The following is an 87,840-nucleotide window of genomic DNA, read 5'->3' on the forward strand; positions in this document are numbered from 1 at the left end:
CGCCACGAATCGCGACTTCGGTCCCATGCGCGTGGCCGAGGCCGAGGTGCAGCAGCCGACCGAGCGTCAGCACCGCATTCCGCCGAAGGACAGCGCGCTCGAGGCTATGTCCACCGCACGGCTTTCCGATCCGAAGGAAGCCGACCAGCTTCCCGTCAACCTTGAGACCATCGTGGCCGAGGAAGACGAGCTTGACGAGGCGGCGCAGACGGCTGTCGAAGAGTTCAAGGGCATCAAGGTGTCCGAGAAGGGCCATGTGCTCGACCTCGTGGTTCCCATTGTCGTACTCATCATCTTCTCGATTCTGGGCATGCTGTACGCAGGCGGGTTCTTCCAAGGGGTCGACTTCGCCACCGCCGTGGGAGAGAACCCCGTGTTCGGCCTCTGCATCGGCGTGTGCGTTGCGCTCGTCGTTGCCGCGGGCATGTTCCTTCCGCGCAAGCTCATGACGCTCTCGGGCTACATGGAGGGTATTTCCGAAGGCGTGCGGTCTATGGTGGGCGCCATCATGATCCTCGTGCTGGCGTGGAGCCTGGGCGGCACGTGCCGCTACCTGCTGGGCACGGGCGAATTCGTCAGCGGGTTCTTGAACAGCATCGGCGTGGGCCTCGTGTTTCTGCCGGCTGTCATCTTCGTGGTGGCGGCGTTCATCGGCTTTGCCATGGGGACGTCGTGGGGCACGATCGCTCTCATTCTGCCCATCGTGATCGGCGTGTTCCCGGTCGAGAACCCGTTGTTCCTCGTAGCCATCGGCGCCACGCTGGGCGGTGCCGTCTACGGCGATCATGTGTCGCCTATCTCCGACACGACCATCCTGTCGTCGGCTGGCGCGCAGTGCAACCACTTACGCCACGTTGCCACACAGCTTCCCTACGCATCGGTCGTGGCCTTGATCTGCCTCGCGGGCTATGTGGTTGCCGGCTTCACCGGCAATCCCTGGATATCGCTTGCAGGTGGCGCCGTGCTCATGGTGGTGGCGGTGATCGTGCTCAATATGTCGCCGTACGGCGCCGTGAAGAAGTAGGGCGGAAGCGCCTCGCAATCCGTTCGCATGTGTGCCTTCTCGTTGCGGCCCCGGCTTGGCCGGGGCCGCAACGTGCATGCAGAGGTGTATTCGTCCGCCGTCTTTCGCGGAGACGCACGGTTCGCGTTGTCCGGCATAATCCTGTGTGGGTACGGGGGGGGGGACTTCGATGCCGCAATCGTTTCGCGCCGTGCCCTGCGAGACGCAGAGCACTGCTCTCGGAGCGCATGCGGTCTTTTTCCCAGAACGTAACAGCGACGTTGCACCCCGGTGCTAAATACGTGTGCAGTTTGCGCATACGTAACTGTTTACCTTCGGTTTAACCTGCAAACGCATCAATGACCTTGCTATAATTCTTTGAGATTGGCTACACTCAAGAAACCCCGAGTGCGCTCTTCTCCTGCGAAGGGAGGCGTGATAGAGGATGGCGTTGCATCCGCGCGCTGTTTTCTTGCCACTTGGGCGAAGACGAAGGTTGGAACCACGGCCCTATCGCTCGGGATTGCGATGAAGCTATCCTGGTTCGATAACGAAGTTAGGAGACAGCAGTGCAACTCAAGGCATCGACCGATTACGGTATGCGCGCCATTCTGTATTTGGCAGCGCAAGGCACCACCTGCTCGTCGAAGGACATTGCGAACGATATGTCGATACCACGCGACTATCTTATTCAGCTTGCGCAGCTGCTCCGCAATGCGGGTATCATCGAGGCGCGCCCTGGCAAGCACGGTGGATACCGTCTGGCGAAGGACCCCGCCGATATCACCGTCCTCGAAATCATGGAGGCGCTCGACGATGACGCCAAGCAGTCGACGCGCGCGAAGCGCAACGCCCGCAAAGGCGGCGCGATGGTGCAGGAGGTCAAGCGCACCTACGACCTGATCGAGGAGAGCATGGACACGTTCCTCAACAGCCTTACGGTAAAGCTGTTGCTCGAATGCGCGAATGACAAAGAGGGCAGCAAGAAGTTCCTCTCAGACCGCTTCGACGAAGAAAGCCGTCGCCTGTCCGAGCTGAACTAGCGCGCTCCTACCCGATACCGAGCACCTGCATAACGAGCAGTGACACCGTCAGCACGGTGACGATGCCTACTGTCACCCATATGAGTGCCCGCGACACGATGCGCGATCGATGCGCGCCCATTATTCGCTTGTCCGCAGCTATAACGGCCATGAATACGAGCAGTACCGGCAGTACGAGGCCGTTCACGAACTGCGCCGTCAGCATGACGTTCATGAGATCGATGTTGGGCACGAGCACAATGACGGTGGAAAGCACGATCACGAACGTGAAGATGCTTTTGAATAGCGGGGCCTCCTTCCACTTGAAGGAGACGCCTGCTTCCCAGCCAAACGCCTCGCAGATGACGAACGCTGTGGTGAGCGGCAACACGCACGCAGCCAAAAACGAGGCGGCTATCAGGCCGATGGCAAACAACGCCTCGGCATAGGGGCCGGCGAACGGTGCGAGTGCCCGCGCGGCATCGGCAGCGGATTCGATTTCGACGCCCTGCGGGAACAGCACCGCGCCGGTGGTCACGATGATGAACCAAGCGACGAGGCATGCAGCCACGGTGCCCGCGACGACATCCACCTTCTGCGGCCCCAAATCCTTCGCCGTCAGGCCTTTTTCCACGACGTTGCTCTGATTGAAGAACATCATCCACGGAGCGATAGTGGTGCCGATCATCGCGATGACGAGCGATACAAAGCTCTGATCACGTATGATTTGCGGCAAAGCGGTGCTCTCGAGCGCATCGCTCCAATTCGGCTCGGCCAGTACGGCTGCTACGATATACGTGACGAATACGAGCGACAAGATGAGAAACACTTTCTCGACGCGCTTGTAGCTGCCTCCCACGATGAGCAGCCACACCGCTCCCGCAGCTACCGGCACGGCAAGGTACTTCGATACGCCGAACATCTCCATACCCGAAGCGATGCCTGCGAATTCTGAAAACGTCGTGCACACATTGCCGATGAGCAGCGCCAGCATTGCCAAGGCGGTAAGCCTGATGCCGAAACGCTCGCGGATGAGCGCGGCGAAACCTTTGCCGGTGACTGCGCCCATCCGAGCGGCGGTCATTTCCACCACGATGAGCAGCACGCACATAAGGGGTATGACCCAAAGCGTGGCGAAGCCGAACTTTGCTCCTTCGGTAGAGTAGGTCGAGATTCCGCCCGCATCGTTGCCTGCCATGGCCGTGACGATGCCTGGTCCGAGGGCGGCAAGTAAAAGCCACAGCTTGCTCGATTTTTTCGGAGGCGCTTCGAGCGCGCCCTCCGAGGGGACACTGTCGACGTTCGCGAGTTTTTCGTCTGCATCGACGCTCTGCGCTCGGCGCCTTCCGCCGTGTGCGGTCTCGCCCGATTCCTTTTCGATCTTCAGATGCTTGGAGCCGCCGACGCCTTCGATGCGGCCGGTCTCGAAGCTGCCCCATTCCCGTTGCGGTGTGCGACCAGTGTTTTTCTGCTTCATGCGATCACCAGCTAAAACCTATGATCTGGAAGAGCACGAGCGTGTAGAGCGCCAGGAAGAGTACGGCGGCAACGCCAATTCCCAGAGCCTTGAGTACCGTTGTCTTCGTCTTGTCGCCGCTCACGTCTTCCTCGATAGCATCCCAGGCGTCGTCGACGGTGACGATGCCGAGCAGTACGCCGTGCTCATCGACCACCGGCATGGCGGGCAGGTCGTACTTGAAGATGTCGGCGGCCACCTCCTCCTCGGTTTCCTCGGGTGGCACTGAGATCACGTCGTCATACATGACCTCTCCCACCGGCTTGGCGTCGTCGGTGAGCACGAGGGTGCGCAGCGATAGCACGCCCGTGAAACGGTCGTACTCATCCAGCACATATACGTAATGTACGGTGGGATGATCCTCGTCAAGCTCGCGCAGCACCTCGATGGTCTCTCCCACCGTCGTATCCTCGTGCACGGCCACGAACTGCGTGGTCATCATGCCGCCAGCCGTGCCGTCCTTGTAGCCCAAAAGCCGTCTGATCTCGGTGGCGTCCTCCATGCCCATGAGGCGCAGCAGGGTCTCGGCCTTCTCGTAGGACAGGTCGCGTACAATGTCGGCAGCATCGTCGGGGTCCATGTTGCCCAGAAGCCCTGCGGCGCGGGCGTCGTCCAAATCCTCGATGAAATCGGCCTGGTATTCGTCTTCCATCTCCGAAATGGCCTCGGTTGCCTGGGCATCGTCGAGATGCTCGAACACCGTTGCGCGCTGCTGGGGGTCCAGCTGCTCCAAGATGTCGGCCACGTCGGCAGGGTGCAGCTCGTCCAAACGCTTATGGGTAACGGACAGCTGCACCTCAGATAGGTCGCGGTCGAGCAGGTCCATGTAGTTCCACGCGATGATCTGTTCGTCGATGCGCTTGTTGAAGGCCTTCGCCACGGCCACCGCAGCATGCTCGACCCAGGGGGCAAGACCGCGCAGGATGCCGCGCGTGCCCACTTCGGCGCCCAGCAGGCGCAGCTGCGAGCCTGAAACGGAGAGTTTGAGATCGTTGACGCGCACGACCTTCATGCCCTGCGTATCCACGATCTGACGGTTCAGCAGGTCGCGTGCCAGCAAAACCTCGTCAGGTTGCAGATAGCTGAAGCGTATGTCGTGGCTTTCCACGGCAAGCCGGATGCCGTCATCGTCAAACTCGTCGACGTACTTGCGCCACGAGATCATGAACGGCACTTTGCCCGGCCCTTGGAAGGCCAGGCTGGTGATGCGGGGAAACACCTCGCCGGTGGAAATGGCAAGGTCGGAGATCGTGCCGATTTTCTCGCCGGTCGCGTCCACGACAGGCTTGCCCAGCATTTGAGAGAGGTAGAGCATATGCATGTCCCTTACTGTCCTGCTCATGATCGACATCCGGCATGAACGCTCCGCCGCACGTTCGTCGTCCGTGCGGATCGTCAGAACATTGTCGCATCATGAAGCGCCGCAGCCGTCCTTCGACTGCCGGCGTAAGGGAGTCGAAGGAGAACTACTTACTGTGAGGCTTCGATTTTCGAACCTTCAAGTACGTTCCTTTCCTTCGAGTGCAAGACGATCGTCGTCGCACGCGATCTTGAAATGGTGCCCGAGGCGAGAGTCGAACTCGCACGTCTTTCGACAACGGTTTTTGAGACCGCCGCGTCTGCCATTCCGCCACTCGGGCGCAACCTGAGATTATACCCGAAGGACTGAGGCTCGTCGAGCGCAAAGTTATTCGCTCCACCCGGGTTCGGCGACAAACGGTCAACGATGCTCTGATGCCCTGGCGCAGGATTACAACAAGCATCATAATGAATCCCAACTACGGCCGAGGCGGGCATAGACCCGCACTGCGCCGGCATCGGCGCCAGCGCACGCGACGGAGAGGCGGATGCTCTATGGACAACGCAGAACTCATCGGCAGGATCGACGCGTATCTTGAGGACAACTGGGAGGCGATGATCGGCGACATCGAGACGCTCGTCCGCATTCCCAGCTTTGAAGATCTCGATAGGAAAGCTGCGGGTGCGCCGTTTGGCCCGGGCCCTCAGGAAGCGCTGACGACGGCGCTCGAACTGGCAGGCGACATGGGATTCCAAACGCACGATGCCGAAGGCTACATCGGATTTGCCGACTTTCCGGGCGACAGCGAGACGCAGATCGGCATCATCGGGCACATGGACGTGGTTCCGGCCGGTCCCGGTTGGACGTTCGAACCGTATGCGGTCACGCGCAAGGACGGTTACCTCGTCGGGCGCGGCACGCTTGACGACAAGGGCCCGAGCGTGGTGGCGCTGCACGCCATGAAGTTCTGGAAGGATCTGCAGGATGCGGGCGAGGCGCCGCGGTTCCCCTACACCGTGCGCTTCCTGTTCGGCGCGAACGAGGAATCGGGCATGGCCGATGTTGCGTACTACCACGAGCATTACGACGATCCCTCCTTCCTGTTCACGCCCGATGCGGAATTTCCCGTGTGCTACGGTGAGAAAGGCGGCTACGACGGTGTCATCACAAGCAAGCGCATCGAAGAGTGTGCTCGTGTGATTGCAGAATTCGAGGGCGGCGCGGCTACGAATGCGGTTCCGGGTGTCGCCTATGCCGTCGTGAAAGCCGACGCAAGCCAGCTGCCGAACACCGATCGCATCACGGTGAGTGCCGCCGGCGAAGGCTTGGCCCGTCTGGAGGCTGTCGGCAAGAGCGCGCATGCATCCACGCCCGACGAGGGCATCAACGCTATCGGACTCGTTGTCGACTACCTGCTCGAAAACGGGCTATGCGGTGCCGATGAGCGCGCCTTCCTGGAGCTCGATCAGAAGCTGCTCAACCACACCGATGGCTCCGGCATCGGCATTGACAGCTCCGACGAGTACTTCGGCCCGCTCACCATCATCGGCGGCACCATCAAGCTGGACGACGGACGGTTCGTCCAGACGCTCGACAGCCGCTTTCCTACATCTATCACGGCCGATCGCATCACCGAGCGCCTGCGCCAGCTGGCGGGCGAGATTGGCGCAACGTTCGAAAACACGCTGCTCATGGAGCCATTTTTGGTCAAGCCGGACAGCCCCGTTATCCAGGCGTTGCTCAACGCCTACAACGAGGCCACGGGCGAGGATGCCAAGCCCTTCACGATGGGAGGCGGCACGTACGCCCGCGAGTTCAAGAGCGGTGCGAGCTTCGGACCCGAAAAACCTTGGGTAAAGGATCCCGCGTGGGTGGGCACGATGCACGGTCCCGATGAGGGCATCAGCGAGGAGCTGCTGAAGCAGGCGTTCAAAATCTATGCGCTGACGCTTGACAAGCTCATGCAGCTCGACCTGCAGTAGGAGGGGCTCGCATAAGCGCTCGGAGCACCAGCAGGCACCTGTAGCTCCGAGCGCAGCGCCTCAAGCGGCCAGAACTTGCCGCGTCCGGCACAGCGCCGTATGCGGTCCGCACCTCGCCATCTCCGAATCAAAGCTGACCCCGCCTCGCTTCGTGCCATGCTGAACGATTGAAGCAGGTCGTTGAATCTGCCCGTACCCGAGCGGATTCGCAAAGGAAAGGAACGCACATGGTCGATACCGTACCCGACGACTTCACACCTTCTCTCGGCATAGCCGATGCGGAAGGGCTCGAGGATGTCTGCGATGGCCGCATCGAGCTTGAAGGTTTGCCGAATACCCGCGATATCGGCGGCATACCAGCGGCTGGCGGGTGCTACGTCAAGCACGCTCGCCTTATCCGTTCGGGCGCCCTTGCGGGAGCGACGGCGCGCGATTTGGAAACGCTTGTCGACGAGTTTTGCGTGCGCACGATCGTCGATCTGAGAACCGAGGAAGAGCGTCGTGAGAAACCTGATCCTGAAGACGAGCTGCCGGGTGTGAAATTCGAGTACGCGCCTCTGCTCAACACTGCGACCTTCGGCGTGACGCGCGAAGGCGGGCTGCACGGCATGATGAAGATGCTCAAGGCCGTGCAAGACGATCCGGCCCAGATTATGATGAAGGTCTACGCCAGCATGATGGTGGACGAGAAGAGCATCGAGGGTTTCGCGGCGTTTTTCGACGACGTGCTGGCGGCCGATGAAGGGGCTGTCCTGTGGCACTGCACCGTCGGCAAAGATCGCGCCGGATTGGCGACGGCATTGCTGCTGCACATACTGGGCGCTTCGCGCGCGGACATCGTGCGCGACTACGAGGCTACGAACCGCTACGTCGCCTCGCATACCGAGGATATTGTGGACCAGCTGGCGAGGTACCATCTTGCCGACAAGCTCGACAAGAGCATCCACATCATCAATGCGGCCGATCCGCGATATCTGCAAGCTGCATTCGACGCCGTAGAGCAGCGCTTCGGCGATCTGGATGCATTCGTGCGCGATCGGCTGGGCGTCTCGTGCGAGAAGCGCGCCGCCCTGCGCGAGCGCTATCTCACGCCGGATCCTTTGGGATAGCGCTTTCCGTTCGGCTTTCATGTGCTTCCTGCGCCGCTGTGCGCGATACTGCGATCGTGGCCGCTGTTCGGATCCTCCTTCAACGCAGCTGACGATGCCCCCTATACGGTGCAGCCTCCGTTTGATAGGGCCCATCCTAATTCCGACCAGCGGCGGGGTGCGGCGGTTGCGGGTACGCGTCGTCGGCCGGCGCCGCCTGACACCGCAGATGGCGCCGGTCGACGGTGCGGTTCCGCCATCTTTGAGGCTTTCGTGCGGTTTCGCTCGCCGTTGACTTATAATAGGCTCACGATTGAGGAGAGCGTGTGAGGCAGGAGGCTCAGGTGTTGAAAGCGATGATCGTCGATGACGAGGCCCCGGCGCGTTCCGAGCTCAAGTTCCTGCTTGACGAGCTCGGCCAGACTGAAGTCGTCGCCGAGGCTGCCAGCGTTCGCGAGGCTATCGAGAAGCTGAAGGAATACCCCTGCGACGTCATGTTTCTTGATGTGAACATGCCGGAGGCGACGGGTTTGCAGCTGGCGGAGGCCTTGCAGCATCTCAAGTTCCCCCCAGCAGTCGTTTTTGTAACTGCCTATAGTGAGTTCGCGCTCGAAGCGTTCAAGGTAAGCGCGATCGACTACCTGGTGAAACCCGTCGAGACCGAGCGCCTATCGCAGGCCATCGCCCGCGTGCGCGAGCATGTTTCGCTGCACATGCAGGCCCAGAAATCCGAACGGATACCCGTCGAAAAAGGCGGCAAGAAAATCCTCATCGGCATCGATAAGATCCGCTTCGTCATGGCGCGCGACGATTATGCGTATCTCCAGACGGACACGGATCGCTATTTCTCCACGGTAAGCTTGGCCCAGCTGGAAAAGCGGCTGGATGGCCATGGGTTCTTCCGTGTGCATCGCGGCTATCTGGTGAACCTGTCGATGGTGGAGGAGATCGAATCGGTGTCGGGCGGTACGCTGCTGCTCACGCTGAACGGCGTCGACGAGAAAATTCCCGTCAGCCGCCGACGTGTCTCTGCACTCAAGAAAGCACTCGGGCTTTAGCATACGGTTCGAGCAGCTGAGCGATCGGCGCGCCTCGCGCCATCTTTCTCGCAAAATGAAGATGATCCGCCCGGTGTCCGGGCGGATCATCGTTTTACGGCCGGCCGGCTGGTGGGCCGGCCGGCAAGGCCGAGGAGCCGATCGACGGGGTTGGCGAAACCGGTCGGTTGCGCCAAAAGCGAAGGCGGCCGGTTCGCTCGTCGAACCGGAGGGAAAGGCACCGGCGCGGGGCGGTTCGCCGCGTGCCGGTGCCTCGATGGGAATTTCTTGCAGAGGACGGGTGGCGGTTTGCTAGACCTTAAAGGCTAATAAGCCTTGAAGGACGACTTTGGAGCAAGGCAGATGGGGCAGGCGACGAAGTTCTCGCCCTTGTGGATGTAGCCGCAGATGGGGCAGAGGTAGTATGAGCCGTCGAACGGGGCGTCGATGGTGGTGTAGGCATCCATGTACAGCTTCGCGTGGTACGCCTCGGCCAGCTTGGCGCGAGTGAACACCTGGACGGCTTTGTCGTTGCCTTCTTCCTGGGCCTTTTTGATGAAGGACGGGTACATGTCCGACGTTTCGTAGATTTCGCCGTTCGCTCCGGAAATGAGGTTGATGTCGCTCTCATGTTCCTCGACGGCGGGCGGCTCGGGTCGCTCGGTGTCGGGTTCGATCTCCTGTGCCAAGGCGAATTCGAGTTCTATGTGAATCTTCTCGGCGTCCGAGGTGCATTGGAACAGACGCGCGATCTGGCTAAAGCCTTCCTGCTCGGCCACCTTTGCATACGCCTCGTATTTCGTGGTCGCGCCGGTCTCGCCGGTGATGGCGGTCAACAGGTTCTCGTAGGTGGTCCCGACGGCGGTGGTGCTGTTGGGAACGATGTTGAAGTTGCTGGCCGTCGATGCGTCGGGGATATCGGCCGGATCGAGCACATCGGCGACGTACGTGCTGCCCTCGCCGGTTTTCGCATCCTCGTTCTCCGCTTGGGCCTGGGGCTGCTCGTTCGCGCAGGCTGCCAGCAATCCAAGCGTAGAAATGGATGCAGCGCCTACGGCGGCACTCTTGAGCAGGCTTCTTCTCGTGATCTCGGACATGGGTTCCTCCCTCTCGTCTGAGGACGTTGCGCTGATCGCTCATCCTTTATTGATACTATATATTAATTGATAATAATTATCAATATGCAGTATGCGAGGGGGCGTGCTCGGAACGCCGGGCCGGCAAGGAGCCGAGCTTCTTAACGCGCTTCTGGCGGCGGTTGCTGCACGGCTCGGTCGTCTCGGCATTGGCGAAATCATTCACAACTCCATCACAAGCGCGAGCGGGGGCGAGCGCGCCTGTTCGGCGTTTGCTAGAATAGCGAGAATTACCCGCTGAAAGAAGGTTGTATGCTGTCCGGTGACTTGGAAAAACTCTATCCTTCCGCCAAGACGCTCGTGAAGGAATGCGCGGCGAGTCGTCTGCATGCGAAGGATGCGAGCCTGTATGGGTTCGCCGAAGAAGCGCAGGCATGCGCTGAGCGGTACATGGGATGGACTGATCTTGCCAGCAATCCGCCCTATCCGCTGCACGAGATCCAAGCATTCGCCGACTCCGTCATCGCTCAGGGACTGAAGACCGTCGTGCTTATTGGCCAAGGCGGATCGACCCAAGCGCCTATGACCATCACGAAGTACAACAAGCCGGATTCGTCCATGGTGACGTTCAAGACATTGGACTCGGATTCCCCGGTTCGCGTCCGCGCCATCCTTGCCGAAGCGAAACCCGAGACCACGTTGTTCGTCATCTCGTCGAAGAGCGGTGGCACCATCGAGCCGCGTCTGGCACTGCAGGCGGTGCGCAACGCGGTTCTAGCTTCGGATCGCATGGACGAGGTCGAGCTGGCGGAACATCTTGTTGCCATTACCGATCCGGGCTCCGATTTGGAGCGCCAGGCACGCGAGGAGGGCTGGGCCGCCGTGTTTCCCGGCGAGCCGTCTGTTGGCGGACGCTTCTCGGCGCTATCGGTGTTCGGCCTGCTGCCGGCTGCGCTCGTGGGAATCAACCTCGAGGAACTCATGATGCACGCCGTAGAGGCTGAGCGCCAGTGCAGCGAGGACGCCATCGACAATCCGGCCATCGGCCTAGCGGCGTTTTTGTACGACAACTACGTGCAGGGACGCAATAAATTCTCCTTCCTCACGCCGAAACGCGGACGCGTTCTGGGCTTGTGGATCGAGCAGCTGGTAGCCGAAAGCCTGGGCAAGGAAGGCCAGGGCATACTGCCGAATATCGAAATCGACTCGCTGCTTCTGACCAAGGACCCGGGCGATCGCAGCGTCATCATGTACCAGACGAAGAACGACCTGTGGGACGAGCGGCGCAACTTCGAGATGAGCCTGTCCTACATCGACCCTACTATCCCGCGCGCGAACTTCAAAATCGATACGGTGGAGGAGCTGGCCGAGCATTTCGTCATGTGGGAATATGCTATCGCCATGTGCGGCTATCTCATGAAGATCTGCCCATTCGACCAACCTGACGTAGCCTCGGCGAAAGCGGTGGTGCTCGACATTCTGCGCGAAGGCCAGCCCGAGCCCGATTTTATCCAGGATTTTATCGATGATGTCCACATGGGCGAAGTCGAGGTGCGTCTTTCGCCGTGCTTCAAGGACTGTACCGATGTGCGCGGTGCGCTGCGGGCGCTGCTTGGCAGCATCCAACCGGGCGATTTCTTCGCGCTCAACGCGTTTCTGCCGTTTACCGGCGAGGGCCGGCGCGAGGCGCTCGAGACCATCCGCCACGGCGTGGCCGACAAGCGCGGCGTGGTATCCTGCCTGGAAGTGGGCCCGCGATACCTCCACTCGACAGGGCAGCTGCACAAGGGCGGCCCGAACTGCGGCGTGTTCCTCATCTTGTCGGCCGACGAACTGAAGGACATTCCGCTCAAGCAAGAGGCTGAAAGCCTCGGATCGCTTGCGAAGGCGCAGGCGTCGGGTGATCTTGTGACGCTGGCCGACCGCGGCCGCCGGTGCGTGCACCTGCATCTGCCCGACAACTCCGGCGTAACATTGCGCGGGCTGGCCGAGGTAATCGTCGACATCCTCGAGGAGCTTGAGGCGCCGACGAGGTAGAGCGTCTGCGGGATGGAGATTGCAGCGATGCCTGGGACGCGGCGCGCAGGGGTGCGATGCGAGCCGTGCGTCGTGAGCGAGCCGGGTCGGGACTGCGGCGTGGTGCTCACGGCACGAACGTAGTTCCACGTGATACAGCGCGTCCATGCGCGCGAACACATCGAGGGCGGCCGACCGGGCCGCCCTTGTGGATTGAAGCGGAGGCGACACATGATCGAAGCGCTCGACATACAGGTGAAGGGTATCGTGCAAGGGGTGGGGTTCCGCCCCTTCGTCTATCGAATGGCGAAGAAGTACCTGATAAACGGTTGGGTGCTCAACGCGACCGACGGCGTGTTCATCCATGCCGAGGGCGAGGCGAAGCTGCTCGACGAGTTCGTTATCGAGCTGTCCGAGAACCCGCCGGCCGCCTCGCGCGTCGAAGAAGTGACGCTCAAGGAGGTTCCGCTGGAGGGCTTCGACTCCTTCGAGATCCGCTTCTCGGACGCCGGCGCCGTGGAGAAGACCACGCTCGTGTCGCCCGACCTGGCCACGTGCGACGACTGCGTGCGCGAGCTGCTCAACCCCAACGACCGGCGCTACCGCTACCCGTTCATCAACTGCACGAACTGCGGGCCGCGCTTCACCATCATCGAGAAGCTGCCCTACGACCGCAAGAGCACGTCGATGAAGGACTTCCCCATGTGCGAGCGCTGCGCCCGCGAGTACGGCGACCCGCTCGACCGCCGCTTCCACGCGCAGCCCGACGCGTGCTTCGAGTGCGGGCCGCACCTGAGCTGGCGCGAGCACGAGGGCCTGCCTGGCGCGCCGGGATCGCCCGGCACGTTCGGGACGTTTCGCGCGTCCGAAATGCCTGGCGTGTCCGAAACGTCTTGCACGCCGAAAACACAAACAAGTGTTTCACGTGAAACACTGCGCGGTTCCGATGCGATCGGCGCGCCGCTCGGTTCTGTGATGTGGGGCGCGACGCGCGAGGAGAGCGATGCCATCCTCGCCCGTGCCGTGGACATGCTGGCGGCGGGGAAGATTCTTGCTGTGAAAGGGCTCGGCGGCTTCCACCTCGTGTGCGATGCGAACAACGCCGACGCCGTGGCGCTTCTGCGCGCGCGCAAGCGCCGCGAAGGCAAGGCGTTCGCAGTCATGGCCGCCACCACCGACGAGGTGCGCCGCGTCTGCGAGGTGAACGATGCGGAGGCAGCCGTACTCGAGGGTTCGCAGCGTCCCATCGTGCTCCTGAAGAAGCGCGCCGACATCGCCTTCGCACCCGGCCTGGCCGACAAGCTGCCCGAGCTTGGCGTCATGCTGCCCTACACCCCGCTGCAGCATGTGCTGCTACACGACTTCGCCGCAGCGATGGAAGCTGGGGATGCGTCGTGCACTGTCAATGAAGGATCCTGCGACTTCGGCGGTTCCGCCGTCGTCGAACAGGATGGCGGAGATCGACGACCTCCTGTCATTCCGGGCGAGCGAATGGGAGCGGAAGACGCCGTTCTCCGGTCCACTGCATGTCCGCCTATGCTGGTCATGACTTCGGGGAACATCCACGACGAGCCTATCGTCACCGACGACGAAGACGCTTACGAGAAGCTCTTCGCCGTGGCCGATGGATTCCTCGGCCACGACCGCGCCATCCGTGCGCGCTATGACGATTCGGTGGTGCGCATCATCGCCGCTGGCAGCGCGGGAGATGCCATGCAGTTCATCCGCCGCGCCCGTGGATTCGCTCCTTTGCCTTTGGCGATTCCTTCGGCTTGCCCGCCAGCTGAAGGCGCTGACGCGGCAGCTTCCTGCAGCACCCGCACTGCGGTCGCCGACGAAAGCTCGCATGCCGATGCATGCGGCGCTTCCGCCGTCGACCGTAGCCCGGACACTGTGAAATCCTCTGCCGGCGCACGTGGGCAGACGGATTCTCGACGTCCTGCGCATGAAGCATCCGTCCGCGACAGGGCCATCTTGGCGGCTGGACCCGAACAGAAGAACACGTTCACGCTTACGCGCGATGCCGAGGCGTTCGTGTCGCAGCACATCGGCGACATGGAAAACGCAGAGACCTATGACGCGTGGTTGGACGCCAAAGACCGTTACGAGACGCTGTTCGAGATCACACCCAACCGCTTGGCTTGCGATCTGCACCCTGAGTACCTCGCATCGAAATGGGCGCACGACGAAAGCAGGGTGCGCGGACTGCCGCTAACCGAGGTGCAGCACCACCATGCGCACATCGCGGCCGTCATGGCTGAACACGGCCTGTCCGACGCGGTGTGCGGCATCGCATTCGACGGTACAGGTTACGGCATGGACGGTGCCATCTGGGGCGGCGAGGTGCTGCTATCCAACCTGTGCGCATTCGAGCGATTCGCGAACTTCGCCTACGTGCCCATGCCGGGCGGCGCGGCGGCAGTGAAGCATCCGCTGCGCATGGCCTATGGGGCGCTGTGGGCGTTCGACCTGCTGGAGCATCCGGGTGCGGCCGAGGCGCTGGCGGCTCTCGGCGAGCAGGCGACCGTGTGCGAGCAGATGATCGATCACGGCCTGAACACGCCCATGACCTCGTCGGTCGGCCGCTTGTTCGATGCAGCGAGCGCGCTTCTGGGCATCTGCACCGAGCCGAAGTACGAAGGCGAGCCCGCCATCCTGCTGGAGGCCGCGATAGAGGATGGGCAAACGAATGCTCTGCACGAGGCCGTCGCCGTTCCCAGCCAAGGAGGCGAAGCCGACGCTGCTGAACGCTATGCCATCGCGGTTGTCAAGAACACGGCGACGGCGGATAGCACCGCCCAGGATACGTCGGTCGTGCTGTTCGATGCGGCCCCCACGTTCCAGGCGCTTCTCGACGACAAGGCGGCCGGCGTGCCCCCCGCGGTCATCGCGCGCCGTTTCCACAATGCGTTCGTGCAGGCTATCGTTATGGCGGCCGAGCTGGTGCGCTCGATGTACGGCATCGACGCGGTGGCGCTGTCGGGGGGCGTGTTCATGAACCGCTACCTGGTGGAGCATGCGCTATCCGCGCTTGAAGACGCCGGATTCACGGTAGCCGTCAGCCGCGATCTACCGCCCAACGACGGATGCGTGTCCTTCGGGCAAGCTGTGGTAGCATGGGCGCAAGAAAACGAGCGGGACGGGCGCATCTCGGCGACGTGATGCGCCCCGGCCCTTGCAGAAAGTGAGCATGCGATATGTGCTTGGCAATACCGGCCCAGGTCATCGAACTCAAAGACGACGGACTGGCGACTGTCGATATCTTGGGCGTAACGCGCGACATTTCGCTCGACCTCGCCCCCCAGGCGGGAGTGGGAGATTTCGTGCTCGTGCACGCGGGCTTCGCCATCGAGGTGGTCGATCCCGAATATGCACAGGAAACGATCGATCTGGTGAAGCAATTCCCCGAACTGGTAGCTGATGAGATTCCCCTCGGCGACGAGGCTTCGCGATGAGCTACCAAAAGAGAACAGATGTTTCACGTGAAACATTCTCTGCGCCCGAAGACCGGTCTGCGGGAACTCCTTGCGCTCACGAGTCGAGCGCGGTCGACGCCGCCACGATGGAAGCCGAGCTCGCGGCGTTCAAGGACCCCAAACTCGCGCGCGGCCTGATCGACTCCATCCAGAAGCTCGCCCCCGCGGGCGGCGCCACGCTCATGGAGGTGTGCGGCACGCACACGGTGGCCATCGCGCGCAACGGCATCCGCAACCTCATGCCCGAGGGCATCCGCCTGGCGTCCGGCCCCGGCTGCCCGGTGTGCGTGACGTCGAACCGCGACATCGACACCGTCATCGCGCTCGCGCGCACCGACAACGTCACCATCGCCACGTTCGGCGATATGACGCGCGTGCCCGGCTCCACCTCGAGCCTCCTGAAAGAGCAGGCGGCGGGCCGCAGCGTGCAGATCGTGTACTCGCCGCTCGACGCGCTGGCGCGCGCCCAGCAAAACCCCGACCGCGAGATCGTGTTCGTGGGCGTGGGCTTCGAGACCACCACGCCGCTCGTTGCCATGGCCATCAAGCGCGCGGCTGCGGCCGGCCTCGAGAACTTCACCGTGTTCGGCGCCCACAAGAACATGCCCGGTGCGCTGGAGGCCATCATCAACGACCCGAAGCTCAAGCTGGACGCGCTCATCCTGCCCGGCCACGTGAGCACCATCATCGGCGCGGAGCCGTACCGGTTCCTGGCCGAGAAGTACGGCATCCCCGGCGTCATCACGGGCTTCGAGCCGGTGGACGTGCTGCAGGGCATCGCCATGATCATGCGCCAGCTGCACGAGGGCCGCGCCGAGATCGAGATCGCCTACGCGCGCGGCGTCATGCCCCAGGGCAACCCCGTGGCGATGGCCGCCATCGACGAGGTGTTCGAGACGTGCACCGCGCTCTGGCGCGGCCTGGGCGAGATCCCCGGCTCGGGCTACCGCATACGCGAAAAGTTCGCGCAGTTCGACGCCGTGCGCCGCTTCCAGCCGAACATCGAGCCCACGCAGGACCCGAAGGGCTGCCGCTGCGGTGACGTGCTGCGCGGCATCATGGCCCCCAACGAGTGCCCCCTGTTCCGCCGCGTGTGCACGCCCGAGAACCCGGTGGGCCCCTGCATGGTGTCGAGCGAGGGCAGCTGCGCCGCGTACTACCGGTACTATTAAAGACTGGCGCGGCTTGTGCGCGCTTTGCCGTCGAGTTTCGACGTGATGTGCAGGGTGCCGCTCATGTTTTTTTGCCAATCAGGAAAACGGACAAACCATCCTTTTTGAGCAAAGCCCGTACATTCACGAGCGGCCTTCTGCGAAGGCTCTGCGCATGAGTTTACGATTCCATTCCGTTTTATGCAAAACGATGGAAAAGTTCGGCAGCATTATCCAATATATAAGCCACAGTACAGCGAAAGCCGATTTCGCACTGCTTCGCATTTTTGTGCACTTGCTCAAAATTAAGGATCGTACTGCGCAAATTTATTCGAGGATTTTATATTGCAGGTGAACAAAAAAGGTGATATAAATGCGGCATCGGCGAATCTGGCAGGGATGCCACGACGAGTACCGAGGGGCGCAAGCACCACGATGCGCCGGTCTCCGAAGTGCTTTTCAGAGGCAGCCGAACCAGTTGAGCTGCAGTCTGTAGTGTTCGTGCTACATAATATGGCGGCATGGAAAGCCGCCGCAGAAAGGAGACTGTCATGGCGAAGATAGTCAATTCTTGGAACGACTGGGATCCGTTGAAGCGCGTTATCGTCGGTCGTTGCGACAACTCGATGATTCCTCCCGAGGAGCCCGCGACGTCTGAGAAGGTCCCTGTCGACTCCGAGATGCGCGGCATGTGGGGCCTGCGTCCCGCCAAGACCGTCGAGCGTGGCAACGAGTGCCTCGACAACCTCGTGAAGATCCTCGAGGATCGCGGCGTCGTCGTCGACCGTCCGACCCCGCTGCAGTGGAACCAGGCCATCGGCACGCCCGACTTCCGCAACGACTCCATGATGACCTGCATGCCCCCGCGTGACATCCTGCTCACCGTCGGCAACGAGATCATGGCCTCCGCGAACTCCTTCCGCTGCCGCTACTTCGAGTACCTGGCCTACTGGCCCCTCATGAAGCAGTACTTCGACGAGGATCCCGACTTCCTGTGGACCCAGGCCCCCCGTCCCCGTCTGACGGACGCCTCCTACAAGCACAACTACTACGACGAGAAGATCACGCTGGAAGAGCGCCTCGTCCGCACGGCCAACAAGGACTTCGTGACCACCGAAGTCGAGCCGATGTGGGACGCCGCCGACCTCATGCGCATGGGCAAGGACATCTTCATCCAGCACGGCCTGACCACGAACCGCACGGCCATGGATTGGTTCCAGCGCTACTATCCCGAGTACCGCATCCACGCCGTGAACTTCCCCGGCGACCCGTACCCGATCCACATCGACGCCACCTTCGTGCCGCTGCGTCCGGGCCTGATCATCAACAACCCGCACCGCAAGCTCCCCGAAGAGCAGCGCGCCATCTTCGAGGCCAACGATTGGCAGATCGTCGAAGCCGCCCAGCCGGCCCACGACGAGCCGCCGGCGCTGTGCTACAGCTCCGTCTGGCTGTCCATGAACTGCCTCGTGCTCGACCCGAAGACGGTCATCGTGGAGGCCTCCGAGGTCTACCAGCAGGAGCAGATGGACAAGCTCGGCATGAACGTCATCCCCTGCGACCTGCGCGACGCCTATCCGTTCGGCGGCGGCCTGCACTGCTCCACGGCCGACGTCTACCGCGAGGGCGAGTGCCTCGACTACTTCCCGAACCGCGTCAAGGATCCCACCCTGGTGCGTCCGGAGATGTGGAACGACTAAGCGCAGCTTGACGAGCTCGTCTTCGTAAAGGCAAGCGTCACTACGTATAAGAAAGGGGATTCGGTTTGCACGGCAATCCGGATCCCCTTTTTGATTCCGTCGACAATTCCATGTGTGCGTTTTTCGGTCATGCGGGACCGAAGGGGAGATCTTTGTCTCACATTCGTTCCCGCATGATGCGATAGGGGAGTCGGAATCGATCATGGTGCTACTGGTTTAAGGAGGACCAATGGCAGACAACAACGACAACAAGACACTCGGCAACGGGAAGGACGGCTCCGGCAGCTATCAGATGCGCCTTGGCTTCGGCACCATCGCCATGCTCATCTCGGCGACCGGCATGGGTCTCGTCCCCCTGTTCAGTCGCTGGGCTACGCGTACCGACATGTTCGACGGCACTGCAGGCTTCAATGCCGGCGATTCGATTGGCGCTCTCATGGCCGTGGGCCGCATGGGCATGGGCGTCCTGTTCTTCCTCATCTTGCTTGTGGCCACGCATAAGGTGCACGTATTCAAGAAGCTCAAGTTGACGCCGGCCATCGCGCTTGGCGGTCTGATGATCGGCATGTCGCTTGCATGCTACGTGACGTCGACGCTGCTGACGACCGTGTCCAACGCGGTGCTGTTCATCTACATCGGCCCCGTGGTCTGCGTGCTGCTCGCTCGCATTTTCCGCAAAGAACCCATGTCGGTGCTGCAGTGGGTTTGCCTGGCTGCGGTGTTCGTCGGTATGCTGTTCGGCGAAGGCCTGCTTGGTTTTGGCGTAGGCGGCCAGGCGTTCGGCTTCGACTTCAACCTCGTGCCCGCGACGCCGGAATTTCCGCAGAAGGGCCTTGGCGACGCCTTCGGTCTTGCCTCAGGCTTCTTCTATGGCGCTTCGATGTTCTTCAACGGCTACCGCAAAGACGCCGACACGACTGCCCGCGGCGTGTGGAACTTCATTTTCGCGGTGTTGGGCGCCGGCATCATCACGATAGTCCTGAACTCCCTCGGTGCGAATCCGGGCATGGAGAACTGGGCCCTCAACGTGCACTTCACCACGTTCAACTGGATCGGCGCGGTGCTGTTGTGGATCATCTGCGGTCCCATCGCCCTCGGCTTTTTGCTAGTGGCTGGCCGCAACCTGCCGGCTGCTGACTACGGCACTATCGCCTACTGGGAGGTTCCCGTCGCCATCTTCACCGGCCTTGTCGTGTTCGGCGAGGCGCTGACCATCAATACGATACTTGGCGGCATTCTCATCATTGGCGGTGGCGCGATTCCGTCCATCAAGGGCATGGTCGCCGGTCGCAAGCAGAAGCAAGAGAACGAGATCGGCGAGAATTTGGCCGCTCGCTTGGGCGAGGAAACCCCGCAGAGCGCAACGGCCCTGGCTGCAGACGCACCGACGCTGGTTGCCGCTGAGGCCGAGCCCGTTAAGATTACGGAGAACCTCACCCACATCGCCACTCCGTTGAAGTACGAGCGCGCCATGACGGAGGACGAGCTGGCTGCCGCGTTCAGTCAGCATGGACTTCAGGGCTTTCCGGCAGAGCTCGACATTATGGAGCGCACGGAGGATCACGTGCAGATGATGAAGCTCGACGAGATGCTGCGGTTCGCCAAGGCATCGGGAGTGAGCGCCGTCACCTTCGATGTGACCTACTTCCCACACGCTGACGAAGCTGAAGTGGAGTATCAGCTCAACCATCTCGCTCGCGAGCTTGGGATCAGCGCCGAGGTCATCCGCGACGTCTGCTCGGATGAAATCAGGGAGTATCTGGCCCTCGACGCCGAGCGCGATGCGAACCTTCCGGTGCACAGCATTATTGAGTGCTATGTAGGCGGAACTTCGTTTGCCTGGTACGGCATGAACGATTATCCGCGTCTCAAGCGAGTCATCCTGCGCAAACTAGCGCAGGGCGGCCAGAAGGCCAAGCATGCCTTCATCTCGCGTGCAAGCAAGGCGCAGGTCGAACTGATGGAAGATTACTGATGCCCGGCCGAGATCTGACAACAGAGCACTAACTGCTGCCGCCCCGCAGAGACAACGTCGCAACAACGACGCTCTGCGGGGCGCATTCGAGGGGGCTCGTTCGCATTCCTTGGGTCCCTTCATGCGCCATGCGCACAGCGCGCCAAACGGTGCCGATTTATCGCCGTTTTCGTCATGAAATGTAACGTCTTTCCATCCGAAGAAGGACGTTGGGGTATGATACAGGTAATCGAGCACTGCGCTTTGCCTGGGAAAGCCCTCATTTGGCTGGCGCGCCGACAGTCGTGCACGGGGCACGGCTGCGGAGTATAGGAGACAATCATGAGTGCTGAAACCATTCCTGCTCATCACAGAGACCCTCATGCTATTCCAGAAGAAGAGAAGCACAAGACCCTGAAGCGCGTAACGTTTTCATCCTTCCTTGGTAACTTCATTGAGTGGTTCGACTACGCGAGCTATTCGTATTTGGCCACGGTCATCGCGTTGGTGTTCTTCCCCGGCGAGGACCGCATGGTGGCGACCATGATGACGTTCGGAGTGTTCGCGCTGGCCTTCCTCGTGCGCCCCATCGGCGCGATCTTCTGGGGCAACATGGGGGACAAGAAAGGCCGCAAGTGGGCCTTGTCGGTATCGATCTTGCTGATGAGCGGCTCGACCTTCCTGATCGGCTGCCTGCCTGGCTACGCCGCCATAGGCGTGGCGGCGCCCATCCTGCTGCTGCTGCTGCGCGTGGTGCAGGGTTTCTCGGCGTCGGGAGAATATGCGGGTGCTGCGACCTTCATCGCGGAATACGCTCCGAAGAACCATCGCGGCTTCTATTGCTCGATGGTGCCGGCTTCTACAGCTACCGGCCTGCTGGTAGGCTCGCTTTTCGCTTCTTTCATGTACAGCGTGTGGGGCGCCGACTCGACGTTCATGGTTGATTGGGGTTGGCGCATCCCGTTCTTGCTGGCGGGTCCGCTGGGCTATATCACGCATTACATCCGGACGCACCTCGAGGACTCTCCGGTGTACGAGATTATGCAGGAGCAGCTCCAGAAGCAGGGCCGCCAAGTTGAGCGCCCCATCCGTACGCTGCTCAAGCGTCATCCTCGCAAGCTCATCGTGTCGTTCGGTGCCTGCGTGCTGAACGCGGTGGGCTTCTACGCGGTGCTGACGTATCTTCCGAACTACCTTGAAGTTACGTTGAACTATGACGCGGCATCGGCGTCGCTTATCACCACGATCACGCTTGTGGTGTACATCGGCTTCATCTTTTTGTCGGGTCGTATATCCGACCGGTTTGGCCGCAAGCGCATGCTCATCGGCGCGTGCGTCGGTTTTATCGTGTTCACCGTGCCTGCCTTCATGCTGCTCGGCACGCTGAATTTCTGGACCATTCTCATCGTCGAGCTGGTCATGTGCCTCATTCTCACCGTGAACGACGGAACCTTGTCGAGCTATCTGACCGAGACGTTCCCCACCGATGTGCGCTACTCCGGGTTCGCGCTTAGCTTCAACCTGGCCAACGCCATTTTCGGCGGCTCGGCGTCGTATATCTCGTTCTGGTTGATCTCCGTGACGGGCAGCGATATCGCTCCTGCTTGGTACATGGTCGGTATCGCTTGTATCGCGCTCGTGGCGATGATACTATCGCATGAGCATACGGGCAAAGATCTGACCGAAGTGTAGTGCGCTCTTACGAAACGCGGCTGCCTTCGTAGCGAAGGCGGTGTGGAGCGACGAAGCGCCGCCCGAGGCCAAACGGCCCGGGCGGCGTTCGCATGAACGATGGCGCTTCAGTGCGTCGTCGGTTCGAGAGGAGGGGTTCATGGGCGAGGCTTCGCAAACACCAAAATCGCTCAAAGCGCAGATCACGCGTACATCACTTGTGCTGGCTGCGGCCGCGTTGCTTCGCGAGCAAGGCCCGAAGGCGGTTACGTATCGCAAAGTGGCGAAGTGGGCCGGTGCTGCTTCCTCGTCGGTGGGATATTATTTCGAATCCGTCACGCAGCTGCTGCATGAGGCGGGTCGCTACAACATCCAGCTGTGGGCCGAGCGCGCCGAGAAGGCCGCAGCAACGGCCGAGGCGCTCTCGCCCGAAGAATGCCGCAGTCGTGTGGTCGAGCTGCTCGTGCAGGCTTGCCTTCCCGAAGAGACGTCTGTGCTGCCTGCCCACTATGCGCAGCTCATTGCTGCAGCCGAATCAGATGTTGTGACGGAGGCCTATCAGAAGGGCCGCGTGTCTTTGGACGCCGCCATCGGGCGAATCCTTGCCCGTGCCGGCATCGATATGCCTCCGCGCATGGTGGGCGCGGTTGTTGACGGTGCGGCTGTGAATGCCATCTCCGAGGGCTATAACGTCCACGACTTTGCGTCCAGCTTGTTGAAGACCGCGATCGAAATGTACAAACGCTCCGCTGACCAGTAGGTTCGGCGGCGCGCCGCGGTGCCTTCGCCATTCCCTCTCCCGCAACGCAAACGCTTCGGCCACGAGAAGGTGAACGCCTTCTCGTGGCCGTTTTTCGTCTACCTCGCTCTGGTAGAACGTTCGAGAACAAGTTAACCGCGCGGCTGTGCTCCCGATGAGTTCGAGAGGGGTGCATCGCGCATCTCGAGCAAAGGAAAGGAGCTGAGGGAGCATGAGCGAAACCAAGCAGAATGCCGTCGCGCCCACAAGCGATCCCGGCCCGGTTGGCCGAGCGGGCCGTCCGTCATTCAAGAGAACACTGACGTTCTTCGGGTTCTTCGCAATCACCGCCTCGATGGTTATGACGGTGTACGAGTATCCGACGTTCGCATCGTCAGGTTTCCATCTGGTGTTCTTCCTGATCGCCGGAGGCCTCCTCTGGTTTTTGCCGGTGGCGCTCTGCGCAGCGGAGATGGCAACCGTCAAGGGATGGGAATCGGGTGGCATCTTCGCCTGGGTAGGCAATACGCTGGGGCGGCGCTGGGGTTTCGCGGCGCTGTTCTTCCAGTGGTTCCAGATCACCGTCGGCTTCGTCACGATGTCGTTCTTCATTCTGGCAGCGTTGGCGTATGTGTTCAGGTGGGATGCGCTGTACAACAACCCGCTCGTCATGTTCTTCGGCGTGGCGGCCATCGTTTGGGTGCTCACGCTCACGCAGCTGGGCGGCACGAAATACACCGCACGCATCTCGAAGGTGGGCTTCGTGGGCGGCATCATCGTACCCGTCATCGTGCTGTTGGTGGGCCTGATTATCTACTTCGCCACGGGCGGCGTATCCCAGATCAACATCGCCCCCACCCAGATTGTGCCGGACTTCTCGCAAACCGGCACGCTCGTTATCTTCGCCTCGTTCATCCTCGCCTACATGGGCGTTGAAGCGTCGGCCTCGCACGTGAACGAGCTGAAGAACCCGAACCGCAACTACCCGCTGGCCATGATCATTCTCGCGATTCTCACCATCGCGCTCGACGCGGTGGGCGGCTTGGCTGTGGCGACCACGCTTCCCGCATCGGTGCTTGACGGCAACCTGTCGTTTGGCGTCATCGAGGCGTTCCGCGCGATATTCGTCACGCATATCGGTCCCGGCCTGAGCTGGATCGTGTTTGCCGTCGCAGTGCTGCTGGCGCTCGGCGTGCTGGCCGAGATTTCCGCGTGGATCGTGGGTCCGTCGCGCGCGCTGCTCGATACGGCGCATGACGGCATTCTGCCGCCTTCGTTCAAGAAAGTGAACAAGCACGGCGTGAGCGTGCAGACCGTTGTCATTCAGGCCATAATCGTGACGGCGTGGGACGCGGTGCTCTGCGGCTCCATCGCGCTGTCCGGCGGTTCGAGCTCTTCGGTGGGCTACCTCACGGCCATCGGTCTGACCGTAGTCATCTATCTGGTGGGCTACGTGCTGTTCTTCCTGGGGTACTTCTACCTCATCTTCAAGAAGAAGGGTCTCCAGCGGTCCTTCCAGCTGCCCGGCGGCACGCCTTTCAAGGCGATCGTTGCCGGCGTGGGCCTGCTCATGACGGTGGCGACGCTCATCATCTCGTTCTTCCCGTCGTCGAACCTCGATGCCCAGTCGAACGCGGTATATCAGGCAACTCTCGGCGTGGCCTTCGTCGTATCGGTGGCTATTCCGTTCGTCATCTACGCGTTGCGCCATCATTGGGCTCCGAAGGATGCTGTTCCTGCCGCCGTTGCGAGCGGTTCGGCGACTGCAGACAACACGGTCGGCGGATCTGGCCATGTCGCCGGCGTTGCGGACCCTGCGCGCATGCAGGCGCAGCCGTCCGATCCGGTTGCAGCCAATCCCACGGTGGGCGCGGCGTCTTCTGCAACATCGAGTGCACAGGAGAGCGGCAAAATCAACAAGCGCACGCGCGCCAAAGACTCGCTCAACGATCCGCGCCCGGCAGGCGCAAGCGGATCGTCGGCCGGTGGCGGTTTGGGCGGTCGCGTGGCGCAGGGCATCTCGGCGGCCGTTGTCAGCGTAACGAGTCGACCGGCAGGCCCTCTGTCCGTGGACACCGAGGAGACCGGAGCCACCATCGAGGTTGTTCGCATGCCAGACGATGGCGCTTCGAAGGAAGATCGCGGCGGCGATCCGGCAATGCCGACCGACCGGACTTCGAAGGGCGCGGGTTCCGCAGCGACAGCAGGCGCTCCCGCAGATTCGCTGACGAACGACGTTCCTCCCGCATGCGCGGCGCCCTTCGACCGCGATGGGCGCAAGAGCGCCGCGAGCGTGCGGGACGATCTGATCGATCGCACCGCGTCGGCCGATGCTGATATGCGGTCGAGCGTCACGGAGGGCGTGGTTGGACAAGGCCTGCCGAATGCCGACCCCGACACTCCCGATCCGCGGCACGAAACGGGCGTGGATACGAACGCGTCCCAGGACGATCTCGATCGCTAGCATGTGCGATCGGTCGGCCGATCTCACCCCGTGTTCTATCACCATATCGATATAGGAGGTTTTCATGGAACAGCAAACGAGCACGAGCAAGGTCCTCGACAGCATGGATGAGGGCACGAAGTACCTGACCCCGATCTTTGGCTCCGAATCGTCCGATGCGTCGATGCCGCGTCTTACGATGAACGATAAGCCGGTCGAGCCGCGCATAGCCTATGAGATGATCAAGGAATACCTGTCCATCGAGGGCAACGCCACGCAGAACCTCACCACGTTCTGCCAGACCTACATGGAGCCCATGGCCACCAAGATCATGGCCGAGACGATGGAGAAGAACGCCATCGACAAGGACGAGTATCCCATGACGGCCGACCTCGAGAACCGCTGCGTTGCCATGATCGGCAACCTGTGGCATGCAAACCAGGACGAGGAGCCCATGGGTACCTCGACCGTCGGCTCGTCCGAGGCTTGCATGCTGGGCGGCCTCGGCATGCTGTTCCGCTGGAAGAAGTTGGCCTCGGCCGCCGGCGTGGACATCTACTCCGAGACTCGTCCGAACCTGGTTATCAGCGCAGGGTACCAGGTATGCTGGGAGAAGTTCTGCCGCTACTGGGATATCGAGATGCGCCTCGTGCCGCTCGAGAAGGATCATCTGTCCCTTAATATGGATACGGTTATGGACTATGTCGACGACTACACCATCGGCATCACGGCCATCCTCGGCATTACCTACACCGGTAAGTTCGACGATGTGCAGAAGCTTGACGAGCTGGTGGAGAAGTACAACGAAGCGCATCCGAAGCTTCCCATCCGCATTCACGTGGACGGCGCGTCGGGCGGCATGTTCGCTCCGTTCGTGGAGCCCGACCTGGTGTGGGACTTCCAGTTGAAGAACGTGTGGTCCATCAACTGCTCCGGCCACAAGTACGGTCTCGTGTACCCCGGCATCGGCTGGGTGGTGTGGCGCAGCAAGGAGGCGCTGCCCGAGGACCTGATCTTCTGGGTGAGCTACCTGGGCGGCGAGGAAGCCACGATGGCTATCAACTTCTCGCGCTCCGCATCGCAGATCGTGGGCCAGTACTACGTGCTCATGCGCAACGGCTTCGAGGGATTCAAGGAGATCCAGGAGCGCACGCTCGACGTGGCGCGCTACCTGGCGTTGGAGCTCGATGAGATGGGCATCTTCGAAATCTACGAGAACGCCAGCCATATTCCTATCGTGTGCTGGGGTCTCAAGGAAGACGCCGGCGTCGAGTGGTCGCTCTACGACCTGTCCGACCGTCTGCGCATGAGCGGCTGGTTGGTGCCTGCCTACCCGATGCCCGCCGACATGCAGGACACGACCGTCCAGCGCGTCGTGGCGCGCGCCGACTTCTCCATGCAGCTGGCCATACGCCTTGTGGAGGACATGAAGAAGGAAATCGATACGCTGAACAAGGCGAAGTTCGTCACCGGCAACACGCAGGGTGTCATCCAGACCGGCTTCAACCACGGCGGTCGCGCGGCAGTCGATAAGGGCGAGAAGGTGCAGACGAAGGCGAAGACTTCGAAGAAGTAGCCGCCTGATCGGGTTTCGCCGTCGACCATTCGGAGGCCTCGAACCTTCGAACATTCGACCATCGAACGCCCCGACTATCCGAACGCCCCGGCCGATCGGCCGGGGCGTTTTTTCGGCTCCTCGCGCGCAACGCATGCAACCATCTCGTTCCGTGCCCCAGCCCGGGATGCCTGCGTTCAGGATTCTCGCCGTTCATGTCTTAAAGTGGCAGAGATTTCGAGGTATGTGATTTTCTTTCAAACGCAAGCTCGCTTGAGAACACATGTAAAATCTCTGACCAGGCAAAATGCTGCCGTCTATTCATGAATACCCAATTTCTGCCTCTGAACAAATCACATACCTCGAAATCTCTGCCAAAAAGTCGTACCATAAGTGCATGGATGTGATTATCGGATACGAATCGGCTTTGCAATACTGGCGAACTGTCGGCCCTCGTTTCCTGCATGGGGCGAAGGAGCGTCGGTCGGCCACTGCGTGCGCACGGAAGGCGATGCGGTCGCAGGAGAAACCGCGCCTTTCCGAAGGCAACCGACGTCCGGCTGGATGCACGCTGCCGGTGAACGCGCTCGTGGGAACGACGTCGGCGCGGGTGCAAACCAAGAGCGTGCTCGGGCACAGATGGGGTTCCCTCCCCGAACAATCGGTAGAGGCCGCCGGCGAAGGGTTCTTCGTCAGCACCCCGGAATTCTGCTATCTGCAGATGGCAAGCAGGCTGAGCCTTGCGCGGCTCATCCAGCTGGGGTGCGAGCTTTGCGGTACGTACGCTCAACAGGATACCGGTCCGGCAGCTCGTCGCGAGGTCGCGTTGACGTCGGTTGATGGGCTTCGAGCTTTCGTCGAAGCCGCATCCCATGCTTACGGGCGCGCGAAGGCTTTGCGAGCGCTTTGCTTTGTGGCGGACGGCGCTGCCTCTCCGATGGAGACCGTACTGATGCTTCTGCTGTGCCTGCCGTATCGGCTGGGCGGGTACGGAATCGAGCAACCGCAGATCAACTACCATGTGACCGTACCGAACCGCCGGCGAAAGCTTGCCGACCGGACATACTGCGAGTGCGATCTCTGCTGGCCCGGGTCGAATCTAGCCGTCGAGTACGATAGCGTTTTGTATCATCTTGACCCCGACCGGCAAGAGAGTGACGCGCGTCGCCGCGGAACGCTCGTCTCGCTGGGATTCACGGTGCTGACCGTCTCGCGTAAGCAGGTTATGGACGGCGGAGCGTTCAACCGGCTTGCCCATCAAATAGCGAACCTGACGGGCAAGCGGCTGCGCTACGTCGACCCCGGCTTCACCCGAGCCCATCTCGCGCTGCGCGAGGAGCTGTTCCAGGGGATGGGGAGCGGGGAGTAGACTTCCCGTTATCCGAACAATCGATAGGCCAGAAGGCCGAGGGCAGCGCCGATGGCGAGGGCTGCTGCCATCTTGATGCAGCCTTTGACCAGGCGATTCTGACGGGCGCGCTGGCTCTTCGGGTTGTCGCGGTCGATGGACTCGCCCTTCGAGAACGCCACCAGCTCACGATACGTCACCACGTCGTTCTGCTTTTTGAGGCGATCGATCATGATGGCCGCCGCCATGCACACGGCCCACAGCAGCAGCGCGATGATGGTCGTGGGAACCATGTCCCACCCCCAGAAGAACAAGCCCCCGAAGAACATCGCCAGCGCCGTGATCCCGAACCCCATCATCGCCCAGGCGAGTTTGTCCATCTTCTTGCGGTCTTGCTCGATTGCTTCCTTCATGGCTTCCACGTCTCCTTTGATCAGTTCGTCGACTGTTACGTCGAAGAGGACGCTGAGCAGCAGCAGGCTTTCCACGTCGGGGTAGGTCTTGTCGTTCTCCCAACTTGAGACGGTTTGGCGCGAGACGTATATCTTCGTGGCAAGATCGTCTTGTGAGAGTCCGCGTTCCGTCCGATGCCGTTTGATCTGACTGCCGAGCTCCATGCGTTTCCCTTCGCTGATCACAGGTTGCCATGACGCAGGCAAGCTTACCATCAAAAGACCTTGACACGCCTCGCCCTAAGGCGTTTTCCTCGTGACAAATGTGCTTTACAACGCTTTTGAACAGGTGGTATAGTCCCGAACATCTGCGTGAGAACGACAGGACCGTTCTCGATCCGCCCATGCGCTCCTTGTAAACTCGAATATGGTACGATGACGCCGCAGTGCAATGAACGACAGTAGCGCATGGCGGCGGGCATCGCGAAGGGGGTTCTCGTGCGGATCGAATCGCTCATGCTGTTTCTTCGCGTGGTCGAAAGCGGCTCGATCTCTCGTGCGGCGCGCGAATCTTTTATCTCTCAACAAGGCGCAAGCGCCGCTATCAAGGGTTTAGAGCAAGATTTCGGCATCGAGCTGTTCGACCGCGCAAGCAGTCGGCTGCAGCTGACTGCACGGGGAAGGCGTTTCGCCCGTGAAGCCGAGCAGGTGGTTGCGGCATATCGCCGCATGCAGGCCGTAGCAGCACTCGATTCCGATGTGGGGCCGTCCGAGCCGCTGCGCATCGTGACGACGCCGCATGCGCTCCACGTGCTCGCTCCGGTTTTCGATGCGTACCGCCACATCAACGATGGCGAGATCCCGCTCCTGTTCACCGAGGAAAGTTTGTTCGATATCGTGGAAACGTTCCCCGGCCTCATGCCTGACGTTGTGTACGTGATAAACCTTCCCACGTTCATGCGCGACATCATCGGCAGGATAGGCGCATCGTTCGAACCGGTCGTCGTGTCGGAGCTCATGTTGTGCTGTTCGGCGGACTCTCCGCTGGCCGATCGCAAGCGAATCGATGCGCACGAGCTGGCCGGGGTTCCCATCGTATGCTATAACGAAGCGCTTCTCATTCGCCTCGTGAGCCATGTTTTGAAGGACATCGAAGGAGCGGATATTTACGTGCAGACCTCCAATCTGGAGTTGCTTGGCGAGATGATGGAGCGGCAGCACATGGTCAGCTTCACCGATTCCCTGTCGGTTCAATTGAACGGCCTGACGGGCGGCCAGTGCGTCGTGCCCATCGACGGTAGCGTGCGCTTCACGACAGGCATCCTCGGATCGGCCGAAAGCGAGCAGGCGAGGCGTTTCGCGTCGTTTTTCAAACGGTTCTTCCGTACGACGTGCGCAAACTATCTTGATCGTTACCCTATCGAGCCGCAGTAAACGGAAGCGCTGCAAGGAAGCTATGAAGTTCACGCGCTACGAGATAACGCAGCAGCTATGCCGACAGTGCGGCTCCTGCGCGCGCGCCTGCCCTCGCAACGCTGTTGCGGAAGGGGAGGACAAACGCTATCGGATCGATCAGAAGATATGCGACGGCTGCGGCATGTGCCAGGCGGCATGCAAGCTGCGCGCCATATCGAAGCGCAAGGGCCTCTTCTCCTCCTAGACTTCTCCGAAGCTGCGTGCGACGTTGCGAGAGCGCCGCAGCCCGATACGGACAGCCGCCTTCCGTCCGAGTATTCCGCCGCCACGAACTATGCTTCGCTTCGAGTGCAAGAGCGGCTTGCCTGCGCTTCACTCGGAAGGCCGGCACGTCTGCGCTTCGCGCACAGGAGCGCACAACCTTTCTTTGTGGGCGCATCGGGTTTTTCTGTTTGCCAACGGCATTTCCAGCCTGCACAATCGAAATTGAACAACGGGGAGTTTGTCGCACATGCATAGATCGATTGTGTTCGAAGCGCATCGAGCGCGATTCGAGAGGTAGGCGCTCGGCCGGCACGTGAATTTTGCCGCGCGGTTATCAGGTCGCCCTAGCGGCGGGCGCCTACCGCCGCATGCATCGCCAGGGCGGGGAAAAAACACCGTGCTGGCAGCATGGGTCAAAACCGCGTCATACACAGCTCGCAGGAGAAAGGGGGATCGCAGGCGATCGTTCAAACGCGAGAAAGGAGACGGTATGGCATCGATCATCCCTCTGCCCGACGGGGGAAAGATAGTGAAGACGAACTGCTTCGAATGCCACGCGAAATGCGGAGTGCTGTGCGAGGTTGACAAGGATGGCACTCTCGTGAACGTGAAGGGCAATCCTGAAGACCCGCGCAGTGAAGGCAGGATGTGCGGCAAAGGGCTTTCGGCGCGTGCGATCCTCTACGATCCCGATAGACTCAGATATCCGCTGCGGCGCAAAGGCGAGCGCGGTGCCGGCGACTGGGAGCAGATCACCTGGGACGAAGCGATCGAATGGCTGGCCGGACGCGTCGAGGAAATCACCGCAGAGCACGGCGCCGAATCCATCGCCTACGGACAGGGTACCGGGCGCGGCACGAACCAGTGGACCGGTCGCGCCGGCAACGCGGGCGGGCGCGTGCACCATAGCCTTTCGCCCGGCAACATCTGCCTCGTGCCCATGATGGTGCAGGCGCTATTGCAGTTCGGCATGTTCCCCACCTTCGATGGCTGCGACTTCGACAATGCCGACTGCATCGTGTTCTGGGGTTCGAACTCGGTATGGACCGAGCCCACCTACACGTCGGGGCAGATAGGGCGCAGCCGCGACCGCGGTGCAAAGCTCATCGTCATCGACCCGTTCTTCGAGCATCCGCTGGCTGCGAAGGCCGACTGTTTCCTGGGCGTTCGCCCCGGCTCCGATACGTACGTGGCCTACGCGTGGCTCAACGTCATCATGAACGAAGGGCTTTACGACCGCGCGTTCACGCAGAAGCACACCAACGCGCCGATGCTCATCATCGAAGGAGCCGATGTGCCGTTGAACGAAGCGTTGCTGCGCGAGGGTGGCAACCCGCAGGCCATGCTCGTGTGGGATAGGAAAACGCAGTCCATGGTGGAGATCCACAGCAAAGACATCGACGAGGACATCGAATACCGGGGCACGGTGAAGACGGTCGACGGCCAAGAGGTGCCCGTGAAGACCGTCTGGCTGGGCTTGAAGGAGCGCGCAGACCAGTGGACGCCCGAAGCCGCCGAGGAGAAGTGCTGGGTCAAAGCCGATGTCATTCGGGAATCCGCGCGCATGTACGCCCAGGCGCCGGCCGCCACCATCAATGTGTTTCAGGGCCTTGAGGAGCAGACGAACTGCAAGGACACGTTGCAGCTGGTGAATTGCATCATCGCTATCTGCGGCAACCTGGAGAAGAAGGGCGGCAATCTGAGCATGCCCTTCTGGAACCAGATGGGCCCGCTGACTGGCGCCGAGCCGGCTACCCAACGCGAGCTTCGCGTGGTGGACGAGCGTGCGAGCGGATCCATTTACGGGATATCGAATCCCACGTGCCTGTTCGAGGCTATGCGCACGGGGAAGCCTTACCCGCTCAAAGGCTACATCATGGTGCAGGGCAACCCGCTTTCGTGGGCGGAGAACACAGCACTCGTGAAAGAATCGCTCATGTGCCTGGATCTGCTCGTGTGCATGGACTACTACATGTCGCCTACCTGCGAGATCGCCGATCTCGTGCTGCCGTCAACCCATTGGACGGAACGCGACTACCTGGCTGACGAGGTGTGCAGCGAGTGGGTATTCGCTCAGCAGAAGGCCGTAGAGCCTCTCTACGAGCGCAAGAGCGACGTATGGTTCTGGCGCACATTCGGACACCGCCTCAACCCTGAGTGGTGGCCGTGGGAGACGGACGAGGAGCTGTTCAACTGGCAGCTCGAGCAAACGCATGCCGGCGTTACTTGGGACGAACTCAAGGAGGCGTGGATTCATCGCGTTCCGCAGATGCCTTCGCGCGAGTACGAGCAGAACGGCTTCGGCACGCCTACCGGGCGCGCGGAGCTCTATTCGGTCATCTGCCTCGTTTCGGGATCGAAGCCCTTCCCCGAGGCCAGCGAACCGAAGGAAAGCGTGTTCTCGGCACCTGAGCTTGCGGCGGAGTATCCGCTCACGGGTGTCACTGGGCGTCGCTATCCCATCTACTACCATTCGGCGTATCGCGGCATCCCGCATCTGCGTGAGATCGTGCCCGAGCCCCAGGTGGTGTTCCATACCTCCCTTGCCGAGGAGCTGGGCATCGAGCGAGGCGAATGGGTGTGGATTGAATCGCCGACAGGCCGCATCACCATGAAGGCGCGTCCGAGCGACGGGATCGATCCGCGCGTGTGCGTCATCCCGCACGGGTGGTGGCAAGCGTGTCCGGCTCTCGATTTGCCGGGCTATCCCGACGGCATGTCCAACGCGAACACCATCACGAGCGATCGGGTGTACAACGACGAGTACCTCACGCCGGGCTTGCGCAGCACGCTGTGCCGCATTGTGAAGAAGAAGGCGGGTGAGTAGCCATGGCTGAAGCGAAGCGTCGGTACGGCATGGTGATCGACCTTGATAAATGCACAGGTTGCCAGGCATGTGCCGTGGCGTGCAAGATGGAGAACAACGTGGATCTGGGCGTGTTCTGGAATCGCGTGTACCGCATGGGTCCCGTGGGGGCGTATCCCGATGCGGTCGAGATGTTCTACTTCCCCAACCAATGCATGCATTGCGAGCATCCCAGCTGCGTCGAGGTGTGTCCCACCAAAGCGACCTATCAGACCGACGAAGGCGTGGTGTTGGTCGATGCCAACCTGTGCTTCGGGTGCCAGTACTGCATCTGGGCGTGCCCGTATGAGGCGCGCACGCTAAATCCGAAGACGAAGACGGTGGAGAAGTGCATCCTGTGCGTGCACAAGCTCGAGCGGGGGGAGCAGCCCGCTTGCGCCTATACCTGTACGACAGGGTGCCGCACCGTAGGCGATCTCGACGATCCCGAAAGCGCCATATCGAAGGTGCTCGAGGCGAACGCCGATCGCGTGTACCGGGTGCATCCCGAATTTGGCAACAACCCGTCGGTCGTGTACCTCGTGCCTCGGAAAGGAGCTGAGACCCTATGCAAATCCATTGGCCATTAGTCATTTCAACTGCATGTCAACGCGTGGGTCTGGGCATGTTCGCCTGCGCGTTTCTGGCGAACCTTGCGCTCGGTACGGTGCTGCCCCTCAACGTCGTAGCGCTTGCGACCTTGACGTTGCTGGCCGTGGGCGGCATCGCCTCGATCTTTCACCTGCAAACCCCCGCGCGCTTCTTCAACGCGTTCTCGAACTTCGGATCCCATCTTACGCAGGAGGCTCTCATCACGCCGTTTTTGGGCATCGCTCTATTAGCGTGCGGTCTGAACGGGTTTGTATACGACATGGGACCTGCGACCATCGTCGTCGAAACGGCAGCCTGTATCCTGGCGGCGGCGTTTCTCGCATGCACGGGACTCGCCTATCAGATGCGCTCGCGTCCGGCGTGGAACACCGGGTTCGTGCTGGGGCTGTTCTTGCTGACAGCTGCCGAAGCGGGCTCGATCGCCGTCTGTGCCGTGTGCGTGCTGATCGGCGCCGTCGTGCCCACGGGGCTTGCCGTGGCGACGGGCGTGCTCTTCGTCGCCTGCGTCGTCGTTCAGTGCGCCTATCTGGCTCGCATGCGCCACGTGGGCTACGGCGTTGACGTTCGCGTGAACGAGGAGCCGTACAAGACCGTCTTCTACCTCTGGTTGGCTGTAGGCGTCGCGTGTACCGGCGCGGGCTTGGCGGCCGGCTTGGCCGTGGCGAGCAGCGAGCTGCTGCTTGCGGCGGCGGTTGCCTCGGCGCTCGGCATCGTGGCATGGACGGTGCTGTTCTTCAAGGGAGCATGCAAAGTGAAGATGTTCCCTATGTATCCGGTCGACTTGAACCTGGACATGTAATCGCATTCGCCCGCGCGTCTCAGACGGCGCGCGGGCGCTCAGGTGCGCGAACGCTTGCGCGGCGTGCACGATCGGGCTTCGCGCATGGGCGACGTATGCGGCACCCGAACCCGAAAAGGGGGAGATAATGAAACAATCGTTCATCGGCTGGCGCATCGTGGTAGCGACCGCTCTACTGTACGCTCTGCTCGGCAACTTCGGGCTGGCGGCGGCACAGCTGGCGATACCCGCGATGGCGCTCGACCCCACCGTGTCCATGAATCGCAGCATGATCGGACTCGGCTTCACAGTGTTCATCCTCATGCAGGGCCTTCCCGGGCCTCTTATCGGCAAGTTCATCGCCAAGTACGGCGCGCGCAAAGCTTTTGCGGCAAGCGCGCTGCTCATTATCGTGACGGGCATTCTCATGGGGCTGTTCGCCGGTGTCAGCACCGTGGCCTACGTGGTGCTGTTCGGCCTGCTGCTAAGCTTTTCGTGCACGTTGGGCGGACAGATTGCAACGCAGACCACCGTCGGCAGCTGGTTCGTGCAAAAGCGCGGGCTTGCCATGGCCGTGACGATGGGAGTCGGCGGCTTGGTTGCGTTCTCGTTCCCGCTTATCACGAACTTCGCGATGGGCGAAGGAGGAGATTGGCACCGCGGCTTCTATCTCATCTCCGTCATGGCCGCCATCGCGCTGGTCATCGCCCTGCTGTTTATGAAGGACAAGCCCGAGGACGTCGGGCAGCTGCCGGACGGCATCGCTGCGGCACCTGCCGGCGCCGCGGGCGCGGTTCCGACGGAAGACACCGCGCAAGTGGGAGAGCCGGCGAAGGCGATCTCCACGGTGTACAAGACGACCGTTTCCCGGACGAGCAAGGAGGCGTTCCGCACCCCTGCGTTCTGGCTCATCTGGCTCGGTTCGTTCAGCATCTTCGTAGGGTTGAACCTGGCCGTTTCCTCGGGCGTGCTGTACTTCGCACAGCTCGGCATGGACACCGGCGTCATCGCGGGGGCGGTGGCCGTGCAGGGCATCGCCGCCGTGGCGGTGAACCTGGTGATCGCGCCTCTGGCCGACCGCATCGAACCCGTGCGCATCCTGGGCATCTGCGCGTTTTTGACTGCCATCGGCGCGGCGCTGGCGTTTGTGTGCGCGCCGGGCAGCGTGGTCATTCTATACGCTTACTATATTCTGCTCGGCATCGGGTTCGGCGGTAATACGAGCGTCATGCCCACGGCCTTCGCCAACTACTTCGGCATCGAGCATTTCCCGAAGATCATGGGCAACGTGCTGTTGCTGTTGTCGGTGTTCTCGGCATTGGTGCCGGTCATTGCCGGTGTGGTGTTCGACATGACGGGAACCTACGTGGTCATGTTCCTCGCGGTGGCGGTCGTCTGCGCCGTGGGCGGTGTGGCAAACCTGCTCGTGCGCTTCCCGAAGAAGTCGTAGCACGAGGTTGCCGTGCCGGCTTCGGCATGTTTTCGCCGTTTTCGGGCGTCTCCGGCATCTGCGTCGGGGATGCCCTGCCGGTCGCTTCCTTGCAGGTTCTCGGAACGCGAAGAGCAAATGATTTTCCGAGAGGGCTGAAAAGGTTTCGGGCTTTCCCGCCGTTCGATCATCTTGCAGAATTCTTCATTGCTGCGGGCCGGTAACGCTCGCCACGTGGTCGGTCCGACCATGAGCGTTCGGCGTACGATCAAGCTTTCAACGCGAAGCGAAGGAACGCCCGATGAAGAAGATCCTCATAGCCCTTACTAACACGCCCACCTACGGCGAGCGCAATGACGCGACCGGCCTGTGGTTGGGCGAGGCGGCGGAGTTCGTGGACGAGGTGGCGCAGTGCTGCTTCGAGGTGGACTACGTGAGTCCTAAAGGCGGCTATGTGCCGCTCGACCCGCGCAGCATGAAGAAAGCCTATGCCGATCGCGCCACGTTCGCCCTCTACCGCTCCGAGGACTTCCAGACACGCGCTCTTGCACGCTCGCTTAGTCCCGACGAAACGAACCCTCACGACTATGCCGCGCTGTACTACACGGGCGGTCACGGCGTGATGTGGGACTTCCCCGGCAGCGAAGGGCTTGCTCGCCTCGGCCTGTCCATTTACGACCAAGGCGGCTATCTGGCCTCGGTGTGCCATGGCATCGCGGGGCTTTTGTATCTGCGGGTGAACGGGGAGTACGTGGTGGCCGGCAAGAACATCACGGGCTTCACCACTGCGGAAGAGCGTCTGAGCGGCAAGAGCGGCGAGATCCCCTTCTGGAACGAGAAGGTGGCCAAGGCCCACCGTGCGATCTTCCATAAGAAGCGCCCCTTCTCGTCCTATGCCGTACAGGATGGGCGCCTCATCACCGGGCAGAATCCCGAATCGCCGCGCGCGGTGGCGAGACTATTGCTCGCGGCCCTTTTGCAGGAGCCTCGGCGTTCATAGTAATACCTGCGACAACTTTTCTTGGCCGTCGTTCTTGGCGAGGCATGCCGGCGCGAGGGCGTGCTCGAGGATAAAGCCGTCGAGGGCGCCTCTGGAGCTGCGGGCCGCACGCGCCCGTTCGGAACGTGTCGTCCGACGCCGACCGCCGCCGACCGGCGGAGAGCCCGTCGCTCTTCCGTATACGTAGACCGGGCGTTCTGCTAAAGTAGACGAATGTGCGCGGCGCATTGCGCCGAGGTCGTTATCGGCACGTTCGCAACAAAGACGAAACGTGCAATGGGGATGATGAAGCGACAGGAAGTTCGTCTCGTAAGAACGGAAAGGAGAGGGCATGAGCAGTTCATTGGGTCAGAAGTTCAGGAACATCGGTCCCGGCGCCCTCGTGGCGGCGGGCTTCATCGGCCCCGGCACCGTCACGACGTGTACGGTATCGGGTGCGAGCTACGGCTACACGATGCTGTGGGCGCTGCTGTTCGCCACCGCGGCCACCATCATCTTCCAGGAGATGGCTTCGCGCGTCGGCATCGTCTCTGGCAAGGGGTTGGGTGAAAACATCCGCGACCGCATTCCGAACAAGGCTCTTATGTGGATTGCGATCGTAATTGTTATCATCGCCATCTTCGTGGGCAACATCGCATACGAGACAGGGAACATCACGGGCGGCATCCTGGGCATCCAAGCGGTTCTGCCCGATGTGCCGATGATCCCCATCGCCATCGTGCTGGGCATTCTGGCATTCATCGCCATGTGGATCGGCTCGTACAAGGTGGTCGAGGTCGTTCTTACGGCCATTGTCGTGTTCATGGGCGTGGTGTTTTTGGTGACGGCGTTCGCGTCGAACCCCGACTGGGGCGCCATCGTGGCCGGGCTGTTCGTTCCGACGCTTCCCGAGGAAGGTTCGAAGGGCATCCTGACCGCCGTAGGTCTTATCGGCACCACCATTGTGCCGTACAACCTGTTCCTCCATGCTTCTGGCGCCTCCGAGCGCTTCAAGGACCCGGAGCAGGTGTCCGACGCGCGTTTCGATACCATCCTTAGCATCGGCCTGGGCGGCATCATCTCCATGGCCATTCTCATCTGCGCCGCCGCCAACATCTTCGGCACCGAGACCGTGGTGACGAACGGCAAGGATATGGCGCTCGCGCTCCAGCCGCTGCTGGGTTCATGGGCTACATGGATGATCGGCCTCGGTTTGCTGGCCGCCGGCTTCTCGAGCGCCATCACGGCGTCGTTCTCGGCCGCGTACGCTGTCAACGGCGTGCTGGGTTGGAAGAAGACGACGAAGGACCTGCGCTTCAAAAGCATCTGGATTATCGTGCTCGTGGCCGGCTGCGTTATGGCCGTCGCGTTAGGTAAAAGCCCGACCGAGCTCATTTTGGTGGCGCAGGCTGCAAACGCCATTCTGCTGCCCATCATGGCGTTCTTCGTCCTCTACTGCGCGAACGGCAAGGACCTCGGCAAATGGCGCAACCACATCTTCGCGAACTGCGCGGGCGTGGTGATCATCGTCATCACGCTGTTCATGTGCTACCGCAACATGTCAAGCTTCCTCACGTCGCTTCAGGCGCTTATCGGCGGGTGAACCGCGTCGCCCTGCACCTGCGCTGAACCTGCGCCCGTCGGACTCCGGCGGGCGCTTTTGTTTACAATGGCCGAGCGTTCGGCGAACCAGCGGCGCTTTGTTCGAGGGGCGAGATATGGAAGCCGCGCTTTGATCGTGTCATCCAGGCGTTGGATTGACGTCGGGGGGGGGGAACGGATGACAGACCTTATCGGATGGCGTAGGATGCGGAGGAAGAACGACGAAGGGAGCGCAGGATGGAGCGAAAGCGCGCAAGCGATACGGGCGAGATGCCTACGCAAGACGAGCTGCGGGCGGCGCTCGGGAGACTCGTGGCCTATCTGGGAACGGAACGTCCCGAATTCGCAGGGCTTGCGGTGCCTGAGGATCCCGACGAGCGCTGGACGTTGGCGCGGGCTCTCATGAACATGCGGCCCCCGCTGCCCGTGCCCGACGCGGTACTGGCTGACCAGGATGCCGTGCTGCGCGCCCGCGTCGCGCAGGCGGGAGCGACGGACGCGCGCGATCTGCCGACCGTCTTCGACGATGGCCGCATCGCGCTGTGGCGCGGCGACATCACCACGCTCAAGGCGGATGCCATCGTGAACGCGGCCAACTCGAAGCTGCTTGGCTGTTTCATTCCCGGGCATCATTGCATCGACAACGCCATCCATTCGTTCGCCGGCATCCAGCTGCGCCTCGCCTGCGATGACCTCATGCGCGCGCAAGGTTATGATGAGCCGGTTGGCCGAGCCAAAACCACACCCGCCTTCAATCTGCCTGCGAGCTTCATCGTGCATACGGTGGGCCCGAACGTGTCGAGCGGCGTTCCGACCGCCGCCCAGGATGAACAGCTGGCCTCGTGCTATCGCGCCTGCTTGAACACGGCCGCCGATGCGGGGTGCACGTCGCTTGCATTCTGCTGCATATCCACCGGCGAGTTCCGCTTCCCGCGCGAACGGGCCGCCCGCATTGCCGTGGACGAGGCACGCGCATGGCTGGCGTGCGACGTGCGCATCGAGCGCATCGTGTTCGACGTGTTCGACGAAGAGGATTTTGAGATATACGATCGTCTCTTGAAGGCTTGACCGAAGAATGCGCTGCCTGCGTCGGGCGCGCTTTTCTCAGGTGCTGCACGCACGCACTGCCGGCCAGCTGCGATGGTTCGGGCTCGCGCTCCTACGGTCGGCCGACGGGCTTGATGGCGATGCCGTCTTCCTCGAGCGACTGGCGAATGCGGCTGACGAACGCAAGCGCCTGGGCGTTGTCGCCGTGCACGCAGATGGTGTCGGGATGCAGGTCGATGAGCTTGCCCGTGACGGACAGGATGGCGCCGTCGCGGATGGCGTGCTTCACGCGCTCGATAGCCTCCATCTCGTCGCGGATGAGCGCGGCGGGATCGTTGCGGCCGACCAGCCTTCCCTCGTCGGTGTAGTTGCGGTCGGTGAAGAACTCCTCGGCCACGACAAGGCCCGCCTTGCGCCCCTCGTCCACGAGCGCGCTGTTCGCCAGGCCCACGAGAACGAGGTTCGGATCGACGTCGCAGACAGCTTGCGCGAGCGCTGCGGCCAGCTCCGGGTCGATGGCCGCATGGTTGTACAGCTGGCCGTGTGGCTTCACGTGCGCGAGGCGCACGCCCTGCGCGGAGCAGAACGCCTGCAGCGCGCCGATCTGATATAGCATGTAGGAGTACGCTTCGTCGGGAGAGAGGTTCATGTCGCGCCGGCCAAAGCCTTGCAGGTCGGGATAGCCGGGATGCGCGCCGATGGCGATGTCGGCCTCGGCCGCCATGCGCACCGTGTCGCGCATGACCATCGGGTCGCCCGCATGCTGCCCGCACGCGATGTTCGCACTTGAGACGAGCGGGATGATCTGGTCGTCAAGTCCGAGCGTGTAGCGGCCGAAGCTCTCTCCAAGATCGCTGTTCAAGTCTATGCGGTACATGGCGCCACCCTTCTTTTGCGTCGCGGTCGGCTCCTATTGTAGTGCAACAACCGATCCGCTCGCACCCCCGCGCATTCACGGTCGCGCGGTTCTCGTCTGCTCGGCATTTTTCAGTTTTTCGGCGCGGCTGCGGTTGATCCGCTCCGCCGTCTCAAGAAAGGCAGCGAGGGCCGGGCCGTGGTTTTCGTCGCGCACGATCATCGTGATGGTTATGTAGAGCGTCCGCTTGCGGCCGAACGGGCGTACCGGCTTGTATGTATCGAACAGGTAGCCGTCGATGGCGGTGAAGTTCTTGTGGTGCGACAGGTCGAAGAAGATGATGCCGTCGCCGTGGTCGCGCGTCCAGAAGTCGTGGTAGTTCTGCACGGTCTCGTATTCTATCTGAGGCAAGAACCCCTCTTGCATGCAAAGCGCGCGGAAGTCCTCGATGAAGCTTTCGTAATGGTTGCTGGCGATGGCGCAGAAGCGTTGGTCGGCGAAGTCCCCGAGCGTGAGCGATCCCATGTCGAGCAGCGGGGAGTTTTTCGGCACGCCGAGGCGGAACTCGCCGGCGTAGTCGACGAGCAGCAGCGAGCAGTAGCCGGAATGCACGGCAAGCTCGGGCTGGTCGAACGGCGTTTCGGCGATGTTGAACGTAAATCCCACGTCGATATCGCCGTCGAGCAGCGCTGCGAGCGACGATTGGTGCGTCTTGCATTTGCGCACATCGAAGGTCACGCTGGGATAGCGCCGTTGCACTGCTTCTTTCACCTTGCGCGATTCTTCGCTTATGAAATCGAAGAAGGTGAGGTCTTGTATCCTCACAAGCTCGGGGACGTGATTCTTGAGCGCCGCAAGTCTGAGCTCCATCGTCTCGGTTCGTGAGAGCGTCTTGCTCGCATAGTCCATGAGAATGCGGCCCGCTTCGGTGAGGATGAGAGGCTGCTCATCGAAGAACAGCTTGTGACCGAGCGATTTCTCCAAAGCGGATATGTGCTTGGAAAGCGTCGGTTGGGATAGGTAGAGCTTCTTTGCGGCTGCCGTGTAGCTGCCGAGCTGGGCGATGGTGATGAACTCTCGAAGCGTTTCGATGTGCAAATCAGCTGCACCCCCTCGATGCAAAGATCGTGCCGTCGTCCTGCGTTCCTCCTGTGGAGCGGCCTATTCCACTATAGAACATCATCATTCCAAATTCATCAGGTTTGCTTCCGAATCGCTATTTTCCCTATGCCGTCTCGATTCCGTACGATTGCAGGCGTCGGAGGTGCGACGGTGGCGCGACGCGCATGCGGACGCGGCACATGATGCCAAACGGAAAGGAGCATCAGTATGAAACCTTTGGAAGGCGTAACGGTTATCGAGTTGAGTTCGTACTTCGCGGTGCCGGGAGCCGGGCGCATGCTGGCGTCGCAAGGCGCGCGCGTGATCAAGGTAGAGCCGCCGCGCGGCGACATCCAGCGCTATTTCGCTATGGCGTTCAACGTTCCCTGCAAGCCTGACGAGAACCCCCTGTTCGACACCATCAACGGAGGCAAAGAGTTCGTGAGCCTGGATCTCAAGGATCCGGCTGACATGGAGAAGCTGCACAAGATGATCGCACAGGCCGACGTGTTCCTGACCAACAACCGCACCAAGGCGCTGCAGAAGATGGGCCTGGACTACGATTCTCTTAAGGACAAGTATCCCCGTCTCGTCATGGCCACGCTGTCCGGTTACGGCGAGAAGGGCGCGCTCAAGGACGCTCCGGGCTTCGATCTGGTGGCCATGTTCCAGGAAACCGGCTTTTCCCGCGATCTGATGGTTGCCACCGATCACACCACCTATCCGGCGAACTCCGCCTACGGCTTCGGCGACATCGCCGCGGGCAGTATCCTGGCAGGTGCCGTCGGCATGGCGCTGTACCGCCGCGAAAAGACCGGCAAGGGCGACCATGTAACCTCGTCTCTGTACGGCACCGGCGTGTGGTTGACATCCGTCCTCACCCAACTCAGCCAGTTCGGCTATCCCTACCCGCTCGACCGCGGTTTCAGTGCTCCCACCGGCATCCCCTATCAAACGCGCGACGGCGAGTGGATCGGCATCACCATCAACGAGCCCGAACGGTACTGGGAGCCGCTATGCCGAGCCCTCGGCTCCGATAAGCTGCTCTCCAATCCGGACTACGGCAACCGCAACAAGTGGGTTACCAGCTACGAGCTGTGCAGCGAGACGATCAAGCTGCTGGAGGAAGCCTTCATGCAGCATGACTGCGACGAGATACTGGAGAAGCTCCGCGCTGCCGACATCGTGTGCACCAAGCTCGTGCACTTCAAGGCCAACGTGACGAACCCGCAGGCTTTGGAGAACAGCTTCGTCGCCCCTATCACCTACCCCAACGGCGACACCACCGCGCTCGGACAGCCGCCCGTCCGCTTCACCGACATGGACGATCCGAAAGCCGAGCAGGGCAAGGCCGTCGGAGCCGACAACGCCAAGGTATTCGCCGACTTCGGCATCGCGTAGCCGCCGGGGCGTTTCCCGTGCTGCTCCCGCAAATGGGGCGGTAGGGACGCTCAAAGATGAAGGCCGCGGCGCAGCGCGCTCATGCGCGGCCGCCTGCCGCGGTCGACCGACAAGGGGGTCATTATGTCAGAAGAAAAAACTCCTGCCGCCGCCGGGCAGACTCCGCCGAAACATGTTCCCGCGGTGCTCGTTCTCGGCCAGCTTGCGGAGAAGATGTACCAAGACGCCTACGAGGCCAAGGAGCGGGGAGAGAAGATAGGCTGGTGCTCGTCCAACTTCCCGCCCGAGATAGCCGAGACGTTAGGACTGCATGTAGTCTATCCCGAAAGCCAGGCGGCCGCCATCTCGGCGAAGGGCGGCAGCCTGCCCTTGCTGGAGTACGCCGAAGGAGAGCTGGGTTTTTCCAACGACCTGTGCGCCTATGCGCGCATCAACCTAGCTTATGCCAATGTTGCCGCGTGTCCCAACGGCGAGCGCGACATGCCGCTTCCCGACTTCGTGCTGGGCGCCACGAGCATCTGCGAGACGATGATGCCGTGGTACGAGGACCTCGCCTACTTCCTGGACATCCCGATGGTGTTCATCGATATTCCGTTCAACGACGGCTACGATGTTGACGAGAAGCGCATTACATACCTGAAAGGCCAGTTCGAGCACGCCGTCAAACAGCTTGAGGAAATCACCGGCAAAACGTGGGACGAAGATCGTTTCCAGGAGGTGTGCGACGTCTCCGTCGCCTCGTCCAAGGCATGGTTGGAGGCCACCTCCTACGTGCAGTACGATCCCTCGCCGATGAACGGCTTCGACCTGTTCAACCATATGGCCGTCGCCACGACCGCGCGTCCGAAGAAGGAAGCCCTCGCCGCGTTCAATTACCTCATCGACGAATGCAAAACGTTCGTCAAAATCAACAAGTCAACGTTCAAGCCCGACGAGAAGCATCGCATCCTCTACGAGGGCATCGCGGTGTGGCCCTATCTCAAGGCCACGGCGGGTCCGCTCATCATGCAGGGCGTCAACGTGACGGGCTGCGTCTACTGCCCGGCCTTCTCCGGCGTCTACGACGACATGGACGGTCTGATGAAGGCGATGACCGATGTGCCGAACTGCCAGAATCTCGAACGCGCTACCGAAGCGCGCAAGAAGTTGTGCAAGGACGGCAAGTGTGAGGGCGCGCTCGTCCACATCAACCGCTCCTGCAAGATGTGGTCGGGCTTCATGCCCGAAATGGGACGCCGCATTGCGCGCGATCTGGATATCCCGGTGGTGCTGTTCGACGGCGACCAGTCCGACCCACGCAACTTCAGCGAGGCGCAGTATCAGACGCGCCTGCAGGGCCTCATCGAGGTCATGGATAACAACAAGAAGGGGGAATAAGCCATGGCAGGCGTCAAGGAGTTGCTGGCGACGTTCGCCGAGGTCGCCCAGAACCCATCCGCCCAGGCGGACGCGTACATCGCGCAAGGCCGTCGCATTATCGGCGTGGGGCCCTACTACGTGCCCGAGGAGCTTGTGGACGCGGGCGGCGGCGTGCCGTTTGGCGTGTGGGGCATGGTGGGTCCGGCCGTCGAGGCCAAGAAGTACTTCCCGCCGTTCTACTGCTCCATCTGCCAGATGACGCTGGAGATGGGCCTGACCGGTAAGCTCGACAGGCTCTCTGGCATGATGATTACCGGCCTGTGCGACAACCTGCGCCCGTTCTCGCAGAACTGGAGCGCCGGCGTGGGCTCGAAGATTCCGATGATCTTCGTATCCCAGCCCCAGAATCGCTTCATCCCTGCCGGACGCGACTATGCGGTGGATTCCTACACCGAGGTTAAGCGCGGTGTGGAGGAATGCCTTGGCACTATTCTCGACGACGAGGCGATCACGGCTTCCATCAAGCTGTACAACGAATGGCGCGCCGCGATGCGCGCGTTCGTGAAGCTTGCCGGCCAGCATCCGTCCGAAGTTTCCGTCATCGATCGCGCGCAGGTGATCAATGCGGGCTACTATCTGCGCAAGGCCGACCACCTGCCCCTCGTCAAGCAGCTGAATGCCGCACTTGCCGCGTTGCCGTCGAGCCTCGAGGGCTACCATCCGGTCGTTCTTTCCGGTATTTACGAAGACATTCCCGCTATCGGCGAGATCCTGCAGGAGAACAAGTACGCCATCGTGGCGGATGATCTGGCCAAGGAGTCCCGCGCTTTCGCAATGCAGGTGCCCGAGGAGGGCGACCCCATCGAGGCGCTTGCCGATGGCTGGTGCGCCCTTCGGAACGACTCGGTACTCTACGATCCGCACAAAGATCATTGCCGTAGCGTTCCAGCGCTCGCCAAGGAGAGCGGCGCGCGAGGCGTGGTGCTCCTGCTCGCGAAGTTCTGCGATCCCGAGGAGTATGACGAGCCCATCACCAAGCGCGAGTGCATGGAAGCCGGCGTGCCTATCGTGGCGATCGAGATCGACCAGTCCACCGAAACCTATGGGCAGGCGCGCACGCAGCTTGAAACGTTCGTCGAGCTCATCGGGTAGGTTTGAGGGGTTCTTCCGCCGTTTCGGCAGCGGGAGAACCCGGAACGGCAGGCGGCTCCCGGGCGCGGGAGATGCCCGCCGCGCGGGGGATCGACCGCCCTGCCGCTTGCAACGATCGCACTGTTCCAAAGGAGGATTCGCCATGACCGAGACGTGGTGCATGGGCGTGGATGCGGGTTCGACCGCGTCGAAATGCGTGGTCGTCGATGCAAACGGCGACATCGCCGCCACGGGGCTGTACGGTGCCGGGGCGGGCACGGTGGGACCGCAGCGTGCCGTGGAATCCGCCTTGTCCGCGCTGGGCATCGCGACCGATGACATCGCATGCATGTGCGCGACCGGGTACGGCCGTCACGTGCTCGAGGGCTCCGATATGCAGGTGTCCGAGCTGTCCTGCCATGCGAAAGGCGCCGCCAAGCTGTTTCCCGGCGCCCGCACCATCGTCGATATCGGTGGCCAGGACGCCAAGGTTCTCTGCGTGGGCGAGAACGGTGCGCTCGAGAACTTCGTGATGAACGACAAATGCGCTGCGGGCACGGGGAGATTTCTCGATGTGATGGCCTCCATCTTCGAATGCACGGTGTCCGATCTTTCCGCGTACGACGCGCAAGCGAACGAAGTGCTTCCCATCTCGTCCACTTGTACGGTGTTCGCCGAGTCGGAGGTCATCTCAAAGCTTGCGCAGGGCCTACCCATCCCGGATATCGTCGCCGGCATTCATGCGTCGGTCGTCGAACGCACCTACGGGCTCATGCGCCGTGCGGGCATTCGACCGCTCGTCGCCATGACCGGCGGCGTCGCTCTCAACAAGGGCCTGCGCAACCGCCTTGCCGAACGCGCAGGGCATCAGATCGTCACCTCGCCGCTCGCCCAGTTCAACGGGGCGTTCGGAGCGGCGCTCTACGCTCGCGAGAACCTCGTGCGAGCTTGAAAGACGCGGATAGCCTGCGGCGGGCCCGTGCCTCGCCCGTTGCGGGTTCCGACGGGAGAAGCGGCCACTCAGCAAAGGGGCAGGCCGTAAACGTTCACGTACTTCGCGTGCAGGCGGGAGCTTTCCGCGAAGGCGACAAGGAGGAAACCATGGCAGAAGAAAAAACAGAAGGAACGTTAGGGCAGTTGCTCATTTTGGCCACGATTCTGGGCATTGCCCTGCCGCTTTGCAACGCCGTCGCGGTGTTGCTGGGGTTGGCGGGCGAGAATCCGATGATGACGTTGTGGCCGGGGTATTTGCCTCTGCTGTTGTTCATGATCGGCCAGGAGCGCACGTTCCGCGACTTCCTCAACATCGTGGCAAGCGGTCTGGTGGGCATCGTGACGGCTGTCGTCAGCCTCCTGCTCATTCACGTCTGCGCGGGCTCGATGCCGGAGTTGGCCGCGATGTTCATCGGCACGTTCGCGTGCATCTTCGTATTCTCCATCTTCAAAGAAATTCTGCCCACGTTCTTCAACAACTACGGCTTTTTGTACTTCCTCGTCTCGTCCACCATCCTTGCGTCCAATTTCGATTTCAGCTTGGCGCTGACCTGGGGCGCTTCGACCATTATCACTACGGCGGTGTATACGACGGTTACGTTCGGAGCCATCGCGCTCATTCTCAAGGTCAAGGCCATGGCCATGATGATGAAGAAGAAGGAGGACCTGACCGAAAGCGAGCTGCAGGTTGTTTTGGAGGCCGCCGGCCAATAGGCCGCTGGCCAGAAGTCCGTTAATCAGGAAGCGCCTGGCCAGGTGATGGCTGGTCAGGAGGCCGCTTCGTTCCATTCTGCGATTGCACGCGGCCGCCCCGACCGATCGATGCGCGAAACGGGGCGGCTCGAAAGCGGCGAAAACCGCCGTGCGAGCGTCATCCGGCACACAGCGATGCGAAACATCGCCTATCTGCCCGTAGCATGCGGGCACAACCAAGGAGGTTTCTTATGGATTTCGGTCTGACTGACGAGCAGAGCCTGCTCATCGAAAGCGTGCGCGAGATGATGGCGCGCGGCAATTACGAGTCCTATTTCCGGGAGTGCGACGACGAAGGCGTCCTGCCCCAGAAGGCCATCGACGATGCGGTGGAACTGGGCTTCGCCGCTCTCGGCGTTCCTGAGGAACTGGGCGGCACGCCCTGCGACGATATCACGAAATTCCTCGTGGCCGAGGAGGCCATCGCGCTCGGCTGGCCGTCGTTGTGCTGGGTGAACCAGTCCCTCGAGGTCGACGACATTCTGTCGTTCGGCACGCCCGAGCAGCAGAAGATCATTTGCGAACTGGGGCTCAAGGGCGTCAAGCCCTTCACGCTCGGCTTCTCCGAACCCCAGGCCGGATCCGACAGCTATGCCGCCACCACCACGGTCAACGAGCGCGATGGCAAGCTGTACCTCAACGGCTGCAAAACGTTCAACACCGGCGCGAACTGCTCGCCCTACATGCTGTGCATCGTTCGCGACTTCAAGAACGAGAACCCCACGCGCGACTTCTCCATGTACCTGATGCGTATGGACTCGCCCGGGGTGAAGATGTCGCAGCTGAGCAAGATCGGCAACAACATGATGCACACCTACGAGGTGTACATGGAGGACGTCGAAGTGACTCCTGACGACCTGGTGGGAAAGCCGGGCATGGGTTTCATCCAGCTCATGAAGAACTACGATGTGGAACGTCTCATGAGCTGCGTGTACAACATCGGCATGGCCCGTTGCGCCTACGATCATGCCGCCAGGCACGCCGCCACGCGCGTCCAGTTTGGCCAGACCATCGGCACCTTCCAGCTCATTCAGGAGAAGATCACCGACATGGCCATAAAGATCGAGAACATGCAGAACATGTGCTACAAGGCGTTGTGGAAGCGCATGAACGGCCAGCCCATCAATATCGACGCGTCGCTTGCCAAGCGCTACACCGGGCAGGCCGCCTTCCAGGTCATCGACGACGCGATGCAGGTCATGGGAGGTATCGGCTACTGCGACGACTGCGTCGTGTCGCGTTTGTGGCGCGACCAGCGCGTCTATCGCATCATGGCCGGCACGGAGGAGATCATGGTGCACACGGCCGGCCGTGCGCTCATCAAGGCGGCGGGCAAGTAAGCGGCATGCCGCATCATGCGCCGACTATCCGGTCGCGCATGCGGGATGCGCGCAAGCTGCGGGCATCCCGCTGCGGGCCGTCGGAATTATATCGAAAGGAAACGCGCGCTCTCTGGCTCAAGCGCAGGCCGTGGAAGGGACGTATCATGTTGAACGATGCCGTGAAGGGCTTTCTGTACCGTATTCTGAGGACCCCGAGCCGCGAGGCGGTTTTCGATCGTGCGACCGGAAAGCGATACGCTTATTTTGAGCTGGGATGCCGGGGCGCGAGACTCGCGAAATATCTGACCGACGACCTGGGCTTGCAGCAAGGTGAGGTCATCGCGCTTTCCGCAGAGAACAATATTGCCTTCATCGACGCCTTCTACGCGAGCCTCATGACGGGCGTCATCATCACCACCTACAACGGGCGATTGCGCGCCGACGACCTCGCACCGCTCATTGCGCGGGAGCGCCCGCGCGTCGTCTTCGTATCCGAAGGGCATCGTCAGAAGATCGAGGAGTCCTGCCGCCTTGCGGACGCGTCATGCGTGCTGGTGTCCCTCGACGGGGAGGACGGTTCCCTTCCTTGCTACTCCGACATCATGGCGGGCGAAATCGGCGCGTGCAGCCTTCCCTCGCTCGACGGCTTTGCCGATTTCGACATCGAAGAGACCCAGCTGCTCGTGCACACCGGCGGCACGACCGGTCTGCCGAAATCGGCCAAGATAAGCTTTCGCGCCGTCCTGTACAACGCGCTGTCCGAGATTCTGACGGTAGGCTTGACGCAACGCGACTGCGGGATAACGTTCCTCCCGTTCTTCCATACCGTCGGCTGGAACGTGACGACGCTGCCGTCGCTTCTAGTGGGTGCACGCATCGTGCTCACCGATTCGCTCGATCCTGGCGTGCTGCTTGAACTCATCGCAAGCGAGCGGCCCACGACCGGTCTGGCGCTCGAGGCGGTGTTTCGCCGCATGGCGGAGCATCCTGCTTTCGCCTCCACGGACTTTTCGTCGTATCGGCTGCTTGCGAACGGGGCGGGACCCATCAGCACATCGACCATGGAGCTGTATTGGAGACGCGGCGTGAAGCTGATCAACGCCTATGGCATGACCGAGACGGGGCCGAACAATTGTTTCTATCCCGACAGCGACGAATCGCTTGAAAGCATAATGCAGCATAGCGATACCGTGGGGAAGCCTATGTGCTTCACCGAACTCAAGATAGTCGACGAAGAGGGCCGCGAGGTGCCGACAGGGACCGACGGAGAGCTGCTGTGGCGCGGTCCGGTCACGTTCTCCGGCTATTGGAATGACCGCGCCTCCACCGCCGGCATCATGGCGGAGGGCGGCTGGGTTCGCTCGGGCGATATCGGGCACCTCGATCGCATGGGATACGTGCATTTGCAGGGGCGGCTCAAGAATATGATCGTAACCAACGGCGAGAACGTGTTTCCCATCGAGATAGAGAACACGCTGAAAGACTGTCCGGGCGTAGAAGAATGCTGCGTGATAGGCGTGCCCGACGCCGAGCGCGGCGAAGTTGCCAAAGCGCTCGTGCACATGGAGGAGGGAGCGGCGTTCGACCGCGACGCGCTCGAACGGTTTGTGCGAGGCAAGCTGAGCTCCATCAAGGTGCCGCACTACTTCGTGGAGGTGGACGACTTCTTCAAGCGTGGCTTGAAGGTTGATCTTGGCGCGATCAAAGAGCGCTATGGGCATGCGGGCGAGTGAAGGCATGTCGGAAGGGAAGATGTCGCATGAACGAGGAGTTTACGATCGAGCATGAGGGAATGGCGTTGTTCTGCAAGCGGTTTGCACCCGACGAGAAGCCCGATGCGCCAAAGCGGGGCCATGCGTCGAGGCTTCCCGATACCGAAAGGCTGTCCAACGCATCGGAGTTGGCTGCCGAGGGCGAATGCCGAGCGAAAGGCGCCGAAGGAAAGGAAGAAGCGGTGCAAAGGAGGCCGCCGATCCTCATGCTGCACGGCGGTTTGGTGGACTGCGATTTCTTCGATGACGCCGCAGCGGTTCTTTCGCGCCTGTTCGACGTGGTGACGTTCGACCGGCGCGGTTATGGCAGAAGCGATGATCCTCCATCCGGCGAGTATTCCCTTGAAGTGCAGGCGGAAGATGCGTACGCGGTGGCGCTGGCGTGCTTCGACGGTCCGTTCATGCTGCTCACTCATTCGGTGGGAGCATCGATCGGCTTAGAGCTCATTGCGCGCCATCCCGAAGCGGTGCAACAGGCCCTCTGCTATGAGCCGCCGGTGCCCAAATGCTTGCCGCCCGGTTCTCCATTGTCTGCTCGCATTGCGAAAGCGTGGGCGAAAACGTGTAGCGGCGTCCCGATCGGATCCATCGGAGATGGGTTTCTGTTCGGGCTAGCACCGAAAGACAATGAACGCGCCTACGAACCGAGTGTGGGCGAGCGTGCTCGTTCTGCGCGCAACACTGCCTGCAGCGCTGCGCATGAAGGGGATATATTCACGCAGTTCCAACCGGACTATGAAGCGCTTACGCGAGTCCCATTGGTTGTCGGCTTGGGCGAGATGGACCGTCACGAACCCGTCGGTGCCATCGTAGAAGCGTTCGCGCAGCGAGCGAACGCGCCCCTGGTGCATTTTCCCGGCGCCCACAATTGCCCCGCCGATCTTCCGTACGATTTTGCCTGCATGGCCGCCGGTATTCTCTTGGCAGGTCGGCCCTTGAGCTCCGACCTGCGATGTTGAGACTAGCTCGTTAACGTTCGCCGGTGAGGGCGCGCATCTGTATCCCTCGTCAGGTGCAAGTCGCCGCACGACTCGTGCAGGCCGCGTCCCCCGTGCTCCGCATTTTGCGTATTGGCTCGGGACGTCTTCCGGTCTGGACTCGCAGTTTTGCACGGAGCGTCACGAACATGGCAGAGAATCAGAGGTATGTGATTTTTTCTGTGCACTATTCGATGGCTAGAAAATTGTGAACTGGGATTATGGTGGAATCCAGCCACGTTTTTGTAAAAAGCTCCTCCGGAAAAGTCACATACCTCTGATTCTCTGCCAAAAACGCCTCATTCGGATGCTTCAGCTTCCGCGTATGCCTCGCTCGTGACGTTTTCGTGTCTCGCGTACCGCACTCCGTGCGCCGTCCGCATCCTGCGTTTCATCCACGGGTGCCACCAGCTTCGCGCTTTCTGCCTCCGCGCGTCTCCTGCATTCCGCATCCTGCATCTCGCGCGCCGTCTGCATCCCGCATCTCGCGCGCCGTCCGCATCCCACGAAGCACAGGCAGCGTGCGGGACGGTATCGCGCTTGCGCTACTCCTTCAGATCCACGTTTTTGGTATCGGTGATGAGCATGCAGCCGGGGGCGTGCGTGATGGCAAAGGGGGGCTTGCTGTTCATGACGATGGACTGGGGCGTGACGCCGCACGCCCAGAACACGGGCACCTCGCCGTCGCGGATGTCCACGGGGTCGCCGAACTCGGGATGGGCCAGGTCGTGCACGCCGATGGCCGCAGGGTCGCCGATGTGGATGGGCGCGCCGTGTACCTTGGGGATGGCGCCGGAGATCTGCACCGCCTTCACCACCTGGCCCGCGGGGATGGGACGCATTGACATGACCATGTTGCCGGACATGCTACCGGCGGGCGTGCACGGTACGCCGGTCAGGTACATGGGCACGTTGCAGCCCATGGTGTTGTGGCGGATCTCGATGCCGGCCTCGATGAGCTCGCTCTCGAACGAGAACGAGCAGCCGATGACGAACGACACCAGGTCGTCGCGCCAATAGTCCTCGACGTTCTCCACCTCGGCCACCAGCTGGCCGTGCTCGTAGATGCGGTAGCGCGGGAAGTCGGTGGCGATGTCGCAGTCGGTGGCGCAGATGGTGGCCTCGCGCGCGCCCACCTCGGTCACTTCGAGCAGCGGGCAGGGCTTGGGGTTGCGCTGCGCGAACAGCAGGAAGTCGTAGGCCTGATCGCGCGGCAACACGATGAGGTTCGCCTGCGCGTAGCCGGGGCACAGGCCGCTCGTCGGCGCCGTGAACGCGCCCGAGCGGATCAGCCGACGCGCCTCCACCGGCGACGCGGCAAGCATCTGCGCCCAGACCTCGTCGGCAACGCCATCGGGCTTGGCGGGAACGGGAGCATTCAACATGATTACACCTCGCCTTTCATGAACCGTTCGATGAAGCTGGTGTCCGCCAGGCCGGCGGCGAACGTCTCGTTCTCCATGATGGCGTACTGGAAATCGAGATTCGTCTTCACGCCCACCACCACCATCTCCTCCAGGGCGGTGCGCATCTTGGCGATGGCCTCGGTGCGGTCGCGGCCGTGCACGATGATCTTCGCTATCATGGAATCGTAGTAGGGCGATATCTCGTAGCCGTCGAAGGCGGCCGTGTCCACGCGCACGCCGTTGCCGCCGGGCAGGTGCATCTGGGAGATGGTGCCGGGCGACGGCAGAAAGCCGCGCTCGGGCTGCTCGGCGTTCACGCGGCACTCGATGGCATGGCCGCGATACGTGATGTCGTCCTGTGTGAAGGTGAGCGGGTCGCCTGCTGCCACGCGGATCATCTCCTGCACGATGTCGGTGCCCGTGACCATCTCGGTCACGGAATGCTCCACCTGCACGCGCGTGTTCATCTCCATAAAGTAGTAGTTCATCTGGTCGTCCAACAGGAACTCTATCGTGCCGGCCGACGTGTAGCCAACGGCCTGCGCCGCGCGCACGGCGGCGTCCAGCATCTCGGCGCGCACCTCCGCGGACAGCGCGGGGGAGGGGCTCTCCTCGATCATCTTCTGGTGGTTGCGCTGCACGGAGCAATCGCGCTCGCCAAGCGCTACCACGGCGCCGTACGTGTCGGCGATGACCTGCACCTCCACGTGGCGCGGGTTCAGCACGCAGCGCTCAAGATACATGGTGTTGTCGCCGAAGGCACCAACGCTCTCGCGCTGCGCGATGGAGAACTGCTCGCAGAAGTCGTCCTCGGACAGGCTCACGCGCATGCCCTTGCCGCCGCCGCCCGACGACGCCTTGATCATGATGGGCCAGCCTACGGCGCGCGCTTTCGCAAGCGCCTCCTCCGGCGCGTGCACCGGCTCCTTCGTGCCGGGCACCACGGGCACGCCGGCCTCCATCATGGTCTTGCGGGCCTGGCTCTTGTTGCCCATGCGGTCGATGACCTCGGGCGCGGGGCCTATGAACACGATGTCGTTCTCGCGGCAGAGCTTCGCGAACGTGGAGTTCTCGGACAGGAAGCCGTAGCCGGGGTGAATGGCCTGCGCGCCGGTTCCCTTCGCTGCAGCAAGTATGGCGGCAATGTTCAGGTACGAGTCGCGCGCGGCGGGCGGCCCTATGCACACGCTCTCGTCGGCTAGGTACACGTGCAGCGCGTGCTTGTCGGCCGTGGAGTACACGGCCACCGTCTTGATGTCCATCGCGCGGCAGGCGCGGATGATGCGGACGGCGATCTCGCCACGGTTGGCGATGAGTATCTTGTCGAACATGGCTCGACCGCCTAATGCGTTTCGCCGGTAGCGATACGGAACAGGGGCTGGTCGTACTCGACCTGCGCGCCGTTGGCCGCCAAGACTTCCACGACGACGCCGGGCGCAGGAGCGGTGATCTCGTTCATCATCTTCATAGCTTCGACGATGGCGAGCGTCTGACCGGAGAGCACCTCCTGGCCCACCTTCACGAAGGAGTCTTCGTCGGGGCTCGGGGCGACGTAGAACATGCCAACCATGGGACTGCGCACGAGCACCGTGTTCTCGTCGGCGTCCTCCACGGCGGCAGCCTCGTGGCTTTCGATCTTGCCCGCCAGGAGCGCGCTCACGCGGTCGGCCATGAGCGGCAGAGTAGTCGACGAGAGCGGCCCGTGGTTGCGCTCCAGTTCGATCTTAGTGTCGCCATCGGCGACGCGCAGAGCGGTCAGTTCCGCCTTATCCATGATGGCGATCAGTTCTTCGATGGCTTTCGTGTCCATGGCGCTTCTCCTTGCGATTCTTCTCAGCTCTGCGGTCGGGTGCGGTATGTCAAGCTGTGTTGTTGCCGTCCTCGTGCGCGCTCGCAGCGTTCGGTGTGCTGCGCTCCTCAACGGGAGCGCCCTCTTCGCGCGGGCCGGCGGGCGCGGATGCTGCGGGCGCGCTTCCTTTTGCTGTGGGTTGTTTGTCGGTTGCGATCGGGGTTCCGGTCAACAGGTTGCGGTTGCCCACGCGCTCCGCCCGGTTCGCGCGGTCGATCCACAGCGTGTCGGCCTGCGTGCGTTCGGCCTGCTTCTCCAGGATGGGGGTCAGGCGTCGTGCGGTCCTGCGCGGGGATATGCCGTCGGCGCTCGGACGGCGCACCTTGAGCGCCAGCATATCGAATCGACGTGCTTCCTCGCGTAGGAGCGCCTGCGCATCCTGCACGGATATGCGCTCGAACCTGACCGTGCTGCCCGGCGGCCGTTGCACAAGCTTCGGGATGTCGACGGTCGCGATGGTACCGATCTTCGCGTAGCCGCCCGTCGTCTGCCTATCCGCCAGCATGATGATAGGCCGTCCATGCGAGGGCACCTGCACAGCGCCGAATGCGATGCCGTCTGATATGATATCCGACCCGCGTTTCGTCTCGATTTCGGGTCCGTCTAGCCGATAGCCCATGCGATCGGACTTCGTCGTGGTCGTGTACGTCCGACCGTAAAATGTTTGGATGCCCGCATCGGTGAACATGTGTTCCTGCGGTCCGGGTATTACGCGCACCGTTACCTCGTCCTCTTCGAAGCCGTAGAACGCATTGTCCCCATCGATGCGGTGCGAACCAAGGTTGGGAAGGAAATCGATGCTTTTCGTTGCGAAGGGCAGGTAGTCGCCTACGACGAGCGCCCGGCCCCGAAAGCCGCCCAACTCGCATTTGAGGTTGGTCGAGCGACTTCCCATGACTTCGGGTACGCGCACGCTGCCGCCTGCGATGGCCAGATATCCGTAGCAGCCGGTTTTAGATGCCTTGAAGCGCAGAATAGAGCCCCGGTGCACCATGATGGCGGTGTAGAGAGGAACCGGTTCCCCGTCGAGCGTAGGAGAGAAATCACCGCCCGTTATGGCAATGCACGTGTTCGTGGTGAAGCGGACCGTGGGGCCGGCGAGGGCGAACTCAACCACGGGGGCGTCGGGGTCGTTCTCGACGAGCAGGTTTGCGATGGTGAAGGCGCGATGATCCATGACGCCGTTCGTCGAGAACCCGCTGCCCTGGTATCCGAAGCGGCCTTTGTCCTGCACCGTGGTAACGACGCCGGCCTTCTTTACGACAAGGCCCATATTACTCGCCCTCCACGACGATGTCGTATGCGTACGTGCCCGCCGCAAGCTGCGCCTCGATAGCGGCGTATTCGTCTGGGGTGATGGGGACGAAGCGCAGGTATTCGCCTGCCGCGTAGAGGATGGGATCATCGCGATCGGGATCGTAGGGCTTGAGCGGGGTGCGGCCGATAATCTGCCAGCCACCGGGTGACGCGAGCGGGTAGACGCCCGTCTGAGCGCCGCCGATGCCCACGCTGCCCGGCTCGATACGGGTGCGCGGCGTGGCGAGCCGTGGCGTATGCAGCCGCTCATCAAGCCCTCCCAGGTAGGCGAAACCCGGCAGGAATCCCAGCATGTCGATGAGGTAGTCGCGCCCGCTGTGCAAAGCGATCACCTCATCGGGTTCGAGGCGGGCGTGTTGGGCGACGATCTCGAGATCGGGGCCGAACTCTCCACCGTAACATACGGGGATGGGCACGATCTTGCGCACGCTCAGGTCGGCTTCGCCCACGTCGCGCAGCTTGCCGCGCAGCGTGGCAGACAACTCGTCGAATGTGACGGACAGAGGATCGTAATACACCATGAGCGAGCAGAACGTGGGGACGAGCTCGGTAACGCCTTCGATGGGATCGGCGGTGAGGTTATCGGCGGCCAGGCGAATTTTCGCGCTCGTCTCTGGCGAGATCACATGCGCGAACTCGAGGTTGAGCGCCGAATCGCCGGCGATGGTAATGCTGAATCCCGCCATGCTCGTCCATTCTGCAGATCAGTGCCGCGCGCTCGGCTGAGAGCGAACGTGGCGTAAGACCGCCGTGCGTTCCACTGTGCGGATCGAGCGCATCGCGCAGCTTGCTTGTGGTCGGTTCCGGCGCGCTTCAGTGCTACACTGGTACGCCGTCGGATAAGTAGTAGGATTGTAGCATATATGGAAAAAGCACTATTCTTGGCGGCGTTCTTTTTCGCGTACACCATACAAGCCGTCACGGGGTTCGCCGGAAACATCTTCGCCATGCCCGTGGGCACGCATCTGCTGGGGCTCCACAGCTCCGTGGCGGTGCTGAACGCTATGGGATTCTTTGCGTGCGGTTTGCTGGCCGTCATGAACATCAAGCATGTGCACTGGCGCGAGCTCGCCAAAATCGTGCTCACCATGCTGCCGTTCGTGCTCGTGGGCATTTGGCTGGACTCGGTGTTGCCGCTCGATGTGCTACTGAAGATATACGGCCTGATCATTTTATTGGTTGGCGCGAAGAACCTGGTTTCGAAGCGCCAGAGGTTCCTTCCCGAGTGGGCGCTGTGGATCGTGCTGGCGCTCGCCGGCCTTATCCAGGGCATGTTCGTGTCGGGCGGAGCGCTGCTTGTCATCTATACGGTGCAGAAGCTCCAAGACCGCCAGCAGTTTCGTGCCACACTGTCCATGGTATGGGCCGTCCTGAACTTTATCTACGCAGGCATCGCCGTGCAGCAAGGCTATTTTACACCGGACGTCGTACAGGTGGTGCTCATGTGCATACCGGCCGCCGTGCTGGCCACTCTCGTGGGTAACCGTTTGCAGCGCCACCTCAGCCAGGAGCGGTTCCTCAAGCTCACCTACGTGCTGCTGCTCTGCATCGGGCTTGTCCTGCTCGTTACGTCGTAGGGCGACGCGAGCGCCGGAACGAAACGAGGGAAGCGGGTCTGGAGGCGGGCGCATCGAAGTCCTGCCACGTGCGGAAGGCACGGGGATCCTTGCCGCGCAGGTGTCCGTCAGACTTTGTTCGGTGCTTTGAAATGCGGGTCGACGTCGCGCATGAGATCGAACAGCTCGACCCGGTCATGCACGTCGAGCTTCTGGTAGATATGGCGTATATGGGCTTTCGCCGTTCCGTGGGCTATGAACATCTCGTCGGCCACTTCGCTCGCGGTCTTGCCTGCAAGCAAGAGGGAGAGGGCCTCCTGCTCACGGGCTCCCAAACCTCGTCCGATGGCGTACGAGGCGACGAGCGACGATACTGCCGGCGACTGCGCGCCGCCACGGTCTTTGAAGCGGTACTTCGAGTACAGCTGGATGGTTCGGTTATTCAAATTGACCAGCGTGCAGGCGATGATGCCGATGATGAGGCAGATGGAGAGCAGTGTCGTGAGAGCTCCGCTGCGGTCGATCGAGCTCATGACGAACGCCGCGGGCCTGCCAAGTAGACAGCCGCCGAACACGGAGAGCAGCAGGAGCGTTGCCAGCTTGTAGGAGCTGAACGCGAATCGGCCTCCGATGTTGCAGAACAGAATGACGAGGTAGGACACGTTCACGGCGCATCCCATGGTGGCCAGCGAGAAGATGAACGACCGGTCAACGTGAAGGAATGAGGCGAACAGCATGCCCGCCACGATGAGTGTGAGCGCAAGATACAGAAGAGAGGCGATGTTGAAGCGTTTTGAGAACAGGGCGACGGCACAAAGCACGAGCGCCGCCGGCCACAGCATGCTCCAGCCGGCATCGGTGTGCCATGATTCCAAGCCTACGAGCGAGACCGAGAGCATGAAGGCGAAGCTGAACAGGAACGCGGTGAGCAGCGGGCCGGCGAGAAACAAAAACGAGGGCCGCTCTCCGCGGTCGAGCCGATTCGGCCGCATCGGCTGCTTTTCGCGGGCATAGGCGAGCGAGAAGCCTGCCAGCACGACCACGGTGCAGTATCCCGCGATCAAGCGGTCCTGGGTCATGCCGAGGAGAAACCAGGAGATAGCGCAGCCGCCGATAATAGACGCGAACAGCGAGAACGCCACCGTTTCTATGGTCTGCCCGACAAAGAAATCGAACCAGCACGGCGCGGCCACTCCCAAGAACAAGCCCATGGAGATTGCCGAGAGGATGAGCGCGAACCCATGCAGGTCGGGTGCGAAGGCCGCCGTCGCCTTCATGACGAGGAATCCGCATGCGGCGAGAGTCGTCACCGTCACGATGGCCGTCCGGCGGAAGCCAAACAACGCGTTTCTATGCAGGGCTGCCAGCACGCAGAGCGCTACCGCGATACTCGTGCTGCAAATCACGTCGGCATATGAAATTCCGAATGCGGTCGTCTTGTAGCCGTTTGTAAAATGCGTGAGCGTGGTGATCGCTACCAGAAAGGACGGCCCGAGAAAGAACCACCTCATATCGGTCGTGCAAGTTTTCAGGACGTTGATCGTCCCCGCGCGCGCCTGATTGAATTCTGCCACGGGCATCCCCTTCCATGCGCCGCATCTCCCCTCGCTGCATTGTCCCATGCGCCGGTAGTTTGCAACAGGCGCGATCTGCTAACCCAGGGGGTTACTGGGAGGGGTTAACCGTTCTTGGAGAATCGTCGCCCTTTGAGCCTGGCTAACCCGTCGAGGCGTCCGCATGATGATGGCGACGAAGGGGGTGCGAGGGGCGCCTCCTGTAAAGGAAGGGGAACGTCATGGGCGACGAGTTCAAGAACAAGACGACGGTATCGAGGCGCGGGTTCCTGAGCGGAGCCGCCGTGCTGGGCGCCGGCGCTGCACTTGCCGGGTTGGCCGGATGCGCTGGAGGGCAGGAAGCCAAGCCGAGTGCGGGAAACGAACCTGCGCAGGGCGAGGAGCCGACCGCCAAATCCGACATCACCATCGAGAAATACTGGGAGGTCGCGCCCGATCCCATATCGGACGACCAGATCAGCGAGACCATCGACTGCGACATCGTGGTATGCGGCGCCGGCATTGCCGGGCTGCCCGGTGCGGCCTTCGCGGCAGAGCAGGGCGCGAACGTGCACGTTCTGGAGAAGGCGGGCACATGGGGCACCGCGCGCCTATGCACGTGTGGGTTCAACGCGAAGTGCCAAGTGGACAACGACATCACCTACGATCGTGACAAGTTCATCACCGACGTGTGGAAGATCACCAACGGCAGCCAAGGACGCATGTCGTCGTATGGCAAGTGGTTCGACAACAGCGCGCCTTACATCGACTGGTTGCAGACCGTATTCCAGTCGAAGGGCTACGATATCGTTCCCCAGCAGGTAACGGGATTCAAAGTGACCAACGATGGCGTCGGGCAGGTGGGCGCGAACGAGTTCTGGGCCACCTATGCAGCCATGATCTACTTCGTCGATAAGGACGGCAAGACCCTGGCCGACGGCGTGAACATCGACTGGACGGGCATCCTTGCCGAGTACGCCGCGGACAACGGGGCGACGTTCCACTACAACACGCCCGCCGTACAGCTGGTACGCGATGAAAGCGGCCGCGCGATCTCGGTGATCGGCGAGAACGAGAGCGGCGAGTACGTGAAGCTGAACGCCTCGAAGGGCATTCTGCTGGCCTGCGGCGACATGGGCGGCGACCGCGAAATGATGGGCTATTTCAATCCTTCATTGCTCAAGACTCGCAGCATCGCCGAGGTCAAGAACACCGGCGACGGCCAGAAGATGGGCATGTGGATAGGCGCGGACATGGACGATTTCGCGGCTGGGGACCTGTTCCCGTTCGTCGCTGTGGACACGAACGGCGAGCGGCCCGAAGCCAAGGACTCCAAGTCCTATGCGGCGGTGGCCAATCTGCCGGTGTTTATGGTGGACACCACCGGCCGGCGTCTCATGCCCGAGGATCTTCCGTTCCAGGCGTGCTCTATTCCCAAGATCACCGCGACGGCCGACGGCTCTGCATGGAGTGTCTGGGACAGCGCCTGGCAGGCGAAGTTCCCCGAAAGCTATCCGAAGGGCGACTATCTTTCCATGAACACGCCCGAGCAGCTTGAGATCGATATCAAGAACGGTATTACCGTGCAGGCCGATACCCTCGAAGAGCTTGTTGAGCAGATGGGCGTCGATCCCGAGATCTTCAACGAGCAGCTCGAACGCTATCACGGCTTCTGCGCAGCGGGCAAGGATTTGGATTTCTACAAGAACCCCCTGTGGCTGACCACCATCGACACGCCGCCGTTTTACGCGTCGCGCCATGTGGTGAGCATCACAAGCACGCGCGGCGGGCTGCGCAATGACGAGCACTGCCGTGTGCTCGACAAGGAAGGCATGCCCATCCCCGGACTGTATGCTGCGGGCAATACGGCCGGCTCGTTCTACGGCAACGTGTACCCGCCGAACATCATGGGCTCGGGCATCGGTCACGGCCAGTGCTTCTCGTGGATATCTGCCAAGGACATGCTCGGCATCGAGTACATTTAATCCGCGGGCAAGGAGCGATCATGGAGCAGAAGAAAGAATGCATGCAGACGATCAGGCTGGCTGTCGTCGCGGTGTTCGCAGCGGTCGCGTTTGCCCTGTGCGCGTGCGCGCCCAGCGGCGAAGGAGGAGGAACGTCGGACGATGCTGCGACGCAGAGCGCGAACGCCCAGCCCGGCAGCATGATGGCCGTGCACACACCGAAGCAGATCGAGGCGATGAACGGCGATTACTCGAAGAAGAACTGCCTGAGCTGCCATCCGCGCGACTCTATCGTAGCCGCGAACGACGCGTACGGCGGCTTGGAGGGAGTCAACCCCCACGCCTCGCATGCCGAATCGTATGATTGCACTCGGTGCCACTCGATCGAAGGCACCTCGGTGTTGGTATGTAACACGGCGTGTCATGGCGGCTATCACAACGACGGCAACGGGTTCCCCCTTCCCGCAGAAGGATGGATGGATCCCACCGACGACATGCCGAGCGCCGATGGAACGCCTGTGAAGTAACCTCGTGCCTGAACCCCGTCCGATGCGCCGGATGCGCGATGGGCGGCAAGCTTTCCCTCCCCGATGGCCCGCGCCCCGTGCGCGGGCCATTCGTAGGTCCGGTTCGGACGCTCGGGACATGCCGAGGCCGGCTCGTCGAGCCGCTCCGGAGAGCGGGGCGTCCTCGCCTTCGCCTATCCAATATGGAGTACAATAAGACTTCGATCGGCACGAAGGAAGGAGCGGTTATGGCACAGCGTTACGGGCGCATCTTCGCAGCACTCGACGGGGCTTCGACTCAGGCGGCGGTGGCGCAGCGCGCACTCGCGCTCGCGGCCGACAACGGATCTCTGCTCACGTTCGGGCATGTGATCGATTCGGTTCCCTACGAGGCGTCGGGCGTCGATTTCGAGGCTCTGTGCGTCGAAGGCAAGAAGCGCATCGAGGAGGAGCTGCGCGACATCCTTGAGGAAGCGCGGAACAATTCGGCCATCCCTGCGGTGGATCTGGTCGTGCGCGCGGGTCGTATCGCCGATACCCTTTCCCGCCAGCTGATCGAGCCGTTTCGGCCCGATCTGGTCATCTGCGGCGAGCGGGGCCTCTCCAACATTAAATACGTATTCGTGGGTAGCGTATCCACGTATCTCATCAGGAACATGCGCTGCGACGTGCTGGTGGTCAAGCAGGAATAGCCGTCGCGCGCTTGCGCGATCCCCTCGCTGCGTTGCCGGATACAGGCGGGCGCCGGCTGGTAGCCGCCGGTTTCAAGTTGCGCGCTCGCCGTCTTTCGTCTGCGTCCGCCTTATCTTCCACCGATCGTGAAGCCTGGTTTCCCGGCTGGAAAAGGCGTAGAATGGCACGTTGAATTAGCGGTGCCCGCGCGGCGTCAGAGCGTTCAGTGGGCGAAAAAGAGAGAAGCCTGTCATGGCGCACGTTCCTGATCGTCCGACCCACTCGTCGCTCGTAAGCGAAGGGGACAGCATCCTTGCGGACACTCTCCGCCTGAGCGTGAGCAAGCACAAGATCGACGAGCACTTCACCCTCGTATGGGCCAACCGCTACTACTACGACTTCATCGGCTATCCCAAAGACGAGTACGAGGCGCTGTTCCAAAATCGACCCGACCTCTACTTCGCGGACAATCCCGAGGACTTCGGCGTCATCGCCGAGCATGTGACGGAGGCGCTCGAGAAGAACACGGGCGGGTACGAGTGCATTGCCGGGCTGAACGTGAAGGGCGGCCACAAATGGGTGAAGTTCGTCTCGACGTTCCTTGACGAGTACGTGGACGGCTGCCAGCTGTCCTACACCACCATGACGGACGTAACCGACCTGGTGGAGGCGCAGCAGCACTTGGAGGAGGCGAACGTGGAGCTGGAGCGGCTCGCGTTCGTGGACCCGGTGACGAAGGGCTTCAACCAGACGCGGTTCGACCTGACTGCCCGCCGCGTTATCGACCAGGCCGAGCTGGGGGCCTATGCCCTGGTGGCGCTGGACCTGAAGAAGTTCAAGCTGCTCAACGAGATCCAGGGTACGGAGAGCGGCGACATGGTGCTGCGCTTCGTGTACGACCGCCTGCGCGCGCACCTCGACGGGGACGAGTGCGTGGGCCGCATCAACGCCGACGCCTTCAACGTGCTCATGCGCGACGAGGGCGCGCAGGCCATGTACGAACGCATCGACGGCATGGTTCAGGATATCAACCGCTTCAACGTGGATGCGGAGCGGCCGTACTTCCTCTCGTTCACGGTGGGCGTGTACCCTATCGACGACACGAGCCTGCCCATGACGCTCGTGCGCGACCGGGCGAACGTTGCGCGCGGCTCCAGCAAGGAAGCATCGAATGCCCGCCACTTCACCTGCATGTTCTACAGCGACGTCGACCGCCAGAACCTGCTGTCCGAACAGGATATGGAGAACCGCATGCACGGCGCGCTCGAGCGGGGCGAATTCGTGGCGTACTTCCAGCCCAAGCAGCTCCTGGCCGACGGCTCCATCGGGGGCGCCGAGGCGCTCGTGCGGTGGATCGACCCGGTGCGCGGTCTCGTGCCGCCCGACGACTTCGTGCCGTACTTCGAGCGCAACGGCTTCATCATCAACGTTGACCTGTGCGTGTTCGAGCAGGTGTGTGCCCTGTTGGCCTCGTGGATCGAACAGGGGCGGCAACCGGTGCCCATCTCGGTGAATATGTCGCGCGCGCACCTGCGCGAGCAGGATTTTCTCACGCCGTACGAGAAGATCCGCGCACGCTACGGCGTGCCGGCGTCGCTCATCGAGTTCGAGCTGACCGAGACGCTGGTGTTCGGCGACCCCGAAACGTTCAAGGGCGTGATCGACCTGCTGCATGCGCGCGGCTACCGCTGCTCGCTCGACGATTTCGGCAGCGGGTACTCGTCGCTCAACGTGCTGAAGGACGTGGACATCGACACGATGAAGCTCGACCGCGCGTTCTTCTCGGCCGGAGACGATGCCGGCCAGCGCGAGTGGGACGTGGTGGAGTCGGTGGTGGATCTGGCGAAGAAGCTGGATCTGGGGACGGTGGCCGAAGGCGTCGAGGAGCCCGGCCAGGCAGCCCGCTTGCGCGCCATCGACTGCGACATGCTGCAGGGCTACGTATTCTCCCGTCCCGTGCCGGTGGCCGAGTTCGAGCAGATGCTGTTCGGGGAATAGCTTTCGGCGCTTCCGTCGCGTGCGTCCACCCCGCTCATGCGCGCGTTCGACGTCTCGGCGCGGACGCGTTGTGCTACCCTGTTTTTCGACAAAAACAAGCGGCAAGACGAGGACGTGGTGCATATGGTGAACGAGAGGATGTACGGGCTGGGAGCGGAGCCGAGCGCGATTCGCGAGCTGTTCGCGTACGGCATGGCGCGCAAGGCGGAGATAGGCGCCGACAACGTGTTCGACTTCAGCATCGGGAACCCGAGCGTGCCCGCACCCGACGCTGTGAAGCAGGCCGTGCTGGAGCTCATGGAGGAGGAGCCGAGCGCGCTGCACGGCTACTCGCCGGCCGCCGGCGACCCGCGCGTGCGCTCCGCGGTGGCCGACCATATCCGGCGCCACTTCGACGTGCCGGCCTCGCCCGACCAGGTGTACCTGACGGCGGGTGCCGCGGCGGGGTTGGCCATCTCCATCAGCGCCATCACGCAGCCGGGCGATGAGGTTATCGTCATCGCGCCGTTCTTCCCCGAGTACCAGGTGTGGATAGAGACCGCCGGCTGCACGCGCGTGGAGGTGCCGGCGCACGTGCCCGACTTCCAGCTTGATATCGACGCGCTGGATGCGGCCATCGGGCCCGCGACGGCCGCCGTCATCATCAACTCGCCGAACAACCCGGTGGGCGCTGTGTACACGCGCGAAAACCTGGAGGCCCTCGCCACGCTGCTAGCGCGCAAGGAGGCCGAGCTGGGACGCAAGATCTACGTCATCAGCGACGAGCCGTACCGCGAGATCACCTACGGCGCCGAGGTTCCCTACGTGCCGTGCGTGTGGCCGCGCACCATCGTATGCTACTCGTACTCGAAGTCGTTCTCGCTGCCGGGCGAGCGTATCGGCTACGTTTACGTGTCCGACCTCATGGACGACGCGGCCGAGGTGTCTACGGCCGTGGCCGGCGCCGGGCGCGCGCTCGGGTTCATCTGCGCGCCGGTGCTGTTCCAGCGCGTGATCGCCGCCTGCATCGACGAGCCGAGCGATGTGGCGTCCTACGCAGAGAACCGCCGCCTGCTCACCGAGGGCCTGGGCGCGCTGGGCTACGAGTTCGTGGAGCCCGACGGCGCGTTCTACCTGTGGGTGCGTGCGCTTGAAGACGACGCTCAGGCGTTCAGCGACCGCGCGAAGGCCCACGAGCTGCTGCTGGTGCCGTCCGACAGCTTCGGTGTGGGCGGCTGGGTGCGCGTGAGCTACTGCGTTTCGCGCGCTACCATCGAGCGCTCGATGCCCGCGTTCAAGGCCCTGATGGAGGAGTACCGCGCTGCCCGCTGAGCGATGCGGGCGCATGGCCTTCAGGGTTGATCCTGAACCGAAACCCCCGGTGCGAGTTTTCTGTCATTGCGCATGGGCTTCGGCGGAATTCACTCCTGCGGGGGATTGGGGACGTGCAGGACGGGGCCGCCTGAGCGGCGCTCGGCGACCGACGTGCTATTCGGGAAGGATGCGGCGCTCGGGGAGGACGCGGCGCTTGGGAATGACGAGCTCGCACGGATCGAAGGCGAACAGCTCATCGACCGTGAGGCTCTCATCGCAGACGAGCGCGCCGTAGCGGCAGACCTCGACGCATGCGCCGCAGTCGCGGCAGCGCGCAGCGTCGAATTCGAGCACCGTCGTGCCGCCTGGGCCCTTCCTGGACTTGCGCAACGCGCCCGTGGGGCAGAACAGCGCGCAGTGGGCGCAGCCCGAGCATCGTTCGAAGTCGATGCTCGCACGGGGGGCGAGCACACGGGGGACGGTATCTGCGCCATCGGGGAGGCCGACCGCATGCAGGTCGTCGAGCAGCTGCCAGCGTCGACGGTCCGGTTCGGCGCTGTCCGCCTCGCCTGCTTTGCCGACGATCGCCTCCGCTTGAAGGGCTGCTGCGCTCGTTGCGGCGTCGACGATTGTCGCCCGTGCACGTGAGAGCAGCCCGCGCCGCGACATCCCGCCATCGGTCCCGCTCCGCGCATCTGCATCTGTGCGCTCGTCGATCAGCTCGATTGTTCCGTCCAGCTTCCAGAGATCGGCGATGCGCCGTGCTCTTTGCGCCGTGCGGGGGAGTTCGCGCACGGCGTGCCGCTGAGGGCAGGTCGTGCAGGCGCAAGCGGACAAAACGACGAGCTGTGCTCCTTCGGCTACCGCGTGCACGAGCAGCGCCTCATCGATCCAGGCGAGGCAGGGGAGAACGATCGAAGCGCCGTCGACGCCCTCCGCATCGCGTTCGCAGACGAAGGTCACGTGCGGCGCACCGGGCTTGCTCAGCGAAGAGCCTTCCTGCTCGCCTTGATCGATGTCCGTGCTCCCATTCGACGCCGTACGCTCTCGGGCGCTGCGGAGGCAGACGGCGCGTGCGGCGTGTCGCACGGCGTCAAGGAGCGCATCGTCCGAGAGCGCGCCCATCGCGCCTAGGGCGCCCGTCGGACAGGCTGCGACGCAGCTGCCGCAGCTCGTGCATGCCTCTGCATCGATGCGCGGGCGCGCGGGTTCGGGCATGCCGAGAACCCCATGCGTTCCCGCAGCGTCGAGCAGGTCGAACGACACGGCTTCCATGGGACATGCATCGAAGCATGCCGTGCAGAGCTCGGGCAGGCCGCGTTGTGCGAGGCAGCGTTCTTCGTGCAGTAAGGCCGCCGCCGGATGTTCGATGGCGCGCTGGGCTAGGTCGATAAGATCGGGCATTCTGCCTCCCCTCCCGGTCTCCGGGCTTCAACGAACTCGCTGGTTCATTCTACGACGAGCGCTCTTGGTTGTCCTTCAACTATTTCGGACGGGCGGGACTTACCCGTGCAGGTCGATACGCCCTCTTTCAACTTTCCTTTGATACATGCGAGTCGGCGACAACGCACCGGATTCCTCGAAAAGCCGAGTGCTAGAATCGTCGGGCGGAGGGTGTGATCGGCTGCCGCACGAGAAGATAGCGCGAGGGCACATGGATTCGGAAAGCGTATGAGACAGGTCAGCCGCAAAGAGAAGAAGTTCCTGGCCGATGCGATGAATGCGAAGAAGCTCGAGCATGTGCTCGAACAGGTGCTCGCAGAGGATTCCCACAATGGCTTGTTCGGCTACTCCGTTCGATCGCTGTACTTCGACACGCTGCACGACCGCGATTTCGCAGAGAAGCTGTTCGGCGTCGACCCGCGACGCAAGGTGCGCCTGCGTGTGTACGACCCGGCGGCCGGCTTCGCACTGCTCGAGCTCAAGCAGAAGCAGGGCGAGCACCAACGCAAGCGCTCGTTGTCCTTGACGCAGGCCGAGGTGTGCTGCCTCATCGACGGCGACTTCGACGTGCTGCTCGAGCATCCGGAACCCTTTGCGGCGGAGATGCACGCGCTCATGAGCATCAACGGCTACATGCCGAAGGCTATCGTGGAGTATCGCCGGAAGGCGTTCGTCGCACGGGAAAACAAGATACGCGTGACGCTGGACAGCGACATTCGGGCGACGGAGTTGAACATGGACCTGTTCGATCCGGCGTTACCCCTATACCCGGTGTTCGACCCGTTCAACGTGGTGCTGGAGGTGAAGTTCGACGGGTTTCTGCTCAGCTATGTCAGATCGGCGTTGAACATGGTGGACAAGAGCGAGCTTTCGGTGAGTAAGTACTGCCTGGCGCGTGGCGTGCGCATGGCGTACGAGTTTTAGGGGAGAGAGTGTGAAAGAGCAACTGTACCAACTGTTCCAGGGCACGGCGACGGGCGCGCCCACGTTGGAGGACCTCCTGCTGCGCGTCGGGGTTTCGGTGGTCATCGGCCTGGCCATCTTCGTGTCGTATTGGATATCGCACGCCGGCACCATCTACTCGCAGAAGTTCAACATCAACCTCATCACGCTCACGGTGCTCACGGCCACCGTCATGACGGTCATCGGCAACAACATCGCGCTGTCGCTTGGCATGGTGGGCGCCCTGTCCATCGTGCGCTTCCGCACGGCCATCAAGGATGCGCGCGACACCACCTACATCTTCTGGGCCATCATCTGCGGCATCTGCTGCGGCGTGGGCGTGTTCGCGGCGGCGGCCGTCGGAAGCGCGGCCGTATTCGTCATCTTGCTCATTCTAGGCCGCGTGCGCAACGACGTGCGGACGCTGCTGGTGGTGCGTGCTGCTCGCACACAGGAGCTGCCCATCGAGGGCAAGGTGTATGAGTACTTCGGCAGCCGCGCCGTGCAGCGCGTGAAGAACACCACGGAAACCACTGTCGAGTTCATGTTCGAGCTGTCTCGCGGCATACTCGACCGCGCGCAGAGACGAGCCGAGCGCCCCATCACCGACGAGCTGTACGGCCTCGGCGGCGTGGAGTACGTGAACATCGTGGCGCAAAACGACGAGATCGGCAGCTAGCGTTTGCGTATGGAGGCGTTACGAGGCAGGAAATACCAGCTCATAACCATCGCGGCCATCGCAGCCGTCGTGACAGCTGCGGCTGTGGGCACGCTTATGGGCAGCAATGCCACGCTCCAGGGCTACGTGCCCCAGCACGAACGCGCGCGTGCGCAGGACGTGCAGGTAAACCAAGGAACGGCCATCGATGCGGAGAGTTTCGCAAGCCATCTTCCCGTGGTTTCCATCGACACCCACGGCCAGGATGTTCCCGGCGACGTTCTCTATGTGGAGGGCGAGCCGGTTCTGCGCGACGACGACCGCACCGTGCTCACGACCGCACCGGACGGCAGCGCCGACATCACGGCCGACTTCCGGCTGTACGACGGAGCGGAAGGCGATGCGAACCGCCTGAGCGACGCGCCGAGCGTGGAGTCGAAGACGCTCGTCCATTACCGCGGGCATCGTTCGCGCGAGTTTCCCAAGCGCAACTACAGCATTCACCTCGTCGACGACGCCGGCCTGCCGCGCAACGAGAAGCTGGCCGGCATGGCGAGCGAAAACGCATGGGTTCTGAACGGCCCATACCTCGACAAGAGTCTCATTCGCAACTACGTGAGCTACACGCTGGGCCAGCATCTGCGCGTGCTTTCGCCCGACGTGCGGTTTTGCGAGCTTTTCATGGACGGCGAGTACCGCGGTGTGTTCCTGCTCATGGAGTCGGTGAAGGAGGGGGGCAACCGCGTAAACCTGACCGAGCCCACGGGGAGGGGCGATACGACCAGCTACCTTTTGAAGATGGATCGGCCGGATATCGATGCGGCATCGCTCGAGGATTTCGGCGCGTGCACCGAACCGAAGCGCAGCGAGTTTTCCGTGCTGTACCCCTCGGACGAGGAACTGACGCAGGGACGGATGGACTGGATCGCCCAAGATATGAATGCGCTTGAGAAAGCGCTCTATTCCTACGACTACGATACGAGCGACTATGGCTATTGGACAAGTCTTGACGTGGATAGCTTCGTCGACTACTTCGTGTTCAACGAGTTCACGATGAACTACGATGCGGGCACGTATTCCACGTACGTCTACAAGGATCTTCGCGGCAAACTGACCATCGGTCCTTTATGGGATTTCAACAGCGCCTACGACAACTATGTCGATCGCGCTTACGACGATTGCGAGGGGTTCGCCATGGTGGACCGCTACTTCTACTACATGCTGAGCAAGGACGAGAAGTTCGTCGAAGCGGTGATCGACCGCTATCACGAGCTGCGCCAAGACCTTCTGGCGGACGAGTATGTATGCGCCTACATCGACGAGACCGTGTCGTTCCTAGGCGATGCGGCCGACCGCAACTGGGAAGCGTGGGGATACACGTTCGATCCGACGCAGGTGCGCGTAGGAGGCAAGCTCGCGCCCGACGAGCGCAACCCCGCCACCTACGACGAGGCGGTCGAGCAGGTGAAAACGTTCGTGCAAGCGCGTGGTGCCTGGCTCGATGCACACATCGAGGACCTGCGCCAGTTCTCGCACGAGTCCGCTGTCAAGATGAACAACCACTGAGGTCGGGGGTATGAAGAAGTTCATCATCGCTGCCATCGTCCTGTTCGCCCTGGCCTTGTGCGGGCTGTATCTTTACTTCTACCAAGGTTGGTCCGTACTGCCGCTTCACGAAGGCGACGTGCAGGTTCAGGTGAAGACCGAGGGCCGCAGCGTGTTGCTCGATCGCGGCGAGGGGTTCGAGGAGTTCGAGATACGCGGTGTGGATCTGGGGGCGGGCGAACCGGGTCACTTCGCCACCGACTACTCCATCGACAAGGAGACGTACCTGCGCTGGTTCAAGCAGATCCAGGATATGGGCGCCAACTCCGTCCGCGTGTACACGTTGCTGGGCGATGCGTTCTATCAGGCGTTTTACGAGTACAATGTGGACAATCCGACCCCGTTATACCTGATGCACGGCGTGTGGCTTGACGACTACGCCGGGTACTCGCACATGGACGGTTTCGATGCCGAGTACCTCGGCAAGCTCACGTCCGACAGCCAAACGGTGGTGGACGCGCTGCACGGGCAGCGCATGGTGGAGCTGGGCCGCGTAGCGGGTACGGGGTCGTACCGGTGGGATGTGTCGCCCTGGGTACTCGGCTACATCCTGGGCGTGGAGTGGGAGCCGAGCACCGTCGCTTATACCGACCTCCAGCAAGGCAATCGGCGCGGATACGAAGGCTGCTATTTTCGCGCGTCCGAGGACGCGACGCCGTTCGAGAACATGCTCGCCCAGCTGGGCGACGAGGTGGTGGGCTACGAGAGCCGTCGCTACGGCGAGCAGCATCTGATCGCGTTCTCCAACTGGCCGAGCACCGACCCGTTCAAATATCCCGAACAAGTCGAGGAGACGTTCGACAAATACGCCGCCGTCGATGCGGAGCATGTGCAGGCCACCGGAGAAGTGAAGGCAGGCATGTTCGCGTCGTACCATGTGTACCCGTACTTTCCCGACTATGCGCGCTATGTGGAGGAATTGGCGCAGACCACGGACGACCTCGGCGAGGTGAATACCTATTACGCGTACCTGAAGACGCTCGTGGACCATCACAGCATGCCGGTGGTCATCTCCGAGTTCGGCATTCCCGCCGCGCGGGGCATGGCGCAACAGGATCACAATACCGGACGCAACCAGGGCCATGCCAGCGAGCAGGATCAGGCGCGTGATCTTGTGCGCACGTACCACGACATACGGCAGGCGGGCGCGGCCGGGTCGTTCGTGTTCGAGTGGCAGGACGAATGGTTCAAGCGCACGTGGAACACCGTGTATGCCACCGATCAGCAGAAGACGCCGTACTGGCCCGACTGGCAGACCAACGAGCAGTTCTTCGGTCTGCTCGCATTCGATCCGGGCCGCGAGCGCAGCGTGAGCTACGTGGACGGCGACCTGGAGGAGTGGGATGGCGAAGATGCGGTTACGCAGGGCGACGGCGTGACGGTGAGCGCGAAATACGACGAGAAGTTTCTATACCTCATGGTGCGCACCGAGGACGGTTCGGCGTTGGGCGACGACGTGTACTTGCCGATCGACACGACGCCGAAGAGCGGGGCGTACGGCAACGCCGCCGCCATCCTTTCCTCTTGGGGCCGGCCCCAAGACGATGCGCCCGAAGCCGGGGGCGTCGCGGGAGTTGAGGGCGGGGCGCCCATCGAGGGCGACGCGGTCGCCGCAGACGGCGAGGCCGAGTCCGAGGAGCGCACGTTCGTAGACGCGCAGGCGGGCGAGCTGCCTCGCATGACGTTCGACCGTGGGGTGGACTTTATCGTCGCGCTTCACCGAGAGGGCGAGAGCAGGGTGGCGGTGCAGGAGCGTTACGAATGCCTGCGTCCCATGATGATGTGGCGCTTGGCACTGGACGACGCGTTCGCCGATCCGCCCGCATCGGACTCGACGACGTTCCGCACGATCGAGCTGGCGTTGCGCACGGTGCGGGACGCGGCCAACGACGCCGAAGAAGCGATCGCCATCGGGGCGGACGACCCTCGCACGTTTGAGACGGGCCTGCTGCGCGAGGGCGACGGCAATCCGGCGCACGAGGGGTACGACTCTCTCGCCGACTACCGCTTCGGCCGCGATTTCGTGGAGGTGCGCCTGCCCTGGCAGCTGCTCAACTTCTCCAGTCCGTCGGAGATGCTCGTGCACGACGATTACTACGAGCGCTACGGCGTGGAGAACCTCGCCATCAAGGGCATTGGAATCGGGGCCGTGCAGAACGCCGAAGGCGCGCTGGTTTCCCTTGCCGACGTGCCGCTGGAGGGCTGGGGCACGCAGCCCGAGTATCATGAACGGCTCAAGGCGTCCTATTACGCCTTGCAAGAGGTGTGGACGTCGGCCGATCCGGCGGCGGCCGCCGCAGCGACGGCACGCGAGGCCGTCGAGCCGGAAGGTTTGCAGCCGGAGGTCGGCGCTCGGGCGGAAGCGGACGGTCTCTGATGCGTATCGAGTGGATAATCGCGCTCTATCTGTTGGTGAGCGTCATGATGATCCTGTTCAACTTCGGCTTCCTGGCATACGAGAAGCTGCACGCGCGGCGGTTCGATGTTCGAACGAAGCGATTCGCAGAGCTTCTTGGCCAGGAGATCGAGCGCAACGCCGAGTTTCCCACCGACGAGCACAAGCGCACGCTTGAGCGTGCGATGCATCGGATGGCCGGCATGGAGTCGTTCGACCTGACGATGGAGCGCCTGGTGCGCGAGGGATCCGATAAGAGCGAGCGCTACCTGCACGGCATCGCTGCAGTGTTCGGCCATCTCACGTACTATTTTGCGAAGAAGGACGACCTACATCGCGCCTACTTCGCCTACATCGTGAAACGCTGGTATCGCGAGCGTCCGGCCGGCGACATGGTGGAACAGGCGCTTCTACACTCTGTGCGCGAAGGCTCGTTCTACGCGCGGCAGAATGCGCTCGAGGCGCTGGCGCAGGTGGGAAGCGCCCGTGCGCTGGCCGAAGCCATTGCGACGCTCGAGCGCGACGGCGAGTTCCATAGCCCCAAGCTGGTAACGGAGGCCGCGCTCGCGTTCGCGGGCGAACCGACGGAACTCGAGGACGAGCTCGAGGTGCGCCTCGCGCGCTTCGGCGCGCAGACGAGGGCGGCCCTCGTCAACTACCTGCGCATGGCGGGCCTCGGCGACCCCGATCGGGTGCTCGCCCTTTTGCGCGATGGGCGGGAGGGCCTCGAGGTGCGCCTCGCGTGCATCCGCTACTTCATGCGCCGACACTGGCCGCCTGCCGAAGCCGACCTAATCAAGCTGGCAGCTGACGACGACCCGGCGCGTTGGGAGTATGCAGCCGTCGCGGCCACGGCGCTGACGAACTACCCCAGCATGAAGGCCGTCGAGGTGTTGAAAGGCTGTCTGTCCAGTCCTTCGTGGTTCGTGCGCAACAACGCGGCGAAGACCTTGTACGGCTACGGACTCTCACTCGAGGATCTCGCTGATGTATTGGACGGTTCGGATGCCTTTGCACGCGACATGGTCACCTACCATTGGGAACTCAAGCGCATGGAGGAAGAGGAGCGCGAACGCGCGAAGCGGGGGCAGGGGAAGGAGGCGGAGCCGGCGTGATCGCCACCACCGTGACAGCGGCGTCTGCCGTGCAGGGCTTCCTGTACTTCGTCGGCGTGTTCTTCGTGCTGTACCTCATCGGGTACTCGACGTTTTTGTTCCTGTCCGTGACGGTGGGTTCATCCATCCTGTACCGGCGAAAGCGCGAGGCGCACTACAAGAGCACGCTCGAGGTGGACTGCTACGTGCCCATCTCCATCATCGTGCCCGCGTTCAACGAGAGCGTGACGGTGGAGAGCTCGCTTCGCTCGCTGCTCAACCTCGACTACACGCTCTACGAGGTCATCGTCGTGGACGATGGCTCCACCGACGATACCGCCCAGAAGGTCATCGACGCCTTCGGCCTGCACCCCATCGACCGCCCCATCCGCCGACAGGTGCCCTGCACGCCCGAGCACGGCGTGTGGTACGGCCATGCCGGACGCATCCCCGTCACGCTCATCTCCAAAGGGAACGGCGGCAAGTCCGATGCGCTCAACATGGGGATCAACGCGTCTCAGTATCCGTATTTCATCTGCATCGACGCCGACTCCGTGCTGCAGTACGACTCGTTGCGCGAGATAGCCGCGCCGCTCGTGGAGCACGAGAACGTGGTGGCCGTGGGCGGGCTCGTGCGCATCTCCAACGGCATCAGCATCAAGGACGGCCGCCTGACCGCCTACTCGCTGCCGAAGAAGATCATCCCTGCCATGCAAGTGCTGGAGTACGACCGTTCCTTCCTGTCGGCGCGCATCTTGTTCGACCAGTTCAACGGCAACCTGATCATCTCGGGAGCGTTCGGGCTGTTCCGCAAGGACCTGGCCATCGCGTGCGGCGGCTACGACCTGGACACGGTGGGCGAGGACATGGAGCTGGTCACGAAGCTGCACGTGTTCTGCCGCACGAACAACAGGAACTATCGGATAAAGTATGCGCCCGACGCCATCTGCTGGAGCCAGGCGCCCGAGACCCTGCGCGACCTGGTGAAGCAGAGGCGGCGCTGGCACACCGGCCTGTTCGAGACCATGACGAAGCACTGGCGCATGTTCGCCAACCTGCGGTTCGGGCTGGTGAGCTTCTTCTCGTACACGTACTTCTTGATCTACGAGTTGCTCTCGCCCGCCATCGAGCTGTTCGGCCTGCTCACGGTGGCGCTGGCTGTGGCGTTCAACTTCATCAACATCCCGTTCATGCTCATGTTCTTCGGCATTTACGCCGTGTTCGGAGCCGTCATGTCGCTTACGGCGTTCTTCTCGCGCGTGCAGACGCGCGACCTCAAGCTCTCGCCGCACGACGTGGCGAAGGCGCTGCTGCTGTCGCTCTTCGAGGTTACCGTCTTGCGTTTCGTTTTGGCCGCCACGCGCATGATTGCCCTCGTGGGCTATCGCAAGAATCACGGCCGTTGGGGCAGCATCGAACGCCAGAAGATCGATGCCGAGAACCGAACCCCATAACGACGATCCCGCGCATCGAGTGCGGCGATGCGACTGCGGGCACGTTCGCGCCCGTGATGAGCACGAACGTGCCCGTGATAAACGAGCGTCGGGCGAAGCGATGACTTCCCGGCATACGTTCTTATCGTCGCTTGGAGTCGCGCAGCTGTCGGCGCGAGGCTCGTAGGGCCAAGGCGCAGGACGCTCCGGCAACGAGAGCTGCGACGCCCGTGACGGCCACGATCAGGCCGGACGGGGTGGTGTCGCCGGTGTGGGCCAGGAGGTTGCCCGGCGGGGCGGTCTGGCAGGTCGTCTGCGGCGTGTTGTCGTTGCTCTGTGCGCCGCTGATCGTGGTGGCGGGTTTCGCCTTGTAGCTCACGTTCACCTGCACGGTGGTGTCTTCGTAGTTGCCCATGTCGGCGAGCGCCACGGTCACGGTGTCCGATGCCGCGAGGCCTGCCCCGCCTTTCGAGGTGAACGTCAGTTCGCCGGTCGTGGAGTCGATGGAGGCGGTTGTCAGGCCGTTCGCCGTATACGCGCTCACCGCGTATACGGGCCCGCCGCCCAGGTCGCTCGGCAGGTTGATCATGCGTGCGAGGTCGAACGTCATAACGCTGCCCGGTGCGTCGAACAGGGTCACGGAAGGCTGCGAAAGCGCGGGCGCGGGCGCCTTTGCGATCGAGAACTCGAAGCTGTTGGGTTCGAGGGTGAACGACTGGTCTTCGGGAACTGTGAAGACCACCTGGTAGGTGCCGGCGTTGATGGGGGCGTAAGTGTTGATTTGCTGATATCCTGCGGAAGGGGCCTTGGGGGGATTGTACGCCGTGCCGTTGATGCCTTTGTACTCGACGTCAAAGGGCCCGTTATAGTCCATCTCGTCAACACCGTTGTCGGCGGGGATCCTGGTCACGGGAACTCCGCTGTAGCCTTGCTGGCGCGTGCCGTTGTAGACGAGACCCGTATCGGCGCATTTGGGTAGGGTGAGCTTGTAGGCTGGCTTGTTCGCAGCCGCCACGATGGCTCCTGTCGTAGAATCTGTTGCGTCTTTCGCCGCTTCAACGGCTCCCTTCGAAGCGGGCGTGTCGGCTTCCGTCACGGCAGTCGGTGTGCCTGCTGCAGGCGATTCGCTCTGAGCGCCAAGGGAGGGGGCAGCTTCCTCTTCGAGGTGGACCGACGGCAGCTCACCGAAAGCGTCCTTTGGCGCCTCAGCCGTGATGGCGTCGACATCTGATATGTCCTGCTGGTCCTGTGCAAGCGCATCGTCGGCGCCGAGCAAGACGAACGTGGCGAAGGCGAGGGCCGCTATACAGACGAGCAGCGTGGCTTGCGCGCGGAAGCGTGCGTGGCAATGCGCGATGGGCCTGTCAATTGATCGGTTGTTACTGCTCATCATGATTTGCTCCTTCGATGAATCGGCGCAGTGCTGTACTCGAGGCGGTCCGGCGTCAGCGAGGCTGCAAGCGCGGTGCGCAGATCGACGCCCATCTGGCGGATGCCCGAGCCTTCGAGCTCGGTCAGGTATCCCGAGTGGACGGCCATATCGAGGTAGTACGTAACCTCGTCGATCGCGGTTATCGACTCGCGGACGCGCACGGCTTCGCTGTCGAGCCCGAGGCTATCGATGTCGCGCGCCGCCATGCCCGCCCGCACGCCGGCGGCCAAGAGCTCGGCTGAAAGGGGGAAATGCTCGGGCAGCTCGCGCAGGTAGCGCACCAGCTCCGCGACGCGGATGGCGTAGTCGAATGCAGCTATCGATCGGTCCATGTGCTTCCCCTTCCTGCCAAGGCGCGGCCGTACCCTGCCGTCGCTTCGACTATACCCGCCGAGAATAGGCGGCGGTATCGGCCGGTATGAGGGTTTTGGGCTATACTGTGCTCCGTGAATCGGTCGAAGAGGACGGGTGCTGAAATGAGGGCTGTGAAGTCGGGCGAAGCCGAAGGGGAACAAGACGGCGCCCGCGCGTGCGACCCGTGCTCCGAGCTCATATTGAGCGATAAGTTCGCCCCGGCGGCCCTCCCTGACGTGTGCGCGCCGCGGCTGCGCACGGTGGATGCGATCGAGCGCGCCTCCCGCAAGCGCTTCGTATACGTTGCCGCGCCTGCGGGTAGCGGCAAGACGATCTCGACGCTTCTCTGGATCGAACAGGCCAAACGGTCGACGGTGTGGATCGGGCTCGACCGCTACGACGACGTGCCCTCGGTGTTCTACAAGCTGCTCGCGACGGGCCTGTACTCGACGCAGCCCGAAAACGCCGCCATGCGCGCCATGCTGGTGGACCCCTCGTTTTCGGCGTCACCCGTCGAGCACGCGATGCGCCTGGTCGAGGCGATGCAGCGGCCGCAGCGCCGCAGCGCGGTCGTGTTCGACGACTTCCATCTCATCGAGAACCGCGAGATCGTCAAGTCGCTGCCCTCCGTGCTCCGTCTGCTTCCGAGTACGTTCGCGGTGCTGCTCCTGTCGCGCACGCCGCCGCCCAATGCATGGCGCGAGTCCGATGCGGAGACCGCGCCGACCGTGCTCGGCGCCTCGGAGCTCGCCTTCTCGAAAGACGAGATCAGGCAGTACTACAATGCGCTCGGCAGGTTTCCCACGCCCAGCGAGGTGAACAAGCTCCACACCGCAACCGAGGGGTGGGCCATCGGGGTTGCGGCGCTCGCGAAAGCCGGGCCGGCTGCCTCCCTTGAGCACGGGCGCATGCTCGAACACTATTTCGCCGAGCAGGTATGGAGCACGTGGGACGACGACCTGCGCGCGTTCTGCCTGGCGACGAGCATCGCTGACGAGTTCGACGGGGAACTCGCGCGCCTTCTGACCGGGCGCGACGATGCCATCGAGGTGATGGGCGGCCTTGCGCGCACGAACACGTTTCTGATGCGCCTGCACGGCGATACGTATCGCTTCCACCATCTGTTCCTCGATTTCCTCAGACAGAAGGCGGAATGCGAGCGCACCGACCACGCCGAGCTCTGCAAGCGGGCTGCCGAGCATTTCCGCGTGCGGGGCGATTACACGCGTGCGCTCAGGTTCTGGCTCGAGAGCGGCGAGTTCGGCGGAATGGACACGTACCTCGTCTTGTTCCTTTTCGAGAACAACCGAGGCTCGGTTGCCGATTACGCCGACTTCCTGCGCACGCTTGATATCGACGCGCTTCCCGATTCGGCCTATCGCGAGTGCCCGCCTTTGCGCGTGTTGGCCGCGTGGTTCGCCTATCTCACCAGCCAGCGCGAGCGTTTCGAGTACCATCTCGACGAGCTGTACCGGGCGCTTCCCCGCATCGCCGCATCCGATCCGCGGTTCGTGGAATTCGCCATCCTCGCATACAGCGTCGATCATCGCACGACTATCATCGAGAAGGCGAAGCGGTTCGGCTTCTTCGCGCGGTTCGTCAAGCGGTTCACGCCCGAAGGGCTTGCGACCAAGATCGCCTCGTTCACGCACAACCTTCCGTATCCGCACCGCAGCAACCTCGACTACTCGGCCATCGCGCTCGAAAAGGGGGGAATGGATCTGCTCGGACGGACGTTTTCCCCGCTGCTCGGCACCGAATGGCGCTACATCTACCCGCTCATCCCCGCGTGCTTCGATTACGAGCGAAACCGCCTGTCAGAAGCGCTTTCGGGCTTCGAAAGCACGCAAGCCGCGCTTATCCCCGAAAACAAAGAGGACGGGCGGCTGTGCGTCATGCTGATGAAGCATGCGACGTTGTGGCAGCTCGGGCGCGCAGCCGAGGCCGACAGCGCGCTTGCCGAGCTTGCGACGTACGCGGCCGGCGAGGCCCCCCATTTCCTCCCCAACCTGAAGGCGTACCGCGCGAAGCTCGCGCTGTTCGGGGCCGACGAGGACGCTGCGCGCACCTGGCTTGACGAGTACTTCGTCACCGAGACGAACCACATCGAGCTCGTGCGTGTGTTCCAGCACTTCACCACGGCGCGGGCGCTCGTTGTGCTCGGCCGCGCAAGTGAAGCGGAGGCGCTGATCGAGAGACTTCTCGCGTTCGGCCGCGACTTCAACCGCCCGCTCGATGCGGGCGAGGCGGGCGCGCTCAAGGCATCGCTTCTGTGGGCGTCGGGGCGAACCGACGAAGCGGTTCATGCGCTTGCGGAAGCGCTCGTGACGCTCGGGCCGTACGGGTTCATGCGCGTGGTCGCCGACGAAGGCGCATCGGTCGTCCCAGTGCTCGAACATCTTGCTGAGCAGGGAGAACCGCACGTTCGCGCCGGCAGCGCGCCGAACGGCTTCGGGGCGGACGGCGCACCCGATTCCGCCTTCGTGGGGCAGGTGCTCGCGGCAGCGCGCGAGCGCGCGCAACGGTTCTGCGGCATGACGGCGCGCTTCGGCGAGAGCGAACAGACGGTGGCGCTTTCGCCGCAGCAGAAGCTCATGGTTGAGCTGCTCTCCCGCGGTATGAAGAAGCCCGAGATCGCCCAGCGGACGGGGTTGTCGCTGTCCACCGTGAAGAGCCACATGGGCGCGCTCTACCAGAAGCTCGGCGTGCACAGCGCCATGGACGCCGTGCTGAAAGCGCGCGAGCTGGGACTCGTGGAATAAGGTTCGGCCGGAGGGCCGTCCTCTCATTCATACATGACGGGCTCTTTCGGCCCTGCCAGTACCACGTCGGATCGGGAAGCGGCGAGGTCTTTCAGCTCATCGGTGAAGCTGCCGATGCTGAACAGCGCAAAGGATACCGTTCGTCCCTGTTCGTGCTATGAAACTCGCTTGGCTTTTTTCTCGAGGTTCCGATCGCCTGGTTCTTTTGAAGTTGCATTTTCTCTTTTTCGACTGCCGGTGCAAGACGCCCGAAGGGCCGTACGACGTCGCTTGCGGCGTAAGGCCCTGTGCGGGGAACGGCCGATAGGGATATGCCTCGCGTCATCCCTACCGATCGCCCCCCTTTCCACGGAAGCCGAGCGATGCGGCCAGGGCGGCGCCGGCCGTTACGGCGGCTACGGCTAGGAAGTGAAGCGGGCCCTGGTCGCCGGTCTTGGCGAGGAGTTTGGGTTGCGCGGGGTCGCTCGAACCGGGCTCGGGTTCCTGCTGGGCGAAATCCGCGTAGCCGTAGAACGCTTCGTCGCCGATGCTGCCTGCCGGTATGGAGCCCGGAGCCTTTTGCGTGAACAGCGAGTCCGCGTACCAGGCGTTCGTGCCCGCTTTGGCGCCCTCGAACGTGGGCGGCGCGATGGGCAGCTCGCCGTCGAGTACCGTGTGGGAGGTCGGGTTTCCTGCGGGGTTCTTGCCGATGCCCGCGAAATAGAACAGGGGATACTCGATGAGCCTCCACTTCGCGTACAGGCTGATGTCGCCCGTCGCGCCGCGGGGGATGGCCGTGACGGGCTGCGAGAACGAGCTGTCGGCGAACCATCCCTCGAACGCGTAGCCCTCCTTCGAGGGGTCGCGCAGGGTGACGGTCGTGCTGTCGTTCATGAGCGTAGCGGGGTTGTCGGTGCTGTTCGTGCCGCCGTCCAGCTCGTATGAGACGGCGTACTCGTTCTGCGACCAGGCGCTGTACACCGTCGTCTGCCCGGGGCCGGACGCGAACGGGGGTTCAAACGGGTTTGCCAGGTCGGCGTCGGTGAACCAGCCATCGAACTGGGCGCCCACCATCGCGGGGGCGATGCTAGGCAGGGGCATGTGCTTCGTGAGGGCGTACGTCGGTCCGCCGGGCAGAAGGCCCTCGGTGTCGCAGGTGAGCAGGTGGGCGGCGCGCTCTGGCAGGACCACGCCGTAGTTGATGATGAAGTACTCGTTGATGGGCAGCACCTTAGTCACCGTGGGGCTGTCCAGCGAAAGGCGAGCCTCGACTTCAAACACCCGCGGTCCGTCATCCCCCGAAGGAGTAAGGGGCCAGTAGCTTGAGCTTGGATCGGAGGCGGGATAGTCGCCTTGAAGCGTATGCAGTCCGTTAGTGAGGGCGAGGTCCTTGCTCGTTCCGACCTTGTGGCTGCCGTTCTTGTAGGTGTGCCTGGAGAGGGTGATTCTGCCGAGACATGGGTCGCCCGCAGCGTCCATCACGGTGAAGGTCATGTCGAATGTGCAGCCATAGGGGACGAAGAACTCGTCGCGGTGCTGGACGATGGTGCTGCCGTCGGTGGGCGTCAGTTCGAGCGTGATGGTCGGCACCATCCTGAGCGTCGCCGCAGCTGCGTCGGGGTCGGCGATTGCGCTCGTTTGCTCGACGCCCAGCCGCGCCGGTTGCGAGCGCACCGTCGGCACCACGCCGCTTGCGTTGACCGTCCGATCCATCACGTCCACGCAAAAGAGCTTTCCGTTCCACAGGGTGTCGGCCGCGTCGATGGCGTAGTCGGGCCCTGTTTCCCCCACGACGGGCTTCCATTCCGCATAGTTGGCCTTACCCTTGTCGGTGTCGGTGATGGAGGCGATGTCGAGGTAGAACCACTGGTAGCTCAGGGTCTCGCCGCGCTGGGAGTGCGCGCGCACGGAAAACGTGGCGGCGGTCCCTCCGAACACGGTCACGCTTTTCGGCTGCTCGTCGATGGCGGGGACGTCGCCGCCTATCGTGGTGCCGACGATCGCCGGGCTGTAGGCGCTCGGGTTGCTCTGGCCCAGGTCGTCGTAGGACTGGAACCGCACCTGCCGGGTGTCGCCCGCGGCGAGGCCGTCTTCGATCCAGAACCTGCCCTCGTCGACGCCCAGCACGTTGCCGGCGGGCACCGTCCACTGGGTGTTGCTCGTGGGCAGCGCCACGCCGTAGGCTCCTGCGGGACGGGTGGTGTTGTTGCTCCAGGCCCAGATGATGCTGTGTTCGTTCGCGCTGTAGGCCATGGGGTAGAGCGGAAGGCTCTTCGGCGCGGCGCCCGACCCGGTTCCCTCCACCACGTAGCCGATGACGAGCGGGTTTTTCGCCACGGCATCGGTCTGCCACACGGCCAGGTGCACGCCGTAGGCGTATTCGTTGCCGTTGTTCGTCAAGTAGGAAAGGGGGTGCAGCGAGGGCAGCGACGTGGAGAACCGCGCGCCCTTCGTCTGCGAGGACACCCAGCTGGCGCCGCCCGTCGCCTCGGCCTTCCATCCCGCATGTCCGCTCACGGACAGGGCGATGCCGACCGTCTCCTGGGCTTGCACGGCCAAGGACATACCCCCCCACCGTTATATCGAAGCCGTTGGTGAACTGGGACGTGTCGGTTACCGTGATCTCTGCCGACGTCGCCGAGCCCTTGTCGGCGGCAACCTGCACGTTGGGGCCCGCGAGCAGGGCGTTGCCGTTGTTGTGCACGTTCGTGATCTGGCTCGTTTGAGTGGGATAGGTGGTGGGGTCCCCCTGCGTGTGCGGGAACACGGCGGCCATGTCGATGGTCGGCACGTCCTTGGATCCCACGTTCGCCGCCGCATTGTTGTAATCCTCGAGCGTCATGAGCCCGAGGGTGGCATCGTAGGTGTTGTCCACCTTGTAGGCCACGTGGACGTTTCCCGCTTTGGTGCCCACCTTTTCCGGCCCCCACTGCGTGCCGGGCGCGGCGTGCTTGTTGTATTCGTCGAGGTAGTCCTGCGTGACCGTGAACTCGGGCACGTACACGTCGTACTCGTAGACGACCACCGGCACCGCCGAAGTCACGACCATGGTCCTGCCCGCGTACTCCTCATACGTTAGCGCGCGTTCGACGTTGCGCTCATGATAGTAGCTGCCCACGTAGTTGAGCATCGCCTCGAAGTCGAAGCCGCCGCCCAACATGGCGCTGTTTCCGAGGATCCCGGCGCCCAGGAGCAGCTCGGCGGACATGTTGAAGCCGCCGCCCAGGCCCCATCTGCCCTCGGTGCCCGCCGATTCGGACGACGAGATGCCGAAGGTCGTGGTGCCGATGTCCGTCTTCTCCTCGCCGAGCCGCTCGTCGGAGAGCTCGCTCCAGTAGGGCACGCTGGCCAGGATGGCGAGGGGTTGCGGCGCGCTCCAGCCGAACGATTTGGACTTCAGCGCGAACTTGAACGCGTTGTTCTTGTTGATATCGCAGGCGGCGATGGTCAAGAACGTGCCGTTGTCGTCGGTGCTCGCGTTGTGGATGAAGCTGGGATCGGTGTCCTCGGTTGCGAGCTTGCCGCTGCGCTCCAGCACCCAGCGCACGTCGAAGGTGACCTTGTAGTTGCTCGATTCCACCGCCCCGCTCTGCACGATGAGCTGCTCGGTGCCGATGTTTGTTTTGGCGAAGTTGCCGGATACCGCTTTGGTGATGAAGTGGTTGCGGTTGCCCGTCAGGTTCATATGGTACAGCGAGGTGAAGCTGCCGTCCCTGAAGTGCGCCGCCTCCGAATCGCCCTTCTTGTTGGTGGACGAGAGCGAGAACACGTACCCCTCCAAGAAGAGCAGATCGTTCGCCTCGGAGCGCAGGAACTTTCCCGTTGCGAGCGCTGCGGGCGCGCACATCTCGTACTGCACGAAGATATCGCTGAGCGCGGGCACTTCCTGCGGGACGTCCCAGACGTACTGGTAGATTTCCTTCACCGTGTCGAACGTGAACATCTGCACGAGGTTTTTCTCCGGAACCATCCAGCCCACCTGGTCGCCTTTGCTGTAGGCGTTGTAGTGGCCGGCCATGATGAGCTCGGGTACGCCGTTGCCGTTGAGGTCGGTCTGCAGCGTCGAGGCGAACCGCATGCGGTAGTCCCCGAAGTCGGGGATGTACTTGTAAACCTGCTCGAGCTGGGACCACGATCCCCCGGTCTTTCTCGAGTAGATGGCCATGAATGAAGGCGTGCTGCGGAACCCGAGGCTGTTATGGTAGGTGAGCGGCAGGCTCATGGTGACGACGAGGTCGTCGTAGCTGCCGTGCGAGAACGTGGCCAGGTGGACGATGGGCATGAGCCAGTCGCTGAATTCGCCGCCGAAGCTGGAATGGATGTCGCCGAGGTAGATAACCTGCTCGTTGACGAACGCGTTCTTCGAGGAATCGAAGCGGTAGATGACGATGTGGGGACCTGCGGGGTAGGGGTTGTAGACGGCGAGCTCCTGGTTTCCGTCGCCGTCGAAATCGCCGCCGACCATGGCCAAGAGCCCGAGCGAGCCCTCCTGCTGGATGTGCTCCATGATGAGCGGGTCGTTTTTCGCGGTCAGGCCGTGGCGGACCCGCGCCAGCGTTTGAACCTGCCCGTTCGCGAAGCGCTGCAATTGGATATCCTGTCCGCTTTCGCGATTGTTGCCGTGACCCGACTGATAGGTGCCCGTGTAGATGGTGTTCGAGACGATGAGCTGCTCTCCGCTATGTTCGAGCGTGCACGCGTTGTTCGCGTGGTACTGATAGTCCTTCCAGTTGGTGTCGAGGGTGGTTGACCCCAGGGTTTTGCGAGCCATGCTGTCGAGCTTCATCGAGGATGCGGCGAGCGCCTCGAGGCTGTCGGCGACGTAGGCGCTCCCCTTGTCGTAGTCGGTTCGGTTCACGTAGCCCACGTAGAGGTTCTGCGGGTCGAGCGTCGTGAAGCCCGCGAGGGGATCGCTCGACGTGTCGTCGTTGAAGTCGGCCGGCGCGACGGAGGTGTCCAGGTTGAAGGCGTGGTACGTCGAGGCGTCGGGGAAGTAGTTCTGCGCGTTCGCCTGCGACGTTGCGGCTGCGGCTGCGGTGTCGGCCGATGCGGGTGCCGCAGCGTCGAGCGCCGCTTCGTCCGCGTGCGCGCGAGGGATGAGCGGTCCGACGGAGCCGAGCGAGCATGAGATCGCCACCACGCCTGCTCCTGCCACGAACGAGCGCCTTGTCAACGTTATGCTGCTGCCGTGTTTCTCGGACATGCCTGCTCCTTGCGTACGGGGTTGAAACTCTATCGATCCAGTCGCATTTCATTTCGAATATACGCTCGGGAGGGGGTCGGCGCTATCATACGGTATGAGGTTTTAGGGTATACTCTCGGTAAAAAAGACGGGTTGCGGCACAGTGAAAGGGGCGGCGATGCCGGACGATCTCATCCTCAGCGACAAGTTCGCTCCGGCGGCGCTGCCGGACGTGTGCGCGCCGCGCCTGCAGGTGGTGGATGCCATCGAGCGCGCCGTGCGCACGCGGCGCTTCGTGTACCTGGGCGCGCCGGCGGGCAGCGGCAAGACGGTGTCGGCGCTGCTGTGGCTGAAGCAGGCGAAGCGCGCGTGCGTGTGGATCGGCCTCGACCGCTACGACGATGTTCCCTCGGTGTTCTACAAGCAGCTGGCCCTGGGCCTGTTCTCGGTGCAGGCGGGCAACGACGGCCTGCGCGCCGTGATCGAGGAGCCCGGGTTCTCGCTTTCGCCGGTGGAGCACCTGGTTCGGTTGCTGGCCGAGATGACGCCGCTCGAGCGCCGCTACGTCCTGGTGCTGGACGACGTGCACCTCATCGAGAACCGGGAGATCCGCAAGTCGCTGCCCGACGTGCTCAAGCGCCTGCCGCGGGCGTTCAGCGTGCTGCTGCTGTCGCGCGGCGTGCTGCCCGCGGAGTGGGCCGCGCTCGGTGCCGACGGCGGCCCGGCCCTGCTGGACGCGGCCGACCTGCGCTTCACGGCCGACGAGATACGCGGCTACTTCCAGGCGCTCGGCCGTGACCTCGCGCCCGTCGAGGCGGGCGCCCTGTTCGACGCCACCGAGGGGTGGCCCATCGGCGTGGCGGCGCTCGCGAAGTCCGACCGCGCGACGAGGGGCGGCAGCAGCACGCTGTTCGCGAGCTTCTTCGAGGAGCAGGTGTGGAACACGTGGGACGAAAGCCTGCGCGCCTTCTGCGTGGCCACCAGCGTGGCGGAGCAGTTCGACCCGGCGCTTGCCGAGCTGCTTTCGGAGCGCGCCGACGCGGCCGCCGTCATGGAGGAGCTTGCGCGCACCAACACGTTCCTCATGCGGCTCTCGGACAGCCTGTACCGCTACCACCACCTGTTTCGCGACTTCCTGCGCGAGAAAGCCGCCGAAGAGGGCGTCGACCGCGCCAAGCTGTGCAAGCGGGCCGCCGAGTTCTTCCGCGCGCGTGGCGACTACACGCAGGCGTTGCGGTTCTGGCTGGAGAGCGGCGATTTCAAGGGCATGGACACGTACCTCTTGCTGTACCTGTACGAGAGCAGCAGCGGCTCGGTGGCCGACAGCGCCGACTTCATGGGCACGCTGCGGCTGGACGACCTGCCGGACCACGCGTACCGCGACTGCCCGCCGCTGCACATCCTGGCGCTGTGGTACGACTACCTCACCGGCCAGCGCGAGCGGTTCGAGCACCATCTGGACGAGCTGTACCGCGCGCTGCCGCGCATCGCGGCCTTCGACCCGCGGTTCATCGAGTCCGCCACGCTCTCGCATAGCATCGACCACCGCACCACCATCATTGACAAGGCGCGGAAGTTCTCGAAATTCGGGCGCCTCATCAAGCGCTTCACGCCGAAGGGCCTGGCCACCACGCTCACGTCGTTCACACAGAACCTGCCGTACCCCCACCGCAGCAACGTGGACTACTCGGCCATCGCGCTCGAAGAGGACGGGATGGGGCTTTTGGGCACTACGTTCGCGCCGCTGCTGGGCACCGAGTGGTGCTACGTGCGCCCGCTCATCCCAGCCTGCTTCGAGTACGAGCGCAACCGCCTGGATGCGGCGCTTGCGGGCATCGACGAGGCGCGGCGCGCGCTCGTGCCCGAGAACAAGGAGGACGGCCGCGTGTGCATCGGCATCATGGAGCATGCGGTGCTGTGGCAGATGGGGCGCGCGGACGACGCCGCCCGCGCGCTGGCCCAGCTGGAGGCCTACGTTGCGCAGGAAGCGTCGCAGTTCTTGCATAACCTGCGCGCCTACCAGGCGAAGCTCGCGCTGTTCGACGCCGATGCCCGCGCGGCGCGCTCATGGCTCGACGAGTACTTCGTCGTGGAGGCCGAGCGCATCGGCCTCGTGCGGGTGTTCCAGCACTTCACGACGGCGCGGGCGTACATCGCGCTCGGACGCGCGGAGGAGGCCGAGGCGCTGCTCCGCGACTTGGCCGAGTTCGGGCGCGGCTTCAACCGGCCGCTCGACGTGGGCGAGGCGGGCGCGCTTTCGGCGGCGCTGCTGTGGGCGCGCGGCCGAAAGGACGAGGCGGTGGACGCGCTGACGGAGGCCCTGGAGACGCTCGCGCCCTACGGGTTCTTCCGCGTGGTGGCCGACGAGGGCGCATCGGTGGAGCCGGTGCTGAAGAGCTTAGCCGCGCGCATTGCGCGCCCCGGCTACGACGGCCCGCTCGAGCGCGGTTTCGTGCAGGAGGCGCTGCTGGCCGCGCACGAGCGCGGCCGCCGGTTCCGCGGCGTGTGCGCGAACCTTGCCGCGCCGCGCGCCGGCAAGCCGGTGAAGCTGTCCCGCCAGCAGGCGCGCGTGCTGTCCCTGCTGGCGCGCGGCCTGCGCACTCCCGAGATAGCCGAGCAAACGGGCCTGACCGTCCCCACCGTGAAGAGCCACACGGCCGCGGCCTACCAGAAGCTCGGCGTCCACAACGCCATGGACGCCGTCCTCAAGGCCCGCGAGCTGGGGCTGCTGTAAGGGTCGCGCTACGCGCGCTTGTGGTGCGCGAGCACGCGAAGCGCGGCCCTTACTCGGTGCTCAGATGCTCGGGGCTTCGCTGCGGTGAATACTCGGCGGGCTGCCGGGTGGAGGTCGAAGGGTCGCCGTCAGTCCCGCTTGGTGCGGCGGCGCCTTCCTGCGGCAAGGCCGATGGCGAAGACGGCCGCTCCCGCCGTGCAAACGAGCAGATCGAGCAGGCCGCTGTCGCCGGTGGCGGGAAGCGCGGTCTTGGGTTGGAGCTTAGCCGATGGCTCGGGCTTGGACTTTTCGGGGCCAGCGGCGACGGCGAGGGTGCCAGGTTCGTATACAACCTGGTAGCACGCCTGGTTATCCACGGTTGCCCCGGCGATGGCGATGGTGCAGCTCCCGGCCGCCGTCGTATCGCCTACAATCGACAGGCGGGGTTCTTGGATGACGCGGTCGGAACCCACGAGCCCTTCGACGGTGTACTCAAGCGATGGGGGGGGGGTTACCCGCCGTCATCGAGGCGTTGAGCGCGCGGAAGGTGAGCGTCGGCTTGTCGATGGTGAAGTCGAACGCGGTCGAGCCCATGCATACGTGGCCCGGCGAGATTGCTATCGTCACC

The 87,840-nt window shown here is 62.6% G+C and carries 65 protein-coding genes and 1 tRNA gene (1 of these 66 cut by a window edge); 47 read left to right on the plus strand and 19 right to left on the minus strand.

Annotated features, from left to right (window positions below):
* Both C2L71_RS06480 and C2L71_RS06485 read left to right on the plus strand, forming a co-directional pair.
* Positions 1-1,024, plus strand: partial view of a Na+/H+ antiporter NhaC family protein gene (locus tag C2L71_RS06480; protein ID WP_103264973.1) — the 3' portion only. The gene continues 635 nt to the left of window position 1, outside the view; only the last 1,024 of its 1,659 coding nucleotides appear in the window; the start codon falls outside the window, past its left edge; it ends in the stop codon at positions 1,022-1,024.
* Positions 1,025-1,572: 548 nt separating this feature from the next.
* Positions 1,573-2,046: an Rrf2 family transcriptional regulator gene (locus C2L71_RS06485; protein ID WP_103264974.1), complete on the plus strand. Its 474-nt coding sequence runs from the start codon at positions 1,573-1,575 to the stop codon at positions 2,044-2,046.
* A 7-nt stretch (positions 2,047-2,053) separates the two neighbouring features.
* Here C2L71_RS06485 and C2L71_RS06490 read toward each other — a convergent pair whose 3' ends face one another.
* From C2L71_RS06490 to C2L71_RS06500, 3 genes are all read right to left on the minus strand, one after another.
* A complete protein-coding gene (locus tag C2L71_RS06490) occupies positions 2,054-3,502 on the minus strand; it encodes an Nramp family divalent metal transporter (protein WP_103264975.1) in 1,449 nt (482 codons plus the stop codon).
* Positions 3,503-3,506: 4 nt separating this feature from the next.
* Positions 3,507-4,856, minus strand: coding sequence for a magnesium transporter (locus C2L71_RS06495; RefSeq protein ID WP_103264976.1), 1,350 nt, complete (start codon positions 4,854-4,856; stop codon positions 3,507-3,509).
* A 241-nt stretch (positions 4,857-5,097) separates the two neighbouring features.
* Positions 5,098-5,181, minus strand: a tRNA-Leu gene (locus C2L71_RS06500).
* 214 nt (positions 5,182-5,395) lie between these two features.
* Here C2L71_RS06500 and C2L71_RS06505 point away from each other — a divergent pair.
* From C2L71_RS06505 to C2L71_RS06515, 3 genes are all read left to right on the plus strand, one after another.
* A complete protein-coding gene (locus C2L71_RS06505) occupies positions 5,396-6,823 on the plus strand; it encodes a Sapep family Mn(2+)-dependent dipeptidase (RefSeq protein WP_103264977.1) in 1,428 nt (475 codons plus the stop codon).
* Between the two features lie 227 nt (positions 6,824-7,050).
* A complete protein-coding gene (locus tag C2L71_RS06510; protein ID WP_103264978.1) occupies positions 7,051-7,932 on the plus strand; it encodes a tyrosine-protein phosphatase in 882 nt (293 codons plus the stop codon).
* A gap of 323 nt (positions 7,933-8,255) precedes the next feature.
* Entirely contained in the window at positions 8,256-8,969 is a 714-nt protein-coding gene (locus C2L71_RS06515) for a LytR/AlgR family response regulator transcription factor (protein WP_103265031.1), read from the plus strand.
* A 305-nt stretch (positions 8,970-9,274) separates the two neighbouring features.
* Here C2L71_RS06515 and ngr read toward each other — a convergent pair whose 3' ends face one another.
* Positions 9,275-10,045 carry a nigerythrin gene (gene ngr / locus C2L71_RS06520; protein ID WP_103264979.1) on the minus strand — a complete coding sequence of 257 codons (771 nt, stop codon included), beginning with the start codon at positions 10,043-10,045 and terminating at the stop codon, positions 9,275-9,277.
* A 291-nt stretch (positions 10,046-10,336) separates the two neighbouring features.
* Between ngr and C2L71_RS06525 the strand changes: the two genes are divergently transcribed.
* The 11 genes from C2L71_RS06525 to C2L71_RS06585 all read left to right on the plus strand — a co-directional run bounded on the left by C2L71_RS06525 (position 10,337) and on the right by C2L71_RS06585 (position 28,098).
* Positions 10,337-12,061 carry a glucose-6-phosphate isomerase gene (locus C2L71_RS06525; RefSeq protein ID WP_103264980.1) on the plus strand — a complete coding sequence of 575 codons (1,725 nt, stop codon included), beginning with the start codon at positions 10,337-10,339 and terminating at the stop codon, positions 12,059-12,061.
* A gap of 210 nt (positions 12,062-12,271) precedes the next feature.
* Complete coding sequence (locus C2L71_RS12275; protein WP_239926424.1) at positions 12,272-15,202, plus strand: carbamoyltransferase HypF; 2,931 nt, start codon at positions 12,272-12,274, stop codon at positions 15,200-15,202.
* 35 nt (positions 15,203-15,237) lie between these two features.
* Positions 15,238-15,495, plus strand: coding sequence for a HypC/HybG/HupF family hydrogenase formation chaperone (locus C2L71_RS06540; protein WP_103264981.1), 258 nt, complete (start codon positions 15,238-15,240; stop codon positions 15,493-15,495).
* A gap of 107 nt (positions 15,496-15,602) precedes the next feature.
* On the plus strand, positions 15,603-16,688 hold the full coding sequence (gene hypD / locus C2L71_RS06545; RefSeq protein WP_187143299.1) for a hydrogenase formation protein HypD: 1,086 nt from the start codon (positions 15,603-15,605) through the stop codon (positions 16,686-16,688).
* A gap of 530 nt (positions 16,689-17,218) precedes the next feature.
* Positions 17,219-18,367 carry a serine/threonine protein kinase gene (locus tag C2L71_RS06550; RefSeq protein ID WP_103264983.1) on the plus strand — a complete coding sequence of 383 codons (1,149 nt, stop codon included), beginning with the start codon at positions 17,219-17,221 and terminating at the stop codon, positions 18,365-18,367.
* Between the two features lie 229 nt (positions 18,368-18,596).
* A complete protein-coding gene (locus C2L71_RS12280; protein WP_239926426.1) occupies positions 18,597-20,342 on the plus strand; it encodes a DMT family transporter in 1,746 nt (581 codons plus the stop codon).
* 321 nt (positions 20,343-20,663) lie between these two features.
* A complete protein-coding gene (locus C2L71_RS06565; protein WP_103264984.1) occupies positions 20,664-22,013 on the plus strand; it encodes an MFS transporter in 1,350 nt (449 codons plus the stop codon).
* A 139-nt stretch (positions 22,014-22,152) separates the two neighbouring features.
* Positions 22,153-22,752: a TetR/AcrR family transcriptional regulator gene (locus C2L71_RS06570; RefSeq protein WP_103264985.1), complete on the plus strand. Its 600-nt coding sequence runs from the start codon at positions 22,153-22,155 to the stop codon at positions 22,750-22,752.
* Between the two features lie 211 nt (positions 22,753-22,963).
* A complete protein-coding gene (locus C2L71_RS06575; protein WP_103264986.1) occupies positions 22,964-25,195 on the plus strand; it encodes an amino acid permease in 2,232 nt (743 codons plus the stop codon).
* A 64-nt stretch (positions 25,196-25,259) separates the two neighbouring features.
* Complete coding sequence (gene gad / locus C2L71_RS06580) at positions 25,260-26,750, plus strand: glutamate decarboxylase (RefSeq protein ID WP_103264987.1); 1,491 nt, start codon at positions 25,260-25,262, stop codon at positions 26,748-26,750.
* Positions 26,751-27,240: 490 nt separating this feature from the next.
* The gene (locus C2L71_RS06585; protein ID WP_187143295.1) at positions 27,241-28,098 is read left to right on the plus strand and encodes a PDDEXK family nuclease; all 858 of its coding nucleotides are present in this window, start codon (positions 27,241-27,243) and stop codon (positions 28,096-28,098) included.
* A gap of 8 nt (positions 28,099-28,106) precedes the next feature.
* Here the strand turns inward: C2L71_RS06585 and C2L71_RS06590 are convergent, their stop codons facing one another.
* A complete protein-coding gene (locus tag C2L71_RS06590) occupies positions 28,107-28,694 on the minus strand; it encodes a helix-turn-helix domain-containing protein (protein ID WP_103264988.1) in 588 nt (195 codons plus the stop codon).
* 273 nt (positions 28,695-28,967) lie between these two features.
* Here C2L71_RS06590 and C2L71_RS06595 point away from each other — a divergent pair, with 273 nt between their 5' ends.
* The 9 genes from C2L71_RS06595 to C2L71_RS06635 all read left to right on the plus strand — a co-directional run bounded on the left by C2L71_RS06595 (position 28,968) and on the right by C2L71_RS06635 (position 39,462).
* Complete coding sequence (locus C2L71_RS06595) at positions 28,968-29,903, plus strand: LysR family transcriptional regulator (protein ID WP_170042448.1); 936 nt, start codon at positions 28,968-28,970, stop codon at positions 29,901-29,903.
* Positions 29,904-29,925: 22 nt separating this feature from the next.
* A complete protein-coding gene (locus C2L71_RS06600) occupies positions 29,926-30,129 on the plus strand; it encodes a 4Fe-4S binding protein (RefSeq protein WP_103264990.1) in 204 nt (67 codons plus the stop codon).
* Between the two features lie 510 nt (positions 30,130-30,639).
* Positions 30,640-32,976 carry a molybdopterin-containing oxidoreductase family protein gene (locus C2L71_RS06605; protein WP_103264991.1) on the plus strand — a complete coding sequence of 779 codons (2,337 nt, stop codon included), beginning with the start codon at positions 30,640-30,642 and terminating at the stop codon, positions 32,974-32,976.
* Positions 32,977-32,978: 2 nt separating this feature from the next.
* On the plus strand, positions 32,979-33,584 hold the full coding sequence (locus C2L71_RS06610) for a 4Fe-4S dicluster domain-containing protein (RefSeq protein ID WP_103264992.1): 606 nt from the start codon (positions 32,979-32,981) through the stop codon (positions 33,582-33,584).
* The gene (locus C2L71_RS06615) at positions 33,563-34,405 is read left to right on the plus strand and encodes a dimethyl sulfoxide reductase anchor subunit family protein (protein ID WP_103264993.1); all 843 of its coding nucleotides are present in this window, start codon (positions 33,563-33,565) and stop codon (positions 34,403-34,405) included. Before C2L71_RS06610 ends, C2L71_RS06615 begins: the two co-directional genes overlap by 22 nt.
* A gap of 127 nt (positions 34,406-34,532) precedes the next feature.
* The gene (locus C2L71_RS06620; RefSeq protein ID WP_103264994.1) at positions 34,533-35,834 is read left to right on the plus strand and encodes an MFS transporter; all 1,302 of its coding nucleotides are present in this window, start codon (positions 34,533-34,535) and stop codon (positions 35,832-35,834) included.
* 280 nt (positions 35,835-36,114) lie between these two features.
* On the plus strand, positions 36,115-36,813 hold the full coding sequence (locus C2L71_RS06625; protein WP_103264995.1) for a type 1 glutamine amidotransferase domain-containing protein: 699 nt from the start codon (positions 36,115-36,117) through the stop codon (positions 36,811-36,813).
* Positions 36,814-37,144: 331 nt separating this feature from the next.
* Positions 37,145-38,395, plus strand: coding sequence for an Nramp family divalent metal transporter (locus tag C2L71_RS06630; RefSeq protein ID WP_103264996.1), 1,251 nt, complete (start codon positions 37,145-37,147; stop codon positions 38,393-38,395).
* 236 nt (positions 38,396-38,631) lie between these two features.
* Positions 38,632-39,462 carry a protein-ADP-ribose hydrolase gene (locus C2L71_RS06635; RefSeq protein WP_239926429.1) on the plus strand — a complete coding sequence of 277 codons (831 nt, stop codon included), beginning with the start codon at positions 38,632-38,634 and terminating at the stop codon, positions 39,460-39,462.
* A 91-nt stretch (positions 39,463-39,553) separates the two neighbouring features.
* Here the strand turns inward: C2L71_RS06635 and C2L71_RS06640 are convergent, their stop codons facing one another.
* Together C2L71_RS06640 and C2L71_RS06645 are read right to left on the minus strand one after the other, a co-directional pair.
* Positions 39,554-40,318 (minus strand): LamB/YcsF family protein, encoded by a 765-nt coding sequence (locus tag C2L71_RS06640; protein WP_103264997.1) that lies wholly within the window; start codon positions 40,316-40,318, stop codon positions 39,554-39,556.
* A gap of 75 nt (positions 40,319-40,393) precedes the next feature.
* Complete coding sequence (locus C2L71_RS06645) at positions 40,394-41,395, minus strand: LysR family transcriptional regulator (RefSeq protein ID WP_157938938.1); 1,002 nt, start codon at positions 41,393-41,395, stop codon at positions 40,394-40,396.
* Between the two features lie 231 nt (positions 41,396-41,626).
* On the opposite strand from C2L71_RS06645, the gene C2L71_RS06650 reads away from it, so the two are divergent.
* From C2L71_RS06650 to C2L71_RS06685, 8 genes are all read left to right on the plus strand, one after another.
* Entirely contained in the window at positions 41,627-42,799 is a 1,173-nt protein-coding gene (locus C2L71_RS06650) for a CaiB/BaiF CoA transferase family protein (RefSeq protein ID WP_103264999.1), read from the plus strand.
* Between the two features lie 123 nt (positions 42,800-42,922).
* Positions 42,923-44,176 (plus strand): 2-hydroxyacyl-CoA dehydratase subunit D, encoded by a 1,254-nt coding sequence (locus C2L71_RS06655; protein ID WP_187143297.1) that lies wholly within the window; start codon positions 42,923-42,925, stop codon positions 44,174-44,176.
* Positions 44,177-44,179: 3 nt separating this feature from the next.
* Positions 44,180-45,310 carry a 2-hydroxyacyl-CoA dehydratase subunit D gene (locus C2L71_RS06660; protein ID WP_103265000.1) on the plus strand — a complete coding sequence of 377 codons (1,131 nt, stop codon included), beginning with the start codon at positions 44,180-44,182 and terminating at the stop codon, positions 45,308-45,310.
* Between the two features lie 142 nt (positions 45,311-45,452).
* Positions 45,453-46,241 carry an acyl-CoA dehydratase activase gene (locus C2L71_RS06665; protein WP_103265001.1) on the plus strand — a complete coding sequence of 263 codons (789 nt, stop codon included), beginning with the start codon at positions 45,453-45,455 and terminating at the stop codon, positions 46,239-46,241.
* A 149-nt stretch (positions 46,242-46,390) separates the two neighbouring features.
* Complete coding sequence (locus C2L71_RS06670; RefSeq protein ID WP_129588482.1) at positions 46,391-46,996, plus strand: hypothetical protein; 606 nt, start codon at positions 46,391-46,393, stop codon at positions 46,994-46,996.
* Positions 46,997-47,226: 230 nt separating this feature from the next.
* The gene (locus C2L71_RS06675; RefSeq protein ID WP_103265003.1) at positions 47,227-48,375 is read left to right on the plus strand and encodes an acyl-CoA dehydrogenase family protein; all 1,149 of its coding nucleotides are present in this window, start codon (positions 47,227-47,229) and stop codon (positions 48,373-48,375) included.
* Positions 48,376-48,521: 146 nt separating this feature from the next.
* A complete protein-coding gene (locus tag C2L71_RS06680) occupies positions 48,522-50,090 on the plus strand; it encodes a class I adenylate-forming enzyme family protein (RefSeq protein ID WP_170042450.1) in 1,569 nt (522 codons plus the stop codon).
* Positions 50,091-50,116: 26 nt separating this feature from the next.
* Positions 50,117-51,088, plus strand: coding sequence for an alpha/beta hydrolase (locus C2L71_RS06685; RefSeq protein WP_103265005.1), 972 nt, complete (start codon positions 50,117-50,119; stop codon positions 51,086-51,088).
* A 563-nt stretch (positions 51,089-51,651) separates the two neighbouring features.
* Here C2L71_RS06685 and C2L71_RS06690 read toward each other — a convergent pair.
* From C2L71_RS06690 to pxpB, 5 genes are read right to left on the minus strand one after another with little or no spacing between them, the layout of a single operon-like run.
* Positions 51,652-52,491, minus strand: a complete 840-nt coding sequence (locus C2L71_RS06690; RefSeq protein ID WP_103265006.1) for a putative hydro-lyase — start codon at positions 52,489-52,491, stop codon at positions 51,652-51,654.
* Positions 52,492-52,493: 2 nt separating this feature from the next.
* The gene (gene accC, locus C2L71_RS06695) at positions 52,494-53,843 is read right to left on the minus strand and encodes an acetyl-CoA carboxylase biotin carboxylase subunit (protein ID WP_103265007.1); all 1,350 of its coding nucleotides are present in this window, start codon (positions 53,841-53,843) and stop codon (positions 52,494-52,496) included.
* An 11-nt stretch (positions 53,844-53,854) separates the two neighbouring features.
* On the minus strand, positions 53,855-54,322 hold the full coding sequence (accB, locus tag C2L71_RS06700; protein WP_103265008.1) for an acetyl-CoA carboxylase biotin carboxyl carrier protein: 468 nt from the start codon (positions 54,320-54,322) through the stop codon (positions 53,855-53,857).
* Between the two features lie 49 nt (positions 54,323-54,371).
* Positions 54,372-55,634: a 5-oxoprolinase subunit C family protein gene (locus tag C2L71_RS06705; RefSeq protein WP_103265009.1), complete on the minus strand. Its 1,263-nt coding sequence runs from the start codon at positions 55,632-55,634 to the stop codon at positions 54,372-54,374.
* Between the two features lies 1 nt (position 55,635).
* Positions 55,636-56,364 (minus strand): 5-oxoprolinase subunit PxpB, encoded by a 729-nt coding sequence (gene pxpB / locus C2L71_RS06710; protein ID WP_103265010.1) that lies wholly within the window; start codon positions 56,362-56,364, stop codon positions 55,636-55,638.
* A gap of 177 nt (positions 56,365-56,541) precedes the next feature.
* On the opposite strand from pxpB, the gene C2L71_RS06715 reads away from it, so the two are divergent.
* Entirely contained in the window at positions 56,542-57,255 is a 714-nt protein-coding gene (locus C2L71_RS06715; RefSeq protein WP_103265011.1) for a sulfite exporter TauE/SafE family protein, read from the plus strand.
* Between the two features lie 107 nt (positions 57,256-57,362).
* Here C2L71_RS06715 and C2L71_RS06720 read toward each other — a convergent pair whose 3' ends face one another.
* On the minus strand, positions 57,363-58,808 hold the full coding sequence (locus tag C2L71_RS06720) for a helix-turn-helix domain-containing protein (RefSeq protein WP_157938939.1): 1,446 nt from the start codon (positions 58,806-58,808) through the stop codon (positions 57,363-57,365).
* Positions 58,809-59,029: 221 nt separating this feature from the next.
* Between C2L71_RS06720 and C2L71_RS06725 the strand changes: the two genes are divergently transcribed.
* The 5 genes from C2L71_RS06725 (at position 59,030) to C2L71_RS06745 (ending at position 65,238) form a co-directional block, all read left to right on the plus strand.
* Positions 59,030-60,772: an FAD-dependent oxidoreductase gene (locus C2L71_RS06725; RefSeq protein WP_103265013.1), complete on the plus strand. Its 1,743-nt coding sequence runs from the start codon at positions 59,030-59,032 to the stop codon at positions 60,770-60,772.
* Between the two features lie 20 nt (positions 60,773-60,792).
* Positions 60,793-61,278, plus strand: a complete 486-nt coding sequence (locus C2L71_RS06730) for a cytochrome c3 family protein (RefSeq protein WP_103265014.1) — start codon at positions 60,793-60,795, stop codon at positions 61,276-61,278.
* Between the two features lie 227 nt (positions 61,279-61,505).
* Positions 61,506-61,949 carry a universal stress protein gene (locus C2L71_RS06735; RefSeq protein ID WP_103265015.1) on the plus strand — a complete coding sequence of 148 codons (444 nt, stop codon included), beginning with the start codon at positions 61,506-61,508 and terminating at the stop codon, positions 61,947-61,949.
* A gap of 232 nt (positions 61,950-62,181) precedes the next feature.
* The gene (locus tag C2L71_RS06740) at positions 62,182-63,927 is read left to right on the plus strand and encodes a sensor domain-containing protein (RefSeq protein ID WP_103265016.1); all 1,746 of its coding nucleotides are present in this window, start codon (positions 62,182-62,184) and stop codon (positions 63,925-63,927) included.
* A 123-nt stretch (positions 63,928-64,050) separates the two neighbouring features.
* Positions 64,051-65,238 (plus strand): pyridoxal phosphate-dependent aminotransferase, encoded by a 1,188-nt coding sequence (locus C2L71_RS06745; RefSeq protein ID WP_103265036.1) that lies wholly within the window; start codon positions 64,051-64,053, stop codon positions 65,236-65,238.
* A 156-nt stretch (positions 65,239-65,394) separates the two neighbouring features.
* Here C2L71_RS06745 and C2L71_RS06750 read toward each other — a convergent pair whose 3' ends face one another.
* Complete coding sequence (locus tag C2L71_RS06750; RefSeq protein ID WP_103265017.1) at positions 65,395-66,624, minus strand: 4Fe-4S binding protein; 1,230 nt, start codon at positions 66,622-66,624, stop codon at positions 65,395-65,397.
* 267 nt (positions 66,625-66,891) lie between these two features.
* Between C2L71_RS06750 and C2L71_RS06755 the strand changes: the two genes are divergently transcribed.
* From C2L71_RS06755 to C2L71_RS06780, 6 genes are read left to right on the plus strand one after another with little or no spacing between them, the layout of a single operon-like run.
* Positions 66,892-67,587: a polyphosphate polymerase domain-containing protein gene (locus C2L71_RS06755; protein ID WP_103265018.1), complete on the plus strand. Its 696-nt coding sequence runs from the start codon at positions 66,892-66,894 to the stop codon at positions 67,585-67,587.
* A 10-nt stretch (positions 67,588-67,597) separates the two neighbouring features.
* Positions 67,598-68,284, plus strand: a complete 687-nt coding sequence (locus C2L71_RS06760) for a DUF4956 domain-containing protein (protein ID WP_103265019.1) — start codon at positions 67,598-67,600, stop codon at positions 68,282-68,284.
* A gap of 9 nt (positions 68,285-68,293) precedes the next feature.
* Positions 68,294-69,829, plus strand: a complete 1,536-nt coding sequence (locus C2L71_RS06765; protein WP_103265020.1) for a CotH kinase family protein — start codon at positions 68,294-68,296, stop codon at positions 69,827-69,829.
* 10 nt (positions 69,830-69,839) lie between these two features.
* A complete protein-coding gene (locus tag C2L71_RS06770; RefSeq protein ID WP_103265021.1) occupies positions 69,840-72,245 on the plus strand; it encodes a hypothetical protein in 2,406 nt (801 codons plus the stop codon).
* Positions 72,245-73,378: a HEAT repeat domain-containing protein gene (locus C2L71_RS06775; protein ID WP_103265022.1), complete on the plus strand. Its 1,134-nt coding sequence runs from the start codon at positions 72,245-72,247 to the stop codon at positions 73,376-73,378. The genes C2L71_RS06770 and C2L71_RS06775 overlap by 1 nt, the downstream gene beginning before the upstream one ends.
* Positions 73,375-74,811, plus strand: coding sequence for a glycosyltransferase family 2 protein (locus C2L71_RS06780; protein WP_103265023.1), 1,437 nt, complete (start codon positions 73,375-73,377; stop codon positions 74,809-74,811). The genes C2L71_RS06775 and C2L71_RS06780 overlap by 4 nt, the downstream gene beginning before the upstream one ends.
* A 121-nt stretch (positions 74,812-74,932) precedes the next feature.
* Here C2L71_RS06780 and C2L71_RS06785 read toward each other — a convergent pair whose 3' ends face one another.
* Positions 74,933-76,183 (minus strand): hypothetical protein, encoded by a 1,251-nt coding sequence (locus C2L71_RS06785; RefSeq protein ID WP_103265024.1) that lies wholly within the window; start codon positions 76,181-76,183, stop codon positions 74,933-74,935.
* Positions 76,180-76,554, minus strand: coding sequence for a hypothetical protein (locus tag C2L71_RS06790; RefSeq protein ID WP_103265025.1), 375 nt, complete (start codon positions 76,552-76,554; stop codon positions 76,180-76,182). The genes C2L71_RS06785 and C2L71_RS06790 overlap by 4 nt, the downstream gene beginning before the upstream one ends.
* A gap of 144 nt (positions 76,555-76,698) precedes the next feature.
* Here C2L71_RS06790 and C2L71_RS06795 point away from each other — a divergent pair, with 144 nt between their 5' ends.
* Positions 76,699-79,338 carry a winged helix-turn-helix domain-containing protein gene (locus tag C2L71_RS06795; RefSeq protein ID WP_103265026.1) on the plus strand — a complete coding sequence of 880 codons (2,640 nt, stop codon included), beginning with the start codon at positions 76,699-76,701 and terminating at the stop codon, positions 79,336-79,338.
* A gap of 327 nt (positions 79,339-79,665) precedes the next feature.
* On the opposite strand, the gene C2L71_RS06800 is transcribed toward C2L71_RS06795, so the two are convergent.
* Together C2L71_RS06800 and C2L71_RS12285 are read right to left on the minus strand one after the other, a co-directional pair.
* Complete coding sequence (locus C2L71_RS06800) at positions 79,666-81,255, minus strand: InlB B-repeat-containing protein (protein WP_239926436.1); 1,590 nt, start codon at positions 81,253-81,255, stop codon at positions 79,666-79,668.
* Entirely contained in the window at positions 81,137-84,520 is a 3,384-nt protein-coding gene (locus C2L71_RS12285; RefSeq protein WP_239926431.1) for a hypothetical protein, read from the minus strand. Before C2L71_RS12285 ends, C2L71_RS06800 begins: the two co-directional genes overlap by 119 nt.
* Before the next feature lie 157 nt (positions 84,521-84,677).
* Here C2L71_RS12285 and C2L71_RS06805 point away from each other — a divergent pair, with 157 nt between their 5' ends.
* Complete coding sequence (locus C2L71_RS06805) at positions 84,678-87,233, plus strand: winged helix-turn-helix domain-containing protein (RefSeq protein WP_103265028.1); 2,556 nt, start codon at positions 84,678-84,680, stop codon at positions 87,231-87,233.
* Positions 87,234-87,361: 128 nt separating this feature from the next.
* On the opposite strand, the gene C2L71_RS06810 is transcribed toward C2L71_RS06805, so the two are convergent.
* A complete protein-coding gene (locus C2L71_RS06810; RefSeq protein ID WP_103265029.1) occupies positions 87,362-87,685 on the minus strand; it encodes a hypothetical protein in 324 nt (107 codons plus the stop codon).
* Positions 87,686-87,840 lie beyond the last annotated feature (155 nt).

It is taken from the genome of Enteroscipio rubneri, from assembly GCF_002899715.1.
GTDB lineage: Bacteria > Actinomycetota > Coriobacteriia > Coriobacteriales > Eggerthellaceae > Enteroscipio > Enteroscipio rubneri.

Bases quoted from the DNA above. Each gene is read 5' to 3' on its own strand.
- C2L71_RS06725 (WP_103265013.1), top strand. From the start codon at position 59,030: ATGGGCGACGAGTTCAAGAACAAGACGACGGTATCGAGGCGCGGGTTC.
- C2L71_RS12280 (WP_239926426.1), top strand. From the start codon at position 18,597: ATGGCAGACAACAACGACAACAAGACACTCGGCAACGGGAAGGACGGC.
- C2L71_RS06775 (WP_103265022.1), top strand. From the start codon at position 72,245: ATGCGTATCGAGTGGATAATCGCGCTCTATCTGTTGGTGAGCGTCATG.
- C2L71_RS06715 (WP_103265011.1), top strand. From the start codon at position 56,542: ATGGAAAAAGCACTATTCTTGGCGGCGTTCTTTTTCGCGTACACCATA.
- C2L71_RS06655 (WP_187143297.1), top strand. From the start codon at position 42,923: ATGTCAGAAGAAAAAACTCCTGCCGCCGCCGGGCAGACTCCGCCGAAA.
- C2L71_RS06705 (WP_103265009.1), bottom strand. From the start codon at position 55,634: ATGGGCCTTGTCGTAAAGAAGGCCGGCGTCGTTACCACGGTGCAGGAC.
- C2L71_RS06490 (WP_103264975.1), bottom strand. From the start codon at position 3,502: ATGAAGCAGAAAAACACTGGTCGCACACCGCAACGGGAATGGGGCAGC.
- accB (WP_103265008.1), bottom strand. From the start codon at position 54,322: ATGGACACGAAAGCCATCGAAGAACTGATCGCCATCATGGATAAGGCG.
- C2L71_RS06670 (WP_129588482.1), top strand. From the start codon at position 46,391: ATGGCAGAAGAAAAAACAGAAGGAACGTTAGGGCAGTTGCTCATTTTG.
- C2L71_RS06755 (WP_103265018.1), top strand. From the start codon at position 66,892: ATGAGACAGGTCAGCCGCAAAGAGAAGAAGTTCCTGGCCGATGCGATG.
- C2L71_RS06650 (WP_103264999.1), top strand. From the start codon at position 41,627: ATGAAACCTTTGGAAGGCGTAACGGTTATCGAGTTGAGTTCGTACTTC.
- C2L71_RS06785 (WP_103265024.1), bottom strand. From the start codon at position 76,183: ATGATGAGCAGTAACAACCGATCAATTGACAGGCCCATCGCGCATTGC.
- C2L71_RS06735 (WP_103265015.1), top strand. From the start codon at position 61,506: ATGGCACAGCGTTACGGGCGCATCTTCGCAGCACTCGACGGGGCTTCG.
- C2L71_RS06625 (WP_103264995.1), top strand. From the start codon at position 36,115: ATGAAGAAGATCCTCATAGCCCTTACTAACACGCCCACCTACGGCGAG.
- C2L71_RS06620 (WP_103264994.1), top strand. From the start codon at position 34,533: ATGAAACAATCGTTCATCGGCTGGCGCATCGTGGTAGCGACCGCTCTA.
- C2L71_RS06635 (WP_239926429.1), top strand. From the start codon at position 38,632: ATGGAGCGAAAGCGCGCAAGCGATACGGGCGAGATGCCTACGCAAGAC.
- C2L71_RS06740 (WP_103265016.1), top strand. From the start codon at position 62,182: ATGGCGCACGTTCCTGATCGTCCGACCCACTCGTCGCTCGTAAGCGAA.
- C2L71_RS06590 (WP_103264988.1), bottom strand. From the start codon at position 28,694: ATGGAGCTCGGCAGTCAGATCAAACGGCATCGGACGGAACGCGGACTC.
- C2L71_RS06680 (WP_170042450.1), top strand. From the start codon at position 48,522: ATGTTGAACGATGCCGTGAAGGGCTTTCTGTACCGTATTCTGAGGACC.
- C2L71_RS06610 (WP_103264992.1), top strand. From the start codon at position 32,979: ATGGCTGAAGCGAAGCGTCGGTACGGCATGGTGATCGACCTTGATAAA.
- hypD (WP_187143299.1), top strand. From the start codon at position 15,603: ATGGAAGCCGAGCTCGCGGCGTTCAAGGACCCCAAACTCGCGCGCGGC.
- pxpB (WP_103265010.1), bottom strand. From the start codon at position 56,364: ATGGCGGGATTCAGCATTACCATCGCCGGCGATTCGGCGCTCAACCTC.
- C2L71_RS06600 (WP_103264990.1), top strand. From the start codon at position 29,926: ATGAAGTTCACGCGCTACGAGATAACGCAGCAGCTATGCCGACAGTGC.
- gad (WP_103264987.1), top strand. From the start codon at position 25,260: ATGGAACAGCAAACGAGCACGAGCAAGGTCCTCGACAGCATGGATGAG.
- C2L71_RS06685 (WP_103265005.1), top strand. From the start codon at position 50,117: ATGAACGAGGAGTTTACGATCGAGCATGAGGGAATGGCGTTGTTCTGC.
- C2L71_RS06505 (WP_103264977.1), top strand. From the start codon at position 5,396: ATGGACAACGCAGAACTCATCGGCAGGATCGACGCGTATCTTGAGGAC.
- C2L71_RS06795 (WP_103265026.1), top strand. From the start codon at position 76,699: ATGAGGGCTGTGAAGTCGGGCGAAGCCGAAGGGGAACAAGACGGCGCC.
- C2L71_RS06575 (WP_103264986.1), top strand. From the start codon at position 22,964: ATGAGCGAAACCAAGCAGAATGCCGTCGCGCCCACAAGCGATCCCGGC.
- C2L71_RS06730 (WP_103265014.1), top strand. From the start codon at position 60,793: ATGGAGCAGAAGAAAGAATGCATGCAGACGATCAGGCTGGCTGTCGTC.
- C2L71_RS06765 (WP_103265020.1), top strand. From the start codon at position 68,294: ATGGAGGCGTTACGAGGCAGGAAATACCAGCTCATAACCATCGCGGCC.
- C2L71_RS06565 (WP_103264984.1), top strand. From the start codon at position 20,664: ATGAGTGCTGAAACCATTCCTGCTCATCACAGAGACCCTCATGCTATT.
- C2L71_RS06550 (WP_103264983.1), top strand. From the start codon at position 17,219: ATGGCGAAGATAGTCAATTCTTGGAACGACTGGGATCCGTTGAAGCGC.
- C2L71_RS06525 (WP_103264980.1), top strand. From the start codon at position 10,337: ATGCTGTCCGGTGACTTGGAAAAACTCTATCCTTCCGCCAAGACGCTC.
- C2L71_RS06665 (WP_103265001.1), top strand. From the start codon at position 45,453: ATGACCGAGACGTGGTGCATGGGCGTGGATGCGGGTTCGACCGCGTCG.
- C2L71_RS06615 (WP_103264993.1), top strand. From the start codon at position 33,563: ATGCAAATCCATTGGCCATTAGTCATTTCAACTGCATGTCAACGCGTG.
- C2L71_RS06750 (WP_103265017.1), bottom strand. From the start codon at position 66,624: ATGCCCGATCTTATCGACCTAGCCCAGCGCGCCATCGAACATCCGGCG.
- C2L71_RS06660 (WP_103265000.1), top strand. From the start codon at position 44,180: ATGGCAGGCGTCAAGGAGTTGCTGGCGACGTTCGCCGAGGTCGCCCAG.
- C2L71_RS06675 (WP_103265003.1), top strand. From the start codon at position 47,227: ATGGATTTCGGTCTGACTGACGAGCAGAGCCTGCTCATCGAAAGCGTG.
- C2L71_RS06605 (WP_103264991.1), top strand. From the start codon at position 30,640: ATGGCATCGATCATCCCTCTGCCCGACGGGGGAAAGATAGTGAAGACG.
- C2L71_RS06540 (WP_103264981.1), top strand. From the start codon at position 15,238: ATGTGCTTGGCAATACCGGCCCAGGTCATCGAACTCAAAGACGACGGA.
- C2L71_RS06640 (WP_103264997.1), bottom strand. From the start codon at position 40,318: ATGTACCGCATAGACTTGAACAGCGATCTTGGAGAGAGCTTCGGCCGC.
- C2L71_RS12285 (WP_239926431.1), bottom strand. From the start codon at position 84,520: ATGTCCGAGAAACACGGCAGCAGCATAACGTTGACAAGGCGCTCGTTC.
- C2L71_RS06745 (WP_103265036.1), top strand. From the start codon at position 64,051: ATGGTGAACGAGAGGATGTACGGGCTGGGAGCGGAGCCGAGCGCGATT.
- ngr (WP_103264979.1), bottom strand. From the start codon at position 10,045: ATGTCCGAGATCACGAGAAGAAGCCTGCTCAAGAGTGCCGCCGTAGGC.
- C2L71_RS06495 (WP_103264976.1), bottom strand. From the start codon at position 4,856: ATGCTCTACCTCTCTCAAATGCTGGGCAAGCCTGTCGTGGACGCGACC.
- C2L71_RS06585 (WP_187143295.1), top strand. From the start codon at position 27,241: ATGCGGTCGCAGGAGAAACCGCGCCTTTCCGAAGGCAACCGACGTCCG.
- accC (WP_103265007.1), bottom strand. From the start codon at position 53,843: ATGTTCGACAAGATACTCATCGCCAACCGTGGCGAGATCGCCGTCCGC.
- C2L71_RS06630 (WP_103264996.1), top strand. From the start codon at position 37,145: ATGAGCAGTTCATTGGGTCAGAAGTTCAGGAACATCGGTCCCGGCGCC.
- C2L71_RS06805 (WP_103265028.1), top strand. From the start codon at position 84,678: ATGCCGGACGATCTCATCCTCAGCGACAAGTTCGCTCCGGCGGCGCTG.
- C2L71_RS06570 (WP_103264985.1), top strand. From the start codon at position 22,153: ATGGGCGAGGCTTCGCAAACACCAAAATCGCTCAAAGCGCAGATCACG.
- C2L71_RS06770 (WP_103265021.1), top strand. From the start codon at position 69,840: ATGAAGAAGTTCATCATCGCTGCCATCGTCCTGTTCGCCCTGGCCTTG.
- C2L71_RS06790 (WP_103265025.1), bottom strand. From the start codon at position 76,554: ATGGACCGATCGATAGCTGCATTCGACTACGCCATCCGCGTCGCGGAG.
- C2L71_RS06690 (WP_103265006.1), bottom strand. From the start codon at position 52,491: ATGTTGAATGCTCCCGTTCCCGCCAAGCCCGATGGCGTTGCCGACGAG.
- C2L71_RS06510 (WP_103264978.1), top strand. From the start codon at position 7,051: ATGGTCGATACCGTACCCGACGACTTCACACCTTCTCTCGGCATAGCC.
- C2L71_RS12275 (WP_239926424.1), top strand. From the start codon at position 12,272: ATGATCGAAGCGCTCGACATACAGGTGAAGGGTATCGTGCAAGGGGTG.